A 115,343-nucleotide genomic window follows, 5' to 3' on the forward strand; every position below is an offset into this window, starting at 1 on the left:
TCTTTAGCCTAATTTGCAAAGCGGTGCCAAGATCATCAAACGTTTTTCCATTTAGCTCCTTTACGATATCGCAATCAGTTAACACCAACATATCACCCAGTTTAACTGGATTATCGAGATGGTCGGCCTCCAAATGTCCTCGTAAGTGCAAATAAGATGAAATGCGTTGTAGACCATCAATTAAAAGATACCTTCCGTCGTCTACCTCAACAACATAAATTGGCGGAACAGGCATTTCTAATAATAAAGATTCAATAAATCTTGACCGGGCACCTTCTGTCCACCGAAAAAGCCGTTGGAAGTCAGGCGTAATATCCAATTCATTATTCTTTCTCATATCAAGGATTTCATTAAATGAAAGATCCAGGCTTTGAGTATGAACGTTCTTTGATATAGTCTCAATAGACTGAATTAGACTAACTATCTGATCTGGTGTTTGAGCCATTTGTATGGTGATTTTTCTTTAAAATTAATACACTTTCAACCGCATCTTTTTGAGATCTATATTTCTTGTTATTGGGATTAATTCGATCCATATTTCGCGTTGATACAAAATCTACCTGATCAATTAGTGCCAATTGATTATTAAGAAACATTTCCGTAAAAACTTTTGGCAGATCATTATGAATATCTTTGTAGTAAGAATCTTGTACTACAACAGAACACACACCACCAGGTTTTAATACTCTACCAATTTCTTTTACTGATTTATAAATCGAGTCAAAATACTGCATGTGGTTTTTGTAATAATACGATGCACTTGCTTTCGATTTGTGATGTAAAACCTGCTCCAAAAATGCATTACATGTAATACCCCAATCGGATTCCAATTTAGGTAAATGCTTTGGAACCGTAGACGAGCCTATTAAGCTTTTTCGAATGTCTTTAAATTCATTTTCTGTAGAGTAACCCAAAAGTGTTAATTCTGGCAAAGTAGCTACAGCATAATCAATTCGTGTACAGTAAGGAGGTGAAGTGATAATATAATCAACAAATTCAGATTCCAGAGGTATTGCAGAAGATGAGGCGACACCTAAACGAGGCCGAACAAATAATTTATTTTCGCACTGCTTGTTCAATGTCAACATATTATTTACTTGCTCTCGAAATTCGCTAACAATCTTACTCTCGGCGGGATGCAAACGATGCGACTTATCCGGGACTTTGATCCATGTTGGATTGGAAGTATTGAAGCTTGCTACAAACTTGCGAATTGTTCTAAAGAGTGCAACATAAAAAAAAGCAGCAAGTGACGACAGATCATCAATCTCTCCCCGATCTTTTAAAAATGCATATTTTGAAGTATTTACAAGGAGTCGCTGAATAGCCATCTCTATACTTCTAATATAATATGCATTTTGGGGCAGGAACCAAACCGACAAGGGATCTTCTATTCCTTTATATTGCGATTTATAAGATTTGGCTTTTTTTAGTATATCGTGCGTTAATGGCAATAAACTACTATAGTCTGTAGAACTCAAATGTGTTGCTTTAGCAGCAACGACCATTACAGGATTAAGATCAAAGCCAATGCTTTTTATACCATGTCTGCTGGCTACATGGGTTGTTGTTCCACTGCCATTCCAAGGATCGAGAAGTATACATTCCGATTCATGATTTAGAGATTTTAGTATATCGTCAACAAAAACCGGGGAATAACCTGCATAATAAGGAAACCATGTTTCAAACTCTTCGGAAGAAGAATACCTTTTGGGATTAGAGACTTTTATCTTATTCGCAGTTTTTGAACTCCTAGCTTCCTTCAAATCCTGTATCATAAATATGTTTGGTACTCAATGAAGAGTATTTTATATAAATCGAAATTATGTGTATTACACAATATATGTAAAATATCAATAATTATTAAATAGAGCCTAATTGCACTTTATTAATTGATTAATAAATAGATATGAATATAATTATAGACTATTATTAATATTGATCTGCACTTTAACTGCAAATAAAGCATTTTTTTTAATCATTCTATTTTTCCCTGCAACCAGGATAACCTCAACTGGTGATTTGTAGTAACTCATAGGAAGTCTTCTGATCCCCTGTTTTAAATCTAGTTTTGTTGATCTGTAGGTGAATTTTACATAACTTATTCAAAAACTTTTTATCATATTCTATTACTTCCTCCTCTGATAGCTGCTGCGAAATGAATCCCGCGATATGAGCACCTGTTTCATCAGTTATTTCGAATCTTCCGGAATCAAGTAAAACCCCTCTTAAAACACCTTCCACTATCCTCTCGGTATTATCGTTAACAATTGAGGAAACACGAACATATCCTTCCTTTACCTTGGCCTCTGAAATTTCGATATGCTTGTCGCCTGATTCAATCTTCATGATGGAATTTTCATCAGACACTTCTTTGAATAATTTTTTTAGATTATTCAAACTGCGATTTGGAGTACGTTCTAAAATACTCTCAAACTGTGCGTCACTCTCTGCTGTTGCCTCAATTAGTGAAATTACCTGGTTGATAGATGTAGACACATCATTTTCATCAAACAAATCTTTGGCATCCAACTTACTTAATTCAAAACCAAAAGACCCGGTTGAAAGTGCTGTTAAATACAATTCGCTGTTCGCTCCTTTCTTTGCCTGTCCTCGTTTCGATACATTCCCAAAACGAACTAATGCTGTCTGAGTTTTAATAAGTTCCTGGACAGGCCCCACCGTCTTCCCTACAAAATTAGACTTAATCCCAATTGACCCTTTTACAGCATCCCCACTGAATAACATTCTAATCTTGGGTTCTTTTACATCAGCAGGAAATTCAGCCAGTTCTTTCTTCAAGCTATCAAGTTTTTCCTTTAAAGAAACGGACATGATAGGATGATCTCCAACTAGCTGGAGCAGCCTTTCAGTTTCGATGATCTGAGTTTTTATATTTTGTATTTTCCTATAGAAACTCATATTGCTAATGTATTAAGGAATGCCAATGCCTGTTGATCTTCGTTCGGTGTATTAAGCGGTAGTTTTAGTATACCCTTCCAAATACCATTCCTGTTATGGGTAAATAACTGAATCCAGTACCGTGTAGATTCAACAGTAATATCAGGTCTAAACCCATAGTCAACTGCATAATGATCCACTTTGTACTTCTGCTTTGATTCGTAGGCGGAACCAAATTCGGGAAACACTTGCAAAAGTTGATGTTGATTAGGCAAAGGAATACCTTTGAAAAAGGTGACCACGTCAACATCTTTAGGAGCACGGCCCTCCTGACTTTCGATGTCTTCAACAAAAGAACCGTCCAGCCATTGAAAACCATCTGAAACACCGAAACTATTTAACCTCAATCTAAAACTAACCAAACCCATTAAAATCTCCTTTCTTTCTGCAGAAGTAGCGAATCTATTACAAAGTTCGACAATTGTACAGTCATATGGTGACAGATCAGCCCTGCTTGTTGGATTTCCCAAATGAGGAGGTAAAACGCGGTTGTGGTCAAACGGAGGAATAGGACTCATTGCAAATTCATCTGGTTAGGAACAGTACTTCAATTGGAAGCTAACGAAATAAATATACATAATCCTTTTGTCAAATCCATCACGTATTGCATGACGATACCGATACATTTATTTAAATCACCATATCAGCAGTTTACCAAGCCGATCGCTTACCCCGTGTCTTTTAATGAAAAAACACCATTATTTTGCCTTAATTGTTCCTGATATGCTTCTTTGAATACTTCATCAGCATACCGGTACTCCGCATGAATAACAACTTCCACCCATTTCCGGCAGCCCGCCAGTGTACGTATCCGCTGATACGAAACATTGTGATCGTGCTGATAATTTTCTCTAATCCAGTTACGCAGGTGCAGGATACGCTGGTAGGTGACCTGATCGGGCTTCCAACGGGCTGCCAGCTCGATGGCGTCATCGATATACCAGTCATAGCTGTATGCAGTATAATCTTGTCCGCAGATTTTCATGTGCCGGATGCCGGCAACCTCAGTGCTGATGATGTCGATGAAAGATGGATACATGTTTTGTGGATTAAGGGTTATCGTCTTTTGTCGGTGGTGGCGGGGTCAAATGCGATCAGGTTAAACATGGCTCTCATCCTGCTGCGTAACCGGTTGCCGTAAGTATCCTCCAGCTCCTGGCTGTTGAGGTTTGTCGTAACATAGGTCAGCATCTTATGAGAAATCAGCAGGTCATACCGGGATAAAAGGATTTCGCCCATGACGTTGCAATTATTCCCCCAGTAGTTTACCGTTTGTTCCAGGCCCAGGTCATCAAAGCAATGTATCCTGGGCACGTTGGTGTATGGAAAAAAAGCGTTGCGGCTGTAACGACTGATAACATCGTAACCAATTTTGCTAAACTCGAAGCTGATCTCCCTGCAGGAAATCATGTGCGGCCGGTAGGACTCCGCGGACAAGGGCCGCATAAGGTTGATCAGGGAAGTTTTACCACATCCGATTTTTCCGGTAAGCAGGATACCTTTATGCAGGTCGATTCCTTCGGCAATGGCGACTGTCTGGTCCTGCAGGAAGTAAGCCAGCAATTTGACGACTACCGGCCGGTCTATGTCTTCGATGTGAAAAGCCGGTCCGTATACATCTTTCCCATGCTCCTCCAGCTGCTGCATTAGCAGATAGTAGTCATAGGGGGTCTGAATAGCTTTTGTCTTCATTGGTGTGGAGCCGTCCTGCTCCGGTTGGTGGTTTGGTATGTTTGTCATGATGTTCCGGTTTTGATGGGTGAATGTTTAGCATCCATTTGTGGGCAGCGGCCTGCCAGTCGGTGATTAGCGTTTTACCGCCCTGCCGCCAGCCGTTGGCCTGATAGTGATGAAAGAATTTGCCTGCTTCTGCTTCCGGGTAGCTGCAGGTGCTAAAGAATTCCTGCACCTCGGACAGCGAGGGAAGAATCCGCGCGGCGCCGGGTGCATTTTCCGCGCCGGGTGCATCCGGATCGTGTGGGAGGTTTTCAGTTTCATTTTTATTTTTTTTTGATGGGGGCGTGAGCCTGTTTTCTCCCTCCCGTTTATTATTGTTTATATGTTTATTAAAGTGGCCCACTTTTGGGCCTGTATGTGGCCCAGTTTTAGGCCACGTGTCAGGCCCATTATTGGGCCTCATGTGTGGCCCAGTTTTGAGCAGGTCATGTGGCTCACTTTTGGGCCACGTGGCATCGGTCTTTTCATCCTGGAACAGAAACAGCTGTTCCGGGTGCTGATCGGCAATAAAATCGGCTAATGGGATGATGGAAACGTAGCTGGTGGCGTAGGCTTGCCGCGCCTGTACGTAGATGATGTAGTGACAGTGGTCCAGATGCTTTAAGCAACGTACATAGGTACTCCGGGAGCCAATGCAGGAAAGACTCATGACTTCTTCGCGCAGGATGGGAAAAGGATTCTGGAAACGATGATAGTTCCAGACCTGAAACAATGCCAGGTAAAGGCTTACATGATTGGCCTGCAAGCGGGTTTCCTTCCGCACCTGTGCGAAGAAAGCATTTAAGTGTCTGATGTAGTTGGTATGAGCTGCTGGTGCCGGCATCAGGAACGCTTAACAGGTTTCTTGGTGCCTTCCATCAGTTTCAGGATGTCGTCGTACTCGTAGAAGATTAAGCCGCCGATTTTGGTAAAGGAGAGCGTACCATTGATACGCATGTTTTGAAGAGTACCGGGTGAGATGCCTAACAGGTCGCGGACTTCGTAGGATTTAAGCCATTTCCGGGGCTGGATGGCGGGAGCGTTTACAAGTTCCCGTAGTTCCCGGAACAGTTCTGTTTTGAAGATCGCCAGATCTTCACGGGTGAGGATTTCTGCTGCCATAAGGTTTGGGTTTGTTTGTTATGGCAGCAAAAGAATAGCTAATAGGGACGCAAGAATAGTTACAGGGGTTTTACAACCCCCTGTAACTTATTGATTACTAAAGGAAAGATTTTAGTATAATTATTTTAATAATATTTGAATCAGCGTGTAATGGAGGAATCAGAATTGTTGCAGGAAGCAGTCTATCATTAGGTAAAAGGCTACGTTTAGCCCTTTATGTGAGCGGTTGACTAACTGCATCAGGATCTCGCGGACGGATCGGGAAACAGCCGCATTATCGTTATAGAAACTATTTCGCAGGCTGTTGGGGGAAATACTATCCTGCTTTACGGAGGTGAAAAAGTAAGAGAAGAAGTCGAGGACTTCCGCCCTGTTTTTATTTACATAAATACCGTTATCCAACAGTAGTTTAAGAATATGGCCAATTTGCGGAACTGAAAAAATAGTTTGAACCTTAAAATCTTTCCAGCGGCTTAGTTCGTCCGGCAGGTGGGCGCCGCCTGATGTTGCGCTGATTTCTTTGTAGTAACCTATTTCATCCGCCAGCCATGATTGCATTTTGTTTTGAAGTGCTGGACGCATGGAGTTGAACACATACGCGGGTTTCAGGGTGGCCTGGCTGGTTTTCTTCTGGAGGTACATCAGCTGTTCCAGTTTCTCTCGGATGGTGGGATAGTCTTTGAGTTGCGCCGTTATCATGCTTACCCAGTATTCAAAGTAGTGAATGTTGTTAAAGTTGATAAACAATAACAGTTCGTGCAGCTTTTCGGGAAAATCTGCCTTGTCGCCGCTGGCGTCCAGCAATTGGAATAATCGTTTATTCATCTCCGTTAAATAGTGTAACTGCTGGTAACTGATCGGGGATGTGATATGGTTATTTTTGGTGAGTTCCAGAAATGGCATGAATACAACATGCTGTAACTGTTCATCAACACCGGAGGAAATAAAACCGTCTTTCAGTATCGCCACGTCTTTCTGAAACTTCGCCTGGGCTGTCAATAGGTAAGACGGCGGTACTTTACAGTCAATGTCCAGGTACTTCCCGAATTTCCGTTCGAGATATGCCAGCAGTTCGGCAAGGTTGAGATAGATGATTTTGTACAGATCTGTCCAGGTCTTTTTAGCTGTAGAAATGGAAGTATCCAGTAGGCTTTCTTCCGGCAGGTTGGCCGCAACCAGCTCCATCAAAATAACCAGGTGCTGCTGGCAATGCTGAATAAACCACCCTACCTGCTTCTTTTTACGCAGATCGTAGAGATACCTTCCGGTACGTTCGAGAATGTTGTTTTTTTCGTTAACAATGTCGTCAACGGCTTGTGTGAAAAATTGTTCGTCAGGGTGTTTGCGTTTGTACGATGCTTGTTGGAGGTCAACGTGAATAAATTTTTCAAAAAAGGATAATGGGTAATACTGTTGCATATTGGTGGTTTTAAAATGTGCGCAGTATAGTTTTGGTTGCGTAATGGTCTTTCATAAATCACATGATCGGGGCCGGGGTTGTGATACGCTCAGTATCAACAGGGGTTGCAATAAAATGTATCGGACGAAAAGAAGATGTTAACGAGTTGTTAATCAGATACTTATCAAAGCTGGCGGGCTTTCCAACCGACCAGCCTTGATAAGTTAAATCTACCTGCTTTAAAAACTAATCCAGTGGCAGGAAATTGGTTCTTTATCCAGTTCTTCAATTATCTCTTTGACTATTTCTTTTCTTATACTGATGATTTTTTCCTTTTCAGCATTGCTTAACAAAGAATTTCTTCTTCGATAGCCGGCAAAGCCAGGTGAACGCATTTTTCTATAGTATGTAGCCTCACTCCAGTTACATTCTTTACAAACCCGTATCCTAAACTTTTGCAGAAAGCTGCCCAGCTCTGTATGAATGCAAAACAAGATATTTTGTTGTATTTCGGTTTCCATAACAAACAATAATGTAGAGGTTAACAAATATTAATCAGTAAATAATCAGGGAATTAAGCCACTGCTACACTCAGCATAGAATCAGGCAATGAAAGGTTAAATCTGTTCTTTAACGCCCTCATGTCATCGCTTACCTTACTGGCTACAATCTTCGCATATATCTGTGTAGTGCGTATGGATTTATGCCCCAGCATGGCGCTCACGGTTTCCAGCGGTACGCCATTGGCCAGCGTAACGGTGGTGGCAAATGTATGCCGCGCGGTGTGAGTAGTAAGGTTCTTTTGAATGCCGCAGAGATCAGATATTTCTTTGAGGTATCCGTTAAAACGCTGATTGCTTTTGATGGGCAGCAGTACATTGTTGGCAACGCAATGCGGATGCTCGCGATACTTCCGCAGGATCTCTTTCGCTAACGGTAACAAAGGAACGTTTTCACGGCACCAGGTCTTTTCCCTGTTTTTCACAATCCAATCTTCGCCATCGAAGTATTTAGTGATACTGTCAGGAGTAAGCAGCTGCGCATCTTTATAGGCGTAGCCGGTAAGTGTCATAAATACGTAGGCGTCTTTGGCTTCCTGTAGGCGGGGAATAGAAAATTGTTTATGATACAGTGTACTGAGTTCTGCCACGGTGAGTATATCCCGCTCCGGGTTGATATAGGAACATACATAATCCTGCAAAGGGTTACACTGCAACCATTTCCGCTGGACCGCCAGTTTTAACAGCTGCTTGGTGTTCTTCAGGTATTTCATAGCGGTGTTATCCTGGATACCTTCTGTAAGGGTGAGATAATCGAAGAAATCTTCCGCGAAAGAAAACTCAATTCTTTCGAGTGGAATATCTTTCATTTTCAGGACGCCGGAAAGAAAGGCTGTGATCTTATCCTTTGTAGTGAGCCATTTTTTATAGGTGCTGTTTTCCCGCTTTCCCTTGTCCACCTTTTCTTTGAACTTCCCGTTATGAAAATCCACGACCTCCAACAGTGTCCGTTTTTCCTGATGAACACCCAGATAGGCGTTTTTAATCATAGTAGGGGTAACGGCTGATCCCTGCTTCTTCAACAGGTTGTAGTGCCGTAGCAATTCACCCCTGACGTGTTGCAGCTGGTTGTTAATCTCAATGGCCTCTGCTGACTTTCCCATAAAGATGCCGGCTTCTTTGTTGAATTTCGTGGGATCAACTTTGTAGCCCAGTGAAAAACCATCCCGGGGAAAACCCGTAACAGTAATACGGACGCAAATAGTTGCCTTGCCGCTAGGGTTCATGTTATCGTACCGGAGATGAAAGAGGATTGATAAATCTTGACTTACTTTCATAGTCAAATAAGTTTTAGGTTACCGATTTTTGGTTTTGTTTGGTTTGTTTTGTTTCGGTTTGCAAGTCCTAAAACCTTTTACTGGTAAGCATCTCCCAGAAAAAAGGATACAGTAAACTTAGTTTTTTTACTGTATCCTTTTTTGTATCCTTTCAGATTCGTTTGATATGATTTATCTTTTCATACCAAAAGCAGAAAAGCCGCATAAATCCTACGATTTAAGCGGCTTTAATTTCCTTTGATATTCTTGTTGTGATCCCGCTGGGACTCGAACCCAGGACCCATACATTAAAAGTGTATTGCTCTACCAACTGAGCTACGGAATCGTTAAACGGAGCGCAAAGATAGACATAATCTCTTCACTTCCAAATTTTTTATTGCCACGGGCAATAATATTTTTATGCCGCAGTAACTCAATCTTCTCCTTATGTCGCGCATTATTCCGATTTTCCGAATGTTTGACTATGCCAAAGCAATACAATTTTACGTTGACTGGCTCGAATTTGAAATTGTCTGGGAACACAAGCCGGAAGGCAATCCAGTGTATATGCGGATTGCCAAAGGTGATGTGGTGATGGATCTTTCCGAACATCATGGTGATGGCACTCCTGGCTCCAGGATCAGTATTACGGAGTTTAAAGGGCTGAAAACTTTTCATGCTGCCCTGATACAGAAAAACTATAAATACATGAAACCCGGACTGGAGCGCGCCGAATGGAACCCGGAAGTGTTGCTGATGACAGTCATTGATCCGTTCCAGAACACCATCATCTTTGAGGAGCCTTTATAGATCAGTATATCTCTTTACCAAAGGGAGCAAAGGTAAGGCTCATCAGCTTAAAATGCTGGCGGCCAAAAGGAATACCTATAACCGTAAGCGTTAGTAACACACCGAAGAAAAAGTGGCAGAGGGCTACCCATATACCGCCGGTGAAGACCCAGATAATATTAAACAGTGTGGCCAGGCATCCTGTGGGACCGGGTACATCTCTTATTTCACGGCCAAACGGCATCAGGGTAAACAGTCCTATTTTAAAACACTGTACACCGAAGGGAATACCGATAATCGTTACACAAAAAAGCAGTCCGGACACCATATACCCCAGGAAGGAAGCAAAGCCGCCGAATATCAGCCAGATAATATTTCCAAGTAAGTTCATACGCGTAATATTACAGAAAAACGAATACATTCCATAGCAGTCTGCTTTTTTTCTGCAGTAGATAATTAAAACTAAAACGCAGCCGCTGGAAACGGCTGCGTTACAATGACTATACGAAAAGATTATTGTTTGAGCAGATAAGGTGCTATTGCTTTACGCCAGATAGCATAGCCTTTAGGGTTCATATGCAGCATATCGTCTACAAACAGCTCCGGACGTGGTTTATGTTGTTTGTCCAGCATCAGCGAAAACACATCGATGAAGTGGGTATTGGCTTCTCCTGATAAAAACTGCCTGATCAGGCGGTTCCCTTCTTCTGCGGTTTGGATGTACTGTACGCGGGAGGGACTGGGTTTGATGGAAATATATTCAATCGGTACCTGGGGCAGTTTGGCCCGGATCATGCTGTACAGCTGTTTGAAGCGGTTAAGCAGACTGTCTGCTGTAGCGCCTTCCGGCAGATCATTTTCTCCTACATATATCACAATCTGCCGGGGATGATAATCGAAAATCAGTTCGTTGGCGTAAGTGATCACATCATTGGTGACAGCACCACCGAAACCTCTGTTCATCACTACATAGTTGCAGAAGGTACGCTCCAGGTCATTCCATTTACGGATAGACGAACTGCCGATAAACAGGATAGGCCTGGCCGGCGGTGTATACATTTCATCATACTTCTTGATGGCCCTGATATCCTCTTTGTATTTGACAGGGCTCTGGGCTTGCAGACTTTGTGCCGCCAGCAGACATAATAACGCAGAAAAAAAACACTTGATCATGGACACAAAATAAGGAAGAATTACGAATCAGGGAACCCTGCTCCGTAATTCTTCCATGCACAGGGAGCGCATTACTGTTTGGTAATCATTTTAGTGTATACCTTGCCGTTATAGGTCACCGTTACCACATAAGTGCCTGCCGGCAGGTTTTTAGTATCCAGACTGGTCCGGTGCTGCCCTGGTTGCAGGTTACTGTTGAGCACCATGGCCACCCGTTTCTGTTGGGTATCAAAAACCTCTATGGTAGTACGACCCGCCTCTTTAACATCCAGATCGATATAGGTAATCTGAGGGAAAGGATTAGGGAAGATGTTAAACGATACTTTTTCGGTAGAAGCTGCCTTTTCCGCTACCGGCGGCGTTTCCGACGTGGACAGCAACATAGGTGCACCACAGGTGGCACTGCCTTCTGCAATGCAGAAATCGGCAAACCGTACTGCTTCATCACGCATGCCCGTCACCAGTTTGCGGTAGATGCCCCATTTGGGCCGGCAGAAAGTAGTGCCGGTGCGCCACATATCAATGTTGTTGTTGCTGTAGGTCAATAGGGTGCTGCCATCACTTATTTTTTTGATGACCAGCTGATACGAACCGGTAGAGGTAAACGTGATTTTTTCTTCCACTTCTACCCAGGTGCCTTTGAAATTGGCAAGTGGAGCGCTGGCCTTTTCACCACCACCAGACAAACCAGTGCCTGGTGTATAAATAACCTGCAACTTCTGCGGGTTACCGGCACGGGGAGTCAGCGTGATCAGTGGTGCATCGGCATCATCCCCATCCCCTGCTTTTATCTGGTGCAGATGACAGAAACCGGTAGTGGGTATAAAGCCGGCATCTATTTTAAATTTCCAGCGATAGGTGACGGTTTCACCATAGGCAGCCTTTACATTGGCAGGAGAAGGCCCAAAGGTCTTGATCTCATTCCGTTGCCGGTCGGTATTCGGACCGCAACGATCGTTGTCCGGTGTGTTGTGAATAAAGAAGACAAACACATTTTTATTCAACTCATTGTCGAATTCCTCCGTAATATGACGACCAAAGGAAGGATGGGCGCAGTCAGGCACTTCGCTGGCCGTACCGCTGCCTAAAACGCTTTCTATCAGTTCATAGGTGTTGCCCGGGCCGTTGGCTGAAAGCACCACCTGGGCATGACTCTGGGAGAGGCATAATATGCCGGCTACAGACAAAAGGGCTGCCCTGCAGGACGTCAGCATACGCTCTCGCAGAAAGGGTTTGTTGGGAACAGGTTTCATGAGTGTTTATTGTTTTGAGGGTTGTAGATTCAGTATTTTGGTTGAAAAATGCAATCGATTGTTTAAGTTAACAATTTAGCGGGAAAACAACAAATGAATCTACTGTATTGTAAAAGATATTTTTTGTCGGCACGGACCGATTCGTTTGCGGCTCCCAGGATACGCAATTACCCGGCTAGGCTGTATCCATTTTCGTATATACCGGCCTGTACTATATTACCCAGCAAGGCTGTATCCCTTTCGTATATACCAGCTTATTCTATATTACCCTGCAAGGCTGTATCCTTTTCGTATATGCCTGCCTGTTCTATATCATCATTGCCGGCACGCCCCGGTATCCATGCAGCATGGCCATGAGACATGCCTGCCACAGCCACTCTCAGGTCTGCGCCGCAGCGCAGACCTGTACCAGCAGCAACAAAAGATTACATCGTAAATACTTTACCACCTACCATCACTTCCTGGGTGGCTTCGTCAAAAGTGGCTTTCATACCAGTGCGGTAAGCCGCATTGCCCATGATCAGGGCGATGGAGTGAGAATACGCCGCTTCAATAGGAGCATTCGGCTGTTTGCGTTCCCGCACACAGGTCATCCAATTTCGTACATGCGCGCTCGTGAGTGCGTCACCTCCTGTATTGGCGCCTGTTTCCACCTTTTCCTGTGTATTCAGCGACAGTGAAGGCAACAGGTTGGCATGCATCCCCATTTCACTGGCTTCTCTTTCTGTGAGGCCGCCGGTACTGCTGATTTTGTTGGTAGACATATCGATGGTGCCACCATTGGAATAATAGATCTCTTTGGTACCACCGGCAGAGTTGTGGAAACGGCTGCTATACATCACCTGGAAACCTTTTTCAGGCTCATTGGCCGGACCGTAATCAAATACCGCTGTCAGCGTATCCGGATTTTTACGCCCATCATGCCACATATAAATACCTCCGTTGGCCACGGCGCTACGCGGGTGTTTCAGACCGCTGAACCAATGCACCGTATCAATCTGGTGCGTCATCCATTGACCAAAGATACCGGAAGAATAGGGCCAGAACAGGCGATACTCCAGGTATTTGCGCGGATCCCAGCTGTCCTGCGGACGACCGGCCAGAAAACGTTTCCAGTCGGTATCAGACTCCCGGATGTTTTTCACCAACTCCGGCCTTCTCCAGCGCCCTGGCTGATTTACGTTCCAGGTCATTTCTACCATGGTGATGTCCCCAAACTTCCCTTCCTGAATGAAGTTAGCTGCCGTATGATAACTGCCGCCACTACGCCTTTGTGTGCCCACCTGCATGATCTTTCCGGATTCCTTCACCGCCTTGAGCGCATTGCGGGCATCTTCCATCGTTTCCGCAAAAGGTTTTTCACTATACACATCACACTTGTTCTTCACCGCTTCAATTGTATGATAAGCATGCTGGAAGTCGGCCGAAGCAATAAATACGGCATCCAGGTTTTTAATACGGTACAACTCATCATTATTCATACAGGCCTGTACGTTATGCCCCGTTTTCTCCTGCAGGAAAGCCTTGCCCTCCTCCCGGCGACGGTTCCAGATATCTGATACGGCTATCAGATCGAAGTTCAGTTCCTTGTTGTGGCTGAAGAAAGAAGGTAGCAATGCCTGACGGGCCCGGTCCGAAAATCCGACCAGCCCTACATTTACCCGGTCGTTGGCGCCCATGATACGGGCATAACTGCTGGCTGGCATGCCCATGGCTGTAATGGTAAGTCCTGCGCCGGCCATCAGCGATTGTTGCAGAAATTCCCGCCTTGTTTTTTTGGTGGATGTCATTGTAGCGTATTTTATTTTTTTCGGGAGATATGATATACTTCTTTTAATTGCTCCTGCAGATAAACCACGGCTGCTGCGTATTCCCTGGCGGGGTCTGTCCACTTGCACTCCATCATGATACGCCCTTCATAACCTATTTTTTTCAGCGCAGCCAGATAAGGCCGGAAGTCTTCCCCCGCAACACCTGGTGCGGTGCGTTTTTCTCTTTCCGCAATATGGCAATGCACCAGGTTGCCTCTGGCCTGTTCTATATTGATAGCCGGTTCATTTTCGCGGAGCATATGGTATATATCTGCTGTCAGCCGGAAATTGGGATGGGCTATCGCTGTCACCAGGCGGTTGCCTTCGGCGACGGTGTTGATGAAGTTGGTTTCGGTAGCATTCAGATTTTCCATGGCAATGAGACAGTTATGCTGCTGCGCGATGGTGGCCATTTTGCGGGCCAGCGTAATAAACCGGTCCCTGGCCGCCACCGGGTCTGCCCCTTCCGGTATCTTACGCGCCTCTCCGCTCCCCAGTACTATCAACCTGATTCCGGCTTTCTCTGCCCTGCGCATCACGGTGTCTACATACCCCAACACCCAGGCCTCATCTACCGAAGGGCCCATCAGTTTAAGATAACCGGGAATAAAAACATTGCAGCTCTGCACCTGACAGTGTGCAGCTTTTAGTTTTGAGAGGTTGACTTCAAACTGAGCCTCACTCAGCGCCGGCGACAGCAGCTTGCGGACTGTCTCTTCCAGGAAGGTAAAGCCGGCAGCCCTGGCCAGACTGTCATTTTCTATGGAAGTAGCAATACCGATGACTGGCAATCTCGTTTGTGCATTCGATTGCAAAAAACAGGAAGCGCCTGCGAAAAACAGGCATATCAACATACTTTTCATAAAGTGGAAGACCCGGATAAAAACTGGTCTGACGAAAAAATAATAATTATCCGGGAGAAATCAAAGCCCTGCACTTTTCTTTACGACCGCAACAACTCCAGCAAAGGCTCTACCTGCCGCCGGTAATCGTGCTGCAGGTCTTCATGCAGTCCCACGACTACCTTCACAATCTTCTTCAGCTGTGCTGCATATAAATTTTGCAGCACCGTACTGTGCTTCGACAACAATCCCGAATCCTTCAGGCATTCACAGAAATAAATCAGCAACTCCGCCTCTGCCGGTTTGGAACCCATATACCGGATATGTTTGTTAGTGATGCGCAGTATTTTCCGCAACCGTTTTTTAGCGTTATGCAGATTACTTCCCTTCATCTCTTCAAAACCTGCGTCTATCTCAGTTTTCACGGAATTGATATATCCCTGCTCATCATCTGCATCAAACAACAAATAAGTAAGCAGTTCTTTGTTTTCTTTTTTATACTTCGCTAATCGTAAACATAATGCTGCCAGCTGTGCCGGTGGCACTGTTGCCAGTTCTTTCTTTAATTCATTAATAGTCGCCGTTTTCATATGATATCTCTCTGCCTTAAGATCCCGAAAATACAATTAAATAGCATGGTACAACACCTATGTCCAACACTACACTGCATAATTAACTAAATTGCATCTCACTATAAAACCCCATTACTCACTCTAAACAGCCTCAGACTATGAAAACAATTCATGTACTGGCAGTGGCCGCATGGTGCCTGCTGGCAGTTACTACCACCTCCGCACAAAAGATAGACACCGCGGCTATCCACAGGGCCTGGATGACCTACATGACTCCTGGCCCCGAACATGATCGACTGGCCAAAATGAATGGCGACTGGGCCTGCGAAATAACTATGTGGAAAGGACCTGGTGCGCCACCGGAAAAAACAACCGGCACCTGCCGCAATACCATGGTCATGGGAGGACGCTATCAGGAAGGCCGCGTCACTTCTCAAATGGAAGGCAAACCCTTTGAAGGCCTCAGCACTACTGCTTACGACAATTCCCGTAGAATGTTCCTCAACACCTGGATCGACAATATGGGAACCGGTATCATGATGCTGGAAGGCAAATGGGACCCGACCATCAGCGGTATCGTATACACAGGAAAATGTCACGATCCCATTAGTCATAAAATGATAGACCTGCGCCAGGTATATAAATTCCAGGACGATAACAACTATACCCTGGAAGCATATCGCGTGATGAATGGCAAGGAAGTGAAGGATATGGAAGTAAAATTTAAACGCCAATAGGCTCCCGGGGCAGCAGCCCCGGTTAAGCTGCAGTAGTCTGCATAATGTCCATATACACCTTCCGGCAATAAAGAGCCCAGCTCAAAAGGCATCGGGCATTGTTGTCTTTCGCCCATCAAAACACGTAAATATCAAAACGAATATAAAGAAATAGGGTACGGATATTAATTCCAGCAACACCTGCTGATCTTAACTCCCTACTTTTGAACCGTCTGCTATTGATCCCGGTATCATACCCGAAAAAAGGCCACACGCCTATTTCCGGAAACAGGAGTCCTTCCTCTTTCAGCAGGCTCCCCCATTTATGAAAAAAATATCTAGTCATATAGTTTGTTTTCCTGGAAAGCCCTATTTGTTGTTTTTAGCTGTTTTGCCGACCTTTCAATTCTTTGTTGATAACCTTACAGGTATTGCCCAATGGGTAATACCTGATTTTTTTATTACATTTAAAGAAATAACTCATATTAGGAAACTATGATCCGCACGCTGATTATCGATGATGAACCTGCCATCCGGAAAGACCTCGAATGGCTGATGAAGCGCTACCCCGATTTTGTGGTGCTGGGTAGTTGCGGCAGCATCGCGGAAGCCAGGGTGATCATCCCCAGTACAGAACCGGAATTGCTGTTGCTCGACATAGAACTGGCCGATGGCACCGGTTTTGACCTGTTACAGGAATTTCCCGACCGGAACTTCCGTATCATATTTATCACTGCGTATAACGAACACGCCATCAAAGCCATCAAATTCGGGGCTTTTGATTATCTGCTGAAACCTGTGGATGAAGAAGAACTGGTGGAAACGCTTAAACGACTTGTTGCGGAAAGCCCAGTGAATACCCGCACACAGATCGATATTACCAGGGGCCATCTTCAGCAGAAGAAGTCCGGGCTGGTGAACCGTATAGTCCTCCGTTCCTCCCAGTACCTGCAGGTGGTGCCTTTCGAAGAAATATTGTATTGCCAGAGCGATGGCAGTTATACCACTTTCTATCTTACCGGTAATAGAAAGGTAATGGTCTCCCGTCCTATCAAGGAATATGATGAGCTATTACCCGAAAGCTGGTTTATCCGTATCCATCAGTCCTATATCGTTAACCATCATTTTATAGACCGCTTCCTGAAAGACGGCATACTGGTTCTGAAAGACGGAACACAGATACCGGTTTCGGCGCGTAAACGAGAATACGTCAGGCAGTTCCTGATGGGTGATCATTAATTCTTTTTTGCATGCATAGCAGCCATCGGCCTTTTTTGCTTTTCCTCCTGCTTTCCGGCATCTGTAGCTGCCGGCAGCAGCCCCCGTCCTCTACTCCAGCCGTCACACCCGTATTTACAGCTGCCCAGGTGGTAGGAGCCCCTTCTGTTTATCAGGAATATTACAACAAAGGTGATTATCAAAATGTGCTCCGTATCCTGGATTCAACCTCCAATACAGCCCTCAGCGAACAGGATGAAAAACAGATGTGGAAGGCCGCAGCCGTACAAGGCCTGAAAGAGCTGGAATCCCGGCAACAGCAGATGCTGGACCTCAGCCGGCAATACAACTATCACCAGCAGATTATTCTGGTCCTCATCATGTTCCTGCTGGCACTGGGTATTTTTACCACTCTCCTTCTCATCCGGCAGCGCAGGCTGGTGACCGCAAAAATGAGCCTGGAACTTGAACAACGCCTGCTGCGCAGTCAGATGGAACCCCATTTTATTTTTAATACCCTCTCCGTTTTACAGAGCTTCATCCGCCGTGATGAGAAAGACAAATCCGTCAGGTACCTCAACAAATTCTCGCGGATGCTGCGCCTCACCCTCGAAAACTCCCGCCATAGCCTGGTACCGCTGCACCGGGAAACCGAAGCCATTGAAAACTACCTCAGTCTGCAGGTGGTACGGTTCGATAACGTGTTCGACTATACGATACAGGATATCCCCGAAGAAGACAGCAGTGATATCTGTATTCCGCCAATGCTGTTGCAGCCCTTCGTGGAAAACGCCATCCAGCATGGCATGCGTAACATAGCGCATCATGGTCATATCAGCATTACCCTGGAACTGAAGGAAGACATCCTGCACTGTATAATCGAAGATAATGGCCAGGGATTACAGCCGGTGAAGAAAAAGGAAAAACATACGCTTTCCGGCACCATCGTGCGTGAGCGGCTGAAAATGCTGAGTCATCAGACCGGTAAAACCGCCACCCTGACGATCACCGACAAACAAACAGAAGGTCGTACAGGCGTAAGGGTTACCCTCATGATTCCTGTCCAGCGATGCTAACGTGCCAGTTGCCTTTTATCAAACATAGACAACGTGGTTGTCATTCTGATGGGCTCGTTTTCCCAACGGGAAATATGTCATATGCAGAAAAAAAAAGTATTATTTTTTGGTTACGGTGAACAAATACAGTAATTACTGCTTATTATTGATACCTATTTGTTAAGTGAATGCATACCGAGATACCTGTGATATGATAGATGATCCATACCCCAAAAGCAAAACCATCATTCATTCATCACCATAAAAACCATTTCCCATGGCTGCATTAAATCCTTATCTCAACTTCGATGGTAATTGCGAAGAGGCCTTCAACTTTTACAAAAGCGTATTTGGCGGTGATTTTACCAATCTCACCCGTTTCAGTGATGTTCCCAAAGAATACCAGGCCAGTCCGTCAGACGGTCAGCTGGTGATGCACGTGTCATTACCGATCAGCAATGGTTCTGTGCTGATGGGCAGCGACCGTCCGCCATACATGGGGGCTGTTACCAAAGGTGACAGTTGTTATCTTTCCATCACCACCACCAGCGAGGAAGAAACTCAAAAACTTTTCAATGGCCTTTCTGCCGGAGGCAAAGTACTCATGCCACTGGACAAAACATTCTGGGGCGCCTATTTTGGTATGTTCTCAGATAAATACGGTGTGCTGTGGATGGTGAACTACGATTACAACCAACCCGGCTGATTTTTGTGGTCTTTCCGATACTCCCGGTCAGCACCGGGAGTATCCGTTTATCCAGCATCGTCTAACCCTCAAAATCCAATATTTTATGGGCAACAGGACATATTTAATGATCAAGACCGATCCGGAAAACCAGGAAGTACTGTTCGAAGGCAATAACAGCCTGGCGTACTTCTGGCTGCTGTTACTGGAAAAGCACGATATTGAACGTGTGAAACCTGCCTTTCAGATGTTATACGAAACAGCAGATGAATCCATGGACGGAGAACCGATTGATACAGACATCCGGATTTCCCGGAGCAAGGCCCTTCAAAACGGGGCTGCGCACCGGTCTTATATCGGAACCGTTTATCCTGCCTTGTTGCCGTTATACGACGAATGGCTGGCTTACCTGGCTGCTGCGCCCTCCCATGATGATATATTGTATATAGACCTCGAAGAGTTCAGTGGTTTTTATGCCAACGTGAATCAGTTTCTGGAAGAATTACTGAGTTTTTATACCCATGTAAAAGAAGGTGCTGCCTATTTTGAACCGGTGATCTCCTCCACTACAGGCTGGGAGGCTATCGGTAGAAAACAGTTTTATGAATTTTCCGCGCATTACCGCAGCACGCCGGAAACCATCCCTTACCGGAAAAGAATAACGTCCGGCCAGCCCATTTCCGCGGGTTACAAACTGTTGCTCTGGATCTGGGGAATCGTCAGCGTTGGACTCTTTGCCACCGGCATTTATGCCATCACCCGTTTTCAGGCGCTCTGGTCAAAAGTGCTGGCAGCCCTGGTTATTCTGGCCGGTGTTTTACTATTGATCATCGGCGGTTTTACCCGTATCTATGAACGAAGCCAGCAGAAAAAAGCCGCTCCCTGACAGCCTCCTTTCTTCTTTACGTTTACGGAGATAATCGTTAATAGCGTAACTTAGACACGGATGACTATAAAGAAGAAATGATGCAACTTGCCCTTTACCAGATTGATGCCTTCACTGATCGTTTGTTTGCAGGTAATCCGGCCTGTGTTATGCCACTGGAACACTGGCTTCCCGATGAGGTCCTGCTGAAGATAGCCCGGGAAAATGCGGTGGCGGAAACCGCCTTTTTTATTCCGGAAGGAAATGATTTTGCCCTTCGCTGGTTTACACCTGAAATTGAAATGGACCTCTGTGGCCATGCCACGCTGGCTACGGCCCACGCTATCCATACCATCCTGCAGCATCCCGGTGATGAGCTGCGTTTTCATTCCCGTAGTGGTCTGCTGAAAGTAAAGGTAGAAGGTGCCCGTTATGTGCTGGAATTCCCTTCCCGTCCGCCGGTACCGGCTGAGCTGCCGGAGAGCATCCGGCTGGCACTGGACCGTATGCCCGTAGCCGTTCTCCGATCCAGGGATTATGTGCTCGTATATGCGTCTGAGACAGATATCCGGGAGATACAGATAGACCGGCAGATACTGGACCGTATCAACCTGGACCCTGGTGGTGTGGTGATCACTGCTCCGGGTAGTGACTGTGATTTTGTATCGCGTTTTTTTACGCCGCAGGCTTCTATATTTGAAGATCCCGTAACCGGCTCGGCCCATTGTTCACTGATTCCTTACTGGAGCGGACAGCTGGGCAGAAAAGAGCTGCTGGCCCGGCAATTATCTGACAGAGGAGGAACCTTGTATTGTGCAGATCAGGGAACAATTGTTAAGATCGCTGGTGAGGCAGTGACTTATTTCACAGGGACCTGCCGGGTGAATTGGTGAAACGGCGACGAAACCAATATTTTGAATTTCAATTATTTACACAAATAATATTTCAAAGTGGATATAGCGGTAACATCATAAGTGCGTATATTCGCAACAGTTTTTTTGTTAATCTTTAAATATGTTAAAATAATTACCCTATTATGTGATAAGTTTTTGTTAAATTTAGCTTAACGACACACACCTAAGGATGGAATATGATTGTAAGGTTCCAGTCCCTACCGCCCAGATTAACCATAAAAGACTCATCTCTAGCTAACCTCAACAATGAAAATTTGCACTGCAGATGAAAGAAATCACTGTATTATTCAAATCACTCCTTCATTTAGGGACCAGTAAACGCTATGAGAAGGAAGATAATCACCGGATTGTTAAAATCAACATCATTACTGCTTTACTGATCGTATTGAGTTTAGGACTCGGTTCGGCTTACTGGATTCTCTCAGGATACTTCTCCATTTTTGTGGCGACTGTTATTGAGAGCATTGTATTTTTCGGGGTGCTTTATCTTAATAAAAAGAAAAAGCATGTGGCCGCAGGGATCACACTTCAGATGATCATCAATCTGGCAATCATCTATTATGGGCTTACCCTGTCTGCAGCTGTGGACCCCATCTGGCTTACACTTTTCCTGCTGATTTGCTGCCTCTCCTTTATCAAAGTAGGCGCGGCCCAGACGTATTGCCTGGTTATTTCAGCAGTATCCCTGTTATTCCTGGAGCTGAACCGCTCCATGCATTTTGTGCCGCCGCTGGACTTTAGCCCCGGGATGCTCAACTTCATCTATTATTGTACGGCATTTACAGTGCTGACACTTACTTCCGTTTCACTGGTATCTCTTGTACATTATAATGCCAAACTGTTTCATACCATCAGCCAGCGTAACCTTCAGCTGACCGCCCTCAACCGCGACCTGCATACCGCCAATACACGGTTGGAGCAACAGGTAAAGGAAAGAACGGCCAACCTGGAAAAAGCTGTCACCGCTAAAAATATATATGTACGTGAACTCACCCATGAGCTGAGAACACCGCTGAATGCCATCTACAGTATCGCCCAGCTGAAACTGCTATCCGGCAAAGACAAAGGCCAGAGCGAGAAAAAAATTGACGAAGACCTGTTCATCGCCTGCCGTAACCTGCAAAGCCTGATCAACAACACCCAGGACAAATGTAAACTGGACTCCGGCAACTTCGATGACGTCAAAAAGGAATCCATCCTGCTCTTCAGCTGGATCACCAATATCGTCAACATCTATCAGTATTTCGCCAATGAAAAAAGAGTGAAGATAGAACTGGAAGTACAGCCCAACTTCCCTTCCGCCATCCTGGAAGACAGTATCAAGCTGACAAAAATCGTGAACAACATCTTGGTGAATGCCATCAAGTTCACCCGTTCCAATACCAGCATTTTCCTCCGCATCTACCGCGATGATACCCACTGGTACATTGCCGTAAAAGACCAGGGCGCCGGCATTTCACCTGACAGGATCTCCACCCTGTTCAAGGAATTCACCCGCACCACCATCAACTTCGCCGAGGGCAGCGGCCTGGGCCTCAATATTACCAATCACCTCGTAAAAATACTGGGTGGTACCATCCAGGTACGCAGCATTATGGAAGAAGGAACAGAATTCGTAGTAACCTTACCGTTAGTGCCCTTTACCGGCGAAGTCAAATCCGCTAGCATTGAACTCCGGGAAAACAACCTGATTTCCTTTGAAGGCAAAAAGATACTGGTGGTAGAAGATGACATCATGACCCAGCGTTACCTGTCTCTCCTGCTCAGCAAACGTGGTTTCTCCATCATGCATGCCGACAACGGACACGAAGCCATTAACAAAGCATTTAACCAGCCCGATATCATCATCCTCGACATGAGCCTGCCCGGCAAATCAGGAAAGGATGTACTCATAGAGCTGAAATCAACACCCACATTAAAAAATATACCTGTCATAGCCGCATCGGCGGATACCGATGAAACAAATATTCAGGAAATTCTACTGGAAGGAGCCTGCGATTACATGATCAAGCCTATCGACTTCAATATCCTGATTGATGTATTGGTGAAAAACCTTCTAACAGGAGCAATCGTTAAAAATTAGTTTTAAGCAGATATCAACCGTTACAACCGTTTCAACCATTTCCCTTTTAACTCGCGTATACCTGCGCGAATAGGTACCTTTTTGTTTATCACCGATTGTCTATGTTTATGAATCAAACCGAAACTGCCAAGATTGTCATTCCGAGGCTGTACTGCCCCTTTTCCACCAGTATCAGCCCTTACGTGGAGCTCGTTTCCACCCACACATTCGACTTCCTCCACAAATACCAGCTGCTGAACAGCACGGAGGAAGAACGTCATTTTGCCCGGTATAAAATGGCCTGGATGACCTGCCGTACTATGCCGGAAGCTGACTTCGAACTGCTCTGTTGTATAGACAACCTATACAGCTGGCTGTTTGTGCTGGACGAGCAACTGGACCATGTAGATCCTTCCACCGCTTATATCCGGGAAGAAAACTATCTCCAGCAACTCGTGGATGGCTTTTCTTATGTGCTCAAACACAAGGTGTCTGCCATCGACAACAAATTTTTTCACGCCCTCAGTGATATCTGTATCCGCCTGGACGCGATGAGCAGGCCCAGCTGGCAGTCGCAGTTCCAGATCAGTGTACAGGCCACCTTTGAGGCAGCCATCTGGGAAGCCAAAAACAATAAAAACAGGGAAAGACATCCAACGGTGGCGCAGTACATGCATATGCGCCTGTTTTTCTCTGCAGCCAATATCGGTACCGATATCAACGAGCTGGCCACCGGCGTATGGTTACCCATGTATGTGCTGCAGCATCCCGACATCGTACACCTCACCTCCCTCGCCAGAAGAGTGGTATGCTGGGCCAATGACGTGTTCTCACTCCGCAAGGAACTGGAACACGGCGACGAGCACAATCTGGTGATGATGCTCAAATACCACCACAACACTACCCTCGAAGAGGCAGTGTTGATGGCGGCATCTGTTCATGATAAAGAAATAAGTGAATTTGTATCCTGCAGAGCGGCGTTACCGGATTTTGGGGAAGAACTGAATAAAAGGATACAAGTGTATGTGAACGGACTGGAGACAATGATCGCCGGCTTCTTTCACTGGAGCATTACAGATACTCCCAGATATAACCCCTATTGATATACGTTCACTGTCGAGAACGTGACCGGTAATTTTGTAAAGCCCGTAATAATCGTACTGGGCGTCATTTCAATCTTCACTCCCTCTTTTATCCGGAGATCCCTGATCCGGGAGAACACCACTTTTAATGCTATTTCTGTTTCCATTTTAGCCAGTGGCACCCCAAAGCAGTAATGGATACCATGCCCGAAACTGAGGCTTTCTGCATGGTTGGGGCGTCTGAAATCAAATTTGTCCGGTTCAGGGAATACTTCAGGATCATGGTTGGCAGCTATCAGCCAGATGTTGAGATAATCTCCTTTTTTGATCTGCTGCCCGTGCAACTCCAGATCATGTTTGGCCACCCTTGTCATGGATTTGGCAGAAGGAAGCACCCGCAATACTTCATTGATAATATTGTCAAAATCTTCAGGATGATCCAGGTAGTGGTCCAACACTTCCGGATGATGACAGAAAGTATAGGCAATGTTACCCAGCAGTGAAGAAGTGGTTTCAAAGCCAGCCAGGAACATACCTACTACTGTGCCCAGCAAATCTTCATTGTTAAGTCTTTCACCATTCACTTCCGATGCCAGCAGATGAGAGATCAGATCATCCTTCGGTTCCACCCTTCTCATTTCAACCATTTTGTCGAGATAGTCTGCAATCTGTTGTTGCGCTGCAAACGATGCCTGCATCTCTTCCATTGTTTTTACATTGGTGACGATAGTGGTGACCCAGCTATGCACCAGCTGATGATCTTCCGCCGGAATGCCCAGCAATTGGGCAATCACGCGGTTGGGCAATGCAATGGCAAAATCGTGGATAAAATCCATCTCCCCTCTTTCGAGCAGCGGGTCGATAATGTCTTCGCACTGTTGCCGGATCCAGTCTGCATGTTTGGAGATAACCGATGGTACAAACACTTTAGCTACCAGGGACCGAAGTTTTTTGTGATCGGGCGGATCGCTCTGGTTGAGGTTTCTGCCCATGATGTTTTTTCCGAGGTTAGGAATAAATAAATTGGAAAAGGAATTATAATCACCCAACACTTGTTTCGCTTCCTTATGCGAAAAAATCTGCCACGCGCCTTGCACGCCGTAGTAAAAAACAAAGTCCGGATCATATACAACCGGATTTTCAGCTCTCATTTTTGCAAACCAGGGAATTGAATTAGGAGAAACCATATGTGATAGCATTTTATGCGGGCATCACATGAAATGCCCGCTGGTACAAGAAAAACGGTGATAAAACAAGTTAAAAACGGTGATAAACAGATATCTCATTAAAGAAACAAAAAGCAGGAAAACTTACACCATGTGTTGAATTAACTATGTGTTAACTGACCGTTAAGCGGTGATATTTTACGAATAAACCTGATGATGTCAATCTGATAGAATCCTTATCAATTGCGGGAAAGCGCTTGTTTCAATTAATAAAAATATTACCTTTCAACTTTGTTAACAACATCATTATCCCCTGTCATTTATGGTAACCAAAAAGAATGCAAAAACCGCCGTTTTACCAGACGAACTAGCAAATATCCTGCATGATCTGCTACGGGATGCAGAAGGGTTAAGGGAATCTGACGTGCAGCTGGCAGCCAATACTACAGCAGCTGCCTGGGCACTGGTACCGGAGCCCAAATTTGATAACAAATATACGTATCTGGTGTTGAGCAATCATATCCCTTACCTGTTATCAGCCGGTCGTTTACATGAAGCACATAATCTGGCCGGTCAGTGGGCGGCAGATGTAGAAGGCAGTGGAGAGCCAATCAGGGAAACCAAACCTTATATTTTGCTGGGTGCCTCCCTGTTGTATCTTCAAAAAACGGCACAGGCTAAAACCATCTTCCGCATGGCGAGGCGTTATGGGGTGCGGATGCACGAATTTCAGGGGATGCCGCGTTTTTACCGGGCCATTGCCGATGGCAAACTAAATGACGAAGTTGTCATCCAGCAGTATTTTCAGCAGGAAGTAATACAGGCCGAACGGACCCGGCATGCCACCACATCTGCTGAGATAACGACCGATATTACCCGTCAGATCGAAGCATTAAACACCAAAGGCCACGAAGCCTATGATGAACGCAACTATGCAAAGGCCGCCAGGATATGGATACAGGCACTGGACCTCATTCCCTCTCCACAAGAGTATTTCAGCGACAGCGGCTGGCTCAACACCGCTATCGGTGATGCCTGCTTTATGCTGAAAAAATACCAGGAAGCCCTGCAATACCTGCTGGCAGCCAAATCCAATATTGTAGAAAACGGATCGCTCAACGCCTTTACCATGCTAAGGCTGGGCCAGATCATGCTCGAAACCGGTGAAGAACATGAAGCCCGGGAATACCTGATGCGGGCACATTTGCTGGGGGGAACAAAAATATTTGAAAAAGAAGATGCCAGATATCTTGAACTGGTAAAACACCAACTGGAACTGAAGAGCCAGTCCACAAGCCACTGATGAACAATTAGCCGGAATTGGTTGTTCCCTACAGGACCATCTATTCCTGATCTAAAATCATTTCCATGAAAAAACTGTTTTATCTGCTCTTCACTGGACTGACAATAGCTTCAGCCTGTCAGAATACACAACAAAAAGATGAAAAAGCTGCAAGGGAAAAAGCAAATGAAGCAGTCAACGCTGCTGACGCATCCGCTGCCCAACAGGCTGCCAGCGATTCAAACGCTGTCAACGCAGTAGTTGCTGCCATCCAGTCCAATATCGACCATGCGATGTCGAAAATAGCCATGCCGGATTTCCAGAAAGCCAACGCCCGAAGCCTGGCCGAAGATTTCCATAAGTATCTTTCCAAACTGGTCAATACCAACAGCGGAAAAAAAGCTAATGAATATATGGACAAGCTCAATGACCTCAAAAAAGAATACGATAAAAAAGTAACAGATGAAAAACTGGATCCCGCTGATAAGAAAAAGCTGGAGAAATATATAAGCGACATGCTGAGCGCCGTGGAAAACGCCAATCCGTAATCCGCAACGCCATATACCATAACGATGGCCTGTGCAGCAGTTTGCACAGGCCATCGTTGTTTACTGGCAAGCAAATAATTACTACGTATATACCTCACCGTTACACCCTGTTAACATTACGCTGGCAGAAAATCTGCTTTCTCCGCCCATACCGATCCGGGATAACTGCTTCTCAGTTCCTGCCAATAAGGTACCAGTGCATCGAAATCCTTGCGAGCTGCAAAAAACGCCGCCACACCAGACCAATACAAAGCCTCCTGATGCAGGGAAGGATATTCACTGCTATAAGGCAATTCCTGCAACAAAGGAATAGCTGCTGCCGGCTGTCCGATGCGTACCTGCAGCATCGCTTTGCCCAGTGTCAGTTCGGCGATGAACTGATGCGGAGACAGATAACCGGCCACCTGTCGGATCACACGGCCATCCGGCGTGTACATAAACAACGCCGGGGTCCATATCAGGGCATGCACCAGATACTTGTCTGAAAATGCCTTGGTGAGATTACCGGTATTGTATTTTACCAGCACATAGTTTTGTTCCAGGTATTCCTGTACCGACTCATCTTCGTAGGTAAGTTCCTCCATCCGCTGGCAGCCTTTACAGCCTACAGACCAGAAGTCGATCAATACAGCCTTTTTAGTGGCCCTGGCCAGTTTAAACGCCTCATCCACGTTGTGTTCTGTGAAGTGTTTTACGGTTGTTTGCATAAAATGAATTTTATGATTCAAAGGTAGCAGCACTACATCCATTATAAAAATGAATAGTTTTCTTATTTTTGATGAAAATCTCTCATGATCACAACCAATGATCTTCAGCTGGTAGCACATATTGTGGAACAAGGTTCCCTTACCCGTGCTGCTGATAAAATGTTTCTGACACAGAGTGCACTGAGTCATCAGTTGAAAGACCTGGAAAAGCGGACAGGCATGCAGTTGTTTGAGCGGGTCAACAAAAAACTGTTGCTGACACCTGCCGGCAGAAGGATCATGGAGAGTGCCACCAGTATATTACCACAACTGACCCGGCTGCAGGAAGACATACAGGCCTGCCGCAAAGGCCGGGTACACAGCCTGCGCATCAGTACGGAGTGTTATACCAGTTATCACTGGTTGCCGCGTATTATCAGTCAGCTGAGGGCCCTGCATGCAGAAGTGGAGATATCGATAGTAGTGGCGGCCACACAGAAGCCACTGACCTATCTGATGAACGGGGAGCTGGACCTGGCCATCATCAGTAACCCGGCCTCCCATCCGGCCATTCAGACCCAGTCTTTATTTTCCGACAATCTGGTGGCGGTACTGCCCGGCCGGCATCCGTTGGCTGGCCGCAAATCATTATCTGCCGAAGATTTTGCCACCGAAAACCTGCTGGCCTATGATGTGGCCGAAGAATCCGGTGCCTACAGTGTGCTGCAGCAGTTCTTCCGGGAATCACCTCCTGCCAGCATCACCCGGCTGCAGCTGACAGAAGCCATCGTGGAAATGATCCACGCCGGCATGGGCATTAGTATCTTCGCCAACTGGGCCATCGCCCCCTATCTGAAAAACAGGGACCTCGTGACCCTGCCACTGAAGTCACCACTGCGCAAACGCACCTGGAAAGCCGCCTACCTGGACAAACAAAATCCGCTGATCCGGCAATTTATCAGTCACATCCGGCAACATTTCAAACCGGAATAAATAACTTACTTTAGTTGCAAAAAAAGATGCGTTACCTATACGTTACCCTGTTATGCCTGCTGGCAACCGCCTCCCTCAAAGCCCAGTCCGACACAGCCGCCGTAAAACATGCTGTAGATAAATTATTTACCGCTATGCACAACAGCGACAGCGCCACATTAAAGGAATGTTTCTCCCCTAATGCAGTATTCCAGACCATCAGTAGCGAAAATGGAAAAACGGAAGTCAAAAACGTGTCCGTGGCCCGTTTTGCGGAGGTGATCGGTAAAACGCCCAAAGGAGATGCCGATGAACGGATCACTTACGGAGCCATACATATCGATGCAGCCCTGGCATCCGTCTGGACACCCTATCGTTATTATTATCAAGGCCAGTTCCATCACTGTGGGGTCAATGTATTTCAGCTCGTAAAACTCAACGGGAAATGGAAAATCCAGTATGTCATTGACACCCGCCGCAAAGATGCCTGCGTAGAAGAGGAAAAGGCAGGACAATAGCCTGTACTCATTTATAAAACACTTTTAGAACGAGGCTGTATCAAAGTATGATGCAGCCTCGTTTTATTGAGATATATCATCGTTTAAGTAATTCTCAGGGGGCTTATTTACTTTTGATACATCCCCCCGTCTGTTTTTTATCTTCCCCACACCGTTTATCCGGTCCTGCCACCGGTAATAAAGATTTATGTTAGTAGTTACTATTACCTATTTGTATACGAAACTATTCGTACTACTTTTACCCAAAATTCAATATTCCCCAAATGATGAAACGATTATCCATTTATGCCTTTGTCATGTTAGTTTATGTTACTACTTACATAAATAATGCATTCTCACAAGCCACGCCTGCATTCTACGCGATTAAAGGCACTTTCGCCACAGCAGACAACAGTCCTGCAAAAGATGTAGTAGTACAGCTGATGACAGCAGCCGACAAAAAACTGGTCAAACTGGAATATACCGACGCACAAGGTAATTTCAACTTCGATCGTATACCAGCCGGCGAATACCTGGTGGCCACTCAAAGCATGGCCTATGCGCCCTGGCTGTCGGCCCCCATTACGCTGCATCAGACCATTCAGCTGGGCACTATCAGGTTACAGTCTACCTCCACCACCCTGCGCGAGGCCAATGTGGTGGCAGCCAAACCATTCATCCAGCAGCAGTACGACAAAACAGTTCTCAATGTAGCCGGCTCCATCTCAGCAGCCGGCAGCACCGCCCTTGAAGTATTGGCCAAAGCGCCAGGTATTACCTTAGACCAGAATGACAATATCGCCATGCGCGGTCGTCAGGGTGTGCTCTTCATGATAGACGGCAAACTGGTACCCATGTCAGGACAGGAGCTGGCCAACCTGCTCCGGAGTCTGTCTGCCAACCAGATCGAAAAAATAGAACTGATTACCAACCCCTCTGCCAAATATGATGCTGCAGGTACTTCCGGCATTATTGATATCCGCCTCAAAAAAGGGAACAACAATGGCACAAACGGTAATGTATCCCTCAGCTATGGTCAGGGTAAATACTCCAGACTGACCCCATCACTCAATTTCAACAGTAAATTCAACAGACTCAATGTTTTCGGGGCTTATAGCTATTCATTCCGGCGCGACTTCCAGAAACTGAACATTGAGCGACAGTTCTACGATAACAGTGACCACTATACGGGGGGAAACAACTATGACAATTTATTCAATTTTCGCTTCAACAACCACAACGCGCGTATTGGAGCAGACTACAACCTAACGCCTGATATTGTGATTGGTATTGTTGCCAATGGTCTCTTCGGTAATAATAATATCGGTTCATACAGCGTTGCACAGTCTTTTGATGCACAAGGGCAGAAAGCCGGCAATTTCCTGACTATCGGTGATAATCATCCCGGCAGAAATAACAAGAGCATCAACCTTAACTACAGACATAAAATAGACACCACTGGTAAAGAGTTAACAATAGACCTGGATTACGCCGGTTTTAGCTCGGGCGAAATTCAAAACTACACCACCTCCTATACCAATCCCTCCAAACCTTCCTATCTGTTGTTTGGCGACCTTCGGGGTGACCTGAACATCAAATCCATAAAAGCGGATTACACCCAACCACTTAAAAGCATAGGGGCAAGGTTGGAAGCCGGTATCAAAAGCAGTTGGGTAAAGACAGACAATGATGTACAGTTCTTTGACAGAAGCAACGGCACCGATGTACTGGATATAGGCAAAAGTAACCACTTCCGTTACGATGAAAATATCAATGCAGCCTATCTCAACGCATCCAAAAAATGGTCCCGATTAAATATACAGATAGGACTGCGAGTGGAAAATACCAATGCGCAAGGTCTGCAGATCACCAACAAAGAGAGTTTTGATCGTCACTACACACAGCTCTTCCCCAGCGGCTATATTGGTTATACTTTCAATAAAACACATGACCTGGGTTTGTCGGTCAGCCGCCGCATCCACCGGCCCTCCTACAGAGAGCTGAATCCATTCAAGGTATTCCTGGACCCACTGACTTACTCTACAGGCAATCCTTACCTGGACCCGGAGATCACCCATTCCTTTGAGCTAACCCATACATTCCGGGAAAAGTATATTACCAAAATAGGCTTCAGTAAAACAACAGACAACATCATCATTGTACTGGCACCGGATGCGGAGCCCAATAGCGTTATCCAGACAGGCCGTAACCTTGCCCGGTACAACTATTACAACTTCAGTTTTGGCGCACCATTTACCGTTGGCAAATGGCTGAATAGCACCAACAATGCGCTGGTATATTACGGAGAGTACAAAGGGGATCTGGCCAATACCCGACTCAATTCCGGTAAGGTTACCTTCAACTTTAATTCCACCAACACCATCACCTTCGATGCCAATACCACCGCAGAGATCAGCGCCATATTTGAAAGTCCGGCCAATTATGGCTTTCTGGAGCTGAGAGAACACTGGTATGTCAACATCGGCGCTCAGCGGCAGTTATGGCATAAAAAAGCATCTGTCAAATTAAACCTGTCAGATATTTTTTACACTGACCGTGCCCTGGCCTCTACCCGCCTGACTGGTTACGGTGAGACTTTTTTACAGCGCCGGGATTCCCGCATACTGACCCTTACCTTCAATTATAAATTCGGTAATAACACCGGTAATGGCAGCAACAAAAAGACCGGTGGAGCAGAAGAGGAAAAGCGGAGGGCCGGGTAAAAATTGATATCTTAGTTCCATGAATCTCGTTAATGAACTGGAAGAACTGGCACTGGCCACCCGTCTGAAAAGGCTGAGCGATCGCCTTTCGCAGGATGTAAGCAGGATCTATAAAGAAGCCGGCCTGGCCTTTGAAGCACGATGGTACCTGATTCTGGAACTACTTGTCAGACAAAAACAACTGGGCATTACAGAGATATCTGAATCGTTGCAGCTCACCCATCCGGCGGTAGTGCAGTTTGTGGAGCAGATGCTTGCACATGGGCTGATCAAGACCACTACCGACAGCAAAGATGCGCGCAGAAGGCTGATTTCCCTGACAGCTGCCGGTAAACAGACCTATAAAAAACTCGGCCCTGTACTGACCGTGATCCGGGAAGAGAATAAGAAATGGCTGGAGGAAGCCAGTGCAAACATGCTGCAGGTATTGAATGAACTGGAGTTGGCGCTTGACCAGAAGAGCATGTACAAAAGGATCAAAATCAGCCTGCTCGAACAATCTGATATTTGATATATTTTATAAGCGGCCCAGGACTAAAGTCCTGGGCTATATTTGATTTATTGAGGCTGAGATTAGGTTGAGATTGGGCTGGGATTAGCCTTTTGAAATCTTGACCATTTTGTTGCCTTGCAGGATGGTGGTGCCGCTGCCGATGATCTTGATATCACCGAGGGTGGTATACATGCTCATGGTGGCGGAACGCATCTTCATGGCGTCAAGGGCTGTTTGTGTAATGTCTTCATGGGCTTCTTCACTGATGTTGGTGGCCGTCAGCGTATAGTCATCAAGGGCGGTCACCTTCACATCGGCACCAGCGGTGGTTTCCACATTCCTGCCGGCGTCCATACTTACATTTTCTGAAGCGACCAGATTAATATTTTTAGCGTTGAGGTTAATAGACTCCAACGCGGTGATATGGATATTTTTTCCGGCGGTATCCAGTTGGATGACGTTACCGTTTTTATCGGTGATGGTAATGCTTTCGGCGCCGTCGGTATCATCGAGGCGGATGGTGTGGCCGCTACGGGTGCGGATAGCTTTGATATTGTTCTGCGCATCGCCGTAGTCCGTTTTGGCGTCACCGTTATAGGCAGTGCCCATCACATAGGGAGCTTCCGGATTGCCATTTTCGAAGCCTACCCATACTTCTTCCCCGAGTTCAGGCACAAAATAAAACCCTTTACCACTGCCGCCATGGGGAGCGATAAGCCTGATCCAGGGCGTGGAGCCTTGTTGCTGCCAGCGGAAGCGGGCGCGGATGCGGCCCAGTCCTTTGGGGTCGTTGTTGTCAGTAACGATGGCGCTTTGCGGCTCACAGCCTGTTAAGGGCTGCAGGTTGATTTCAGGCATGGCCGTATCTGCCGGAATAGCTTCAAAGGTATTTTTATACAGGCCGTTTTCCGTACACATATGTTCCAGGCGGGTTACCACAAACTGGCCGTGGTTGGCTGCGCCGAATACACTTTCATTGATGGAGACGATATCGCCTATACGCAGAGCTGTATGCTGACTGGTACCTTTGAGCACCACCATCCGGGCCTGGCTCCCTCTTTTCTGCAGGAAGGTAGAGTAGTCCACTGTTTCCTTGGCAGCACTGTCGAAGCCGTGATTCAGCTTGTACAGGGAGGTTTTGCGGTATAAGCGGTCGCTCACCTCCTGCATATGGGCAGAATACTGGTTCATTTTTCCGGAGGGCTGCGCAGTGGTTTCATTTTCCACTACCTGGTTACGGCGGTATTCATAGCCGGTAAACCGGGTATTGTTGGGCTGTACTTCCAGGCCAAGGTCAAAATCGACCAGGTCTACCTGATGGGTCAGCGCCGTTTCCTGCGGGGTATAATCGCCGAATATGATTTTTTGTCCGTCGTAGAAATACCATTCGCCATAGCGGGCTGCCAGGCGTTTCAGAAAATGCTGGGTAGTTTCCTTGTATTGTACTATATATTTCAGCGCTCCGCCAGTGTTAGGATGGATGGATGGGGAGCTGCAGTAGGGACTTGCTCCTTTCATCGCCTGGGATACAATCTCCTGCAGGGATTTCATTTCAAAGCTGGCAATATGGGGATCATCTTCCAGCAGAATAGTGGGGCTGTATCCTTTAACGATACAGAAACCATGGGTGCCATCGCTTTCCTTACCGGTGTTGATACCGGTCACAATCCCGTTGAACTGCACCGGTTTATAAGCTGATGACGATTTTATCGGCTCAATGGTAATGCTGATCTCTTTTCCGAGGAACTCCCTACCGGCAGTAAACAGGCCTTCGCCCAGCTGTGAGAGCCAGTCATAACCAATCAATATCTCAAATGTATGATGCCCCTGAATGGTCTGCGACAGCCGCAGGGAATGAAAAGAGGAAAAACGGTTTTCGCCGATGGTAAAGGTGGTCCGGGTGTATAAAGACATGTTAACGCAGGATTAAACTGATGAATGATTGCTGGTTACTAACGAACGGGTTAAGACAAATATCTGGTCATAGTAAAGAAATGGTTTAATCAAATAACATCCTATTGCTTTGGAGTCCTAAGATAAGTCATTTAAAATAATTAAAATCACATTAAGAATAAATATAATTATTATTTGTTAATCCCAATAATTTACGATGCTATAAACAGAATTTTTCCGATCAAAATGCAAATTGCTTTTACAATATGATCATCCATGGATAAGGACCCTGTTTTCCAGTTCAGCGAGTACTTTGATAATGATTTTTTACAGGCACTATATGCGAACAACATTTCATACGCGATAGATTTGTTTGAAATAGTCTGTTACGCGACTACTCCCGACTTAATCAGTATCAGCACATATGTGGAAGCCGCTGACTGGGACCGTGTGAGATTCCATCTGCACAGATTGAAGCCCGATATGAGTATGGTAGGACTTCTACCACTTTCCCGCCGCATAAAGCAACTGGAAACCCAATTACTATTCAAGAATACTGCTACAGCGGCTGCCGATTTCTATGATATACAATCCGCCATGTTAGCAGCCATACCCTATGTCCGTGAGGAAATAAACAGAATGAAATTATACCTCAGTAGTCATTAAAAACTATATATGGACTTTTCAACCATCGGTACCAGTGCTTTAAAAAGCCTTACTTCCGTTTTCACAACAATATTCAATGCTTTCAGCAAACGGAAACTATTTCAGTTGCAGAAAAAAGATGCCCGGCAAAAACAGGTTAGTGATTACCTTTTAAATACCAGTACGGCCCATATCAATCAGCTGGACAACACGCTGCGTCAATACATATCTGTTGTGCAACGTACCAAAGACCAGCTGCGGGTGTTTATTTATACTTCCCACAACATGAGTAAAAAAAGGAAAGCAGCTACCCTTCATCTGCTCCGGGAAGAACTGATCAATTGTTACTCCGCTTCCAGGTCCTATTTCGACAGTACGCCTTATGGAGGTCATGCTCATCTTGTAAAAAGTGGTCTGCTGAACATTATCCTCGAGCTGGAATCATCCTGTGAATATGATCCTGAAAACCTGCTGGAGGCGATTAACCTTGTCACTTCCGACCAGGACCAGCTCTGCAAGGGCCTCGCCCGGTCTGTTCATCAGATGCGTCAGTCGCTGGAGCAAGCCCACTTGTAACCTATTACTTTGTCAATTAACAGTATGGTAGCAGCCCATCCACAAACTTTCTCCGACCTAAAATGTATGATCAGCCTGGAACCTACCTTCGGTTCAATAATGACGCGTATCTTTACCAGAGAAGGGATACAGACCTCCAGTATTGAAGTCGCAGAGGATTTTGAAAAACGGTTCGGACATCAATTCCCCGATTTTGTTTTGTTACACTGCCATAACAGAAAGGGGGATTTTAATATCGTAAAACAGGCCACCCATACTATCCATCAACTGCATCCCGGCTGCGTCATTTACATTACCTGCTCTTATGCTGTACAAGACTATTACGCCGACCGGTACCGATTTCATGAATACAGGTATGACCGGCTACTGAGTCTTCCTATTATGTTCTATGATATGCTGTTTAAACAGATTCGTAACGACATTAACAACAAACTTCTTTCCCTTTCATTGTCATAAAAAAGCCCCCATGCCATTGCATGAGGGCTAATTAAAATATGCCAGTGTAAGTTCCGGGCTGTTATTTAATGCCTGTCACGTTGATATGTTTGATAACTGAGCTGTCTCTGATTTCCTCACTGGCTATTTTAATGACGGTATCATTGATGGATAGGTCGCCAAATACTTCGGTCTGGTCATCTGCCTTGCGGCCTGTTTTTACCGGCACCCATACGGCTTTACTGTTCACTACCTTGATCACATATACGCCCTGGGTGGAATTGAGCACCGCTTTGGAGGGCACTACAAAAGCCTTGTCGCTGCCGGTAAGCGGGATAGCTACTTCAGCTACCATGCCGGGCAGCAGTTTTTTATCTTCGTTGGTCACGTCCATCTCGATGCTCTGGGAACGCAGTCTTTCATCGAGGGCACCTGAGAGCCTGCTTACTTTAGCGGTAAACACCTCATTGGGCTGGGATTTGGTAGTGAATTTCACTTCACTGCTATGGCTGAGATAACTGTTGTATGCTTCGGGGATGCTTACCACCAGACGCAGCTTTTTCTGCTCCTGCAGGGTAAATATCGGCAAATCAGAGCCTTTGCCTGCGGGGCCTACATAGGCGCCGGCACTCACATTTCTTTTGCTGATAACACCACTGAACGGCGCCCTGATCTCCAGGTAGTTGCGGGTATCTCCCACTTCGCGGTAAGACGCTTTGGCCGCCTCCAGCTGTGCCAGGTCTGACTTCTGTTTGGCGTAAGCGATATCGAGGTCGTTCTGAGAAACGGTACCGGGGGTTTTGCTGGTCTCCAGCAAACGGTCGTATGTAGCTTTGCTGGACAGGTAGATAGCTTCCTGGGATTTGAGTCTGGACTCGGCTCCGGAGAGCTGGGAGTTCAGCTCGGGCGCTTCCATGGTCACCAGCAGCTGGCCTGCCTTCACTTCACTACCTACGTCTACATATAATTTTCTGACGAAGCTGCTTACTTTAGCGTATAGGTCTACCCGTTGGAAAGCTACCAATTCACCTGGAATTTTTATTGAAGATGACAGTTGTCCCTGTTGCAGGGTAAAGGCCTCCAGGGCCGGAGCGGGGGCCGCTCCTTCCTTGTGCTCCTTGTCATCCCTGGCCTCTGAAGAGCCACAGCTTTGCAGGGCGGCAGCAGACACGCCAACGGATAAAAATATGAGGGCAAATTTTGATGCTGGTTTCATAAAACGATTTTTATTTCCTGTGATTCTCATGGTATTATTTATACTGACTGCTTTTCCGGTTATGCTTTCATGGGAATAAAATGTATACTTTCTTCATCTTCCGGATCAAGCGAAACACTTTGTGTAGTGGCTTTTCCCTGTCCCCAGGCAAATGCCAGCGGTAATATGAACAGGGCTGCAAAAGTAGAGGCAATCAGCCCTCCTACTACGGCACGGCCCAGTGGTGATGACTGATCGCCGGCTTCACCCAGCCCGCTGGCCATCGGGATCATACCAACCACCATGGCTAATGCTGTCATCGCAATAGGGCGCATACGCAGTGCGGCTGCTTCCTTTGCCGATACCATCGCATTACCGTTGGTCTTCCTGATCTGCTCTGCATTGGTGATCAACAGTACGGCATTGGAGATAGATACCCCTACCGACATGATCATACCCATGTAAGATTGCAGGTTCAGCGTAGAACCGGTCATCATCAGCAGTGATAATGATCCCAGCAGTACAGCCGGCACAGTGGCCAGTACGATCGCAGATACTTTAAACGACTGGAAGTTGGCCGCCAGCATCAGGAATATCACTACTACCGCTACCATCAGACCTCCCTGCAAACTACCCAGGGTATCAATAAGCGTACTGCTCATCCCGATCAATTCCACGTTCAGCCCGCGTGGCAGCTCACCCAGGGAGCTAATGGCTTTTTGCACATCTTTCGATGCAGCACCCAGGTCTTTTTTATTCAGGTTAGCCGTTACCGTTAGTATCGGCAGGGCACCCAGATTGTCATTTTCTCCATAGGTGGTTTCAGGACTGATAGAGGCCACATCACTCAGGATAGGTCTGGATGAATTCTTCAGCAAAGGTATCTCTCCTATGTCATTCTGGGAAGCCAGTTTATTTTCCGGCACCTGTACCTGTACGTTGTAGCTCAGTCCGGCTTTTTCATCCACCCAGATATTTTTTTCCGTCAGCCTGGAAGAGGATGTGCTGGCAATGAGTGAGCGGGAAACATCGCCTACGTCTACACCCAGCTGTGCCGCCCTTACCCTGTCGATATTGATGTTGAGCGCGGGGTAGTTAACAGACTGTCCGAGCTGTACGTCACGCAGGTAAGGGATTTCCTTCAGCTTCGCCACCATTTTCCTGGCATACTCTTCGTTCACCTTTTTATTTCTTCCGGCAAAACGTACCTCGATGGGTGTAGGTGAGCCCTGGCTCAATATTTTATCGGTCAGCTCGATGGGTTCGAAGGAAAGTTTCATGACAGGGTCTATCTTATTTACCCGGTCTCTGATCTTATCTTTCAGCTCGTCGAGATTGGTATGATATTCTTCTTTTAAGGCCACCTGCACTACCGATTCATGCGGACCTGCCATCCAGAGGAAGATAGGCGCGGTAGAGAACAGCTGCGGGTGTGTACCCACAAATGCGGAGGTGATGGACACATTTTCTTTACCAACGATATCGTTGACCGCATTGACTACTTCTATGGTTTTTTTCTCTGTTTCCTCGATGCGGGTACCATCCGGCTGGCGCAGCCTTACCTGGAACTGGCCACCGTTTACTTTAGGCAGTACGTCCCTGCCGATGATGCCCATCTGGAACACGACGATCAGTCCGACGATGAGCAGATAAGCGGTTACGATTATTTTCCGGTAAGGCATCATGCGGTCTATAAAGCGGAGGTAACGGGCACGTATCCTTTCGAAGCGGCTGATTTTTCCGTCGCGGTTGCTGTCTTCCCTTTCCACCAAAGCTTTTTTCTGACCCCAGGTATTCCCTTCTCCCTCAGGAGTGAGACCGCAAGCTGCAAACTCTTCCTGGTCGTTCATTACAGAGCCGTCTTTCTTTTTGTGGTGTTTGGTTTTCATGATCCAGTTGGCCATCACCGGTACAAAAGTTTGTGCCAGGAAATAAGACACGATCATGCTGAAACCAATAGCCAGTGCCAGCGGCAGGAACAGAGAGCCGGGTATGCCACCCATGGTAAAGGCAGGTGCAAATACGGCCAGAATACAGAAGAGGATGAGCAGTTTAGGGAAAGCGATTTCCTTACAGGCGTCCCAGATGGCCAGGGACTTGGGTTTGCCCAGGTCCAGGTGCTGGTGGATATTTTCGATCGTCACGGTACTTTCATCTACCAGAATACCGATGGCCAGTGCCAGGCCGCTCAGGGTCATGATATTGATCGTTTGACCAAAGAGGCTCAGGAAGAGGATACCGGAGATGATGGAGGTAGGGATGGTGAGGATAACGATCAGCGCGCCGCGGGCATCTCCAAGGAACAACAGCACCATTAAACCAGTGAGGATCGCGCCGATCACACCCTCTGACAACAGGCTTTTTACGGAATTGATCACATAAGTGGACTGGTCAAATTCGTAGCTCAGTTTCACATCTTCGGGCAGCTGGGCCTGTATTTTGGGCATTGCCTTTTTCAGGTTCTGTACCACTTCCCAGGTAGAGGCGTCGGCTGCTTTGGCGATGCTCACGTATACAGAACGTTTACCGTTGATGAGCGCATAGCTGGTGCTCACGTCGGCACCATCTTCTACTGTGGCCACATCGCGGAGGTACAGGTTCTGTACACCGTTTTTAAACAAGGGAATATCTTCAAAATCCTTTACTGTTTTGACAGTGGTATTGGCAGGCGTGATATAGTTTTTAGTGCCGATACGTACGTTTCCGGAAGGCGCGGTCTGGTTGTTGAGCCGCAGGGCTTCCACCAGCTGATCTGGTGTCATGTTGTGGGAGCGCAGCAATTCAGGGTCTGCCTTTACCACCACAGTGCGCATGTTACCACCGAAAGGCGTGGAGCCTACCAGGCCTGGGATGGAGGTAAAAGAAGAACGTACATATACGTTGGCCAGATCGAGCAGTTCGTTGTTGCTGCGTTTGTCACTGCTGAGTACCAATTGTCCTACCGGCAAGGTAGAGGCGTCGAAACGGATGATGAAAGGCGGATTGGAGCCAGGTGGAAAGATGGCCTGGATACGGTTGGAGAAGGCGCTCACCTCAGCGGCCGCCTGGGCCATGTTGGTACCGGGATAGAAGTTGATTTTGATCAGCGTCAATCCTTGTATGTTCTTCGTTTCCACACTTTTCACCCCGTTTACAAACAACAGGATATTAATATATTGTTTACCGAAGAAAGATTCCATCTGGGTGGCAGTGTATCCACCAAATGGATGCGAGAGATAAATCACCGGCATGTCCAGCTTCGGGAAGATATCAATTTTGATCGTGGTGACCGCTTTGATACCGAAGAAGAACAAGCCCGCCACCATCACCAGGATGGTGATGGGTTTACGAAGTGCGAAACGAATAAGGTTCATACTATCTGTTTATGAAATGTCATTTGTCTGTGGCCGGCAGTTTTTAAATGCCGGCCACCTATATCCAACCGTTAGAGTTCTTTTTGAAACAGGTTAAAATCACCGGAGGCAGAAGCTTTCAGGAGCAGGGCCTGCCACACGTTGCTGTAGGCGATGTCTCTGTCTGTTTCCGCTCTGATGAGCACATACAGCGCCTGTGTCACATCTACCAGATTGGTAAGTCCGTTGCGGTAGAGGACAGATTTCTGCAGGTAGGCGTCTGAAGCGGCTTTTACCTGTGCAGGCACTTCCCGGTAATTGTCGAGGGCATTGGCAATTTTAGTATCTGACAGTTGCAGTTGAGCACGCAGCTGTTGCCCAGTCAGATCATATTCTGCCTGCAACCCTGTACTGATCTGCTTCTGCGCTTTCACCTGCTTGGAGATGCGCAGCGGCTGTGTAAGGTTCCAGGTAACGCCAACGCCTATCAGATAATTGGTGCGGGTAGGTTTTACGCCATCCCAGTACCCTTGCGTATAGGCATCTGATTTCAGCGGACCGTATCCCGGCTCAAAACCGGAGCCTCTTGTCTGCATCACGCCCACCAGTGAAAACACGGGGTAGCTGAAGGTTTTGTAGTATTTGGACTGTTCGTCGCTCAGCGCGATACGGCTTTTGTACCATTGCATCAAAGGATGGTTTTGTACATCGGATGTATCGCTGAGGAACGCCGGCACGCGGGACACAAAAAAAGTATCGAGGCTGAAACTGGCTGGTGGTACACCCATCAGCTGGGCCAGCAGATTGGATTGTGTCTGTTCAAAGTCAATAGCTCTGGTGAGTGCGATCTTTGCGCTGGACACTTCGGCATTGGCTTGTGAGGAATCCACTCCGGCACTCAGTCCGTTTTTTACGCGGGTGACTACCACCTGCCGGAAGGTGTCTGCCCTGCTCAGGTTTTTCTGATAAGACAGCGTCAGCTTCTGCGCTGCTACCAGGTTTAAATAAGCAGCAGCCACCTTCACTTCGTGCTGAAAGATTTCCTGGTGCCAGTCTTTACTGTCACGGTCTGCCACGGCCTGGGCTGTTTTAATCTTTTCCTTGGCGCGGCCAAAAGCAAAGAAGTCCCAGTTAATATTAGTCAGGTATAAACCACCGAAGGCGGCATTCCAGTTCTGGTCGGGCATAGCAGCACCGGAAGAGGCAACGCCTAATCCGCCAAAGCCATACAATGGCCCGTTCTGGCCGTTGATGGTACCGTAATTCTGTTGCGCCGATACGTTCAGATTAGGGAGATAGTCCCGTTTGGCCTGTTCCACGCTCGTTTTGGAAGCTGCTGCATAGCTGGATTTGGCCTTAATGGTACCATAATTATTTACAGCCGTTTGTATAGCATCCTTGAGTGTCAGTACCTGCTGTGCTTTTGCGGGTGTTGCAAACACACCGGCCAGCAAAAGCAGGATCAGCCATCGTTTATTTCCAATCATGTAGGGAGAATTTTGCAGCATGGTATAACTAAAGTTGATATTCCGGATACAAAATGACTCCATCATTTTGAAGCAATTTTGAAGTAGTCAACTTTTGTTACCAAAAAGCAAAAAAAAACAGGAGAGGCTCTTTAAAAGTCTCTCCTGTACTAACTTTCAGACCACCCACAAACACGGTGGCCAGGGAATATTTTTATGCGGATTGCATTTCGGCCGCTTCAAATTTATCTTGTAACGCTTCATCGATCACACTATCCGGGCAGAAATCTACCTGCAGGATATGCAGCGGTGCTTTATAGCGGTAAGACACGCGGAAATCGCATACCTCACAGATCTGTTTTACAATTGCCAGCCCCAGCCCTACGCTTTCGCTACACTGGTTGCTTTTACGGAAACGTTCAAACAGCTCTTCCGGCGGGGTTTCCGGTGGAAGGCCTGTATTTTTGATCACCAGCTTTTTATGGGTGAGAATAATATCGATGGTACCGTCCTGTATATTATGACGGATAGCATTGCCCAACAGATTATTCATGAGCATGTCGGCCAGTACAGGATGTATTTTCAGCAGGATGTTTTTATCCAGATTCCGCTTTACCTCGATGTTCTTCATTTCCAGGCGGTCTTCATAGGCGGCCAGTACATCTTTGGCCACGCGGCAGAATTTGATATGCTCTGAAACCGCAAACTCATTATTTTCCAGCTTGGACAGCAATATCAGCGAGCGGTTGATTTTGGATAGCTTCTCCACAGCATGATGCATATCGGCAATCAGCGCTGCCTGACCTTCATCGATATCAGATTCGCTGAGCAGTTCCAGTTTGCCCCTTAACACTGCCAGCGGTGTTTGCAGCTCGTGGGAGGCATTTTCACTGAATTCCTTTACAGCGGTATATTCATCTACGGCCTTGTCTGTCATTTTCTTCAGGAACGTGTTAAGCTCTTTGAACTCTACAGTATTCGTTTCCGGGAAGGCTATTTTCTTTTTCAGGTCGAAGTTGTGGATTTTTTTCATGGTCTGTCGCAGCGTGTGCAGGATGTGCTGTGACAGGAAACGGGCAGAGAGGGCCACACAAAGGATGATCAGCAGCAGTTTCCAGGCCACGGTATCCAGGATGGCGTTGAGTATCTGGCGGGAAGCCGGAATATAACTGGAAGAGGTCACCTGATAATGTTTACCATTGACGGTATAATAGGAGTTGACGGTAAGCCTGCTTTCAAGACTGTGGCGGTTACCATCCGGGTCAGGATCTTTTCTGATCAGCACACTGTCATTGGGCAACGCCGCCAGCTGTGTCACCACGGTTGGTGAAGTGTCCCGTAACTGACCGGGCGCAATGCCATTTCCCAACCTGGCGGCAGTGTGTTCGTTCACTGCTTTCAACCTAGCTATTTCCACATCATCAATCTTCTTCTCTATATTATTCAAACAAATATAGGAAGTGATAGGTGTTGTAATCACGATCACACTGATAAACCACAAGGTGAACTTATCGACCAGCTTCATGTTTTGGAAGAATTAAATTTATAACCAAGGCCATATACCGTATCTATATAATCTGCTCCGTTCGCTGCGCTTATTTTCTTGCGAAGATTCTTAATATGTTGATATACGAAGTCAAAATTAGCCAAATTATCGGTATAGTCGCCCCAGAGATGGGTGGCGATGGATTGCCGGGAGAGGACCCTGTTTTTGTTGACCACCAGATACAGCAGCAGGTCAAATTCCTTACGGGTGATGTCCAGCAGACTGCCGTGTACGGTTGCCTCCAGCGTATCGGTATTTAGTGTGATCTCATTGAATGTGACGATATTACTGCCTGACAGTTGTTTGCGGCGGTAGATAGCCCTGAGACGGGCATGCAGTTCGGGCAGGTGAAAAGGTTTGGTGATGTAGTCGTCTCCCCCACCTTCGAGGCCGCGGATTTTATCGTCCATGGCGTCTTTGGCCGAGATAATGAGTACGCCGCTCTGAATACCCTTTTCCTTCATGAATTTCAGCAGTTCCAGCCCATTCCCATCCGGCAGCATAATGTCCAGCAATACACAATCGTAAGAATAAAGCAGTAATTTCTCCTGTGCCTCATCAAAACTATATGCCAGCTCACAGATATATCCTTCCCTTACCAGAAAATCGTGAATACTGCTGGCTATTTCCTTATTATCTTCTACAACTAACACCTTCATAACTGTGATACCGAAAGTTGTTCTTTTGATGCTTGCTGATGCTCCTGTAACTGTGATGGATCAGATGATCCTTGACACTCCTGATTAGCGGAAGATCAGCGGGTTTTAAAATATTGATAAAATGCTAATGTATGGCGGAATTTTGAAGCAATCTTGAACTGTGATGGGTTTGATGTTTTTTGCTGCTCCTCATGAGCGAAGACCATATATTTTTTTTATCTTATTTATTTAATACTGATTTATATTTATCATAAGTAAATCGTTACAAAACTAGGGCGAATTTTTTATATTCGCATTGATCTACGCTCATCAGAGCATCAAGGATCATCAGATCTATCATAGTTATGAAAGCAGTATCTTTTATATTAGCTTTATCGGCTATATTGATAACCGGCTCTGCCTGTCAGAGTCAGCAGAAAAAAACGCAGACTATGAATACCGCCGCATCCGCCAATCCGTACTATTCCCGTACAGACACCGAGAAACTGCATGTCAGCAATGCTGAATGGAAGAAGGTCCTGCCACCGGAACTTTACGCCGTGGCCAGGGAACAGGCTACTGAACGGCCTTTCTCCGGTAAATACTGGGATAGCGATGTGAAAGGTACTTATTATTGCGCTGTGTGTGGTAATGCCCTCTTCCGTTCCGATGCTAAATTTGCCAGCAGCTGCGGATGGCCCAGCTTCTTTGAAGCAATCCGTCCTGGCAGTGTTATCTACCGGGAAGACAACTCCCATGGCATGCACCGGACCGAAGTGATGTGCGGACGCTGTGAGTCGCATCTGGGGCATATCTTCGACGATGGACCTCCGCCCACACACAAAAGATTCTGCATGAACTCTGTATCGCTGGACTTCGAGCCAGAGCAATAACCGGACTGATTACGGTCTGGCATATACGCCGATCAGACTACCGCCATTTTTATAGCGGTTGGGGATTTTTTACATCATGGTTTTGATGAGACGACCGAGTTTTCGGATAGCCTGCTCTATATTTTTATTCCAGTTTTTATTACAGCTGATACGGATATAGTTACGGAAGCCGCCTGTGCTGGAAAACAACGGTCCGGGTGCTATATTAATCTGACTGTCCAGTGCCATCTTCTGCAACCTGAGGGCGTCTATCCGTTTGTCCAGCTCCACCCACAATACCATTCCCCCATCAGGATGACTGATACGCGTACCTTCCGGAAAATATTGTTCAATATGCTGAGCAGTAAGCAATACCTGCCGATGCAGCAGGGGACGCAGTTTCCGCAGATGCCGCTGATAGGTGCCGCTGGTAAGGAGATCTACCAGTGACAGTTGTAATACCGAAGCGGTGGCTATGTTGGTGGTGGCTTTTAACTGCGCCACCTTCTCCATAAATCGCCCCGGCGCACACCAGCCAATGCGATAGCCGGATGCCACCGTTTTTGAAAAAGAGGCACATAACAATACCCAACCATGTTTATCATAGGTTTTGATAGTGGTGGGCCTTGTGGCACCGAAATACAGTTCTCCATATACGTCATCTTCGATAACAGGCAATTGCTGCTCCCAGGCAAAGTTTGCGATCCATCGTTTCTTTTCATCAGACAGCACCACGCCGTTGGGGTTGTTGAAGTTGGAGGTAAACAGACAGGCAGCGATGTCATATTGTGCTACAATTTCTTCCAGCTGCTGCAGATTGATCCCTTCTTCCGAATCACAGGGCAGCTCTATCACTTTCAGCTCCAGTTGCTCGAGGCATTGCAGGATACCGTAATAACAGGGTGATTCCACCACTACTGTATCGCCCGGTCGGGTGACGGCCCGCAGGCTCAGGCACAGCCCTTCCAGCGTACCGTTGGTCACCAGCACATCTTCTGCAGCGAGAGCACCATTCCAATAAAAGGAAAGCCGCGCTATCTGTTCCCTTAAAGTCTGGTTACCGTAAGTAGATTCATATTGCAGGTGCAGACCGGTAAGGTCGCGGGAAGCTTTCTGCAGGCTACGCCGGATGGCGTTGAACGGGATCATATGCGTTTCCAGCGAAGCGTTGAAGAAAGAGATAAACCCCGGCGGATAAGGACCTGCATCTACCGGCATTTTGCCGATGATACGGCTGACATTAACCTCCCTGACGGCAGGCGCTGTGGTGGCTGTTTCGGGAAGATCCCCATGAGCCCCTGATTTACGCAGCGCCACATAACCCGATTTCTCACGGGCAGACAGCAGCCCCTTGTCTGTCAGCAAAGCATAGGCCTTTAAAGCAGTGCCTACGCTGACTTTAAAATGATCACTTACTACACGCAATGAAGGCAGTTTCTCCCCCAACGGGTAGGTATCATTATTGATCAGGGTTTCTATCCTGTTGGCGATATCAATGTATTGAAAGTCTTTCATCTGTTACACTAAAATATTCAAATTCTGTATCTGTTACAGTTTCCTGAAAGTAAATAATTTTGAGGAAACAGTGATAAAAAAACAGATATCGCCATGGAAATAGTAAACAGCCACAGCACAGACATAGACGCCATTTTTCACCTTTATGATGAGGGCACCAAGTTCCAGGCATCCCGCTTTATCCGGGTATGGCAAGGTTTTGACAGGGAGATGGTAGAAAAGGAGATCGCGGAAAACAGACAATGGAAACTGGTGGTGGACGGCCGGATCGTATGTGTGTTTGCCACCACTTTTAATGATCCGTTGATATGGGGAGAGAAAGACGAAGAGCCCTCGTTGTACATACATCGTATTGCTACCCATCCGGATTATCATGGACGCGGGTTTGTGAAACATATTGTAGAATGGGCCAAGGCATATGGGCGGCAGCATCAGCGTCAGTATCTGCGACTGGACACCGGCAGCGGCAATGAGCGGCTCAACAACTACTATGTCAGCTGCGGATTCACCTATATGGGTGTAAGAGCGATCCCTGATCCGGAGGGCTTGCCGGCGCATTACCGGAATGGAGGCTTCAGTATTTTTGAAATCAAACTGTAACAGTTATCTTTCCGCTATATGAAAACTTACTATCTACCTTTACTGGCAGCCTTCCTTAGCAGCTGGCTGCCATCCGGCCGGGCCCAGGCTCAGGAAGCCGACAGCCTCTCCTTTTGCAAAAGCGGTGCTTATGCCATGAGTGACGGCAGCCAACTGATCATCTCTCCCTCCTATCTGCCGGACCTCCGCTACCGCCGTACAGACGGCACTTGCGGCAGACTGTTCCGACAACCGGACAGCAGCTATCAGTCCGGGCCGGGATGGGCCAACCCGAAAAATCCGGACGTTTTTGCCCGCTTCGGCAATTGCGCTGACGGAACAATCACCCTGCGGGAAAAGGATAAAACCACTACCGGAAAACGTATATCCTTCCCGGTTATACCCTTACATGTCACCAGCCGCGAAGTAACCCTTTACGGAGAGCTGCACCTGCCTCCCAACAATAAGCCTCGTGCCGTGCTGGTATTACATTTCGGCTCAGGAGGGGAATCGGCTGTATATTATAACTATCTGCAGCACCTGTTGCCTTTGAGCGACATTGCCGTACTGGTATATGATAAAAGAGGTACCGGTAAGTCTACCGGCCGGCTGAGCGCCAACTTTGAGCTACTGGCCGCCGATATGGCGGAAGTTGTGAAGGCCGTACGGCAGTTGCCCGCTGTAAAAGGCCTCCCGGTGGGTCTGATGGGCGAAAGCCAGGGTGGTTGGATCGTTCCGCTCACCGCCTCCCTGACAAAAACCGATTTCCTCATTGCCAGCTACAGCCTGCTGATACCGCCCCGGGAAGAGAACAGGCAGGAAGTGCTGCACGATTTACACCAGCAGCATTATAGCAAAGAAGAGATCGCACAGGCCATGGAAGTGGTAAAAGCGACCGACCAGGTGGCCCGTACAAAATTCGCCGGCGGCCTGGAACAACTCGCAGCCCTGAAAGCCCGCTACAGTCAGGAGAAATGGTATAAGGACCTGAAAGGCGATTACACCGGCATCATTCTCAACTCCAGCAAGAAGCAGCTGGATTCCATCAAAACTATCTTCCCTGTGGACATCCCCCTGGACTACGATCCGCTGCCCGCCTTCCGAAAGGTAAACGTTCCGATGTTATGGGTTGTTGCCGGCCAGGACACCGAAGCCCCCAACGAAGCCACTATTGCTGCCCTCAAGAAAGATCTGGTACAGCGTAAAAACATAGACCTCGTTATTTTCCCTCACGCAGACCATGGTATCATCGAAATGAAAGATACGCCGGAAGGCCCGGTGGCACTGGGCCGCCAGTCACCCGGTTATTTTGATTTGCTGAAAGACTGGATACTGACAAGGGAAATCCGCAAACAGTATGGCGAAGCCTTGCAGTTCACGCATTCTTCAAAACACTGATTTTCAGTTTTTTGAAGAAATTTCAAAAATTTTGTCCAAAACCTGTCTTATTCTGTTGCAACTAGTTGTTATCTGGATATAACCTTTTAATTTTAAAGCCATGAAGAATTTTTTGTTTTTATTCAGAAATGATACTAATCTGCCAAAACGTTCACCGGAAGAAATGCAGGCCACTACCAAATTATGGATGGACTGGATTGGCAGTATCGCTGCACAGAACAAGCTGGCAGACCGTGGAAACCGACTGGAACCAAATGGTAAAGTATTAAGACCAGGTAACGTCGTAACAGATGGTCCTTATACAGAGATCAAGGAAGCCCTGGGTGGTTATACCATGGTGAAAGCCGCTTCCATGGAAGAAGCTATGGAACTCGCCAGCGGATGCCCTATCCTGCAACTGGGCGGTAATGTGGAAGTAAGAGAAATCAGTATTTTATAATCATCTGCTTAAAATCAACAAGCCTATGTAATATTGCAGTATTACATAGGCTTTTTTGTTATGGAAGAAAAAGAACTGCTCCCCCATCTGTTCAGGACGGAATACAGTAAGATCACCGCTGTATTGTGCAAACTGCTGGGATTTGAACATCTGGATATTGCCGAGGATATTGCCAGTGACACTTTTTTGTCTGCCTCCGAAACCTGGGGTATTAAGGGTTTGCCGGAAAATCCGGCTGCATGGCTGTACACGGTTGCCAAAAACAAGGCAAAGAACCATCTGAAACATCAGGCGGTATTTCAGGAGAAGGTAGCAGTACAATTAAACCGGGCCGCCACCAGCGAAGTACCAGACATAGATCTGTCTGCCCAGAACATCAAAGACAGCCAGCTTCAGATGATGTTTGCCGTATGCCACCCGGCTATTTCGGTAGAGTCGCAGATAGGGATGGCCCTGCGTGTATTGTGTGGTTTTGGTATCAATGAAATAGCAGACGCGTTTCTCACCAATAAAGATACTATCAACAAACGTCTATTGCGGGCTAAGGAGAAGCTAAGGGAAGAACAGATCAGCATTGCCTTTCCGGGTGAAGCAGAGATAGCCGGCCGGCTGGACGCTGTACTCAGGACCTTGTATCTGTTGTTTAACGAGGGATATTTTTCTGCCAGCCATGATCATTCACTTCGTAAAGAGCTTTGTCTGGAAGCCATGCGCCTCACTTTCCTGCTGACAGAAAATGAGAGCACCAATGCCCCTTCCGTGAATGCGCTGCTTTCCCTGATGAGCTTCCAGGCTTCACGCTTTGAAGCGCGGACCGATGCCAGCGGTGACACCGTTTTATATGACGACCAGGATACCAGCCTGTGGGATGATGATCTTATCCGGCAGGGAGAATACTTTCTGAACATGGCATCCAAAGGGAATACCCTTACCAAATACCACCTCGAAGCAGGCATTGCCTACTGGCATACCATCAAAGCAAACACTCCTCAGAAATGGGAAAATATTCTGCAACTCTATAATCATCTGTTGACAGTAGAGTACTCTCCTATAGCCGCACTCAACAGGACCTACGCCCTCTCCCGTGCCAACAGCAAAGAGGCCGCCATTAAGGAAGCCCGCAAGCTGGAGCTGAATGATCATTACCAATATCATCTGCTTCTGGGCGAATTATATGCGGGCATAGATAACAAGGTAGCCATTGCTTCTCTTGAGAAAGCCCTTACATTAAGCCATTCAGCTGCTGACAAAAAAGTAATCACCCATAAAATAGAACTGCTCAGGGAAACTGCGTGACCTGTTGCACCACCATCGTATACAGTTTTTGTATCAGTTGCGCTCTATGTTGCTGAAAGGCTGCTTCATCAGCCTTCAGGATGGCGGCTGCCACCAACGGGAGTTGCAGGGTAGCAGTTATCTCTTCTGTAACAACAGCGGGGTAAAAACTACAGGCCACATCAAACCCTTCCCAGCCTTCAAAAGACAACCACTCGCTCACGACCATCAGGCAATATGGACAGGGATGCAGTTGTTGTTTCAGCTCATCCAGCGGTAACCAGTAGTTTCTTTTCAGCTGCGCTGCTTCTTCAATAGCCAGACAAATTTTGTCAAGGGCTGTTTCGTGATCGTTTTTGTATTTACGCAATATCCTTTCCGTTAGTGTAAAACGGGCTTCCTCTATGCCTGCCAATGTTTTGGCAATATCATACTGATGCTGTTCCAGCTGCTGCTGCACCAATTCCGGCGAAGCATCCGTTTTGCCCAGGACAACAGCCTTTATTTCGGCCTTAAACAACGCCGCTGCAGCAGCCACGTCACCATTCGTTTTGCTAAGCAGCATCTGCGCATGCCGGATACCAACGGGAAAGTATGTACGTAGTTCGTCTATCTCCTGTTTTCTTTCCATCATACTGCAAAATAAACAGAAAATATCCTTTTCCCTAAAACCATTGACAGGTCTGCAACGGAAGGTTATCCCCTCTCCATCAAACTTCTTTGTTTTAAAAATATAATTCCTGACTCCCCACGATTCTCCGGATATCTGTCAGACAACACCATCATCACCTCAATTTTTATCTTCCCATTCTGCAACACCCATCTTTACCGAAAGCCTTGTTGGTATTGAAAGTTATCCCTTTCTTCGCCGAAAAAAACATGCAGGACTTACTCTATATTAATGATGAAAATGATAACAGTTGCCTTGAATCCTTCCGGCATATCGCCGAAACACTGATGAACAGGCATCTTTTTAAAGTGAGGAATCAATACTACCGGATCGTGGATTGTGAGTTTTACTACAACAGCAGGCAACATAACGATCCCTACGCCTCAACACATGAACAGTCCGGCAGTTCCGGTGAATGGAACTTCCATGGCTCCGGAATGGACATCACCCTCAGCGGCCAGCATACTTTTGGTGGCATCATGATCCAGGGCATCGCTGCCGTAGCAAACGGGCACGAAGTACCCTCCAAAGACAACGCTACCTCCGGCCCTTTAAAAGTATGTTCTGAAATTTTTCAGCATGTCGGCAGTGTATGGGCAGCTACTCCGTTACACTTCGGACTGGTACCGATAGAACAATCTATTGGCCGCGGAGCCATTGAGGCGGCTATATTTTCCGTTCCCCGGATAGGGCTGAATATCACAAAAGATAACCATGGTAATTTCAGTAAAAGACCGTACCGGTTTCTTACCTTTCTGCATCTTCCGCACAAGGAAGGAGAAAAAATAAGAAAATACCTGACACTGGAAGCAGACGAGGCTATCAGCCCGGTAGCTTACCAGGCGTATAATACGGGGAGGAAGTGGTGATGGATTGTATATTTCTACTTAAGCAATTCATTGATACCCACAAAACGATACCCTTTGTCTTTTAAGGACTGGATAAGAACATCGAGCTTGTTGTAGAATTTATCTGTGCGGGCAGGGTCGGTACCAATATGCATCAACAGCATAAAACCATTGAGTCCTGCAGGTTGTGCAGCCTCATACTGCATGATGGAGTCATAGATCTGATCTGAAGTGCGATAACCTTTCATGGCAGGTGTGGTATAGTCTGCGTTGGAGCGTGTGCCGGGTGTGAAGTTCACCAGTTGCAGTCCTTCTTCCCGGGTCCATTCCGCGATGGTATCATTGTACCATTCGTAGGGCGGTAAAAAGTAGGGAGCTGCCGTCTTTTTAATGCCTAATGTTTCCATTCTGTGATAGTTGGCTGAAAGGTCCTGCTGAAAGGCTTTCCGGGATATCAGCAGGCTGTCGCGTTTTTGCCAGTCGCAGTAAAGCGGATGCTGATCAGAGTGCGGCCCGAGATAATGTCCATCGGCCTGCAGTTGTTTGATCAGCGGTTGAAAGGCCGGGTTACTATAAAATTTTCCTGTCAGAAAAAAAGCGGCGGGTACCTGATACTGTTGTAATACCCGTCGTATCACAGGTCCACCATCCGCAAACTCGTCACCAGTAAATACGAGTGTGAGCGTTTTGTGACTGGTGTTTCCGCGGATGATGGCACCATGAGCATAGGTACCGGCAGATGCGGAGGGTACCGCTGGTTTTGAGGGCGCAGCGGGCGTTTTAGCAGGAACGGCTTTATGTGCTTCGTTATCCATGGCAGCCAGCAGATAAACCAATGAAGCGGTACCGTCCATGGTAGGCTCATTGGTGCTGTAGTCGCCGAAGTCGTCATGATATACGGCCAGATCGCTCTGGAATTCAACGTAGGCATCGGGTTTGGACAGTTTAATGCCGATGAGGTTCTTGTAAATATTCGTATATACGGGACCGTCTACCAGGCCTCCATCAATCGGATAATGTCCCAGGTGCGTGAATGCAGAATGCGGATCTTCCGGTGTATCACCCTGTGCAGGCAGGCCATACACCATGCTGGTACCCCATGGATTGCAACCAAACAGCCAATCGAAGTTGGCCTGTTCCAGTGCTTCAAATGCCTTACTACCGGTGAGCTGCCGGTACCAGTAACACTGAATGGCAAATGAAGTGGTCAGGTTATTACTGCACCATATAAAAGGGATGTAACGATAAAAAGCGTTATTTTTTGCTTTCTGCCATACTTTTTCTATGCCCGTTTTATAATATCCGGTAATGGTTTGTTTGTCTTTGTTACTGAGTTGTTTGGCCAATTCATAATGTCCGAGGTTGATGAAAGGGTACCACTGATAATGATGGGCGGTATCCGATCCCAGCCAGGGTGTAATTTTCTCCTGTTCGGCGTAGGCGAGCGCCTGTTGCCGGTATACATCCTTTTTACCGATATGATATAACGAAGCCGCGGCCAGTTCCATATCATCGACCCAGTTATCTTCCGCATAGATATAGGGAGAGAGCACAGAAGCCGTCTGGCAGACACCGGGCTGTTTCAGTCCCATAGCATAAGCTGTAACAGCTTTCTGTTGCAGGATGCCAGCATAAGCAGCATCCTTATTACGGAGCAGCTGGTATCCGAGTGCAAAAGCACTGGCAAACTTACCTGCAGTAGACGCCACGCCGGTGGTTTTGTTCATGAATTTACCCCTGACCTGTGGTTGACCGGAGCAGAAATATACCGGCCGCTCAAACCCTCTGCCATAAAAGTCATCTTCTTTAGGCAGGCGCATGCCGTGGTGGTCGCGGTCGTCGGCGATCTGGTTAAACATCCAGGTATCACGCGGATGCATTTTCAGCAGCCAGTCGAGCCCCCAGCGGGCTTCATCAAGTACATCAGCTACCTGGTTGCTGCCCTCCAGCCCGTTGGCCGCATAGTGATCACCAAATACCTGCGGGAAATCACGATACGCTGCCAGCAAATGATAGGTAGCATTGGCTGACGTAGTGGAATATTGCAGATAGTCACTGGCATCATGCCAGCCACCAGCCACATCGAGATGCGTACTGTCAGACATAGGGCCATACAACGTATAGCCGTCATGGGTATGACAGGAATCTTTCAGGAAAGGATTAAACCAGCTACGTTGCTGACGCATATAACGCAGCACAAAGTCTGCTGTGCCGGCATAAACGTTGCCGGCTATACGAAAATAAGGCGACTTCGCCTCCCCCGCTTTCAGATAATAAGTCCCGGAGCGTTTCCAGGTGCTGAAATCCAGCCGGGCCGTCTGGTTAAACGGGCCATAATGTCCGAATGCCTTGCCTGTCCCCGCGGAAAACACTACGCTGCCACTGGCAGAATCCACCAGCTGGAAAGCAGACGGCACCACCGTTCCTTTACTACCCCATACAGCCACTTTAATGCCCCCGGGGAGGTAACCGAGCTGGTTAATCCTGATCCAGGAGCTGGTAGCCGCAAAAGCATTTGTTGTAGCGAGTCCGGCCAGCGCAAGGGCGCACATTATATTTTTCAGCTTGTATTTCATTATTCTAAATTACGAATCCCAGGACTAAAGTCCTGGGCTAAAATTGTTGAATGATGCGGCGGGGGTTTATGGATAGTTAGTCATTTTTTTTGCAGTATTCTTTCATTGTGGATCTAGTATTGTTGCGCTTTTTCTTTTTTTCTCTTATTGCTTTTATTGCTTTTATTGTTTTTGTTGCTTTTGTTGCTTTTGTTGCTTTTGTTGTTCTTATTGGAGCGGGCCTCTTATTGCAACTCTCCTGATATGTATACCCGGACGGCCTTGTACTGGCGGTTGAAGACAAGGATGTCTGCACGGCAGCCAGGTTCTATACGGCCGCGGTCTTTGAGGCCCATCAGGGTGGCCGGGTAGAGGGTGGCCATACGCAATGCTTCATCCAGTGGTATATCTGCATGCTCCACACAACGTTTTACTGCTCCCAGAAGCGTGAGCCGTGAGCCGGACAGCGTGCCGTCGGGCAGGGTGAAGCGGTCTTCCTGGGCCACATGCTGGTAGTCGCCTTCACGATTGGTTTCTACAGCATCGGTAATCAGGAAGAGGCGGTGGCCCAACATTTTTTTACCGATGATGAGTGCGCTATCATCCACATGAATATTATCGGCGATGATGCTGGCATATACACCGGCATTACAGAAGGTAGCACCAGGCAGGCCGGTATCACGGTGATGCAGTGAGGACATGGCATTAAACAGATGTGTTACTGCCTTAACACCATTCATAAAACCCGCGGAGGCCTCTTCGAAAGTGGCGTTACTATGTCCGGCAGACACCACCACGCCCTGTGCATGCAGGTAACGAATGATAGCCGGATCACACATCTCAGGTGCCAGCGTGATCATCTTCACCACTCCCCTTGCCGCGGCCAGCAAGTCTTCTACCTCCTGCATTTCGGGACGTTTGATGTATGCCTGGATATGGGCGCCCTTTTTTACCGGGTTGATATAAGGACCTTCCAGATGCATGCCCAATACAGCGGGATGAGGGTTTTCCTGTACTATCGAAATACATTGCTTGAACAGGTCAATGCTGTTGGTGGCCAACGTAAGCAGGAAACCTGTAGTGCCATTTTTCACTAGTGCACGCGTCATCGCCTGCAGCGCTGCTACAGATGGTTGGCTGGAAAACAGGTAACCACCACCACCATATATCTGCAGGTCCAGCAGGCCCGGCGCAATGAACTGCCCTCCACAGTCGATGATGGCCGCATGGGCAGGCACTTCACCAGGATTTACCAGCGCCAGTACCTGCCCATGTTCCAGTAATAATGTTTTTCCGGTCAACACCTGTGTGCCGGTAAAAATGGTTCCGTTAGTGAAAGCAGTGAGCATAAGTCTATTTTAGTTCCAACCCGGGTTCTGTTTAAGGTCTGTCCCCTGGTCTTTGTACAGCTTGATCTGGTCGAGTGGCAAAGGATCCAGGTATACTTTCGGATCGTTAAAGATACGTTGTGAACTGGCCTGTACCGCGGGCATCATATACCCTTCCGATGCATTGTTCTCCAGCACTACATTCAGTTTGGATGAATAATCAGATTTTTTGATCCATGCACCCAGGTTAATGTCCTTGTTGGTCCTGGTGTCTACATAGGCCAGTTTGCTCCAGCGGCGCAGGTCATCGTAGCGGATGCCTTCCATCATCATCTCCACCCTGCGTTCACGCCGTATCTCCCAAATCATGGCAGGTACGGTCTGATCGCGGGCGGGGTCGTCGTATACCTGGCCATTGATGGCCGGCAGCACGCCCACGACCTGTAAAGCAGGCATATTGATTCCCTGTCTGCTTCTCAACTGGTTGATGGAACGGTCCAGGTCAGCTTGCGTTAAGATACCTAATTCTGCGCACGCTTCTGCATAATTCAGCAACACTTCTCCATAACGGATAACGGGAGCATCCGTAGGATTCAGCATAGACGTGCCTTCCAGCTTATCTTTTATTTCATCATTTAAAAATTTCTGTACGGCATAACCGGTGGTGGAAGGCTGTCCGATCAGGCCATTGAGCCGCAAGGCTTTTACAAAGGTTTCGTACATCCGCGGATCGCGGTCGGTCATCACAGCATCGATGGTCTTATCTCCTTTATACAATGCAGAAACGCGGATGGGCAGGCCGTCCTTGCACAGATAAGACTCGACCGCATTTTTGCTGGCGCCGGTTTGTCCTTCTGTATTGACATAACTCATGAGGGCATGCGTGAGGATACCGGTTTCATAACGGCGATAGAGAATCATCTCCTGGTTACCGGCCAGATCGAGGGAGCTGAAAAGCGCACGGTAGCCACGGCCCAGCGTATAACCACCTTCATTGATCACCTTATCTGCTGCCCAGCGGGCTGCTTCCAGGTATTGTTTTGCCTTTTCGCTGTTATTCTCCCGGTACTTCATCCAGGTGCCTTCAAACAAAAATATTTTAGACATATAAGCCAGCACCACGTATTTGTTGATCGTCAGTCCCGGCTCTCCATCGCTCTTGCGTACATTCTCCGCCGCAAACTTAAAATCGGCCAGCACACTGTCCATCACCTGTGCTCTGGGGTCACGCGGGCGGTACAGCTCTTTGATATCTGTTTCTTCCAGCACTTTTCCATACCAGGGCACATCACCAAACCTATTGACCAGCGAAGCATATTCCAGCCCTCTGAAAAAACGGCCTATGCCTTCCCAGTGTTTCATGGCTGCATCATCCATGGTGGCCAGGTGTATTCTGTTGAGAAACAGATTGGCTTTTCGCACATAGCCAAAACTCCAGCCACCACCGGAGGCAGGAATATTCTGGGTAAACTGTGAAGGTGCCGTCGGTGCAAAATCATCATTCAGTGACTGGCCTGAGAAATATTTACCCCAGGTCCAGCCAGAGCCATAGCCGGAGAAATAGTTGGTATAAAAGCCCCAGGCAAAAGTGCGAACAGCCTGTTCATTGGTCCAGTATTCCGGGTCAGTCATCCTGTCCGGCGGCAGCCGGGTAAGGAAGTCGTCCATCGTGCGTTTACATCCGCCGGCCAGCAGCATAATGCATAACAACAGGTATAATTTCTTTTCCATCTTCAGGTATTTAAAAGTTAAAAAGTAACCTGCAGGCCACCAGAGAAAGACCTGCGGTAAGGATACACACGGCCATAGCCGGAAGGATCACTGTCGAGCTGAGACTGATTAAAATCCACTTCCGGGTCTATCGGCGCTTTCAGATGATCAAACTCAAAGAGGTTTTCCCCGCTGAAATACAGGCGAACCCTATCGAGGTGTATTCTTTTGGTGAGAGATGATGGTAGTGTATACCCTACCGTTATATTCTTCATTCTGAGATAAGCCATATTGAGCAGGTACCTTGTCTGCGGCTGATAGTTCCAGCGGTTGATAGTGCCGCCATAAGAAGCAGGACGGGGATAAAACGCATTGGGATTATCCGGTTTCCAGTAGTCCATACCGTTTTTATACCAGGCCTCGCTGGCATTGAAGCCGGGGAAAACGATAGGTCCGGTGGCCCAGAAGTCTCTTTTACCTACACCCTGGAAGAATAAATCGAGATCAAATCCTTTCCAGTCGGCACTGATACGCACACCGTAAAGATAACGGGGGGTGGAGTTGCCGATGATCTTTTTATCTCCGGGGTCTTCTACCGTATTGGAACCGTTGAAGATGACAGAGTCGCCGTTGAGGTCTTTGTATTTCACGTCACCGGGGCCGAAGAAAAAAGGTGATGTCTCCAGTTTTTTCTGAGAGGCAATACCAGGCTTGGGAATCCAGCGTCCGTTGGCATCTTTACCCATAAAATCATCTTCCGTGAAAAGGCGGTCGGTCACATATCCCCATATTTCTCCTACGGTCATTCCTTCATAATAAGTACCGTTGGCTTCTTCTATGGTGCCAGGTAACGCTCTGGTAGCGCTGGAGAAGCGGGTGATTTTTTCCTTCACATCTGAAAGTGTGGCCATCACACCAATGTGCAACCCGTTACTGAACGTATGGCTAAAATCGATGCCCAGCTCCCAGCCGGTGCCCCGCATCTCTCCGAAGTTACGTACCGGCGCACTGGCCCCGAAAGAAGACGGCAGCGTGACACCTGCAGTGATCATATTGGCGGTAGTACGCTGGAACCAGTCGAAAGTGATGCCTACCTTATCTTTCAGCAGTCGTATATCCGTGCCGATGTCCAATGTGCGGACAGTTTCCCAGGTAAGGACAGGCGACAAAACAGTGGGTGTGCCCATCATGACCTGATTAGCTCCGGGCAGCAGCCAGTTGGAATTGGAAGCAGACATGGTAGAAAGGAAACGGTTGGAGCCCACTACCTGATTGCCGATGGAACCATAAGAACCTCTGATTTTGAAAAATGACAGCTCATTGCGCAGTGGTTTCATGAAAGGCTCTTCACTGATAACATAACCTGCAGATACCGAGGGAAAGAAACCCCATTGGTTATTGCGCGGAAAACGGGAGGAGCCATCATAACGTCCGTTTACTTCGAGGAGGTATTTGTCTTTATAAGCATAGTTAAGGCGACCGAAGAAACCGAGGGTAGACCAGGCATTGCTGGATCCATCTACAAACTGGTCGCCGGTGGCCAGTGGTATTTCACCTTTATCGGAAGATAGCAGTCCTCTTCTTTCAGAAGACTGGTCGGTAAATTTATACAGCTCAACATCACTGCCGGCGATTACTTTAAAAGCGTGATCTTTAATATTTTTCACATAGGTAGCGAAAGCCTTGCCGGTATTGATGTTGCTCCAGCCGGAATAATAGCGGACCTTGTTTTGCGAAACGTTCTGGTATTGCTGATATTCAAGATTTCTGCCATTGTAGGACCAGAAATTCCATCCCATAGTGCCACCACCGGTTTGATGCAGATGCCTGTTGGTAGAAGAATAGGTATAGTCTGCATCAATTGTGAGGCCCTCGATTACTTTGATGGTGGTACCTACCGACAGTCTGGACAGGTTACTTTTATCTTCATCCAGACTGGCCTGTTTCACCTCTGTGGGCGCACTTCTGAAGTCTTTTCCCTGATAGGTACCATAGGGATAAGTAGCCGGCCAGCGGTACAGGTAATACCAGGGGTTGTAAGCACCGCTGCTGAAATTATAGGGTGTAGTCGTCGTTGTGTTGGACACCAGGATTTTACTGCGGATGTCCACCCATTGATTGACAGTGGTGTTGACGCCGAGGTTGAGGTTGTAGCGGGTATATTTATCCGGATTGACTTTGATCACGCCTTTCTGGCTGAGATAACCGAGGCCGAGATTATAGCTGGTGCTGGCACTTCCGCCGCTGACGTTGATATCATGTTTTTGCTGGGGAGACCAATCACGCATATACATTTTACCGGCGTCCCAGGGGCGGTAGAAGTATAGTCTGCCACCGATGGTGTCGAAGTCGCGGCCCATCACCATTTCATCGCCGAGGTTTTGGCCGCTGTATTGTTTTTCCCACTCGCGTATTTTCCGGATGGAGGCATCATCATACCACATTCCCAATACACCAAACTGTTGAGCATCGGGGTTAGCACGGCGCAGAGCAGCGAGGGTGGCTTCGGCTCCTTCCGCCCCACCGGCGATTTCAGGTAGCACAGTTGGTTTGGCCCAGGACATATTATTGGAATAGGAAATGCGGGCGGCCGTATTTCTTTTGCCCGTTTTGGTGGTAATGAGCACTACGCCGAAAGCGCCGCGGGTACCGTAGATAGAGGCAGATGCCGCATCTTTCAGCACAGAAATAGACTCAATATCTTCGGGGTTGATCATCTGCAGACTGGGGATCTCCACGTTATCTACCAGTATCAGTGGTTTTGCGCCGGTATTGCCGGTATTGAGCGATCCGCGCAGTCCTCTGAGACGGATACGGGGCTCCTGTCCCAGGTCTCCTGAGTTGGTGGTAATAGTAAGTCCCGGTACCACGCCCTGCAGTCCGCGGGCCACATCTGTGATAGGGCGGGAACGCAGATTTTTCTTTACGTCTACTGTAGATACAGCCCCGGTGAGGTCCATTTTTTTCTGGGTACCGTAACCTACTACCACCACATCATTCAGACCTGTCACATCTACAGCCATCTGCACATTGAGGACGGTAGCTCCCGGAACGGGCATCTCCCTGGTTTGAAAGCCCAGGGAGGAGAAGATGAGTACTGTTTCTTTATCTACATGGATAGAATAGTTGCCGCCGGCATCTGTGACTACCCCTTTGGAACTGCCTTTGATGCGTATGTTCACACCCGGCATGGGTGCACCTTCTATCGATGTTACGCGGCCCGATACGGGGCCTGGCCCCGGTGGTCTCACTACAGGATGAGATGTGGCAGGGACTTTCAGCGCAGGTGGCTGCTCATTTCTGAGCAGGATGATATGATTGTCATTCTGCCGGAAGATGATCTGCCTGGAGTCCAGCAACAGGTGTAATACTTTGTCTACTGTGGTTTCGCGGGAAGAAAGAGAGACCTTCTCCTTCAGCCAAAGCTGATCGGGGTTATAGACAAAACTGAAGCTGGTGGCAGTTTCTATTTTCTTCAGTACCGCCTTAAGCGGTTCATTTTTTACATCCAGGCTGATTTTTACATCTTTCAGCATTTGAGCGTTGGAGGTACGTGCTTCCAGGGTGGCACAGAGCATACAGCCAAACAGCATAAGCATTGATGAGTAGCGCATAAGCTTAAACAGGATTCGGATAGAGGGCCGTCCGAGGCGTGCATGGCTGCCGGGCACAGGCTCTCCCTTTGTAAAAATTTGCATAATTTTACATGGGTTTTATTTGATTCATGAACATAGAACTCACCTGAACCGCCCTGTTACCGCAGGTCGGTTCATTAGTTTTCGCCAGATAACAGCAATATGGAGCCAGTACCTATGAAGGCGGTTTAGCAGCAGGAGAATACATCGCTTTTACATTTTGGTTGTCACTGATAGATTTAGATTTAAGGGCATCCTTTCCCCGAAAGTGTAACGGTAGATTCCGATTGGTTGATCCTGTATTGTATATTATTAACAGCGCAGATTACATCCAGTAATTTTTCCAGACTGACATTATTATCAAAAGAGGCCGTATACCTGCAGTTACGCAGGGCGGGGTCTTTGAACAGGAACTGTACGCCATACCAGCGTTGCAGTTCATCTGCGATGGCCCCCATGGTTTCTTCTTCAAATCTTATTTTGCCTGCTTTCCAGGCCAGGCAGGCAGTAGTGTCGGCTGTTGTTTTGGCAAATACCTGCCGGCGCCGGTCGTAGCTGATCTGCTGGGCAGGCAGCAGGATGTCGAGCACTTTCAGCGAATCGGCCACCTTTACCCGGCCGCTGATAACGGTGACGGCTATATGTTCACTGTTACGATAGGCATCGATATTAAAGGAGGTTCCCAATACGGTAGTGATGAGCCCGCCACTGTGCACCACAAAGGGCTGAGGGCCCGGCCGGATATCAAAGAAGGCCTTGCCTTCGAGGGTTACTTCCCGGTTGCCGTTACGGAATTGTTCAGCATAACGTAGTTTGCTGGCAGCATGCAGCCATACCACCGAACTGTCTGGCAGTACTACTTGCAGCTGCTGGCCGGCTGCTGTCGTTTTTTCCGTGTATGTCACGGGACGTGAGCGCAGCTGGCTCCAGCCCCACAGTAACAGTCCCGCTCCCGCCACTAGGGCAGCCGCTTTCCACCATCCCGCGAAACGCTTTGTCAAAGGCTTCAACTGCTCCTCCGATCCGGCAGGAAAATCTAAGGGTGACGATGGCATATCGGCCAGTGGCGGCCACGCTGCCTCATCCCAGGTACGGGATAACAAAGAGTGGATCAGCGTTTCATCCGGCAAAGCATTCACCAGGTTAAAAAAAGCCTGCAGCTCCTCCCTGCTGCATTGGTTGTGCAGGTAACGTTCGTATAGGTATTTCAGTTGTTCGTTGTCTTCCACAGCCATGTAATTAGTAAACATCAAGCAATACTATCCAGCTTATACACCTGCCGGCAAGGAGATAACTAGTGAGGGAGAAAATTTTTTTTATAACCATTCCCGGAGCAGCAGTGCTACCAGGAAACCGGCCATATCGGCATGGGCATGCACGTATTGGCGAACCAGGCGGAGCGCCTCCACCAGGTGATTGTTGACTGTATATTTGGATATATTCAGCTTCTGTGCAATTTCTTCGTGGGTAAGTTCATCATGACGGCTCAGGCAGTAGATCAGTTTTTTCTGTGGTGGCAACTTATCGATGGCCGCTCTGTATACCTGTTGCAGCTCTTTCATCACCAGTTCTTCTTCCGTGGTATTTCTCATGGCCTCCATCCGTTGATATACCTTTTCCTGCAACTGCTGTTCCCTCGCGGTTTTCCGGATAAAGTTCAGTACATGGTTGAGTGTTGCTTTTTTGATATATCCGCCGAAATGCAGGGCTGGGTTGATCTGTTCCCGCTTGAGCCAGAGGCGGATAAACACCTGTTGTACAATTTCGTGTGCTGTTTCCTTTGATTTGGTAAGATGATAGGCATACGCAAAGATATGGGCCCGGTAATGATCATAGATCTCCCGGAAGGCATCCTTGTCCCCTTCGATCACTCTGCTGATGAGAACGGATTCGTTCGGTATGGCATACTCCATCCCTGGTGGTGTATTAAAGCGTTAGGCAAAACAACAATAAGGTACAGCAGTCAGCAATATCTTTACTACAGGCTTGCTGGTGAAAATAGGAAAAGATTTGGAAAATCCAAAGGCAGGCGATAACGATGCAATTTAAAAACAGTATCGGCATGCCATAAAAATTCAGGCAGATAAAATGAGGACAATTAAAATTGTTTATATTTAATCAAAACAACAGAACCTGGCCACTTATAATGAAGTTCCCATTATGCTTCCAGTTGTTGTATCACCGGAGAAAGCAGCGCAGCTGGTAGCAGCCCTGCATTCATTACGGAAAGAAATATTCGTTATTCTTTTGTTTTAGTATATTTATAACAACTGATACCTATTACATCACTAAATCTACTTTATGAGTGCTCTCCCGAGGCATAGGCTTTTCGACGCAGTAAAATTTCAGCTGGAGAAATTCCCGAAACAGGATATGCTGGCCGCCAAGATCAAGGGCAGCTGGAAGACTTTCAGTACCGCCAGTGTCAGTGAAACAGTGAACCGCTTCAGTGCCGGCTTATTGCAGTTAGGTGTTGGCGGCAATGATTTTACTCCTGAAGGCGCAGACAAAATCGCCATTATCAGCAACAACAGGCCGGAATGGATATTTACAGACCTGGCCGTACAACAGACCGGCGCCGTACTGGTACCGCTGTATCCTACCACCAACCCTGCCGAAATACAATTTATTCTGAATGATGCTGCCGTGAAGTATATCTTCGTTAGCAGCAAGGAGATGCTGGAAAAAATCAGGGATATACGGGATGGAGTACCATCACTTAAAGAAATCTATTCTTTTGATGAGATTCCCGGAGCTACCCACTGGAGCAGCATTCCGGATATGGCCACTCCTGCGCTGCTGGAAAGGGTGGAATCTGTCAAAGCCAGCATCGATCCGGATCATCTGGCTACCATTATCTATACTTCCGGTACTACCGGCACACCTAAAGGTGTGATGCTGACCCATAACAACATCGCTTCCAACGTGGCCTACTCAAAAGTCAGTTTTCCTTTTGACGATGCCCCGCAGCAAAAGGTGCTCAGCTTTCTCCCCCTTAATCACATCTTCGAGAAAACGGTTACCTATATCTATCTTTTCAGTGGTATCGGTATCTATTATGCCGAAAGTATTGATACCATTGGCGATAACCTGAAGGAAATTTGTCCGGATGGATTTACCACTGTGCCCCGCCTGCTGGAGAAAGTATTTGAAAAAATTATGGCTACCGGCAATAACCTCACCGGCATCAAGCGCAGGCTGTTCTTCTGGGCTGTATCGCTGGGAGGAAAATATGACAATATCGTCAGCGGTGGCCCCTGGTACAATTTACAGCTGAGCATCGCCAACAAACTCGTATTCAGCAAATGGCGGGCGGCCCTGGGCAATAACATCAGCTACATCGTTACCGGCGGCGCAGCCTGCCAGGAAAAACTGCTGCGTATTTTTAATGCAGCACGGATACCGGTATACGAAGGTTATGGTCCTACTGAAAACAGTCCCGTTATCAGTGTTAACCGCAGAGTACCCGGCGGCACCAAATTCGGCACCGTAGGCCCTCCTATCGAAGGCATCGAAGTAAAACTGGAAGAAGATGGTGAAATATGCGTAAAAGGTACTACCGTGATGAAAGGCTACTACAAACGCCCGGACCTCACTGCAGACACCGTAATCGACGGATGGCTGCATACCGGTGATATCGGTGTATGGGTAGACAACAAATACCTGAAAATCACCGACCGTAAAAAAGAGCTTTTCAAAACAAGCGGTGGTAAATATGTAGCTCCTCAGCCTATTGAAAACAAATTCAAGGAAAGTCCGTTCATTGAGCAGATCATGGTAGTGGGTGAAGGCAGGAAATTTACCGGCGCACTAATTGTACCGGCATTTGCCTATCTCAAATTCTGGATGAACAAACAAAATATTCCTTTCACTACCCACCAGGAAGCCATTGCCCGTCCTGAAGTACAGGAAGTTTACCAGAAAGTGGTCAACGACTACAATCAGTACTTCAATCATGTGGAACAGATCAAACGATTTGAACTACTGCCGGAAGAATGGAGTATTGCAGGTGGTGAGATGACTCCTAAGTTAAGTCTGAAGCGTAAAGTAGTGCTTGAAAAATATAAAAGCGCCATCGAAAAAATCTATCAGAACGAATAACAAATATGCCCTGACAGTATTGTTTTACTGTCAGGGCCATTTTACAGGAAATACTTTCTTTTCTTCATCCATTTCCCAGGCTCTGATCTCATCTCTTCTATCAGTCACTGCGGCTTCTTCCGTGTCAGTTCCTGCAGACCATCCGGCATTATAATGTTCGGGAAAACGGTTAAATCTCCTGAAGTCTTCTTCAAATACCAGTTGTTTCCATACCAGGTCCTTGTCGTTCTGATAAGTGATTTTGAAAACGTGGCTATACAAATAAGGTAGTTTCTTTTCCGTTGGAGTAAGCCCCAGATAAAAAAACCGGGTTATCATATCAGAAATATTGGTCAATAAATTCTCTCAGGAAATCCTTATTCCCGGAGAGATAACAGTGTAACTGTGGTGAATATAGAAAATTTATTTCGCAACAAACAGGTAATTATAAAATAAAAAATGTTATGCAGAGATTAACAATTTAATCGTTCTGTTGCCTGGAAGCCTATGTACTAAGATTAATCAAACTTATTACTTGTCCCATCGAATAATTTTTACAGCGGGCCTCAATGAGCCCCTGCCAGCCACCAGCTATCTACGGAGTATTTACCCCCACCCGTTATCATCAGCACCAGGCATATACCCAGTACCAGCAGATGAAATTCAAATCCCTCCTGCCCTGCAGACAGTTTACCAAACCAGTTCATGAAGAAACCGTTTTTCCTGTGGATGCAGATAATCATGCCTGTAAACAGTCCGAAAAGAGCTATCGCCATTGCCCGTGTAGCCGTTCCCGTGAGCAAACAAAACATGCCGGAACATTCTACAAAAATAGCTATCATCGCAACAAAAGCTGGCAGGCCGGCTACTTCAGTCATAAACTTCATTTCTCCTGTCAAACCAGGTCCGCGGAACCATCCGAACATTTTCTGTACAGCATGCGGAAACAATACCATTCCCAGTGTAAGTCTTAATATCAAAGCTGTCCAGCTCTTGTCTGTTGCCAGTAATTCATGGATTATTTCCCTGTACATCATCTTTTTTTTTGCAAAGATGATTCATCTGTGATGGCAGGATAGTGCGGTTTATCAAAAAGTTCCTGTGATTTATATCACACTATTGCTGGCTACGGATACGGCTAAGGGTTTCTCTCGTGATGCCCAGGTAAGAAGCGATGTATTGTTGTGGCAGCCGCTGTTCTATGGCGCCATATTCAGCCTGAAATGCCCGGTATTTTTCTTCTGCCGGCTTCTGCAGTTGCAGGATGCGCTGTTGCCATAAGGCAAAAGATTCCTGTAATACCAGATGGAAATAACGTTCCAGGCGGGGTATTCGGTCATACAACGTTTCCAGGGTTGTTTTATTGATCTGGAGCACTTCCGTGGGCTCCAGGGCTTCTATGTTATAGATGGAAGGTGTTTGTGTGATCAGGCTGTGGCGGTCGGTGATCCACCAGTTTTCGAAGCCAAAATGAATAATACGCTCCTTCCCTTCCTTGTCTGTTTCGTATTGGCGAAGGCCGCCTTTAATCACGAAATAATCACGTTTACAGATATCGCCTTCCTGAAGCAGAAAGTGATGCCGCCGTAGTTTTTTCAGTTCCAGGGCATTACAGAATGCGTGCAGCTCCTCTTCATTCAGTTGGACATACCGGTTGATATGTTGAAGCAATAATGAATACATGCCCGAAAGTAATGATTATATTTGAAGCATGGACCAGGCATATCAGCATTTCAGTATTCCCGTGACACCGGATTTTGAATCCGTATTCTCTCATTTTTATTTTGCTGAAAATACAGGTGATACTGCTATTACCAAAACACTGCTACCTTCTTATCAAACTATCCTGGTTTTTATTTTTGGAGGCAAAGCGGTACTGCATTCCCGGCAGGATACCCAGCTGGATATTGACCAGTGTATTGTGTTGGGACCGATCAGGCAGGCGTTTGATTATACTTTGGTTCCTGGTATCCGCATGCTGGTAGCCAATTTCAAAGATGATGCCTTTTTCCGGTTCTTTGGTAATGCGGCCCCGGAGAAAGAAACACCACAACATCCGGACCAGCTGTTGGAAGACAACTGCTTCACCCATCTTTGGGCTGCATTGGGCCAGATAGACCAACCTGCCCGGCAAGTAGCATATATCCTTGAATTTTGCAGGCCCTATCTGCAGCAACAGCATCCATTATCAGAAAAGCTGGCTGGCTTCCGGAACGACAACCTGAATCCCATTAAAGCGATCGCCGGCGCTACAGGGCAGAGCGAGCGTAATATTCAACTGCATCACAAAAAACAATTTGGATACACCGCCAAAGAACGACTGCGGTATCAGCGCTTCATGAAGGCTATTCAACACCTTCAGCAGCAGCTGGCCAGGGGCCGGACAGCCGACTGGTTTGAGTTAATTGATGCCTGTGGTTATTACGATCAAAGCCAGCTGATACACGACTTTAAACATTACCTGCATCTGAGTCCTACGCAGTACATCAAATTCCAGGAAGATATCTGCGTTTCACAGCGCTGATTTCGTTTTCTTACAATATCGCCTTATCCCGTCATGCTACTTTTGTATCATACAATCATACAAAAACAAGCATATGAAACATCTTATTATTTATGCCCATCCTAATTCCGATAGTCTCAACAGCCAGCTGAAACAATCACTGACAGCCCATTTGCAGGAGAATGGTCATGAAGTGATGATAAGAGACCTGTACCAGCTTAACTTTAACCCGGTCTTATCTTTAGCAGATATGCAAGGTCAGCGCGCAGGCCGCGTGAGTGAAGATGTACAACAGGAACAGACCTTTATCTCCGAAGCCGATTGTCTCACTTTTATTTATCCTATCTGGTGGACAGGCCTGCCTGCCATCATGAAGGGGTATATCGACCGGGTGTTTAGTTATGGCTTTGCCTACCGCTACGACCAGGGTGTTCAGAAAGGACTGCTGGGAGCCAAACCCACTGTGATTATTAACACACATGGTAAATCACATGCCGAATACCAGGCTATTGGAATGGGCCATGCCCTCCTGCTCACTTCAGACAAAGGCATCTTTACCTACAGCGGACTGGACATCAGGAAACACTTTTTATTTGACAGAGCAGACAGAGCGGGGAAAGAACAGATCGGGGAATGGACGGAGCAAATCAGGGCTGCATTTGCAGCACCTTGCCCTGCGTGATTGGAGAAAGTATCCTGACTGAAACCCGTAAAACTCAGCCAGGGCAGCGCCGAAACAGGGCAAAAGTTCTGCGGCCTCCCCGGCTTGGGCCTAAATCCTTTTACATCTTTATAAGGCGCCATATCATGGGTAATATTGGCGTAAAACGTGGCAAAAATAAAGTTCAAAATTACACCCAAAAATTATTTTATCCTGCTTTATTATAAATCACCCTGTTTTCATACTCTCCCAATATCACTCTTCCATAGATGATTTTGGTCCAGCCATTTTCAAAACCATGATTATTGGCTATGAGAAAGCCTTTGCCGACATCTTTTTTAATGATTTTGTGCGCATCAATATAACGCCCTTTGACTTTACAAAATACAATGTCACCAATAGCATACTCCGTTTCTTTTTTAAAGGTGAGTAAAGTGCCGTTTTTCAAAATGGGTAACATAGAAGAGCCGAATGCTTTCATTTTTCCTGTTCCAACTGTTTCCAGTTCGTTTTTTAATCTTTCATACTTGTTCATAACATTAAAATTTAGTGTCAATACATAGGAAGGTTAACCTGGTTGTGATCATCAGGGGCAACAGCAAGCTGCATCATTTATACCGGCGATAAATGACAACAGGCTTCTGACAGAAGATGATTAAAAACTTAATGATGATTTATTTCAGAACAGGACAAGGAAGAAACAATACGTTGGGTATACAATACAGAAGGATTTAACCGGGGTAGCGTTAGGATACAGGAGGAGTAAACACTTCAGTGGATGCAGCAGAAGGCCACTTCTGCTTAACATATGGCTGCCATCTTATAGAGATCTGATTCAAAAAGTTCTTATCACCAAGAACCTTAAACTGATGCAAAGAAAAACAAATGTTTCCGGAAAACCTAATTTATCCGGAAATGGATAACTCAGACCACTACACGCTGATAAATACCCCGTCAATGAATCCCATAGTGTATGGGCCATTGACGGGGCTTAATTATTGTCACTGTTATAATTATCGTGAGGCTTTGTGTGCTGCTTCAATCAGCTCCAGTGTATAAGTGATCTCCGGATCTTTATCTGCCTGCGTATAGCCGATAAATTTATCCATCGGTACTTCCCGGTCAGGGATGATACCGCGGCCATTATCTTTGGTGGCATTAAAGAAGTAGAGTTCGGACAACGGTACTGTAAGTACACATTTGGTACGTGGCAACAGATAGTTCCTAAACCAGGCGGCTGTGGTGGCGGCTTCTCCACTACCGGTTTCCTTACCGATCACTTCTCCCCTTTTGTTTTTCTGTACCAGCGAAGCAAAGTAGGTAGCTGCAGAAACAGTACCACCGCCGGTCAGCACATATACTTTTCCGTGGAAGGCGTCTTTATCCGGCGGGAAATTCTCCAGCTGCCCTTCTTTCAGCCGGGCGTTGCCTACATAAAAGCCGGAGCTGTCTTTATCGAAGCGCTGGTACAGGAAATTCCGGTTGCTCTGGATATCTTCATCAGACAGCCTTCTGCCGTTATCCGCCACTGCATATTCCGGATAGGCGATATCGATGGTGCGGGTGCGGTAGTTGTATACATTCCGGAAAGGAGCGTCCGCCAGGAAAGAATACAGCAGGGCTGAGATAGCCGGATTACCACCACCATTGCTGCGAATGTCAATGATCACCTGTTTGTAGTTGCGTTTTTTCACTTCGCGGAAAAACTCGCTGAACTCTTTATAGGCATCTGCTTCGTTGATAGCAAAGGTATTGACAGTCAACAGTCCTGTCTGTGAGTCATCGAAGTAGTTGTTGTAAATATAGTAGGCGCGCTGCAGCAGATTGAACGGAAAAACAGACTGCCGGGTAGCATGATAGGTTTCTGTAGGATTGGAAGCGGTGAGGCTTACCTTACGGGACTCTTTGCTGCCGGGGGCCAGATAGGTTACCGGATAGGTTACCTGGTGGGGCGACTGCAAACTGAAGACCACCTGAAAATCAGGATACAGCCTGTCCATACCGGTGGTAATGAAGCCGTCGCTGTAAGCTGAAGTAGCCAGACTACGGAGTACATCCTTTGCCGGTGTATTGTTGATACTGGTGATCTCAGCACCAAAAGGAATGGCAGCACCTTTTATATTGACAAAGATCTTTCCCCGCTCAATCACAACCGGGAACGGGAAGAACCGCATACTGGCATATAGTTCACGGGAATGGTCATTAGAGAGCCGGAGACTGGTATGCACGTCTCTCACCAGATAGACAGGCGAATACTGCAGGCAGGCCAGCATATCCGACTCTTTACCCATTACCTTTAAGAGTGAATCAACCGAGCGTTCAAAAGTGAGCGAATCGGTGAACTTATAAGGATTGGGGTGTTGTTTTTTCAGGATGTCTACGGCGAGTCTGAAATCGGCTATAAAGTCTTCTTTGGTGAGACTGGCCAGTTTTTTCTCCTGGGCCGATGTGTGCAGGCATGACAGTGCCAGCATGGCGCCGGCGCCAAATATCAACAACTTCTTCATATGTGCAGTGTTTTTTTTACAAGTTAATACAGTCGCTATGAGCCGATCAGCTCCAGGATGCCTTCATTACGGATGATCATCATCCCCTGGCGGTCTTCTGTGATACCTTCTTCCAGTTTGTAGGTATAACGTGGACGGCTACCCTCCATTACGGTAGGCAGATATCTGAAGCGGATATTGCCGTGTTTTTTCAGGGCTTCTCCCACTTCTATGATGTGGGTGGAAACGATGAACAAACAACCGGAATAGGCTGCAAACGCTTCTGTAACTGCCAGCGTACCATCATAAGCATCCTTTACGTTAGTACCTTTAAACAGCTCGTCAAACATCAGCAGCAGGCGTTTTCCGCTGGCGGTGGCTTCTGCCGCCTGTTTCACCCTTACCACTTCTGCATAAAAATGGCTGTATCCCAGGCTGATATTGTCTGATACGTTGATGGAAGAATACAGCCCTTCCCTTACGGAGAAGGAAAACTGTGCGGCCGCCACCGGGAAACCCATATGTGCCAGGTACATTCCAATGCCTACTGACTTCATCAGGGTGGACTTGCCGGCCATATTGGCTCCTGTCAGGAACAGTACATTACTGCCTTCCTGCATGACAATATCATTGCCGATGGCTTTTTCTATGCAGGGATGATACAGGCCGTTGACCGACAAACTGTTTTTTTCAGAGGGAGATGCCTGTGCGTAGTTAAACCCTTTGGTGCGGGCCACCTCACTAACGGCAATGTATACGTCGAGTTCAGCAATGAACAGCAGCAGGTCCTCCATTTCCTTATGGAGTCTGTTTTTGAGCAGATGATCATAGAAGGCCAGTGTTTTCACCGGTAATGCCTTATAGATGTCCATATTGCACAAACGCTCCAGCTGTTTGTCTGCCAGCACCTGCCGGATGGAGGCCACCCTGGCAGCATAAGGCCCCTGTAAAACAGCCAGTGTTTCCACAAAGGCATAACATCTTTTTACAGTTACGATAGTGGCCTGCAATCCCTGTACACTGGCGCGGTAGCGTTCATCACGGGCCAGGGCAGAAAGACCTTTTTTGATAAGCATATCTGCCAGTGTCAGCAATGCACTGCTTTTGCCGCCATTATCCAGGTATTCCCGCATGAGGGTCAGCTGCGGCACATCAAAAGGGAATGCCAGCTTTGCCTCCTGGAAAAAGCGGAAAATACTGCTCCGCTCATTGATGGCAGCCGCATTTTCCAGCGGAGCCTGGAACATCCCGTCCAGCAAACGCTCCCCTCCTCTTGTCTTCACCTGGTTGAACAAATGGTACACTGAACCATGCCGGAATTTCCCCAGCAGGTTCAGTTCATCCATTGTTTGCCTGTCTATACTAAAACTCATGTTATAGCTGTTTCTTTTTTTAGGTGTCCCAGGACTAAAGTCCTGGGCTATAATAGACTGAAGTCCTGAGCTAACCGAAAATAGCCCAGGACTTCAGTCCTGGGTTATGAAGCTCTGGGCTATTTGTGTCCTTTTTGCAAGATGTCCAGTATACCTTCGTTGCGGATGATGATCATACCATGACGGTCGTCTGTGATGCCTTCTTCCAGCGTATAGGTATATTCCGGTACATTTCCGTTCATCCGGGTGGGCAGATACAGGAAGCCGATACCGGCAGATTGCTGCAACTGCTCCCCTGCTTCCACGATATGGGAAGAGATGACGAACTTGCTGTTCTTTTTTCCGGCAAATGCACGTGTAACCGCTACCGTTGCCTCATGAGCATCCTTTACGTTGGTACCCCGGAAAAGCTCGTCAAATATGACCAGCAGCGATTTGCCACTGCTCAGGGCGGCGGCGATTTTTTTCACCCGCAGCACTTCCGCATAGAAGTGGCTGGCGCCGATGCCCAGGTTGTCCGGCAGGTTGATCGTAGTGTAAATACCATCCAGTACCGAGAACTCCATCAGCCGGGCTGCTACGGGGAACCCCATATGCGCCACATACAATGCAGTGCTCAGGGAACGCAGGAAGGTAGACTTACCGGCCATATTAGCACCCGTCAGAAAGATCACGTTCCGGTCGCTGTTCATCGACACATTGTTACCTATCGGGTTTTTCAGGCCCGGATGATAAACACCGTCGAGTTTTAAGATACCGGTACCTTTGTCTAACGCCTTCGGGAATACGAATTTTTTCTCTACAGCCACCGCTGCTACGGACAGGTATACATCCAGAAAAAACACATGGCCCAGCAGCTGGATGATCTTTTGTTTTTCACGTGTTCTGAACAACAGATCATAAGCAGTGACAGCACCATAGGATAATTTTCCCTTCATGGGTTCGTTCAATGCAGGTTCCAGTGCCGGGTCGGCCAGCAACAGTGCTATTTCCGTCCGCTCCCTGGCATAGGCTGCAATGCCCGCCACTGCCGGCCCTTCGATGAACCGGTGTACATGCTGCAGCAAACCTATCACAGCGGTAACACCGTTGTAAATATCTTTCTCACTCAGTGTAGCCTGCACCGTATTTTTTGAGAGGACATCCCCGTTTTTCAGATACTTCTCTGCCATATCAAACAGGGCTGCATCAAAAGGGAAAGCTACCTGCAGCTGCGCAAAATGCGCGATAATACTGCTGCGCCGGTTGATTTCCTCTTTATCCGACAACGGCTGACGGAACATCTCTTCGAGGCATGCTTCGCCACCACGGGTGTGGGTATGGTTGTACAGGTCGTAGATACCGCTGACATCCCGCTTGCCGAATATGCGGAGGTCGTCTATTGTTTGTTCGTCTGTTTGTAATATCATCGGTTCCCGTTTTTATTGTCTTTTACGACGTAGCAGTAATATAGTTCCGGCCAGCAGCACGATAACAGGTAATACCCATACAAATATTATCTTCTCGATATTTGCTATGGTGCCGCTGATCGTCAGTTTGGTATCCCGTGCCTCCGGCCTTGGTGTGAAGATGGGGAAGGCTCCCTCATCCATCCAGCTGTACAGGTCTATGCTCAAAAAACCTCCCCCCTGACGGGTGTTGCTCATAAAATCGGCATCACCGCATACGACTACACGCTGTTGTTTGTTATTCACCTGACGGGTCAGCGATACAATGGTGGCATAAGAAGACTGTTTACTGTCGCCTTCCTGCAGATTAAGCACCGGCGGCAAAGAATCGGTTACCAGCGTACCTACCTTCATCCATGCTTTTCCGGAGAAGGTAGTCAGGATAGTGGTAGGTTTGTAGTTACTGCTGTCTGTCACAGCGATGCCTGTGGCGCCTGGCATCAGTATTCCCAGACTGTCTTCTCCTTCCTCCTGCAGCTGCCGGATGGCCTTGAGGACAGGGTCCTGCGACAGGTAAGTACCGGCAGGCGTCAGATATGGTTTTACCATATGCGGCATTTCATCTTTGGACACTTCTATGAGTGTACCATTCATGAGTTGCACACCCAGTTGTTTCAACAGCGGATTCAGTATCTGTTGTTTGCCTGGCTCTCCCAGTATCATCATATTACCACCGTTCTGCAGGTAATGACTGATTCTTTCCGTAGCTACCGGACTAAGTTCTGTCTTAGGATCTGCCAGCACCAGTGAGGTAATACCAGCAGGTATTTCCCGGGCATCTGCATTCAGGGTATCTGCATCAAAACCCAGGTTGATCAACGACGAACGGAGCCCTTTTGCAATAGCATGTAACATGTATTCGCGCTCACCTTTTTTATGGATGCTGCGTTGCAGATTACCTGTCAGGAAAATATTCTTAGGCAGCGAGGCCTGCATCAGGCGTTTGAAGGCAGGTGCCACCTGTTGCTCTTCCGGCCAGAATGAGGCATCATCAAAGGTGCGCAGGAAAGTGGTCTGTCCTTTGTATTTCAGCTGCATCACCAACCGGTAGCTTTCCGGCTGCAGGTTGACCATCCGGCGCATTTCTGCCGGTGTTTTAAAACCAGCGATCTTCACGTCATATCCTTCTGCCATCTGGGTGGCTATCTGCTGCAGGGTTTTACCCGGCCAGGTTTTATACAGGGAACTATCTGCATCATCGGTATCATAATAATACACGTAGTTGAATTTGATGTCCGGTTTGAAGCGCAGGTAAGGTTCCCACAGACTCCACAGATAATCGTTGCGATTTTCCGGCAGGCCACGTTGTACACCTGGTCCCAGCAGGTTGGTATACAGCGTGATCTCCAGCGGCTCGTCACCCAGCTCTTTTAATATCCGTTGTGTATTGGGATGCAGTGTATTTTTTTGGGTAGCGGTAGTATCCCAGCAGCCAATAAAGGCAGGACGGGAGCTTACATAACCTATCAGTAATACGGATACAGACACCAGCAGGTAGCGGGCCGTTGTTACAAACCAGGGCTTGGATTCACGACCGGCCTTGAGTTTGATCAGGGTAAATGTTACAAACATATACATGATCATCACAAAATAAATCACATCCTTGGTGGTGATCAGTCCTCTCAACATCTTGGTAGTACGTCCGGAAATAGAAAGGAAATAAGTCAGGTCCCTCACGATATCATACTTCTGCCACAAGCCACCGATGCGGCTCAGCACAAAGATGATGATAAAACTGCCAATGGCTGATACGATCTGGTAATTGGTGAGACAGGACATAAACAAGCCGATGGCCGTATAGGTACATACCAGCAAATAGAAGCCCAGTGCGGCAGACAACAATATTCCGTAATCTGCATGGTATATACTGAAAACACCCATGAGCATAAACACGCCTACAATGCCTAACAGCAGCAGGTTGTAGATCATGATAGCCACGTATTTTCCAAGTACAATCTCCCGGGTTTTGATGGGAGAAGAATATAACAACCGGATAGTACCATTGTTGATTTCTCTGCTGATCAAACCCATTGTCAGCAAGGGAACAAACAGATACAGGTTTTGCAGTACATTGGCAAAAATGCTGTCCTGCCCTAAAAAAACCCCTGAGGTCAGCGAGATACCAAAGTCCTTGAATTTAGGATTGTTCCTGACGGCTATGTCCTGCCAGTTGGCGATATTGAGTATGGCGTAGGTATAATACACCCCACACTGCACCATAAATGCGATTGTTAAAAACCAGGCCACCGGTGAATAAAAGAGTGTCCGAAGCTCTGTTTTCGCAATCCTGAATATCATCTTCATGTATAAAAATTATTGGAGCGATTGAATAGATAATTGCTTGAAAATATCATCGAGCAAACCTTTGTCGAGACTGATTTCCCGGAGACGCCATCCCTCCTGCACGCTGGCGGTAATAATCCTTTCGGTGATTTCCTGATCACCTTCGAAATAAATGCGTACCTGGGTATCATTCAGGATTTCCACCTTCGATACGCCGCTGATCTTCTGCAGTTCGGAAGCAGGCGGCATATTTTCCATATGTGCCAGCACACTATGCGGTTGTACGTAGTTGTTGAAAGCATCCATGGTATCAGAGAAGATAACCCTTCCTCCCTCTATCATCACGATCTCCCGGCACAGCAGGTGTATCTCAGAGAGGATGTGAGACGACAGCAGCACGGTATGCTCCTGGGCTATTTCGCGGATCAGTTTACGTGCTTCTATCAGCTGATTGGGATCGAGACCATTGGTAGGTTCGTCCATCACCACTAGTTTGGGTTTATGGATGATAGCCTGTGCAATGCCTACACGCTGGCGGTAACCTCCTGACAGATTGCGTATCAGGCGGGTACTGAAATGGGAGATACCACAACGTTCTTTAGCTTCTTCCACGGCTTTGCGGATTTTACTTTTTTCCACGAGCCGCAGCTGTGCGCTGTACTGCAGGTATTCGTCCACGGTGAGATCAGTGTATACGGGCGGGTTCTGTGGCAGAAACCCGATTTCTTTTTTGGCCAGCTCCGGTTCTTTCCTGATGTCTTTACCATTCACATATACCTGGCCTTCGGTTTGATTCAGCACACCGCAGATGATATTCATGGTCGTAGACTTACCGGCGCCATTGGAGCCCAACAGCCCGATTACGCCAGTATGGCCTATTTCCAGGTTAATATCGCGGATGGCCCAGGCACTGCTGTACCGGTGGGATAGCCGGTCGATTTTTAATATAGTGTTCATAATACGTTTTGAAAAAGTAGATGTTGATGCAAAACCTTCTTTAATAGGAGAAGGCCATGATCGTTTGTTCCTGTCCGTTAGTACCTCCCGGCAGCCCTACCAGCGCCAGTGTCCAGTTTCTGAACACCCATTGATGTACGCCTCCCGGCAGCGGATAGTGAATACCATTTGTTGTAAAGCTGGTGATCAGCGTGTTGCTGGCTGCATCTCTGAATTCAAATACATAGTCTTCGAGGGCAGCGTTGACAGGATAGTTCCGGAAGCCCGTCATGCCTTTGAAAGGGAGGCTGCTGACTTCCGCGTCGCCGGTTTTATTTTTGATGACCACCTTTACCGGAGCGCTGCCCGGAGAGAGGTTCACAAACCGTAATCCTGTTGTGCTGTCACCCAGAGGATGGTAAGGCAATACATCATTGGTAAATACGGTATCCGGTGTATTGACTGTACCGGTTAAAAACAGTGTACGGGTAGCACCGATGGGGAGGTCGAGTGTCAGTTTGAACAGCGGCGTGCTTTTATCTGTGGTATCAGGATACTGATACAGCCACAGTGGCTGGCTGCCGCTATAGGACCTGAAACGGTTGACCAGCGGGTTGAATGGTACCTTATAATCCAGTTGTACAGCCAGATAATAATCAAAAGGATTTCCACCATTGAAGTTGGTCACCAGCGGACGGCTGTCTGGCACGGCGTTGATGATGGTCAGGGATGCGGTACCGGGAGCCACTTTATCTTTAGCGCAGGCCATCAGCAGGCTTACCATCAGGCATGGTATCAGGTAACGTAGACATTTTTTATAGGAAAGCATATTAATATCCGGGATTTTGAGTGAGGAAATGGTTTACATTGATCTCAGCAGGTGGTATTGGATACAACAGCTGGAAATCACCGGCCCATGGCTGTTTCAGCGGAATAGCAGACAACACGTTATGTGCTTTGGCTGTCCGCTTGAGATCAAACCAGCGGTGTCCCCATTCTGCAAAAAACTCAGTCTGCCTTTCCTTGGCTATAGCCGCCAGCAGCTGATCCTGATTTAGGGAAGCAGGCAAAGCCGGCAGACCCGCCCTGTTACGGATAATATTGAGATCGCTGATGGCACTGGTCATACCGCCAGGACCGCCGTTGGCAGCGGCTTCCGCCCGTATCAGATACATTTCTGCCAGACGCAGCGGTGTTTGATATTCATTGAATGGCGCACCGAAACTACTGTTAGCAGTACCTATTTTGTATTTGTTGGAATAATAACCAAGCGGAGGTGGAGGTGTGTTGGGCGCTCCTATCGGTTGGGAGCTGTCTACCCAGGATACAAAACGCTTATCTCCTGTTTCAAAGGCTTTCAGCTGTATATCCGTCAGGCAGAAACCGGGAGAACCGGTGTGCAGCGGGTTGGGCAAACTCAAATAAGCTTCCGGCAGGGCATTATTCAGTATAAAACCGCCGGCGGGTTTCAGCTGCCAGAGGGCTTCCCGGCTGGCGGGTGAAAACACGTTATCCAGACTGGCTTCCAGCTGATACAGGTCTGTATGATTGATAACCCCGGAGGCAGCATCAGCTGCATTGGCATAATCTTTCTGATAAAGGTAAACCCTTGCCAGCAGGGCGAGTGCGGCATAACGGTTAGGACGCACCCTTTCGTTGCTGCTGGTGGGATATGCTTCCGGCATGGTGGCAACGGCATCTTTGAGGTCCGCTACCAGCTGCTGATATATCTGCTGCTGCGGTGTCCTCGACATAATGCATGTTTTGTTAAAATCCGTAGTCAGTGCCAATGGCACATCTCCATAAAAATTAGTCAGATAGAAATAGGAAAAGGCGCGTACAAACTTTGCTTCTCCTGTCAGCGCCCTGCGCACACTATCCTTAAGGTTAGACGAGGTAGAGGCGGCAATACCTTCAATCACTGCGTTGGCACCATATATGGCAGTATAGGCTGAAGACCATATGTTAAAAACGAAACCGGCGTTATAGGCGGTGAGCTTATTGGTATTGGGAAGATAGAATTGCTGATCACCCGCTCCCTGGTAATTATACATTTCATCGGAGGAAACTCCAGCCAGCAAGGTAGACATGCCAGCAGCGAAGGAGGTATGTCCGATAGTGGCTGCCTGGCTATTGTCATCTGCATTGATCATTCTGGTATAAATCCCCGCCATGGCGCCGTTGGCCTGTTTTTCAGAACTGAACACCTGACCGGTGGAGATAGTATTGATAGGATCAGGAACAGATACCAGTTTTTTACAGGAAGAAAACACGACTGCCAGCAACAGGCAACGGCAAGTATTGGTTATTATCTTTTGATACTGCATCACTGATCATTTTAAAAGTTAAGCATAAAGCCACCGGTGAGTGTTCTGGCAGACGGCAGTGCCAATGTACCCTGTACTTCCGGGTCCAGTCCTGCAAACCGGGTGATGGTGAAAACATTTTGTGTCTGGATATAAAAGCGACAGCCTTCCATACGAGCTCTTTTAATCAGTTTCTCCGGGAGGTCGTAACTGATAGCCAGGCTTCTTAACCGGAGGTAGGAAGCATTGGAGAAGATGCCATCAGAGTAGGTGAACATACCATCGGAAGCATTGGAGAAAGCCGGGTACCGGGCATTGTCACCTGGTTTGGACCAGTGATCACGAAGCGATTCCACAGGCAGGTTGTACTGGGAACCCGGAACAATGGTCGCTAGAGGACTTTCGCCCAGCTGTTTTTTGAAATCAAATAAGAGATCGAGCCGTAAGCCTTTCCAGAAAAACTGGGAGCCAAAGCCGCCATAATATCTGGGTTGCTTGTCAATGGCCACATAACGGTCGTCATTGTTGGTACCGGCCAGGTTGGTAGGCACTACATCCACCTTTCCATTCTTGTTGTGATCTTCATAACTATACTTTCCTGTCTGCGGGTCCACTCCCAGCAAATGGAGGTAATATCCGGTAGACAGTGACTGTCCCACTCTGTATTGTGTAGCATAAGGAGACAGCTCCAGACCGGGATAAGACACCAATACGTTGCGGTTGGTGGATATGTTAAAGTTGACTGACCAGGACAGATCTTTGCTGCGTATCAGCTGGGCACGCAAGGTACCTTCCCAGCCGCTGTTTTCCACGACTGCTTCCCAGTTGGCCACCACGCTGGGAAAACCGGTGTATTGCGGAGTAGGCAGACTGGTAACCTGATCGCCTGTACGATTACGGTAGTGGGCTACTTCCAGATTAATGCGGTCGTTCAGAAATCCCAGCGATATGGCTCCTTCAAATTTTTTATTGGCTTCCCAGTGGTATTCCTGATTGATAGCATGAATAGGTACAAAAGGCTGTACGTTATCGTATTTATTGAGCTGCAGGGTACCCAACATAGAAGCCCATTGCGACAGATACTGGTAATCGCCAATAGAACCATCGCTACCGGTGATACCATAGCTGCTTCTGAGTTTGACAAAACTAAACCAGGAAGGCAGTATAGCCTTCATCCATGGTTCTTCCGAAGCTACCCATCCCAACCCTACAGAACCGAAATTGCCGAACTGGCGGCCGGGAGCAAAGCGGGAAGAGCCATCCCTTCTGCCATTGAGATTGATCAGGTATTTATTGTCCCAGTTATAGGAGATCCTTCCGAAAACAGCCGCATACTTGTAACGGCTGTATCCTTCCATAGTCTGTTGTATCGGAGCATTGGCCGGGCTTTTGATCAGATTATCATCACCATAACCCGCTGCGAAGGTCACAAGACCATTGGTAGTAGTGTTCTGGAGACTTCCACCCGCCTGCACCGTCATATTTCCTTTACCGATAAAACGGCTGTAAGCCAGCTGCGGCTCTACAATCCAGTTGGTATTTTTGGTACTGCCGAAAATCGCCAGGCCGGATGGGTTCAGGATGGGATTCTGGGATGCAATCGGTATAAAGGAATTATTGCCGTTGTTGACATAGGAATAACCACCGGTAGTGCTGAAAGTAAGTCCTTTGATGATCTCATATCTTACTTCCAGATTGGTGTTGAACTGGTTTTGCTGATTGGTGTTGTTTCTGAGCAGATAAGCAAAGGGATGTTCACTCAGTGGTTGTCCGGTACTCCAGTCGGTGAAATTGAGATTACCTTTGCTGTCAAAGATGGATGGTGCATTAGGCGCCAGGGAAAACAGCGTGGAAGAGGCCTGTATAGCATCCACACCGGTATACCCGATGATGGTACCAATGCGCAGGCTAAACTTCTGGTCTTTACTTTTGTGCTGCAGGCCGGAAGATACGGATGCCACCTGCGTAGCCCCGCTGCTGGTCAGCATTTCTACCTGTCGGGAGTAGTTGGCACTGACATAAAAATTATTCTGAATATCGCCACCAGACAGGCTGGCTGATACTGTGGTGAGTTTACCGGTGCCCAACACCTCCTTGCGCCAGTCGGTATTACGGGTGGTGTCCCACACGGTGAGATCCAGCGCATTGGCAGGTGTAGGAGTAATCCCATCATTCTTAAAGGCTTCACGGCGCATTTGTAAATACTGTCTGGTATCCATCAGCGGCCAGCGACGAGGCACGGTAGTAATACCCTGTTTGACATCGAGTGAAAAGGAGGTTTTGCCTGCCTTACCTCTTTTGGTAGTGATGATGATCACCCCATTGGCGCCACGGGAACCATAGATAGCCGTAGCATCAGCATCTTTCAGTACTTCAATGCTTTCTATATCTTTCGGACTGAGGCCAAATAAAGGGCTTTGTCCCTGTGTTGCAGAAAGACCACCCTGTACATATCCTGGAGACACGCCTGCCTGATAGGTACTCCCGGTGCTTACTCCCAGCACGGTGAGTGGCACTCCGTCAACAATATATAAGGGATCTGACAGGAAATCCTTACCCAGAGAGTTTCTTCCCCTGATTTCCAGTTTAACGGGCGAGCCGGCATAACCGCTGGTTTGTGTCACCAGCAGGCCGGGCACCTTCCCCTGCAGGGCGAGCAGGGGATTCATGACCGGTTGTTGTGCGATTTCAGTTCCGCTGACGCGGGTAATATTACCGGTGGCCAGGCGTTTGCTGGTAACACCGTAAGCCTGTACCACAGCCTGGTCCAGCTCACTGGTAGCCACTCTCATTTTAACATACATCGGCGCACCCGGCAGTGTTGACGGCAAGGTCACTTTTTCATAACCGATGCTGGAGAAAGTCAGCATCTCCTTGTACTTCAGCTTATTCAAGGTGAATTGACCTTTCTCATTTGTCTGGGTACCCTTGCCGGAACTACTGGCAAAGACACTTACACCGGGCATGGGCATATTGGATTTTTCATCGTATACCACGCCGGTGATCTCCGTGGCCGGCGGCGTACTGTTAAAATCAGGCGGTGTGTCAGACTTACGGAAAACAACGATGGTGCTGCCTACAATGGTATAGTTGAGCGGCAGTTTGGCCACCAGTGTTTTCATAAAAGCGTCCAGTGGCTGTTTTTGGGCATTCACCGGAACAGTGATGTTCACATCTACATGTTCAGGATTAAACACCACGGCATAGTTGGTCTGCTTTTTTATCTCTGCAAAAACCTGTTGCAGGGATACCTTATTACTACTAAAAGTAATGGTCTGTGACCATCCTTTGAGTGGCAGACCCATAGCAGCTATCAGGAGCAGCCATATCGTCTGTTTGACAGACCGCCGTTGCTGCGGGACATTCCGCTGTTGATGACTCAATTCTGGCATAACATTTTTTGGTTGATTTGTAAATAATCAGGCAGATGATATTTCCGGCAAGACATAGCTCCGCCCTTAAGCCTGATGGCTTTTACCGTTAGAGACATAGCCGGCCCTTACCGTTAAGAGCCGGTATGTTCACATCATCACCTTTGTTGCTTTTTGATTTTTAATTTCTCTTATGGATACTTTATGGCATTACTATTAATTGCTTCCCTTCTATCCTGAAATGAACCCCCATTGTCTCCAGCACTATCAGTGCCTGCGGTAGGTTCAGGTCCCGTTTGATTTCCCCGCTGAATATAATATCTGTGCTTCCTGGTTCATATATGACTGTTACATCGTACCATCTGGCCATCTGCCGCAGCACCTCTTTCAGATGGGCATGATCAAACTGGAAGGAGCCGTTTTTCCAGGCGATGGCCATTTCCAGGTCAGGACTGTCCACGATGTCCATTCCTTGTGCGGTGATCTGCGCTTCCTGTCCGGGTTTCAGCACTGAAGCCTGTTGCCCGTGCACCACTTTCACACGCCCTTCCAGCAGGGTGGTGCGGATATGTTGCTCATCCGTATAAGCGTTGACGTTAAACCGTGTACCCAGTACTTCCACTGTTGCTTTACCATCCACATCTACCCGGAAAGGTTGTTTCGCATTGGCAGCTACTTCGAAGTAGGCTTCCCCGCTGATTTTCACCTTACGTTCCTTGCCGGTGAAAGCCGTAGGGTAAGTAATACCCGACGCTGCGTTGAGCCATACGGCTGTTCCATCGGGCAGCTGTACCTTATATTGTCCGCCACGGGGCGTAGAAAGTGTATGGTATTCCACTACATCAGCATGGCCCTCATAATCCAGTTTGCCACTGTCATTATGTACGGTGATGCCCTGTTGCTGAAAGATGCTGCCATGAGCGCTGTCCAGCACAATCTCCTGGCCGTTGGACAGCTTCAGCACGGCGCGGTTGGAGCCGGAAGTAACGGCCACGGCTATAGGTGGTGTTTCCTGTTTCTTCCCCTGTATCAGCAGTCTGGCAGTGCCGGCAACGGCCAGCAGCAACACTGCCGCTGCTGCATATCTTACCCAGGGCCTACGTAAGAATGGAATAGTTCGGACGTTCTCTTTTTCCGTTATAGATACCATCAGCCGGTTGAGTATACGCTGGCTGACATCGGCAGAAAGGGCTGGCTTCTCTTTCATAGATCCGTCATAAGCCTCTTGCAGCATAGCTTCCAGGGCTTCATTATTTTCTGACGGATTTTCCCGCAGCCATGCAAACAGGACTGCGCTCTCCGTTTCGGAGATGCTGCCGTCCAGGTACTTTTGCAACAGGTCTGAAGGAAATTTATTTGGTTCCATACTAATAAGACTAATGAATAAAAGAAATGGGTGGATGCCTCAGAAAAAAAATTTTATTTCATGGCTATCAGCAGCATCAGCAGGGAGATGCTGCCATGTTCCAGGAGGTATTCCCGGATAGATTTCACGGCCAGTGACAGGTGCTGTTTGAACGTATTACGGGAGATGTTCATCTGCGTGGCTGCTTCTTCATAACTCATCCCCTGCTGACGGCAAAGGATAAACGCTTCCCGCCGTTGGGGAGGGAGGTTATCAATCGCTTTCCGCAGCAGCTCTTCATACTGTTTCTGTTCCACCGCATTCATTAGTGATTGTTCATGGATTCCCAGGGACACCCGGTGCATCACCTCATCCCGTATCGCGTCGAACAGCGAAATCCTGTTCAGCTGGGTAAGGGCCGTATTACGGGCCAGGCGGTATAAGTAAGCGGCAAGAGAGGATTTAATATCCAGCTGGGACCTGATTTCCCAGATCTTCAGGAAAACATCGTGCACCAGGTCTTCCGTCAGCAGCGGATTTTTGGTGAATTTCAGCAGGTAGGTATAAATACCTCCATGGTATTGTAAATAGATAGCAGTAAATGCCTCCTGGTCACCAAGGGCAAGTTGCGTCAGCAATTCCTGTTCATTCATTATGTTGCGAGATATCGTACGATCCACTCCCCTACACCGGAAGCAAGGGTAAATTTAATATTAATTGCCACAAAAAAAGAAGCTTTTCACACCCGGCCGTACTTGAATTTGTCCATTAATATAAAATACCATAAGTTTATTCCTCATTACGTTTTTGCTTATTCTTCATTTAATCTTATCCAACTTTACGTCACAATGCAACCAAATCACGAGCGTGCCACGATTGGCCTGACCAACAATTTGTATCATGTGAAAAACCTGCTTCCCCTGCTGCTGTTTTTTGCCTTCCTGCCGTACAGCTTCGGACAGAACAGTGATGTCCCCGATAAATATGCCGGCGGTAAAAAGGTGATTACGGAATTCAGTAAAATTCTCAACCCCAACGGGGTCCAGGAAAACTTCGAAGCCAATATCGGCGGGGTGAAACAATGGGTATTTGTAAGAGGACAGGATAAAGACAATCCTATCATACTGTTCGTTCACGGCGGCCCGGCCTCTCCCATGGCGCCTGTCGCCTGGATCTGGCAACGCCCGGTGGAAGAGTATTTCACCATGGTCCAGTACGATCAGCGGGCTTCCGGGAAAACCTATCTCGCCAACGATACCACCACACTGGGACCCACTATTCATATAGACACCTACGTTAATGATGCTATCGAGCTGGCAGAACAGATCCGGAAAAAGTACAACAAAAAGAAACTGATCCTGATGGGACACAGCTGGGGAACGATCGTGTCTATGAAAGCTGTGCTGAAGCGCCCGGATCTCTTTTATGCCTACATTGGTGTAGGCCAGAATGTCAACACGATGGACAACGAGCGGGTCAGCTTCGAGTTTGGCCTGAAGGAAGCCACCCGGTTGAAAAATGAGGAGGCTATCAGGGAACTGCAGTCCATCGCGCCCTACCCCGGCGACAAACCGCTTACCCGGGAAAGGATCATCATAGCCCGCAAATGGCCTCAATACTACGGCGGACTGGCAGCATACCGGCCGGAGCCTCAGTACTTCTATAATGCACCTTTCCTGTCGCCTGATTATGACAAAAAAGATGTTGCCGCTATCGATCAGGGTAATATATTCAGTCTGTCCCGTTTATTGGATGAGTTTCTGGCAGTGGACTTTAAAAACGTGAAGACATTCCCCATCCCTGTACTCATGTTTATGGGACGGCATGATTATACCACACCCGCTGAACCTGTCGATGCCTGGCTCAAAAAAGTGAAAGCACCTTATAAGAAGGCGGTATGGTTTGAAAAGTCTTCTCACCTGATCCCCCTGGAAGAACCGGGCAAATTTCTGCTGACATTGGTACAGGACGTACGTCCGCTGGCCCTCAAATAATACTGATATCCCTTTACACTATATTAACCTGCATCGGGGCGCTTCCTATAGCGCCCCGTGCTATTTTAAACAATCGCATATTTATGTCAGATTGGTATAAATGAATCTCCGGAGTGACATCTAATTTTGCTGTTAAATGGAAGTCATTCCTGATATAAAAGCAGATGTTTACGAGCCTGGCCCCGAATACTGCGAAGAAGCTGTCCCGAGAATGCAAGGCAACTTCTTTTTGTTTATATAGGACCCCTTCCTGCCATGTCGGTTTCGTACAAGGCTCTCCATTATAAAATCATCTTTGCAATATCAAACAAAACAAATGACACAGTTGACCACAACAACCCCGGCACCGGTATCTCCAGCCGGCACCTATTACAACTATCATGGCGGTTTCTTCCAGGTGCTGATAGCCTCAGCCACCACACAACACAACTTTTCGCTGATAGACATCTCCTTGCCCAAAGGAGTAGAACCTCCCTCGCATACGCATACACGGGAAGATGAAACATTCTATCTGCTGGAAGGTGAAATGACATTTTATATTGGGGAGCAATGTATTACAGCCCGGCCAGGAGAAGCTGTATTTGCACCCAGAATGGTGCCACACCATTTTAAGATAATGACCGCTTCTGCCACGTTCCTTACGCTGATCACTCCGGGCACTTTCCTGGATTACTTTCTGGAATTCAGCACCCCCTGTGATGGAGTACCCCGCATAATACCGCCACAAGGGCCTCCTCCCGCGGCCCATCTGGAGAACATTACCAGACAACTCACACAGAAATACGGTGTTTTGTTCCAGTAAAACTTTCCAGATTGCCGCTGAGGTTGTATCAGCGATTGAACACGCAACGGAAGCCATACCTGAAATCAAAAAATGAAAATTAAAATGAAACGAACCAGCTTATCACTTACTGCTACCATTATAGGCATCATGGCAATGACAGCCTGCAAAAGAAATGCGAACGAAACATCCGGACGTAATACAGACACGATCAACTATTCCCTAAACGCAGGCTCTGTCATAGAATGGAAAGGCATTATGCGCCAGGGATATAACAGCGGCTCTTTTGATATTGACAATAGTAATATTGAAACGAAAAATGGGATAGTTACCAGTGGTACCATTACTATTCCCATCTCCTCTATCAAAAATTATAATCTGCCTGATTCCGCATTAAAAGAACAGTTATTACATCACCTTAAAAGCGCCGACTTCTTTAATTTGGCGGTTTACCCCACAGCCACCTTTCGTATCAGGCAGGTGCAGCCATATACGGGAGGAGACAGTATCAACCCAACGGCAAAAGCCAATTGTCTTGTTGATGGTAGCTTTACCATGTTGGGAAAAACCAACCCTGTAACATTTCCTGCGTATATCCATTTCAGTGGGGAACAGATGGAGATAGCTGCCTTCTTTACTATTGACCGTACGAAATGGGGCATGACTTATGCGTCTGACTCTTCAGCTGGATTGTTTATCTACAAAGACGTAGCGCTTCGTATGGCAGTTAATGCCCGCCGGAAATAAAGAAATGCGTATAACTGCCCAAGTAGTTATACGCAATCTGTTTTTTAAGCATTAATACCTATCTCCGGCAAATAAACCTGTCCTAACTTTGCATTAAAGTTGGCCCCTGATATAAACATCAGACATTACGATACTGTACATGCCACACTAGACCCATGCGGCGGTACACTGGCAACAGCCAATGGCCGGCCCAAGAAAGACATGCTTAAACAGCCTTATGATCCATGTAATTATTTATGACGATACAGACCAGTTCAGGGAAAGCCTATCTGTCCTGATCAACGACTCCGGCACTATGAAAGTGATGGCTGCTTTCAACAATTGTGAAACCATCGAAAAAGACATTGCCCAGCTGCAACCGGACGTTATTCTGTTGGATATCGATATGCCTGTCATCACAGGAATTGAAGCGGTGAAAAGAATCCGGGCTTTCAACACCACAGTAAAAATCCTGATGCTGACCGCTTTCGACGACGATAAAACTGTTTTTGATGCGTTGAAGTATGGTGCCAATGGTTACCTGCTCAAAAAAACAGTTGCCCCTCGTTTATTAACGTATATCCAGGACGTTTATGAAGGGGGTGCTCCGATGACAGCTTCCATTGTTAAGCAGGTACTGCGCATGTTTACGCAGTTTCATCATCTGCCTGCCCATGAATACAATCTGTCTGAAAAGGAAAAGGCAGTGCTTCAGTTGCTGGTGGACGGCAAGAGTTACAAAATGGTGGCCGCTCATATGGAGATCTCTATTGATACCGTCCGCACCCATATCCGGAACATCTATGAAGAACTACAGGTCAATTCCAAAAGTGAAGCCGTCGCCAAAGCCTTGCGGGACAGGATCGTCTGACAACTGCCTCCCGGAGCATGTGATTTTAGCTCTCCCATACCGGAACCAGTAACCAGGTAAACGGTTGGCAACAAAAAAGCCGCATTATCCGAATGGATAATGCGGCTATGGAAAACTGTATTGTTGTGAATACTACTGGCAGTACCAGCAAGGCTCCTTCGGAGAAGGTTGTGTATTGCAGGTTTCGATGATGGTAGTACAGTTGGGCTGATTAGTGATGGGAACAAACCCACCGGCAAGCAGCTGTTGTTGTGTACCATTGAGCACTGCGATAGCGGCTTTATTGAAAGCCAGTTTTTTCTTCAGTGATATTTTTTTCTTCATAAAAATTTTTAAGCTGGAATAGGTACTACATACAACGCACACACATCATTCCGGCAGGAGGAATGGTGGGGCAGGTTCTTTGCTGGCCGGTAGGACAATCAGTCAACCTTGTCAGCTCCAGTCCGCCCGCGATCAGCTGTTGTTGTCTATCGTTCAGCTGAGCGACAGTTTGTTTGTTGAAAGATAGTTTTCTCTCTATGCTTACTTTTTTCTTTTTCATAAGAAGCGTTTGATAAAATAATCAAGGGCACAGCTGGCAGATGTGGCCACCTGGAGGAATGGTAGCGCAGGAGTCCAGACGGCTAGTGCAATTAACCAGTAAGGTGATGATAGCACCGCCTGCTATCTGTTGCTGTGCTTCTGCATTCAGCGGAGCTACGGTCTGTTTGTTGAAAGACAGTTTTCTGCTGATGTTTACTTTTTTCTTTTTCATAACGAAAGTTTTATAGGTGATGAATTAAAGTGTTGCGCAGAATTGACATAACTGGGCCCCCGGAGGGATGGTTGCACAGGTGTCCAGAAAGGTGGGGCAGTTGATTCTGGTAAAAGTGACGGTAGTAGTAGGAATACCGCCGGCAATCAGTTCCTGCTGGCTCACATTCAGAGCTCCTACGGTGGATTTGCCGAGTGTCAGTTTTTTACTGAGGGATACTTGTTTCTTTTTCATGGTGATGCTTTTAGTGTGTTGAGGAGTTTACAGGGTGTTGCAGAGCTGACAGGGTTTGGTGCGAATGGGTGCGGTTGCACAGGTTTCGCCCTGGGAATTGCAGGTAATAAGTTGGGTAATAGTAATAGTAGTAACGCCGCCAGCAATCATTTGTTGTTGACTCGCATTCAGAGCGGCTACGGTAGATTTACCGAGCACCAGTTTTTTGTGGAGGGATACGTTTTTCTTTTTCATATTTATCAGATGGTTGGACATTCATAACAAGGACCAGTACGCACGATAGCGGTATGGCAGGTTTCAAAGTAGGTTGGACATGCAGTTAGCCTTGTTTCAACGAACCCGCCTGCAATCTTTTGTTGCTGCAGCATGTTGAGGGAGGCAACTGTTTCTTTACTGAGCGTTAATTTTCTTTCAAGGTTTGCTTTTTTCTTTTTCATATTTTATGCTTTTAGGGTATTGCAGAGCTCACAGGGACCTGTAGGTGACTGGGCGGTATCACAGGTAACTGCAAATGACTGGCAGTTGATTGGTCTGGTAATGATGACGCCGGCCCCACCTGCGATCTGCTGCTGTTGCTGCATATTGAGGTTGGCTACTGTCTCTTTGTTGAGCATCAGTTTTCTTTCAAGGTTTGCTTTTCTCTTTTTCATAAAATGGGAATTGACTGGCCTGCTTCAGGCAATACAATACCGTTCGGGCAGGCCCGGGTGAAGGAATAAAGTATTTCCGGAACAAATCACTCCTGATGGCGGCCATCCGGCCGTCAGCGCAGGTTTAATCCGTAAATAAAAAGGGAACTACTAGCAGAGAATACACTGGTCTTCCGTGTAGCGGAAGGTGTTGCAGGAAGCGTAATTGGTTTCCTGACATTGAACCTGTCGGGTAATTGGAAGCAAACCACCGGCTATCATGGCCTGATGTTGTGCATTGAGAGCGGCAATTGTTGTTTTGTTGAAAGAAATTTTCCTTTGGACAGTTGTTTTTTTCTTCATAACAGGAGGATTTTACGGGTTATATTTCAGGTTATATCTTGCTGGCGTAAGGCTAACGACATCCGTATCAATAGTGTAATAACTCACTCAGTTATTTCGAGATGCTGAAGATAACAAAATTGAATAGGAAAAAAAATTTTTTCTGCCAGTAGATAAGCCCCCAAAATATACCCGTTCCCGTTGGCTCAAACCAGCTCCTGCCTATCCATTTTCAACAGGTATAATTTTTCCGGTTTATTATCCTTCATATAATCAACGCCCCATTCATACAAGGGCTCAAAGATGGCACATAACTTCCTGCCGGACTCGGTCAGCATATACTCCACTCTGGGCGGCACTTCGGGATATACTTTTCTGCAGATGATACCATCCTGCTCCAGCTCTCTCAGCTGACTGGTAAGTACTTTCTCTGTCAGGTTCTCACCGGTTTTCTTCAGTTCACCATATCTTTTAGGCTGTCCGTCAGACAACATACTGAGTATATACAACTTCCACTTTCCACTAATCGCTTTTACCGCATATGTCAACGGACAATGTAATTTCGGATTTCTCATATTTTTTTAAAAAAATGTGTTCAGGCAGATGACTGGTAATCAACAAAACCTACCAAAAAGTAAGTATGGCACTAAAAAGTAACTACTTCCCGGCGACTATGTAAAGATATACTTTTGGCCCCGAAACTATCAAACACATATGAAAAAAGCAGTATTATCAATGCTGACCGCACTGGTTAGCAACTTCGCAGCATCCGCCACTGTAGCCACAGACAGCGCTATGACCATACAACTCATCAGGAGCGCCACCGTTAAAGTTGCTGCCAGCAACAAACACATTCTTGTAGATCCTATACTGGCTGACAAAGGAACAGAACCGCCTATCCCGTTTGCCAACGACAAAAAGATTCCCGGTATAGATCTGCCTTTCAGCAGAGACCTCGTATTAAAAGATGTGGATGCCGTATTGCTCACGCATTACCATCCCGATCACTTTGATGAAGCAGCAGAAAAAATGCTGCCTAAAAACATGCTGATATTTTGCCAGCCGGGAGATGATATCAAACTACAGGAAAAAGGATTTACCAACACCCGTGTAATCGACAGCAGCCTTACCTGGGAAGGTATCACTATCTCCAGATACCTCTCCAGTCACCATAAAGGTGCTGTTGGCGCCCCACCTTTCGGTATCTCTTCTTCCTACTATTTACGGGCAGGCAAACAATCCGTGTTCTTCACTGGTGATGCCATCCTCGATGAGCTGTTAACAAATTCCCTACTGCGCACCCAGCCACCAGTGATTGTGGCCAATACCGGCGAATGCCAGTTCACACGGGAAAATCCGATACTGGCACCCGGCATCACCATGACACTGACCACCGGTGAACTGAAAGCCATCACCACACTACTCCCCTCCACTACCATCATCGCTGTACATATGGATGCCATCAATCACTGCAACCTTAGCAAAACAGCGCTGAGAAAATATGTAAACGATGAAAAGCTGAAAAGCCGTATCGTAGTGCCTAATGAGGGAGATGTTCTTCCCTATAAACAGGTAAACAGAAAATAGTCCTGGTTAGTGCAATTATCCATAATTTAGGGCTTCATCAAGTAAGGCCCTGCAATGGATCTCTGGCAATATATCAGCATTTTAAGACAACCCGATACAACCGGTATTTTCCGAAAAAACAATACTAATGAAAAACTGGAAGCACTGGAAAAGATCCGTGCAGAAGGTTATCCGGGTCTTATCTATCATTTGATACCATTGCTAAGGAATACCACTTATCCAGTTATCCGGGAAGCAGTCTGCGATACCATCGTTCATCTGTTCAGGAAAATGAAGGCCAGGGGCAGGTTGTATGAAACAGTCAATCTCTGTGAAATATCTAAATCAGATATTGATTTTTATGAAGCTGCCTTTCAAAAAGATCAGCTGATAGTGTTGCTGGCCATCAGTTCACTGAACGAAGACGGCTACCTGCGGGAGAAGGCTGTTAAAAGACTAGCTGCCTTACAAACACCCGAAGTTGTTCCCTTTCTTATATACCGGTTGGCGGACTGGGTTCCACAGGTCCGCCAATCGGCTATTGAAGCACTGACACCACTTACACGTCCGGATTTTGTAGATACCTTCGTAGCGCATCTGCCGCTGCTGCAATGGCTCCGGCAGGTACAGAGAACAGATCCGGGGCCAGTGGCAGAAGGCATCCGTGATTTTATTATCCATCGCAACAGAGCAGTGGTACTGCAGCATTTCTCCCGTTATCCTGATAAGGCGAGGCTGATACTGACACAACAACTTTCCGCCTCCTACACCGGTGATAGCCGGGAGCTGAGCATTTTCATCCGCGACAAACTATATCTCATAAGATTACAGGCCCTGGAACATTTTGAAGACCTCTCAACCGCAGCTATCGAAAAACTACTGACTGATAAGTCCCCAAAAGTGCGGATACACACGCTTTACAAGCTGAAAGGCGCAGCTAACTTCCGCGACATTATACAACGCTCTATTGCTGATGATGCTGCCAGCATCAGATCCTTTGCCCGATTTGTATTGAAAGGAAATGAGATCGATTATAAAACCATCTATTATAATAACCTACAGGAAGACCGGCAGATAAGCGGTTCCCTGGCCGGTTTGGCCGAAACAGGCGCGAAAGAATATGCAGCTGCTGTTGAACGTTTTTTACAACATCCCTTCCCACATATCTGCAGATCTGCGTTTCTGGCCCTAACCAAACTGGATGAACCCAAAGCCCATGTATTCGCGATCACTCATATGGCTAGTGAGATCCCAGGAATCAGGAAGGTGACCATCGGGTATCTTTCGCGTGTGGCAGGCAAATCTGTGCTGGAAACAGCCAGGCTTCATTTTAAAACCGGTAGCATCGAAATAAAAAAATCCATGCTGAAGCTATTCAGTCAATCCGGTGGCTGGCCTGCGCTGGCCGATCTCATACTGGGCACGATAGATACACACGAAAGCATCCGGCTCCTAAGCGCAAATTATCTTGCAACCTGGAAAAACAGGGCTATCACACTTTACACCAAGCCCGCTCCGGAAGATATGAAGCGGGCCAGGCTTATTTTTGACTTTGCGCATGAACATCATGAAAAAGAAACTTACTTCAGCACAAATCCCCTAACGGGACTTGACTTTTATCTTCGTTAAGATTAAATCTGCGTGCCTGTATCTTATCGTATTCCTTTACATAGTCAGGATGTTCGGTGCCCATCAGCCGGTCCCATACCCGGAAATACAGGCCGTAGTTGCCTTTGAACTTACGGTGATGCAGGTTGTGATGCACGGAAGTATTGATCACCTCAAACAACCAGCTATGCCGAAGCCAGCGTGGCATCAACTCATAGCCCAGATGTCCGTATACATTGATGATAAAGCCCGTGATGGTAAACAGCAGCACTGTTAGCGGGTGCAGCGGCATGATACAGGTGATCAGCACTAATACACCACCTTCTGCCGCAGCCTCCAGGAAGTGAAAACTGTACGAAGTCCAGGGAGAAGGATTGATACTTTGATGATGTACCAGATGCGTTAATTTGAATAGTTTAGGATGATGTAACAGGCGATGCATCCAGTAGAAATAAGTATCATGCACCACCAGGCTAAGCGCCAGGCTTACGCCGATATACCATATCGGAAAATCATGAATGTCGCTATATACAAGCGTATAATGCCGTATCGGCGTATTCAGAATGGCCACCCCAATGACCGTAAACACCAGTGTACTTTGTACGGAATGTAATATTTCCCGGATGAAATCCTTTCGGGAAGCGTAACGCTGCTGTATCTTCTGTAGTTTTAGCCTGGCGGGGAACAGCAGGTAAAAGATTACAAAAGGTATTCCTGCCAGTAAAAAATACCTCAAAAGGGAAATGCTGAAAATACGGACAATGCCTTCTACTATCGTATTCATATGGTCTGATGCTTCATTTTGATTTCTCAAAATTAGCAACAGCAGGCCCTTTGACAGGTTAACAAAGGATAAGAAAGGACATTAACAAAAGATAATTTCTTTTATTTTTTGCCCCGCTCCTGCAGCCTTTTTCTTATTCTGCTGAGGGAGACCGGTGTAATGCCCATGATGGAGGCGATGTATTTGTCGGGTACCCGGTTCACAATATCAGCACGGCTATTGAGCAGCTGCAGATAACGTTCTTCGGGCGACAGCAACACAAAGGCTTCGATGCTATCCAATGCCTCAGCAAGCATTCTCTTCAGAAAGTATATGCGTAACGGTTCGAACTCCGGATGCTCCTTTAATACCTCTTCGAGCCGGTCGTAGTCTATCTCCAGTAAGGTTGTTTCTTCCAGTGCCCTGTAGTTGAAGCGGGCAGGCTGCTGACGGATGATGGTGTCATGGGAGGCAATAAACTGTCCTTCCCAGCGAAGAAACATGGTCGCTTCTTCCCCACTCTCTTTTACCATATAAGCCCGCATAATTCCCTGCATCAGGTAGGCCAGTTTTTTAGCCGTATCACCCTCACGGATATACATTTCTCCGGCCTCCAGTTTCTGTTGTCTGGTGGCCACAAATAAAGGCCCCATATCTGCCGGCAGCACGCCGTTAAGACTATTCAGTAGTTTTTGTAGTGTATCGATTGAAAAAGACATCTCCGCCATTTTTTATGCCACATCAGCATCAGACATCAATAATAATAATTTCTTTTGTTTTTACTGAACCTTTTCCTGCAGGGGTTGTTTTTCCAGCAAACAAAATAACCATACATGAAGAAAGTACTGTTGTTTCTACTCCTGCCCCTGGGAGCCCTGTTAGCATTTTTTGGGGTTAAAAGAGTTAAAGAGCCTCCTGCTGATTACATTATTAAAGGGATAGTCCGAACCATGGAGGAAGATGTTAACCCTGTTGCCAAACCATCTGAATGTGTAGTTATAACAGGCGATCAGATTTCCTTTGTAGGCAGCTTTCAGGATGCCCAAAACAATTATTATCAGGAAGGCAAAACAGAGATTATTGATTGCAGCAATAACCTGGTGATTCCCGGATTTATGGATGCCCATGCACATATAGGCATAGCATCCCTGGCATCACCACTAGCTGATTTAAGTGGTCCTCCATATGGCCATGTCACCTCTATTCCCATTCTTCAGGATAGTATGAAGGCATATATAGCCCGTAACTATCCGCCTCATTCCAATACTATGGTCATCGGGAATAATTATGATGATTCCCAACTGGAAGGCCATGCACAACCTACAAAAGAGGATCTGGATAAAATTGATCCGGACCATCCTATTTATGTTGCTCATATAAGTGGTCATATGGGTGTAGCCAATTCAAAATTCCTGCAAATCCTGAACTTCAATGACAATACACCGGATACAGTCAAAGGAGGTATCCTTATAAAAAACAAGGGTAAACTAACTGGCCTGCTGCTGGAAAATGTTCATCTGTATGCACTTTCAGTAGCGCTGAGTCTCGCCACCCCTCCAGGTCTCACCCCGGAACAAAAATATCAGACGCAGTTAGCCTTATTGAAGGAACAGGAAAAGCTATGGTTTAAATATGGCATTACCACTATGTGCGAAGGTAGAGCCAATCCTGAGCTGATAGCATTGATCAGGCGGGCCAACCAGGAAGACAAACTCACAGGGGATTACATTGTGTTGCCGGACTATGACAGCAATGCAGACCTGGACCAGTTTAAAGACAACTACAACAAATATGACAAGCATTTTAAAATCGGGGCCATTAAACTCACCCTCGATGGTTCACCACAGGGAAAAAGTGCATTCCTGAGCGAACCATACAAGACGCCTATGATAGGACAGGATAGCGCCACCTACCATGGCCACCCCAACTACAATTATCAGACTGCGCTGGCAAATGTCAGAAGAGTGGAACAGGCAGGTATGCCGGTCCATATCCATATCAACGGAGACTCAGCGATTGACATGGCACTCAGCATCTTTGAAACGTTAAAAAAGGAGAAAAACGCCCAAGGTGAACCGCTGATCAAACAGCAAACACCTAATGTGCTCATTCATTGCCAGACAAGCCGTAAGGACCAGTTACAAAAGATGAAGAATCTGCAACCATATGTCATGCAAAGCTTCTTCCCCACCCATGTGTATGTATGGGGCGACTGGTATGTACAAAATGTACTGGGCAACCCACGTGCCCAGTATATCAGCCCGCTGAAAGATGCAGATGACCTGTTGCTGGATTTTACTATCCATACAGACGCACCTATCACCCCTCCCGATCTGCTGGCCGGGGTATATGGAGCCGTAAACCGTATAACACAGACAGGCAACCCTTTGGGTCAGGATCAGCGGATCAGGGTGTACAGGGCTTTGAGAGCTATTACAAAAGATGTAGCCCGCCAATGGGGAGAACAAACTACCAAAGGCAAACTGGCCATAGGTTATAAGGCAGATATTATCGTTCTCGATAATGATATCATCAATGCCGATCCTAAGAAGATTAAAGATGCAAAAGTGTTGTATACCTTTAAAGATGGCAAACCTGTATTTGCTATGGCAGGAAGACTGCCGCCCCGCATTCCTGGTTCCAAATAAATTATTATCCGTTAAAAAAACACCGGTCGCACATTGCCGACCGGTGTTTTTTATTTTATGTAACTGTGCTGATTTTAAAATCAGCGTCATCACGCGACGCAAAAAAGATGCAGCTGACTGTCCTACCTTCGGCCCTACTATCAGGCCAGGTGACCTATTACCGGACCAGTATTCCCGGACATTCGACCTATGCCCCTATCCCTCACTGCACACCACGTTTTTTAACATTTAAAAATAACCATTATGCCATCTTTTGATTCCGGCGTGCGCGCCACCCATGAACAAACTGCCCGTATTCTGCAACATATCACCAACCACTGGGTATCCTGTTGCCTTTATGCAGCAGCCAGATACAATATTGCAGACATACTGGTAGCTGGTCCCAAAGACCTGGAGAGCCTGGCTACTGAAACTGGCACCCACGCACCTTCTCTGTACCGGTTACTACGTTTGCTGGCTGCCCATGAAATCTTTGAAGAGGTTTCTCCGCGTGTATTTGCCAACACACCCATGGCCACTGCACTCATTGGTAACATGTACGGCAGTATGAAATCCTTCCTGCTGATCGAACTGGGTGAGTTCTACACGCCGTGGGGCAATCTGGTGGAGACTCTTAAAACCGGTAACACCGCTTTTGATGAATATTACCAAACTAATTTATGGGGCTATTATAAAGCGAATGAAGAAAAAGGCCTCAACTTCATGAAGGCTATGACCAACCTGACCGGATTCTGCGATACCGCCATCCTTGAAAAATATGATTTCTCTCCTTTCCAAACCATTACAGACGTTGGCGGCGGCAACGGTGCCCTGCTCACCGCCATTCTGAAGAAAACACCCGGCACATCAGGCATCGTATTCGATGAGCCCTATGTAGTGGAGCAAACCGCTGCCATCATAGCCGCGGACGCAGCTGTCAAAGACCGTTGCTCCACCATCGGCGGCAATTTCTTTGAACAGGTACCGGCAGGCACCGACGCCTATATGATGAAAATGATCATCCACGACTGGAACGATGAAGATTCCATCAAAATACTGAGCGTTTGCAGCCGCGCCATGCGAAAAGACAGCAAGATACTCATCATTGACGGCGTAGTACCCGAAGGCAATACCCTTCACGGTTCCAAACTTATGGACATGAACATGCTGGTAGTTACCGGTGGTAAAGAAAGGACAGTGGCCGAGTTTGATGAACTGTTCCGCCGCTCAGGTCTCCGGCTGACAAGAGTAGTGGACCTCTCTATTTCTGAAGTGAGTATCGTGGAAGGAGAAAAAATATAACATCTGCAAATACCTGAACCATGCTAACCAACAAAAAAATAACCACACCTTACAAAATAAAGATGGTGGAGCTGATCACCACCAGAAGCCGGGAAGAGCGTGAACAACATATACGGGAAGCCGGTTATAACACTTTCCTGCTGAAATCGGAAGACGTACAATACGACCTCCTCACCGACAGCGGCACCGCAGCCATGAGCGACCGGCAATGGGCCGGTATGATGCTGGGAGACGAAGCCTATGCAGGCAGCCGCAACTACTACCATCTCGAAGCTGCTGTACAGCAGCATTATGGTTACAAATACATGGTGCCCACCCATCAGGGAAGAGGTGCTGAACACATCCTGTCCAGGATGCTGATCAAACCCGGTCAACTGGTACCTGGCAATATGTATTTCACTACTACCCGTGCTCACCAGGAACTGGCCGGCGGCACTTTTGCAGATGTGATTACCGACGAAGCCTACGACCCGGGCAACACCTTTCCTTTCAAAGGAAATATAGACCTCCGCAAACTCGAAAATCTCATTGCCCGTCACGGTGCTGAAAACATTGCCTATCTCAGTATAGCCACCACCGTTAATATGGCGGGAGGACAGCCCATTTCCCTCAGCAATCTGAAACAGGTGCGAGCACTCACTGCCCGGTACAACATCCGTATCGTGCACGATATGGCCCGTGTAGCGGAAAATGCATACATGATCCAGCAGCAGGAAAGTGGTTATGAAAACCATTCTGTTGCTCAAATCATAAAAGAGATCTGTTCTCTCACAGATGCTGCCACCATGAGCGGGAAAAAAGATGCTTTGGTAAACATCGGCGGCCTGCTGGCACTCAATGAACATGCCCTGTACGAAGAAGCCATCAATCTTGCCGTGCTTTTTGAAGGGCTGCATACCTATGGCGGCATGGCCGGCAGAGACATGGAGGCCAAGGCCATCGGCATTGCGGAATCGGTTCAGGACGTACATATACAGGCAAGGGTACAACAGGTGCACTATCTGGGGAACAAACTCATAGCAGCCGGCGTACCTGTAGTGAAGCCCATCGGAACCCATGGCGTATACATTGATGCCACCGCATTTTATCCGCATATCCCCCAACATCAATTCCCGGCCCAGACACTCACTGCAGAGCTGTATATCAACGGAGGTTTAAGAACAATGGAACGTGGTATTGTATCTGCCGGCCGCGATAAACAAACCGGCGATCATATGTATCCCAGACTGGAACTGGTGAGGCTCACCATCCCACACAGGGTATACACGAAAGACCATATGGATGACATAGCAGATATCGTAATAGACACCTATCACCAAAGGGAAAAAGTAAAAGGCCTCGGGATGATGCACGAACCGCGACATCTCCGGTTCTTCCAGGCCAGGTTTGAACGGTTGTAGCCTAATGCTTCCGCTTTGTTTTATTTTTTTTATTGCTGAACTGTGTTATCTCGCGCCAGGAGATGGTATTGAGTACATCCTGTTTTTTACACCAGCCTCTCCTGGCAATTGTTACCCCCAACTGCATCAGGTCAAAATGCACCTTGGCATGTGCATCGGTATCAATCACCAGCTGTACCCCTTTGTCTATGGCCATCTTAACGAGATCGTCCTGCAGGTCCATTCTGCCGGGCTGCGCATTGATCTCCAGTGCAGTACCCGTGGTGGCCGCCTTGTCTATCAGCTGGCGCCAGTTGACCGGATAAGCATCCCTTGTGCCTACCAGCCTGCCGCCGGGATGCCCGATGCAGTTGACAGCAGGATGTTCACAAGCCTTCAGCAACCGCTGGGTATTATCCTGTGCCAAACCGCTATGAATAGAGGCTACCACCCAGTCGAATTTTTCGAGGAGATCGTCTGGTAAGTCCAGCTGACCATCCGCCAGTATATCCACTTCCACGCCTTTTTTGATAAAGTCGCGTCCTATCTTTTTGTTCACCTGGTCTATCTCCCTGAACTGTCTTACAAAATCATCCGGTTCCAAACCATGTGATATCCGTTCACTGGGGGAATGGTCTGTCATCACCAGATATTCGTACTGAGGAAACGTCTTCATTACATAACGGGCCAGTGTTTCTATTTCTTCTTCACCATCGCTCCATTTACTGTGCAGGTGCATATCTCCTTTGATGTCTTTTAATGTCACCAGTGCCGGTAATTTGTTTTTGGCAGCCAGATCTATTTCGCCCTTATCCTCCCGCAGTTCCGGAGGGATGAATTGCAGCCCCATATACCGGTACATTTCTTCTTCTGTTTTTCCAGCCAGGTATTTATCTGTCTTCAGGTCAAAGAGGCCGTATTCATTCAGCTTCCAGCCCCTTTCCCTGGCAATGGTGCGCAGGCGGACGTTATGTTCCTTTGAACCGGTGAAATACAACAGCGCCGCACCGTAGGCATTTTCCGTCACGATACGGACGTCCACCTGGGTCTGGTTTTGCAACAGCAGGCTGACCTTAGTATCTCCACCTGCCAGCACACGAACGATACCAGGCAGCTTTTGTGTTTTATCAGCCAGCTTTTTCTGGTCCTTTAAAGTGGCCATTACGATGATATCAATATCCCCCACCGTTTCCCTTCCTCGCCGTACACTGCCTGCCAGCTCAGCTTTGCGGACTTCAGGGAACTGCCGGATGGCCTGCAGGATTTTATTCCCGGCTAGTACAGCATCCCATAACAGCAGGCGGGACTGGGCTTCTTCAAAAAGATGCAGCCCGCGTTTTATGTTTTCAATTTTTTTATCGCCGAAACCTTTAATGCCTTCCAGCCGTCCCTCGTCAATAGCCTTCAAGAGCTCAGCCCGGGTGTTGATGTCCAGTTGCTCATGTAATACTTTCACCAATGCCGGTCCAAACCCGGTAATGTCCATCATGTCCAGCAGCTCTTCCGGGATTTGTTCCTTCAGCTCTTCATATTTTTTCACTTTACCTGTTTTCAGGTATTCGATGATTTTTTCTGCAATGCTGGAGCCTATCCCATTTAATTGGTCCAATGCCTTTTTATCTTCTGCATAGGCGGAGATGTCTGCCTGCAGGTTGTTGACGGTACGGGCAGCGATTTCATAAGCGATGGCACGAAAACGTTCTTTAGTGCCGAGGTATTTGTAACCGGAAGCCATATGATGCAATAGACGGGCTACCGTAGCATTTTGTTTGATGGTATTTTCAGTAGTCTGGATCATGGCAAACGTATTTTAGCTTTTCGGGAACCTGATAAACGACGTGTTGGTGGTTTTACCATCTTCAGAAAATCCTTTTCCTGCAATAACCTGATTGCTTTGTTCTCACTGGCTTTGGTGAGTTTGCTACCGGCATGCTCTCCTACCACCAGATAATTGAGTGCATGTGATACGCTGCTGAGCACCTGTCCTCCGTGTTGTTCCACCATTTCGGCAGCCTCACTGCGGGTGAGCCCGGCGAGTGTACCGGTGAAGAGGAATGTTTTTCCTTTCAGGGTGTCATCTGTTCTGGCACGATGTCCGGCAGCATGCATATTTACGCCCAAACGTTCCAGCTTCTTCAGCGATCTTATATTTTCCCTATCTGCAAAAAAGTGGCTGATGCTCTCTGCTACCTTCGGGCCTATTCCTTCTCCTCTCAGGTCTGCCGGCTTTTTCCGGGCTATGTCCGGCAGATAGTCTACCTTTTTGGCCAACACCTTCGCTGTGGTAAGGCCCACGTAATGAATGCCCAGTCCGAAAACGAGACGCTGCAAAGGCTGATGTCTGGCCCGCTCTATCATACTCATTAAATTGGCTGCCGACCTTTTACCCCATCCTTCCAAAGCAGCCACCTTGCGTTCATTCAGTTCAAAGATGGAAGGAATGTCCTTTATCAGCTTTTGCTCATAGAACTCGCGGACATGGCTTTCTCCCATACCGGTAATATCCATCGCATCCTTACTGGCAAAATGAACAATCCGTTCCAGCACCTGCGCCTGACAGTTGATATTCACACAATACCATATCTGCTCACCGAAGGGCTTCTCCAGCGCATGCCCGCAAACAGGGCACTTTGAAGGAAAACGTATATTCGTCTCCGTTCCCTTCCTCATTTCCGTTACCGGTTTAACGATATATGGAATCACATCGCCAGCCCGTTCCACTAAAACGGTATCGCCTACACGAATATCCTTGTCCTTTATCAGCTTTTCATTAAAAAGGGAAACAGAAGACACCGTTACCCCGCCAATCGCTACCGGGTCAATTTTAGCCACCGGCGTAATAGCTCCCATACGGCCCACGGAAAATATGACCTTCCGCAGTTTGCTGTTGGCCTGTCTGGGCTTGAATTTATAAGCGATAGCCCAGCGCGGATGGTGGCTGGTCATGCCCAGCAATCGCTGTTCATCGGCATCATTAACTTTTACGACCAGGCCGTCTATCTCATACGGCAGCGAATCTCTTTTCTTTTCAAATGACTGGCAATAACGGACCGCTTCCCGGATGGAAGTGACGACCTTCTTCTGTGCAGCGGGCGTACCAAATCCCAGTTTCGCCAGCAGGTCCAGCGTGCCAGCCTGTGTTTTCAGGGCTGCCGGTGCCGGATGCCCTTTCTTCATCGTATAATAACTGACATGATATAATACCGCTTCCAGTTTCCGTTGTGCGGCGGCCTCCGGATGAATCATGCGTAAAGTACCGGCAGCGGCATTCCGCGGGTTGGCCATGGGAGGCAACTGATGTGCGATACGTTCCTGATTAAAAGCTGCGAAACTTTTTTTACTCATTAATACTTCTCCCCTGATCTCTATGGTGGCAATCCCCAAAGCAGCAAAGGGCGCAGATGACGGGATGGAAGCGATGTTCCGGATGTTGCCGGTAATATCTTCTCCGGCAGCACCATCTCCGCGTGTAGCTCCGCGGAGCAGTCTATCGTTTTCGTATATCAGGGAAATGCCCGCCCCATCAAATTTGGGCTCCAGGCAATAAGCAGACTCATGACGGGTGGCCTGCCGGGTTTTAGCGATCCATTCTTCGAGGCCTTGTGTATGGTAGGTATTTTCCAGACTTAACATCGGCACTTTATGCTTTACTGCAGAGAGCGCGGAGCTTAAGCCTTCAGCCACTTTCTTCACGGGTGACCCTGCCTTTGTCAGCGCAGGATGCTCCTTTTCCAATTGCCTGAGCCAGGCAAACAATCCATCGTATTCATAATCATTTACAACAGGAGCACTTTTTATATAATAAAGCCAATCGTGATACGGAATAACGCGGTACAATGCATGCATAGTGCTTTTTGTATCCTTTAACAGCCGCCCTTTTTTGTGATGCACCAGGAGGCTTTCTGACAACGATTGTAACGCAGCTGCCTGTTTACTGTTATACTGCTTCATACACTGTTTTTAGTATTAATGAAGACCAGTCACCATTCTGTTGAAGGGCCACAAGATACATGCCGTTGGTGTATATCAGGCCCGGCCATGGAACTTTCCCTCTATACTTTCTGTTATCATTGTATGAAATCTGCGTATGAAATCTGCTCAGCCCAAATACACCTTTTACAACAAACTATATACTCTTTTCATTGCTGATGTATATAGTGCTTGCCGGTTTATTCTTCGTTTTTTTTCAGAGGTATTCAAGCCTCCCTACGAATTCCGTGAAACGGTAAAGCAGTGTTATAATGTGGGATACAAATCCCTTATGCTGGTATCCCTGACAGGCTTTATTACAGGTGTGGTATTTACCAAACAATCGCGTCCCTCCCTGGCAGAGTTTGGCGCTACCTCCTGGTTGCCGGGGCTTATCTCCATTGCTATTGTAAGGGCATTGGCGCCCCTGATCACCTCACTGATCGTGGCTGGAAAAGTAGGCTCCAATATCGGGGCAGAGCTGGGCTCCATGAAAGTTACGGAACAGATTGAAGCGATGGAGGTATCCGCCACCAACCCGTTTAAGTTTCTGGTGGTCAGCAGAGTGGTGGCCACCACCATCATGAATCCCTTGCTGGTAAGTTACATGGCTTTTGTAGGGCTGCTGGGCTCCTATACCAATGTATACCAGCATGAGAAGACCAGCTACATAGCCTTTTTTCAACATGGCTTTTCCAGCATATCGTTTCTGGATATTTTTGCTTCTATTTTCAAATCGGTGGTGTTCGGATTTACGATCGGCATTACCAGCTGTTATGAGGGATATAATGCAAAAACAGGCACACAAGGTGTCGGCAAAGCAGCCAACCTTGCAGTGGTCGTAAGCATGTTTTTGATCTTTATTGAAGAAATGATCATTGTACAGATCGTAAATCAATTCAGACCATACTAAACCAATGCCATGAAAAAAGAACCTGTAACCATAGACAAACAAAATGCCGTGATCCGAATCAGAAGCCTGTACAAGTCATTTGATACGGTAGATGTACTGATGGGTATGGACCTCGATTTATATAAAGGGGAAAATGTAGTGGTGCTGGGGCGTTCCGGAAGCGGAAAATCGGTACTGATAAAACTTATCGCCGGCTTGCTCAAGCCGGATAGTGGCACTATCAGCGTAGCAGGAGAAGAAGTAGATAAACTTCATCCCAAAGCATTGCAGGAGCTACGATTGAAAATAGGTTTCCTCTACCAGGGGAGTGCATTATATGATAGCATGACTGTCAAGGAAAACCTTGAATTCCCATTAGTCAGAAACAGGGAGCACCTCACCAGAAAAGAAATTGATGACGGGATTAATGAAGTACTGGAGCATGTGGGACTAATGCAGAGCCTCCACCAGATGCCGGCTGAGCTCTCAGGCGGACAAAAAAAAAGGGTGGGGATAGCCCGTATGCTGATCCTGCGGCCGGATATCATCCTATATGACGAACCTACTGCCGGGCTCGACCCGGTAACCAGCGGAGACATTATCATGCTGATTAATGATGTACAGAAAAAATACAAGACCAGCTCCGTAATCATCACTCATGACCTTACCTGCGCCAAAGCCACCGGCGACAGGTTAGCGCTGATAGAAAATGGCAAGTTCAAGCGGGAAGGATCTTTTGAGGAAGTATTTACCACAGGAGATGTTGAAGCGAAAAAGTTTTATGATTACAATTTCATCATTGACACATGAACAGGCATTTATTGATAGTCGGTATCTTTTCCTTTATTGCACTCGCTTTCATTGCTGTTGCAATATGGACTCTTGGTCGCCAGCATAAAGTGTTCGGGAGCAAGCTTCCCATCCGGGCGATTATGGCAGACGTAGGCGGTCTGAAAGAGGGAGACAATATCTGGTTTTCAGGGGTAAAAATAGGCATCGTAAGAACAATTTCCCTGACAGAGGATGGAAACGTCCTTGTTGTCATGAATATTGAACAAGAATCCAGAAAATATATTCACCAGGATTCGAAGGTTAAACTTGGTACAGACGGTCTTATCGGCAACAGAATCATCATTGTGTACGGAGGTACGGCAGGCTCTCCATTGATAGCAGATACCGGATACCTCCATGGTAATCCGTTGGGCACTGATATGATAAGTTTATTGGACTCCAGCAGCGGCAACCTTCTTCAGATCACCCGCAACCTCAAGGAAATCAGCCATAGAATATTAACCGGTAAAGGCGCAATCACCACACTGATCAATGATTCCACTATGGCCGGTAATTTACAGAACAGCCTGAGCGATGCCAGGAGTGCTATCACCAATATCCGTAATGCTTCGTCCAGTACTCCCAAAATGATGAACAACCTCTCTGACTTCTCTCATCGTCTTAATAAAGAAGGATCATCCATCAACAACCTGCTGGCCGACACTATCAGCTATGCCAGGATCAACAAGAGCATAGTCAGGCTACAGGAAACCATGGATACCCTGGCTGCATTTTCTGCCAATCTGAAAAAAGCCAGTGATGAACTGAATAACGGCAATAAAAACGTACCCAATGTACTACTGCATGATGAAGCCGCCGGCGCGCAACTGAAGAGTATGATCAGCAACCTCGATACTGCCAGTACTAAACTAAAGGAAGACATGGAAGCGTTGCAACACAATTTTTTGTTGAGGGGATTTTTTAAAAAGAAACAAAAAACAACACAACAATAATCGTTCAGGGAGCTGGTGCCTTCCCGCCGTTACAACGGAAAGGCACCTCACTCCAGGATGACCACTTAAACAAAATTAGTTACCAACTGCTTTCTGGGCATCTACAACACCCCATCCCAGCTGACCGTTTTTAAGCGGGTAATTGGAACCAGCTCTCTGCATCCTGGCAACAATGCTATCTCTTGGATAGGAAGGATATTTACTCCATACCAGCGCTGCAATCGCTGCGCAACTGGCTGTTGCCACAGAAGAACCACCAACTGTATTAGGTGCATCACCTGTATAGGCAGTAGTCAGCGGGTTAACACCGGTAGTTGATTTTTCCATCACAATAGTGAAAGCCACTTCTCTTCCGAAATGACAGTCTTCACAAGGAGTAGTGAAATTGTCTCTTACACCAGTTACAGCCTGCACTTCCGGCATAGTAGCCGGATAGATAACACCGAGCCAGGGCCCGATGGTAGAGTTGGTGGTACCGGCAGCACAGAACATCAGTTTACCTTTACTGTAAGCATACTGGATACCATCGGTGATATGGCCGAAAGAAAAGATTGAGCCCATGCTCATGCTGATAATTTTTACGGCGGCATCATCAGCACCCATTACATAGGCATCACCGACACCCTGTACAGCCTCATTTGACATGATTACCACATTTTCAGCGGCATGTACGGCAATCAGATTACTGTTATAGGCAATACCGGAACTGGCGCCGTTTACGCCACGTGGAGATGCAATCACACCTGCCATTTTAGTACCGTGGCCACAAACGTCTGCAGGCGTACCTCCGGGCCAGGTGGCCACTTTGGTGATCGTTCTGCCGGAAGAAGCGCCCTGGTTGAAAGCACTGCCCAGGTTGGCCTGATCAGGACTTACACCGGTATCAATAAGCATTATTTTTACGCCGGCGCCAGTGGATTGTGTCCAGGCCTGGGGAATGTTGTGAATCGCATAGTTCCAGGACTGTTTAGCATTCGGTGTAATGGTGGTATAGTCTACACCTGGTACCAGCGTGGTTTTGGGCAGGTTGGAGTCACAACCAAAGGTTAAAATAGAAGTTCCGGAGGCAGCACCACTACTGGCAGGAGCTACCTGCATGTTACGTCCATAGCCCACCGGCTCTGCATAACGTACCATTTTGGATGCACGGAGCGCTTTTACAGTAGCCAGGCGGCTGGCTTTTACGTAGAAAACAGGCAGTTTGGCAGACTGGTAGGTAACGGGACTTTTCTCCAGTTTGCTGCCTTTGTTCTGTTCATTTTCAAGGATGATGTTCAGCACCTGCTGACGGGCAGCAGCCCACTCGGAGCTGTTGACGTCAATTCTACCGAGTTGTTTGCTGATGTCTGTTGTACCGTCAGGCTGGTAACCTACGGACAAAATGCTGTCGCTTTGTACCAGTGCGCTCCAGACAACATTGTCATTTACCATTTTCCAGTCGAAGCCACCGGTTTTTTTAAGGATTTCATAGACCTGTGCATTGATTACAGATTTTGGTACAACACCCTCTACTGACTGTGGGGCATTAGCTTGCAATGGTGTCTCTGATCTTTTACAGGAAACAACAGTTGCTAAAAGAATAATACAAGCTGCAAATAAATTAGAAATTCTCATGGATTTCATTTAGAGTGAATAAAGATGTATGGTTTGTTTAATGGTCATTGTTAAGTTGTTCATTAATGTGGGCGGCCACTACAGCGGCTCCTTCCTCTTTAGTCATGGAGATGTGATCACCTGGTGCAATGCAGGCATGTGAACGGGTAGCAAAGGGCGCCCATCCCAGGCTTGCATCATTATCCTCACCCGGTCTGGCGGCTGCTTTGATCAGTGTAAGACGGGTATCTGCCTTGCCGGTTACCGTATACTCCATGAATAGGCTGTGCGCGGCCATATCAAACATGCGCATCACAAATCCCAGATGTTCCTTTTCTTCTTTTACATGTTCCTTCAGATAGTCCAGCACAAACGGGATCACGGCTTTAGGCGCCAGTCCGGCCATTGCGGGCTTCAGGGCCTTCACCCATTCAGGATAAGGTTTGGAAGCAATTTTATACACTTCAAATGCTTCCAGCAATGATTCATACAAGGCATCATTTTCCAGGAAAGTTCGTTTAGGCGCTACATGTGTATCGAGGATAAAGAGTGCTTCCACTTTCTCGCCTTTCTCTTCCAGCTGCCGGGTCATTTCGTAAGCTACCTGGCCTCCGAGTGAGTGGCCGATGAGGCGGTAAGGTCCTTCCGGCTGCACTGTTTTCATCCATGCGATATTTTGTGCAGCGATAGCAGGCACATTGTCCAGAGGTTTCTCTCCTTCAAAGATGCCCATCATCTGCAGTCCGTATAAGGTGCCGGTATTTTCCAGGGCTTCACCCAAAGCGCCGTAACCTTCGCAGATACCGTTGCCACCGGGCAGGAAGAAGAGCGGCATTGCATGAAGACCTTTATTGAGCTGCAGTATATGCCGGTTACCACCGAAGCCGGATGTATGATCTCCTGCCTGTGCGATGGATTTTGCAGCTGCACGCTGGTCCAGCACTTTCGCCAGTTCCCCGATAGTAGGATAATCGAAGATGTCACTGATGGCAATTTCTCCGGTCAGTTTTTTACGGATGGTAGCGATCAGATGTATGGCCAGCAGGGAGTTACCACCAGCTTCAAAGTAGTTGTTGCTGGTACCTACCTGCGCTACTTCCAGTTGCTCCTGCCAGATCTCTGCCAACACTTTTTCTGTTTTGGAAACAGGGGCTACATAGACATTTTCTGCGTCCCCAGACTGATCAGGATCGGGCAATGCTTTTTTATCTACTTTACCATTAGCGTTCATGGGCAGGCGTTCCAGCGGTATTAATCTGGAAGGCACCATATAGTCCGGCAGTTTTTCCTTCAGGTAATCGAGAACGGTTTCCCTGTCAAAATCTTCTTTAGGTACAATGTATCCCAGCAGCTGCTTGTAGCCGTTTTCAGCGGTCCTTGCAATTACAATCGCCTGACTTACCTGACTGCATTGCAGCAGTACACTTTCCACTTCACCCAGCTCTATACGGAAGCCACGGACTTTCACCTGATCATCCTGACGGCCCAGGTATTCTATCGAGCCATCCGGCAGCCAGCGTACCATATCGCCGGTTTTATAGATTCTTTCACCGGGCACTTTACTGAATGGATGTGGTATGAAACGTTCTTCTGTGAGTTGTGGCCTGTTGAGATAACCGCGGGCCACACCGTCGCCTCCTACATACAGTTCTCCGGCAACCCCTACCGGCACTGGTTGCAGCGAGGTGTCGAGGATGTAGGCTGTACGGTTGTTCAGCGGGCTGCCAATAGGCGTGCTGGTAGTAAGCCCTTTCTCGTGGATGGGATAACTCAGCGAGAAGGTAGTGTTCTCCGTAGGTCCGTAGATGTTACTGATTTTAATATCGGGATAAGCAGTTCTGAAGCGGACCACATGTTTTTCAGACATCTTCTCACCACCGGTGAGGATAGCATGCAGCCTTCCGAATACCGTCACATCTGTATCTACCAGCTGATTGAACCATCCGGTGGTGATAAACAACACCGTTACTTCCTTATCATACAACTCGCGTTTCAGCACTTCCGTATCCAGCAGACTGTTCTCCGGACTTAATACCAGGCGGCCACCATTCAGCAGCATGCCCCAGTATTCAAAAGTGGTCGCATCGAATGACAGGGAACCGGCAGACAGTATCGCATCTGTCTCCTTCAGTGAGACATAATTGGGCTGCATCACCAGACTGGTAACATTGCGATGAGTAACCAGCACTCCTTTGGGCTTGCCGGTAGAACCGGAAGTATACATCACATAGGCCAGGCTGGCGGCGTTCTGGTTGTTGCTCACAGCACCCGGTGTATAAGCAGGTAAACTATCCTGCAGCTGATCTATGCAGAGATGTTCCATCTCCGGCCTTTCAGCAGCCAGGCGGGACGCATAGGCGCTGACGGTAAGGGATACCCTGCTGTTACTTTCTTCCAGCATAAAGGCAATCCTTTCTGCCGGGTAATCGGGGTCCAGTGGCACATAGGCGCCGCCGGCCTTCAGGATGCCCAGTATCACCACCATCATTTCCAGAGAGCGGGGTATACAAACAGGCACCATCATTTCCTCCGTTACGCCTTTCTCCTGCAGATAAAGTGCAAGGCGGTCTGACCATTCGTCCAGCTGACGGTAGGTCAATACCTCCTCCTTAAACAGCACTGCTACAGCATCCGGTCTTCTCTGTACTTGCTCTGCAAACAGCTGTACGATGGTCTTATCTTTCGGATAAGCCACAGCTGTATGATTAAAATCTTCCAGCAACAGTTTTTCATCGGCGGCATCCAGCAGCGGCAATGAAGCCACGCGTGTAGCCGGCGCCGTTACTATCGCCTGCAGCAGCTGCCGGAATTGCGACATCATGCGGGTGATGGTATCTGCATGGAAGAGGTCTGCACAGTATTCCACGCTGGCACCTATGCCTTCACGGCCTTCCCGGAAAATAATGGTGAGGTCCAGTTTGGCGGTGGTGTTGTCTGCACCTTCTTCCATCATCTCCAGCGATCCCAGTCGCAGCTCCGGTACGTCTGGCAGGTTCTGTAATACCAGGGCTACCTGGAAGACAGGGTTGCGGCTCAGGTCACGGTCTTTCACCACTACGTCCACTATTTTTTCGAAAGGCACTTCCTGATGGGCGTAGGCCTCCAGTGTTGTCTGTTTCACCTGCTGCAGCAGGGCGCTGAATGACGGGTTGCCACTCAGGTCTGTTCTGAACGCCAGGGTATTGATAAAGAACCCTATCAGCCCTTCCAGCTCCTGTCTGGTCCTGCCGGCCATGGGGCTGCCCACGCAGATATCTTCCTGTCCGCTGTAGCGGTACAGCAATACCTGGAATGCCGCCAGCAGCGTCATAAACAGGGTTACTCCTTCCTGCTGGGCCAGTACATGTAATTGTTTGGAAAGCTCACGGTCCAGTATAAACGAAGTGGTAGCACCTTTGGAACTTTGTATGGCACTTCTCGGATAGTCCAGCGGCAGCTGCAGTGCTTCCGCACCCGACAGCTTATGCTGCCAGTAGTTCAGCTGTTTGTCCAGCATATCGCCGGAGAGATATTCCCGCTGCCAGATGGCGTAGTCGGCGTATTGCAGCTCCAGTGGCGTCAGTTGTGGCTCATAGCCGCTGGTATAACCATCGTACAGCGCGGCGAGTTCGCGGACCATAATACCGGTAGACCATCCGTCTGAAGCGATATGGTGGATAGTAGCCACCAGTATATGTTCTGTCTCGTCCAATACAATCAACTGCATCCGCAGCATGTGGTCTTTTGTAAGATCAAATGGCCGTGCTGTCAGTTCTTCCACCAGCGTTTGCAGGCCAGCGGTGTCTGTTTTGTATTGCGGACCGTCAAGGACCTCCATCTGCCAGCGGTCTTTGTCCTGTACCCGCTGCCATGACTGTCCTTCACCCTGTTCTATCACGGTCCTTAAAACCTCGTGACGGTTAATGATGGTCTGTGCAGCGCGGGCCAGCGCTTTTTTGTCCAGCTTACCTTTCAGACGCAGTACGGTGGGCAGATGATAATGAACGCTGCCTTCGAGCTGGTCAATAAACCACAGCCGTTCCTGACTAAAGGACAACGGTATGTTGGCAGGTCTTTCCTGGCGGATGAGCGCTGCGGTATCCGTAGCAGTATTGCGGGATTCGAGCAATGTGGCCAGGCTTCTGATAGTAGGATGATCAAATATATCACCGATGATTACTTCCAGCTGCATCTTTTTCCGGATGGCGGAAATAAGGCGGATAGCCAGCAGGGAGTGTCCTCCCAATGCAAAGAAATCATCATCCAATCCTATTTTTTCTACCTCCAGCAGATCCGACCAGATAGTGGCCAATCCTTTCTGAATGGGCGTTTCCGGCTCTGCAAATCCGTTATCATCCTGAGTAGGTCTGTCAGGATCAGGCAGTGATTTTTTATCTATTTTACCATTGGCCAGCATTGGGAATTCGTCGAGTACGATGAGAGCCGCAGGTACCATGTATTCTGGCAACTGTGCACGCATATACGACCATACGCCTTCCATATCAAAGCCGTCAGCCGGCACAACATAGCCCAGCAGGCGTTTGTTGCCGCTACTATCTTCCCGGGCAATCACCACTGCCCTGCCTACGCCATCACCTTGTTCCAGCACCCTTCCTATTTCACCGGGTTCTACGCGGTAACCACGGATCTTCACCTGATCGTCTATACGGCCCAGGAATAAAATATTGCCGTCGGGCAGTAGTTTAACGCGATCGCCTGTACAATATAAGCGGGAGGTTTTATCTGAAGAGAAAATATCTGTTACAAATTTTTCTGCCGTCAGCGCGGGATTGTTCAGATATCCGGCAGCCACACCTTCTCCGCCAATGTACAGCTCACCCGGCACGCCCGGAGGGCATAACTGTTGTTCCGGATTGAGCACATAGATGCGGGTATTGGAAAACGGCCGTCCTACCGGGATAAACGCACCATATGCCGTATGTTCCCGGACGATATGCATCAGTTTACCAACGGTTGTTTCCGTAGGTCCGTAGTGGTTAACCACCACACATCCTGCGCTTGCAGCCCGGATAGACTCCACTACCCTGCTTTCCAGGGCTTCCCCACCGAATATCAGCAGTTTTTCAGGCAGCAACAGTTGGTCCGGTTCAGATAATGCTTTCCAGTGAGATGGTACGATCTTGATACAATCAATTGCATGATCTTCAAAATAGGTCAATACCTTCTGCGCATCATTAATAGTGGTTTTAGAGAACAAATGCAGCGTAGCTCCTATAGACAGCGATGCAAACAGGACGGTATTTCCCAGGTCCGTAGCAATGCTGGACAGGAGACCGAAAGAATTGCATTGATCTACCGGCAGATGCGCACGCAGACCTGCGATATAGTCTGCCAGGTTGTGATGGGTGACCATCACCCCTTTCGGCGTTCCGGTACTGCCGGAAGTATAGATCACATAAGCGATATCCTCCGGTGCCGGTAATTGCAGGATTTCTGTGGTCGTATAGGCGTTAAGTTTATCCTGCTCTTTATCCAGGCAGATCACTTCCAGGCCTTCTGTCACAGGCAACACATGACTGTTGCTGCTATGACTGATCATCACTTTGGCGCCTGTATCCTGCAACATGTATTTAATTCTTTCTGCAGGGAAGTCTGGTTCTATCGGCACATAGGCAGCGCCGGCACGAAGTATGCCCATCACCGCCACGATCATATCGAGCGAGCGGTCTATACATACCGGTACCAGTACATTGGCATCTACTCCTTTGCTGCGCAGGTAATGTGCCAGCAAAGCAGATTGCTGTTCCAGCTGTCTCCAGGAAAGCAGCTGTCCTTCAAAAACGAGGGCTGTTCTGTCAGGCGCATGTTTGGCCGCCGTTTCAAACCAGTCTATGAAAGTCTGTTGTCTTGGATAGGCTACTGCAGCGGCACTGAAGGTAGCAGACAACTGTGTTTCTTCTTCTGCGGAGAGTAATGCCAACCTGCCGATTTTTTCCTGCGGATGGCTGATGATGGCTTTCAGCAATGTTTCAAAATGTGCCAGCATCCGCTTCACGGTCCCTTCTGTGAAGAGGTCCATTGCATATTCTATGCCTGCATGCAGTCCTCCTTCGGAGTCTTCCGTCATGGAGAAGATGATATTAAAACGTGCAGTCGTATGCGTTACCTCCTCCGGAACGAGCGTGAGCTTGTGCAGGTCAAACTCCGGTGTTCCCGGTGTATTGTCCATCACAAACATCACCTGGAAGAGCGGCCTTCTGTTCGGGTCTCTGTCTTTCACCACCGCTTCCACTATTTTTTCGAAAGGCACGTCCTGGTGTTCAAAAGCATCCAGCGTAGTTTGTTTCACCTGTTGCAGCAGCTCCGTAAAGGCAGGGTTATTGCCAAGATCACTGCGTAGAGCAAGGGTATTGATAAAGAAGCCGATGAGCCCCTGTGTTTCCTGCTGGGTACGGCCAGCAGCGGAAGTACCCACACTGATATCATCCTGGCCGCTGTAACGGTGCATCAGTACATTGAAGGCAGTGAGCAATACCATATAGAGGGTAGCACCTTCCTGACGGCCCAGCTGATGCAGCTGCCGACCCAGTTCCTTGTCCAGTGACAGGCCTGTTCTGCCTCCACGCATGCTGATGGTGGATGGTGGTGTAAAGTCAGTGGGAAGGTCCAGTGGGGCTACACCATCCATTTTGTTTTTCCACCACAACAGTTTGCGGTCCATTACTTCGCCGGCCAGGTGGGCGCGTTGCCATATGGCATAATCCGCATATTGTAATGTCAGCTCAGGGAGGTTGGCTTTGATGCCAGACACACGGGCGTTATACAATGCCATCACTTCCCGGGTAGCGATTCCCATAGACCAGCCATCGGCTGCAATATGGTGGATGGTGAGCACCAGCAGGTGCTCATCGTCCTGGAAACGAAGCAGCTGCGCACGCAACATATGGTCGCGGGAAAGATCAAATGGTGTGCGGATGAGCGCACCGACATATGTTTCCCTGGCTGTTTCGTCAGCATAGGCTGTGTGATCATCGATCATCGTCAGCTGCCAGCTATCCTGAGGCAGTACATGCTGATACACGGTGCCATCTTCTTCCTGCATCACCGTCCGGAGCACTTCATGGCGGTTGACCAGCTGCTGCAGACTGTATTCCATTGCGGAGATGTCCAGTTCACCTTTCAGGCGAAGCAGCAGCGGGATATGATATTGTACGCTGCCTTCCAGCTGGTGGATGAACCACAGCCTTTCCTGGCTGAAGGACAAAGGAATCCTTTCACCTCTGGTCTGTACAGAGATGGCAGGTGCAGCTTTGTGATGACCTTCTGCTGATGTTAACCAGCCGGCCAGTTGTGCGATGGTAGCATGCGCAAAAATGGTTTTGATAGGCACCTCTACCTGCAGATGGCTTCTGATAAGCGCGATCAGCCGGATCACCTGGAGAGAGTTACCTCCGCTTTCAAAGAAATTATCGTTTATCCCTACCCGTTGTCTGCCCAACACTTCCTGCCAGATATCTGCCAGTACTTCTTCTATATGGGTGCGGGGTGCTATGTATTCTTCTGTCAGCAGTCCGTTTTCATCCGGTGCCGGCAGAGCATTTTTGTCGATCTTACCATTGGCGGTCAACGGGAATTTTTCCAGTTCTACCCACAACGCGGGTATCATATATCCTGGCAGTCTGCTTTTCAGGTGATCGAGTACGACAGCTTTTTCATAGTTGGCAGCGGCTACTATATAGGCTACCAGCTGACGGTTGCCATCATGGCCTTTTCTGGCCAGTACTACGGCCTGTTTTACTGCTTCGCAGGCGGCCAGTGCACTCTCT

General features: G+C 47.4%; 101 protein-coding genes, 1 tRNA gene and 1 pseudogene (2 of these 103 only partly in view). 39 read left to right on the forward strand and 64 right to left on the reverse strand.

What is annotated here, in order from left to right; translation table 11 throughout:
• The 12 genes from KD145_RS05060 to KD145_RS05115 all read right to left on the reverse strand — a co-directional run.
• Window positions 1–445, reverse strand: partial view of a DUF262 domain-containing protein gene (locus KD145_RS05060; RefSeq protein ID WP_212004823.1) — the 5' end (the start) only. It extends 701 nt beyond the left edge of the window; the window shows 445 of its 1,146 coding nt (coding positions 1–445); its start codon is at window positions 443–445; its stop codon lies beyond the left edge, outside the window.
• Window positions 417–1,778, reverse strand: coding sequence for a DNA methyltransferase (locus KD145_RS05065; protein ID WP_212004824.1), 1,362 nt, complete (start codon window positions 1,776–1,778; stop codon window positions 417–419). The genes KD145_RS05060 and KD145_RS05065 overlap by 29 nt, the downstream gene beginning before the upstream one ends.
• Before the next feature lie 232 nt (window positions 1,779–2,010).
• Complete coding sequence (locus KD145_RS05070) at window positions 2,011–2,922, reverse strand: hypothetical protein (protein WP_212004825.1); 912 nt, start codon at window positions 2,920–2,922, stop codon at window positions 2,011–2,013.
• Window positions 2,919–3,479 carry a hypothetical protein gene (locus tag KD145_RS05075; protein WP_212004826.1) on the reverse strand — a complete coding sequence of 187 codons (561 nt, stop codon included), beginning with the start codon at window positions 3,477–3,479 and terminating at the stop codon, window positions 2,919–2,921. Before KD145_RS05075 ends, KD145_RS05070 begins: the two co-directional genes overlap by 4 nt.
• Before the next feature lie 149 nt (window positions 3,480–3,628).
• On the reverse strand, window positions 3,629–4,000 hold the full coding sequence (locus KD145_RS05080) for a hypothetical protein (protein ID WP_212004827.1): 372 nt from the start codon (window positions 3,998–4,000) through the stop codon (window positions 3,629–3,631).
• 17 nt (window positions 4,001–4,017) lie between these two features.
• Entirely contained in the window at window positions 4,018–4,701 is a 684-nt protein-coding gene (locus KD145_RS05085; RefSeq protein ID WP_212004828.1) for a hypothetical protein, read from the reverse strand.
• Window positions 4,622–5,521: a hypothetical protein gene (locus tag KD145_RS05090; protein WP_212004829.1), complete on the reverse strand. Its 900-nt coding sequence runs from the start codon at window positions 5,519–5,521 to the stop codon at window positions 4,622–4,624. The genes KD145_RS05085 and KD145_RS05090 overlap by 80 nt, the downstream gene beginning before the upstream one ends.
• Window positions 5,521–5,799 (reverse strand): helix-turn-helix domain-containing protein, encoded by a 279-nt coding sequence (locus KD145_RS05095; protein ID WP_078668340.1) that lies wholly within the window; start codon window positions 5,797–5,799, stop codon window positions 5,521–5,523. The genes KD145_RS05090 and KD145_RS05095 overlap by 1 nt, the downstream gene beginning before the upstream one ends.
• Window positions 5,800–5,958: 159 nt before the next feature.
• Window positions 5,959–7,218, reverse strand: coding sequence for a hypothetical protein (locus KD145_RS05100; RefSeq protein ID WP_212004830.1), 1,260 nt, complete (start codon window positions 7,216–7,218; stop codon window positions 5,959–5,961).
• Window positions 7,219–7,437: 219 nt separating this feature from the next.
• The gene (locus tag KD145_RS05105) at window positions 7,438–7,719 is read right to left on the reverse strand and encodes a hypothetical protein (RefSeq protein ID WP_078668338.1); all 282 of its coding nucleotides are present in this window, start codon (window positions 7,717–7,719) and stop codon (window positions 7,438–7,440) included.
• Between the two features lie 53 nt (window positions 7,720–7,772).
• Window positions 7,773–9,035, reverse strand: a complete 1,263-nt coding sequence (locus KD145_RS05110) for a site-specific integrase (protein WP_212004831.1) — start codon at window positions 9,033–9,035, stop codon at window positions 7,773–7,775.
• 252 nt (window positions 9,036–9,287) lie between these two features.
• Window positions 9,288–9,360 (reverse strand) — tRNA-Lys (locus tag KD145_RS05115).
• A 101-nt stretch (window positions 9,361–9,461) separates the two neighbouring features.
• On the opposite strand from KD145_RS05115, the gene KD145_RS05120 reads away from it, so the two are divergent.
• Entirely contained in the window at window positions 9,462–9,824 is a 363-nt protein-coding gene (locus KD145_RS05120) for a glyoxalase superfamily protein (RefSeq protein ID WP_212004832.1), read from the forward strand.
• Window position 9,825: 1 nt separating this feature from the next.
• Here KD145_RS05120 and KD145_RS05125 read toward each other — a convergent pair whose 3' ends face one another.
• From KD145_RS05125 to KD145_RS05150, 6 genes are all read right to left on the reverse strand, one after another.
• Window positions 9,826–10,194, reverse strand: a complete 369-nt coding sequence (locus tag KD145_RS05125; RefSeq protein ID WP_212004833.1) for a YccF domain-containing protein — start codon at window positions 10,192–10,194, stop codon at window positions 9,826–9,828.
• 122 nt (window positions 10,195–10,316) lie between these two features.
• Entirely contained in the window at window positions 10,317–10,976 is a 660-nt protein-coding gene (locus tag KD145_RS05130; protein WP_212004834.1) for a GDSL-type esterase/lipase family protein, read from the reverse strand.
• A gap of 71 nt (window positions 10,977–11,047) precedes the next feature.
• Window positions 11,048–12,229 (reverse strand): T9SS type A sorting domain-containing protein, encoded by a 1,182-nt coding sequence (locus tag KD145_RS05135; RefSeq protein ID WP_212004835.1) that lies wholly within the window; start codon window positions 12,227–12,229, stop codon window positions 11,048–11,050.
• 425 nt (window positions 12,230–12,654) lie between these two features.
• A complete protein-coding gene (locus KD145_RS05140) occupies window positions 12,655–14,019 on the reverse strand; it encodes a Gfo/Idh/MocA family protein (protein WP_212004836.1) in 1,365 nt (454 codons plus the stop codon).
• Between the two features lie 11 nt (window positions 14,020–14,030).
• Complete coding sequence (locus KD145_RS05145; protein ID WP_212004837.1) at window positions 14,031–14,903, reverse strand: sugar phosphate isomerase/epimerase; 873 nt, start codon at window positions 14,901–14,903, stop codon at window positions 14,031–14,033.
• Window positions 14,904–14,983: 80 nt separating this feature from the next.
• Window positions 14,984–15,472: a hypothetical protein gene (locus KD145_RS05150; RefSeq protein ID WP_212004838.1), complete on the reverse strand. Its 489-nt coding sequence runs from the start codon at window positions 15,470–15,472 to the stop codon at window positions 14,984–14,986.
• 140 nt (window positions 15,473–15,612) lie between these two features.
• Between KD145_RS05150 and KD145_RS05155 the strand changes: the two genes are divergently transcribed.
• From KD145_RS05155 to KD145_RS05190, 8 genes are all read left to right on the forward strand, one after another.
• Window positions 15,613–16,191 (forward strand): DUF1579 domain-containing protein, encoded by a 579-nt coding sequence (locus tag KD145_RS05155; protein ID WP_212004839.1) that lies wholly within the window; start codon window positions 15,613–15,615, stop codon window positions 16,189–16,191.
• A gap of 474 nt (window positions 16,192–16,665) precedes the next feature.
• Window positions 16,666–17,409 carry a LytTR family DNA-binding domain-containing protein gene (locus KD145_RS05160; protein ID WP_212004840.1) on the forward strand — a complete coding sequence of 248 codons (744 nt, stop codon included), beginning with the start codon at window positions 16,666–16,668 and terminating at the stop codon, window positions 17,407–17,409.
• 11 nt (window positions 17,410–17,420) lie between these two features.
• The gene (locus tag KD145_RS05165; RefSeq protein WP_212004841.1) at window positions 17,421–18,464 is read left to right on the forward strand and encodes a sensor histidine kinase; all 1,044 of its coding nucleotides are present in this window, start codon (window positions 17,421–17,423) and stop codon (window positions 18,462–18,464) included.
• A gap of 256 nt (window positions 18,465–18,720) precedes the next feature.
• Window positions 18,721–19,149, forward strand: a complete 429-nt coding sequence (locus tag KD145_RS05170; RefSeq protein ID WP_212004842.1) for a VOC family protein — start codon at window positions 18,721–18,723, stop codon at window positions 19,147–19,149.
• Window positions 19,150–19,234: 85 nt separating this feature from the next.
• A complete protein-coding gene (locus tag KD145_RS05175; RefSeq protein ID WP_212004843.1) occupies window positions 19,235–20,014 on the forward strand; it encodes a hypothetical protein in 780 nt (259 codons plus the stop codon).
• Window positions 20,015–20,091: 77 nt separating this feature from the next.
• Window positions 20,092–20,886, forward strand: coding sequence for a PhzF family phenazine biosynthesis protein (locus KD145_RS05180; protein ID WP_212004844.1), 795 nt, complete (start codon window positions 20,092–20,094; stop codon window positions 20,884–20,886).
• Window positions 20,887–21,172: 286 nt separating this feature from the next.
• A complete protein-coding gene (locus tag KD145_RS05185) occupies window positions 21,173–22,990 on the forward strand; it encodes a hybrid sensor histidine kinase/response regulator (protein WP_212004845.1) in 1,818 nt (605 codons plus the stop codon).
• A 107-nt stretch (window positions 22,991–23,097) separates the two neighbouring features.
• Window positions 23,098–24,072, forward strand: a complete 975-nt coding sequence (locus tag KD145_RS05190; protein WP_212004846.1) for a hypothetical protein — start codon at window positions 23,098–23,100, stop codon at window positions 24,070–24,072.
• On the opposite strand, the gene KD145_RS05195 is transcribed toward KD145_RS05190, so the two are convergent.
• Window positions 24,066–25,202 (reverse strand): cytochrome P450, encoded by a 1,137-nt coding sequence (locus KD145_RS05195; RefSeq protein ID WP_212004847.1) that lies wholly within the window; start codon window positions 25,200–25,202, stop codon window positions 24,066–24,068. The genes KD145_RS05190 and KD145_RS05195 overlap by 7 nt on opposite strands.
• A gap of 337 nt (window positions 25,203–25,539) precedes the next feature.
• Between KD145_RS05195 and KD145_RS05200 the strand changes: the two genes are divergently transcribed.
• Together KD145_RS05200 and KD145_RS05205 are read left to right on the forward strand one after the other, a co-directional pair.
• Window positions 25,540–26,520: a tol-pal system YbgF family protein gene (locus tag KD145_RS05200; RefSeq protein WP_212004848.1), complete on the forward strand. Its 981-nt coding sequence runs from the start codon at window positions 25,540–25,542 to the stop codon at window positions 26,518–26,520.
• Window positions 26,521–26,585: 65 nt separating this feature from the next.
• Entirely contained in the window at window positions 26,586–27,047 is a 462-nt protein-coding gene (locus KD145_RS05205; protein WP_212004849.1) for a hypothetical protein, read from the forward strand.
• 116 nt (window positions 27,048–27,163) lie between these two features.
• Here KD145_RS05205 and KD145_RS05210 read toward each other — a convergent pair whose 3' ends face one another.
• On the reverse strand, window positions 27,164–27,754 hold the full coding sequence (locus KD145_RS05210; protein WP_212004850.1) for a thioredoxin family protein: 591 nt from the start codon (window positions 27,752–27,754) through the stop codon (window positions 27,164–27,166).
• An 84-nt stretch (window positions 27,755–27,838) separates the two neighbouring features.
• Here KD145_RS05210 and KD145_RS05215 point away from each other — a divergent pair, with 84 nt between their 5' ends.
• The 4 genes from KD145_RS05215 (at window position 27,839) to KD145_RS05230 (ending at window position 32,436) form a co-directional block, all read left to right on the forward strand.
• Complete coding sequence (locus KD145_RS05215) at window positions 27,839–28,726, forward strand: LysR family transcriptional regulator (RefSeq protein WP_212004851.1); 888 nt, start codon at window positions 27,839–27,841, stop codon at window positions 28,724–28,726.
• Window positions 28,727–28,752: 26 nt separating this feature from the next.
• A complete protein-coding gene (locus tag KD145_RS05220) occupies window positions 28,753–29,223 on the forward strand; it encodes a nuclear transport factor 2 family protein (RefSeq protein ID WP_212004852.1) in 471 nt (156 codons plus the stop codon).
• A gap of 263 nt (window positions 29,224–29,486) precedes the next feature.
• Complete coding sequence (locus tag KD145_RS05225; protein WP_212004853.1) at window positions 29,487–31,925, forward strand: TonB-dependent receptor; 2,439 nt, start codon at window positions 29,487–29,489, stop codon at window positions 31,923–31,925.
• Window positions 31,926–31,944: 19 nt separating this feature from the next.
• Window positions 31,945–32,436 (forward strand): MarR family winged helix-turn-helix transcriptional regulator, encoded by a 492-nt coding sequence (locus tag KD145_RS05230; protein WP_212004854.1) that lies wholly within the window; start codon window positions 31,945–31,947, stop codon window positions 32,434–32,436.
• An 84-nt stretch (window positions 32,437–32,520) separates the two neighbouring features.
• Here the strand turns inward: KD145_RS05230 and KD145_RS05235 are convergent, their stop codons facing one another.
• Entirely contained in the window at window positions 32,521–34,332 is a 1,812-nt protein-coding gene (locus KD145_RS05235; protein WP_212004855.1) for a type VI secretion system Vgr family protein, read from the reverse strand.
• A 255-nt stretch (window positions 34,333–34,587) separates the two neighbouring features.
• Here KD145_RS05235 and KD145_RS05240 point away from each other — a divergent pair, with 255 nt between their 5' ends.
• The 3 genes from KD145_RS05240 (at window position 34,588) to KD145_RS05250 (ending at window position 35,988) form a co-directional block, all read left to right on the forward strand.
• A complete protein-coding gene (locus KD145_RS05240) occupies window positions 34,588–34,977 on the forward strand; it encodes an Hpt domain-containing protein (RefSeq protein WP_212004856.1) in 390 nt (129 codons plus the stop codon).
• Window positions 34,978–34,986: 9 nt separating this feature from the next.
• Window positions 34,987–35,532: a hypothetical protein gene (locus tag KD145_RS05245; RefSeq protein WP_212004857.1), complete on the forward strand. Its 546-nt coding sequence runs from the start codon at window positions 34,987–34,989 to the stop codon at window positions 35,530–35,532.
• Window positions 35,533–35,598: 66 nt separating this feature from the next.
• Window positions 35,599–35,988, forward strand: a complete 390-nt coding sequence (locus KD145_RS05250) for a hypothetical protein (protein WP_212004858.1) — start codon at window positions 35,599–35,601, stop codon at window positions 35,986–35,988.
• Window positions 35,989–36,049: 61 nt separating this feature from the next.
• On the opposite strand, the gene KD145_RS05255 is transcribed toward KD145_RS05250, so the two are convergent.
• The 5 genes from KD145_RS05255 to KD145_RS05275 all read right to left on the reverse strand — a co-directional run bounded on the left by KD145_RS05255 (window position 36,050) and on the right by KD145_RS05275 (window position 44,165).
• Entirely contained in the window at window positions 36,050–37,183 is a 1,134-nt protein-coding gene (locus tag KD145_RS05255; protein ID WP_212004859.1) for an efflux RND transporter periplasmic adaptor subunit, read from the reverse strand.
• A gap of 59 nt (window positions 37,184–37,242) precedes the next feature.
• A complete protein-coding gene (locus KD145_RS05260) occupies window positions 37,243–40,515 on the reverse strand; it encodes an efflux RND transporter permease subunit (protein WP_212004860.1) in 3,273 nt (1,090 codons plus the stop codon).
• 71 nt (window positions 40,516–40,586) lie between these two features.
• Window positions 40,587–42,047: a TolC family protein gene (locus KD145_RS05265; RefSeq protein ID WP_249219742.1), complete on the reverse strand. Its 1,461-nt coding sequence runs from the start codon at window positions 42,045–42,047 to the stop codon at window positions 40,587–40,589.
• A gap of 127 nt (window positions 42,048–42,174) precedes the next feature.
• Window positions 42,175–43,485: a HAMP domain-containing sensor histidine kinase gene (locus KD145_RS05270; RefSeq protein WP_212004861.1), complete on the reverse strand. Its 1,311-nt coding sequence runs from the start codon at window positions 43,483–43,485 to the stop codon at window positions 42,175–42,177.
• Window positions 43,482–44,165 carry a response regulator transcription factor gene (locus tag KD145_RS05275; RefSeq protein ID WP_212004862.1) on the reverse strand — a complete coding sequence of 228 codons (684 nt, stop codon included), beginning with the start codon at window positions 44,163–44,165 and terminating at the stop codon, window positions 43,482–43,484. Before KD145_RS05275 ends, KD145_RS05270 begins: the two co-directional genes overlap by 4 nt.
• A gap of 431 nt (window positions 44,166–44,596) precedes the next feature.
• On the opposite strand from KD145_RS05275, the gene msrB reads away from it, so the two are divergent.
• Entirely contained in the window at window positions 44,597–45,037 is a 441-nt protein-coding gene (gene msrB / locus KD145_RS05280) for a peptide-methionine (R)-S-oxide reductase MsrB (RefSeq protein WP_161964285.1), read from the forward strand.
• Between the two features lie 69 nt (window positions 45,038–45,106).
• Here the strand turns inward: msrB and KD145_RS05285 are convergent, their stop codons facing one another.
• On the reverse strand, window positions 45,107–46,531 hold the full coding sequence (locus tag KD145_RS05285; RefSeq protein WP_212004863.1) for a PLP-dependent aminotransferase family protein: 1,425 nt from the start codon (window positions 46,529–46,531) through the stop codon (window positions 45,107–45,109).
• A gap of 93 nt (window positions 46,532–46,624) precedes the next feature.
• Here KD145_RS05285 and KD145_RS05290 point away from each other — a divergent pair, with 93 nt between their 5' ends.
• From KD145_RS05290 to KD145_RS05305, 4 genes are all read left to right on the forward strand, one after another.
• Window positions 46,625–47,131: a GNAT family N-acetyltransferase gene (locus KD145_RS05290; RefSeq protein WP_212004864.1), complete on the forward strand. Its 507-nt coding sequence runs from the start codon at window positions 46,625–46,627 to the stop codon at window positions 47,129–47,131.
• A gap of 18 nt (window positions 47,132–47,149) precedes the next feature.
• Window positions 47,150–48,508 carry a S9 family peptidase gene (locus KD145_RS05295; protein ID WP_212004865.1) on the forward strand — a complete coding sequence of 453 codons (1,359 nt, stop codon included), beginning with the start codon at window positions 47,150–47,152 and terminating at the stop codon, window positions 48,506–48,508.
• Window positions 48,509–48,608: 100 nt separating this feature from the next.
• On the forward strand, window positions 48,609–48,947 hold the full coding sequence (locus KD145_RS05300) for a YciI family protein (RefSeq protein ID WP_212004866.1): 339 nt from the start codon (window positions 48,609–48,611) through the stop codon (window positions 48,945–48,947).
• A 60-nt stretch (window positions 48,948–49,007) separates the two neighbouring features.
• On the forward strand, window positions 49,008–50,243 hold the full coding sequence (locus KD145_RS05305; protein ID WP_212004867.1) for an RNA polymerase sigma factor: 1,236 nt from the start codon (window positions 49,008–49,010) through the stop codon (window positions 50,241–50,243).
• On the opposite strand, the gene KD145_RS05310 is transcribed toward KD145_RS05305, so the two are convergent.
• On the reverse strand, window positions 50,227–50,856 hold the full coding sequence (locus KD145_RS05310) for a hypothetical protein (RefSeq protein ID WP_212004868.1): 630 nt from the start codon (window positions 50,854–50,856) through the stop codon (window positions 50,227–50,229). The genes KD145_RS05305 and KD145_RS05310 overlap by 17 nt on opposite strands.
• 245 nt (window positions 50,857–51,101) lie before the next feature.
• On the opposite strand from KD145_RS05310, the gene KD145_RS05315 reads away from it, so the two are divergent.
• Window positions 51,102–51,761 carry a hypothetical protein gene (locus tag KD145_RS05315; protein ID WP_212004869.1) on the forward strand — a complete coding sequence of 220 codons (660 nt, stop codon included), beginning with the start codon at window positions 51,102–51,104 and terminating at the stop codon, window positions 51,759–51,761.
• A 14-nt stretch (window positions 51,762–51,775) separates the two neighbouring features.
• Here the strand turns inward: KD145_RS05315 and KD145_RS05320 are convergent, their stop codons facing one another.
• From KD145_RS05320 to KD145_RS05345, 6 genes are all read right to left on the reverse strand, one after another.
• Window positions 51,776–54,316: a glycoside hydrolase family 9 protein gene (locus tag KD145_RS05320; RefSeq protein WP_249219743.1), complete on the reverse strand. Its 2,541-nt coding sequence runs from the start codon at window positions 54,314–54,316 to the stop codon at window positions 51,776–51,778.
• A 224-nt stretch (window positions 54,317–54,540) separates the two neighbouring features.
• The gene (gene nagA, locus KD145_RS05325; protein ID WP_212004870.1) at window positions 54,541–55,644 is read right to left on the reverse strand and encodes an N-acetylglucosamine-6-phosphate deacetylase; all 1,104 of its coding nucleotides are present in this window, start codon (window positions 55,642–55,644) and stop codon (window positions 54,541–54,543) included.
• Between the two features lie 9 nt (window positions 55,645–55,653).
• Window positions 55,654–57,354 carry a RagB/SusD family nutrient uptake outer membrane protein gene (locus KD145_RS05330; protein WP_212004871.1) on the reverse strand — a complete coding sequence of 567 codons (1,701 nt, stop codon included), beginning with the start codon at window positions 57,352–57,354 and terminating at the stop codon, window positions 55,654–55,656.
• A gap of 17 nt (window positions 57,355–57,371) precedes the next feature.
• Window positions 57,372–61,031 (reverse strand): TonB-dependent receptor, encoded by a 3,660-nt coding sequence (locus KD145_RS05335; protein WP_212004872.1) that lies wholly within the window; start codon window positions 61,029–61,031, stop codon window positions 57,372–57,374.
• A 182-nt stretch (window positions 61,032–61,213) separates the two neighbouring features.
• Window positions 61,214–62,218: a FecR family protein gene (locus KD145_RS05340; RefSeq protein ID WP_212004873.1), complete on the reverse strand. Its 1,005-nt coding sequence runs from the start codon at window positions 62,216–62,218 to the stop codon at window positions 61,214–61,216.
• A 66-nt stretch (window positions 62,219–62,284) separates the two neighbouring features.
• A complete protein-coding gene (locus KD145_RS05345; RefSeq protein ID WP_212004874.1) occupies window positions 62,285–62,881 on the reverse strand; it encodes an RNA polymerase sigma factor in 597 nt (198 codons plus the stop codon).
• Window positions 62,882–63,269: 388 nt separating this feature from the next.
• Here KD145_RS05345 and KD145_RS05350 point away from each other — a divergent pair, with 388 nt between their 5' ends.
• Window positions 63,270–65,069, forward strand: coding sequence for a long-chain fatty acid--CoA ligase (locus tag KD145_RS05350; protein ID WP_212004875.1), 1,800 nt, complete (start codon window positions 63,270–63,272; stop codon window positions 65,067–65,069).
• A 30-nt stretch (window positions 65,070–65,099) separates the two neighbouring features.
• Here KD145_RS05350 and KD145_RS05355 read toward each other — a convergent pair whose 3' ends face one another.
• The 3 genes from KD145_RS05355 to KD145_RS05365 form a co-directional block, all read right to left on the reverse strand.
• Window positions 65,100–65,387, reverse strand: a complete 288-nt coding sequence (locus KD145_RS05355; RefSeq protein WP_212004876.1) for a hypothetical protein — start codon at window positions 65,385–65,387, stop codon at window positions 65,100–65,102.
• 227 nt (window positions 65,388–65,614) lie between these two features.
• Window positions 65,615–66,082: a DoxX family protein gene (locus KD145_RS05360; protein ID WP_249219744.1), complete on the reverse strand. Its 468-nt coding sequence runs from the start codon at window positions 66,080–66,082 to the stop codon at window positions 65,615–65,617.
• An 82-nt stretch (window positions 66,083–66,164) separates the two neighbouring features.
• A complete protein-coding gene (locus KD145_RS05365) occupies window positions 66,165–66,731 on the reverse strand; it encodes a Crp/Fnr family transcriptional regulator (protein WP_212004877.1) in 567 nt (188 codons plus the stop codon).
• A gap of 28 nt (window positions 66,732–66,759) precedes the next feature.
• Between KD145_RS05365 and KD145_RS05370 the strand changes: the two genes are divergently transcribed.
• Complete coding sequence (locus KD145_RS05370; protein WP_212004878.1) at window positions 66,760–67,572, forward strand: helix-turn-helix domain-containing protein; 813 nt, start codon at window positions 66,760–66,762, stop codon at window positions 67,570–67,572.
• Between the two features lie 73 nt (window positions 67,573–67,645).
• Window positions 67,646–68,233 (forward strand): NAD(P)H-dependent oxidoreductase, encoded by a 588-nt coding sequence (locus KD145_RS05375; RefSeq protein ID WP_212004879.1) that lies wholly within the window; start codon window positions 67,646–67,648, stop codon window positions 68,231–68,233.
• A gap of 23 nt (window positions 68,234–68,256) precedes the next feature.
• Here the strand turns inward: KD145_RS05375 and KD145_RS32560 are convergent.
• The 12 genes and pseudogenes from KD145_RS32560 to KD145_RS05430 all read right to left on the reverse strand — a co-directional run.
• Window positions 68,257–68,412, reverse strand: a pseudogene (locus tag KD145_RS32560) (CatA-like O-acetyltransferase); the annotation flags it as partial.
• A gap of 8 nt (window positions 68,413–68,420) precedes the next feature.
• Entirely contained in the window at window positions 68,421–68,747 is a 327-nt protein-coding gene (locus KD145_RS05380) for a S24 family peptidase (protein WP_212004880.1), read from the reverse strand.
• Between the two features lie 478 nt (window positions 68,748–69,225).
• Window positions 69,226–70,719, reverse strand: a complete 1,494-nt coding sequence (locus tag KD145_RS05385) for a S41 family peptidase (protein ID WP_212004881.1) — start codon at window positions 70,717–70,719, stop codon at window positions 69,226–69,228.
• 35 nt (window positions 70,720–70,754) lie between these two features.
• Entirely contained in the window at window positions 70,755–72,071 is a 1,317-nt protein-coding gene (locus KD145_RS05390; RefSeq protein ID WP_212004882.1) for a DNA mismatch repair protein, read from the reverse strand.
• A gap of 119 nt (window positions 72,072–72,190) precedes the next feature.
• Window positions 72,191–73,480, reverse strand: a complete 1,290-nt coding sequence (locus KD145_RS05395) for a DNA mismatch repair protein (protein ID WP_212004883.1) — start codon at window positions 73,478–73,480, stop codon at window positions 72,191–72,193.
• Window positions 73,481–73,492: 12 nt separating this feature from the next.
• Window positions 73,493–75,823 (reverse strand): Gldg family protein, encoded by a 2,331-nt coding sequence (locus tag KD145_RS05400; protein WP_212004884.1) that lies wholly within the window; start codon window positions 75,821–75,823, stop codon window positions 73,493–73,495.
• 9 nt (window positions 75,824–75,832) lie between these two features.
• Complete coding sequence (locus KD145_RS05405) at window positions 75,833–76,759, reverse strand: ABC transporter ATP-binding protein (RefSeq protein ID WP_212004885.1); 927 nt, start codon at window positions 76,757–76,759, stop codon at window positions 75,833–75,835.
• 40 nt (window positions 76,760–76,799) lie between these two features.
• Complete coding sequence (locus KD145_RS05410) at window positions 76,800–77,567, reverse strand: DUF4397 domain-containing protein (RefSeq protein ID WP_212004886.1); 768 nt, start codon at window positions 77,565–77,567, stop codon at window positions 76,800–76,802.
• A 1-nt stretch (window position 77,568) separates the two neighbouring features.
• Window positions 77,569–79,065 (reverse strand): RagB/SusD family nutrient uptake outer membrane protein, encoded by a 1,497-nt coding sequence (locus KD145_RS05415; RefSeq protein ID WP_212004887.1) that lies wholly within the window; start codon window positions 79,063–79,065, stop codon window positions 77,569–77,571.
• Between the two features lie 11 nt (window positions 79,066–79,076).
• Window positions 79,077–82,436, reverse strand: coding sequence for a SusC/RagA family TonB-linked outer membrane protein (locus KD145_RS05420; protein WP_212004888.1), 3,360 nt, complete (start codon window positions 82,434–82,436; stop codon window positions 79,077–79,079).
• A 181-nt stretch (window positions 82,437–82,617) separates the two neighbouring features.
• Complete coding sequence (locus KD145_RS05425; RefSeq protein WP_212004889.1) at window positions 82,618–83,781, reverse strand: FecR family protein; 1,164 nt, start codon at window positions 83,779–83,781, stop codon at window positions 82,618–82,620.
• A gap of 53 nt (window positions 83,782–83,834) precedes the next feature.
• Entirely contained in the window at window positions 83,835–84,413 is a 579-nt protein-coding gene (locus KD145_RS05430) for an RNA polymerase sigma factor (protein ID WP_113618908.1), read from the reverse strand.
• Window positions 84,414–84,608: 195 nt separating this feature from the next.
• Between KD145_RS05430 and KD145_RS05435 the strand changes: the two genes are divergently transcribed.
• From KD145_RS05435 to KD145_RS05450, 4 genes are all read left to right on the forward strand, one after another.
• Window positions 84,609–85,754 (forward strand): alpha/beta fold hydrolase, encoded by a 1,146-nt coding sequence (locus KD145_RS05435; RefSeq protein ID WP_212004890.1) that lies wholly within the window; start codon window positions 84,609–84,611, stop codon window positions 85,752–85,754.
• 316 nt (window positions 85,755–86,070) lie between these two features.
• Window positions 86,071–86,556 (forward strand): cupin domain-containing protein, encoded by a 486-nt coding sequence (locus KD145_RS05440; protein ID WP_212004891.1) that lies wholly within the window; start codon window positions 86,071–86,073, stop codon window positions 86,554–86,556.
• Window positions 86,557–86,640: 84 nt separating this feature from the next.
• Window positions 86,641–87,282: a YceI family protein gene (locus KD145_RS05445; protein WP_212004892.1), complete on the forward strand. Its 642-nt coding sequence runs from the start codon at window positions 86,641–86,643 to the stop codon at window positions 87,280–87,282.
• Between the two features lie 217 nt (window positions 87,283–87,499).
• Complete coding sequence (locus tag KD145_RS05450) at window positions 87,500–88,132, forward strand: response regulator transcription factor (RefSeq protein ID WP_212004893.1); 633 nt, start codon at window positions 87,500–87,502, stop codon at window positions 88,130–88,132.
• 132 nt (window positions 88,133–88,264) lie between these two features.
• Here KD145_RS05450 and KD145_RS05455 read toward each other — a convergent pair whose 3' ends face one another.
• The 9 genes from KD145_RS05455 to KD145_RS05495 form a co-directional block, all read right to left on the reverse strand.
• The gene (locus tag KD145_RS05455; RefSeq protein ID WP_113618906.1) at window positions 88,265–88,456 is read right to left on the reverse strand and encodes a class I lanthipeptide; all 192 of its coding nucleotides are present in this window, start codon (window positions 88,454–88,456) and stop codon (window positions 88,265–88,267) included.
• A gap of 25 nt (window positions 88,457–88,481) precedes the next feature.
• Window positions 88,482–88,676 (reverse strand): class I lanthipeptide, encoded by a 195-nt coding sequence (locus tag KD145_RS05460; protein ID WP_212004894.1) that lies wholly within the window; start codon window positions 88,674–88,676, stop codon window positions 88,482–88,484.
• 21 nt (window positions 88,677–88,697) lie between these two features.
• Entirely contained in the window at window positions 88,698–88,889 is a 192-nt protein-coding gene (locus tag KD145_RS05465; RefSeq protein ID WP_212004895.1) for a class I lanthipeptide, read from the reverse strand.
• Between the two features lie 24 nt (window positions 88,890–88,913).
• Entirely contained in the window at window positions 88,914–89,123 is a 210-nt protein-coding gene (locus KD145_RS05470; protein ID WP_212004896.1) for a class I lanthipeptide, read from the reverse strand.
• 27 nt (window positions 89,124–89,150) lie between these two features.
• Entirely contained in the window at window positions 89,151–89,357 is a 207-nt protein-coding gene (locus KD145_RS05475) for a class I lanthipeptide (RefSeq protein ID WP_212004897.1), read from the reverse strand.
• Between the two features lie 5 nt (window positions 89,358–89,362).
• Entirely contained in the window at window positions 89,363–89,560 is a 198-nt protein-coding gene (locus KD145_RS05480; RefSeq protein WP_212004898.1) for a class I lanthipeptide, read from the reverse strand.
• A gap of 3 nt (window positions 89,561–89,563) precedes the next feature.
• Window positions 89,564–89,773 (reverse strand): class I lanthipeptide, encoded by a 210-nt coding sequence (locus KD145_RS05485; RefSeq protein WP_212004899.1) that lies wholly within the window; start codon window positions 89,771–89,773, stop codon window positions 89,564–89,566.
• Between the two features lie 150 nt (window positions 89,774–89,923).
• The gene (locus KD145_RS05490; protein WP_212004900.1) at window positions 89,924–90,115 is read right to left on the reverse strand and encodes a class I lanthipeptide; all 192 of its coding nucleotides are present in this window, start codon (window positions 90,113–90,115) and stop codon (window positions 89,924–89,926) included.
• A gap of 185 nt (window positions 90,116–90,300) precedes the next feature.
• Window positions 90,301–90,669: a helix-turn-helix domain-containing protein gene (locus KD145_RS05495; protein ID WP_212004901.1), complete on the reverse strand. Its 369-nt coding sequence runs from the start codon at window positions 90,667–90,669 to the stop codon at window positions 90,301–90,303.
• Window positions 90,670–90,808: 139 nt separating this feature from the next.
• On the opposite strand from KD145_RS05495, the gene KD145_RS05500 reads away from it, so the two are divergent.
• Window positions 90,809–91,681 (forward strand): MBL fold metallo-hydrolase, encoded by an 873-nt coding sequence (locus KD145_RS05500; protein WP_212004902.1) that lies wholly within the window; start codon window positions 90,809–90,811, stop codon window positions 91,679–91,681.
• Between the two features lie 54 nt (window positions 91,682–91,735).
• Entirely contained in the window at window positions 91,736–93,289 is a 1,554-nt protein-coding gene (locus KD145_RS05505; RefSeq protein WP_212004903.1) for a hypothetical protein, read from the forward strand.
• On the opposite strand, the gene KD145_RS05510 is transcribed toward KD145_RS05505, so the two are convergent.
• Window positions 93,246–94,052 carry a sterol desaturase family protein gene (locus KD145_RS05510; protein ID WP_212004904.1) on the reverse strand — a complete coding sequence of 269 codons (807 nt, stop codon included), beginning with the start codon at window positions 94,050–94,052 and terminating at the stop codon, window positions 93,246–93,248. The genes KD145_RS05505 and KD145_RS05510 overlap by 44 nt on opposite strands.
• A 101-nt stretch (window positions 94,053–94,153) precedes the next feature.
• Complete coding sequence (locus KD145_RS05515) at window positions 94,154–94,750, reverse strand: Crp/Fnr family transcriptional regulator (protein WP_212004905.1); 597 nt, start codon at window positions 94,748–94,750, stop codon at window positions 94,154–94,156.
• Between the two features lie 114 nt (window positions 94,751–94,864).
• Between KD145_RS05515 and KD145_RS05520 the strand changes: the two genes are divergently transcribed.
• The 3 genes from KD145_RS05520 to KD145_RS05530 all read left to right on the forward strand — a co-directional run bounded on the left by KD145_RS05520 (window position 94,865) and on the right by KD145_RS05530 (window position 99,360).
• On the forward strand, window positions 94,865–96,679 hold the full coding sequence (locus KD145_RS05520) for an amidohydrolase (RefSeq protein WP_212004906.1): 1,815 nt from the start codon (window positions 94,865–94,867) through the stop codon (window positions 96,677–96,679).
• Window positions 96,680–96,922: 243 nt separating this feature from the next.
• Window positions 96,923–97,960 carry a methyltransferase gene (locus KD145_RS05525; protein ID WP_212004907.1) on the forward strand — a complete coding sequence of 346 codons (1,038 nt, stop codon included), beginning with the start codon at window positions 96,923–96,925 and terminating at the stop codon, window positions 97,958–97,960.
• A gap of 20 nt (window positions 97,961–97,980) precedes the next feature.
• Complete coding sequence (locus tag KD145_RS05530; RefSeq protein WP_212004908.1) at window positions 97,981–99,360, forward strand: tryptophanase; 1,380 nt, start codon at window positions 97,981–97,983, stop codon at window positions 99,358–99,360.
• 1 nt (window position 99,361) lies between these two features.
• Here the strand turns inward: KD145_RS05530 and polX are convergent, their stop codons facing one another.
• Entirely contained in the window at window positions 99,362–101,137 is a 1,776-nt protein-coding gene (gene polX / locus KD145_RS05535) for a DNA polymerase/3'-5' exonuclease PolX (protein ID WP_212004909.1), read from the reverse strand.
• The gene (gene ligA, locus KD145_RS05540; RefSeq protein WP_212004910.1) at window positions 101,134–103,290 is read right to left on the reverse strand and encodes an NAD-dependent DNA ligase LigA; all 2,157 of its coding nucleotides are present in this window, start codon (window positions 103,288–103,290) and stop codon (window positions 101,134–101,136) included. Before ligA ends, polX begins: the two co-directional genes overlap by 4 nt.
• Window positions 103,291–103,426: 136 nt before the next feature.
• On the opposite strand from ligA, the gene KD145_RS05545 reads away from it, so the two are divergent.
• The 3 genes from KD145_RS05545 to KD145_RS05555 are packed head-to-tail and all read left to right on the forward strand — an operon-like array spanning window position 103,427 to window position 105,984.
• On the forward strand, window positions 103,427–104,221 hold the full coding sequence (locus tag KD145_RS05545; RefSeq protein ID WP_212004911.1) for an ABC transporter permease: 795 nt from the start codon (window positions 103,427–103,429) through the stop codon (window positions 104,219–104,221).
• Window positions 104,222–104,230: 9 nt separating this feature from the next.
• Window positions 104,231–105,010: an ABC transporter ATP-binding protein gene (locus tag KD145_RS05550; protein WP_212004912.1), complete on the forward strand. Its 780-nt coding sequence runs from the start codon at window positions 104,231–104,233 to the stop codon at window positions 105,008–105,010.
• Window positions 105,007–105,984 carry an MlaD family protein gene (locus KD145_RS05555; protein WP_212004913.1) on the forward strand — a complete coding sequence of 326 codons (978 nt, stop codon included), beginning with the start codon at window positions 105,007–105,009 and terminating at the stop codon, window positions 105,982–105,984. The genes KD145_RS05550 and KD145_RS05555 overlap by 4 nt, the downstream gene beginning before the upstream one ends.
• A gap of 75 nt (window positions 105,985–106,059) precedes the next feature.
• Here KD145_RS05555 and KD145_RS05560 read toward each other — a convergent pair whose 3' ends face one another.
• Window positions 106,060–107,598, reverse strand: coding sequence for a S8 family serine peptidase (locus tag KD145_RS05560; RefSeq protein WP_212004914.1), 1,539 nt, complete (start codon window positions 107,596–107,598; stop codon window positions 106,060–106,062).
• Window positions 107,599–107,635: 37 nt separating this feature from the next.
• Window positions 107,636–115,343, reverse strand: the final stretch of a protein-coding gene (locus KD145_RS05565) for a non-ribosomal peptide synthase/polyketide synthase (protein ID WP_212004915.1). It continues 10,574 nt past the right edge of the window; only the last 7,708 of its 18,282 coding nucleotides appear in the window; its start codon lies beyond the right edge, outside the window; it ends in the stop codon at window positions 107,636–107,638.

The sequence above is a fragment of the Chitinophaga sp. HK235 genome, assembly GCF_018255755.1.
In the GTDB taxonomy this organism is placed as follows: domain Bacteria; phylum Bacteroidota; class Bacteroidia; order Chitinophagales; family Chitinophagaceae; genus Chitinophaga.

Coding starts and splice junctions, on each gene's coding strand:
- KD145_RS05100 (WP_212004830.1), bottom strand. CDS start 7,218: ATGCAACAGTATTACCCATTATCCTTTTTTGAAAAATTTATTCACGTT.
- KD145_RS05455 (WP_113618906.1), bottom strand. CDS start 88,456: ATGAAGAAAAAAATATCACTGAAGAAAAAACTGGCTTTCAATAAAGCC.
- KD145_RS05520 (WP_212004906.1), top strand. CDS start 94,865: ATGAAGAAAGTACTGTTGTTTCTACTCCTGCCCCTGGGAGCCCTGTTA.
- KD145_RS05560 (WP_212004914.1), bottom strand. CDS start 107,598: ATGAGAATTTCTAATTTATTTGCAGCTTGTATTATTCTTTTAGCAACT.
- KD145_RS05165 (WP_212004841.1), top strand. CDS start 17,421: ATGCATAGCAGCCATCGGCCTTTTTTGCTTTTCCTCCTGCTTTCCGGC.
- KD145_RS05185 (WP_212004845.1), top strand. CDS start 21,173: ATGAAAGAAATCACTGTATTATTCAAATCACTCCTTCATTTAGGGACC.
- KD145_RS05075 (WP_212004826.1), bottom strand. CDS start 3,479: ATGAGTCCTATTCCTCCGTTTGACCACAACCGCGTTTTACCTCCTCAT.
- KD145_RS05435 (WP_212004890.1), top strand. CDS start 84,609: ATGCAACCAAATCACGAGCGTGCCACGATTGGCCTGACCAACAATTTG.
- KD145_RS05515 (WP_212004905.1), bottom strand. CDS start 94,750: ATGTCTTTTTCAATCGATACACTACAAAAACTACTGAATAGTCTTAAC.
- KD145_RS05180 (WP_212004844.1), top strand. CDS start 20,092: ATGATGCAACTTGCCCTTTACCAGATTGATGCCTTCACTGATCGTTTG.
- KD145_RS05125 (WP_212004833.1), bottom strand. CDS start 10,194: ATGAACTTACTTGGAAATATTATCTGGCTGATATTCGGCGGCTTTGCT.
- KD145_RS05295 (WP_212004865.1), top strand. CDS start 47,150: ATGAAAACTTACTATCTACCTTTACTGGCAGCCTTCCTTAGCAGCTGG.
- KD145_RS05525 (WP_212004907.1), top strand. CDS start 96,923: ATGCCATCTTTTGATTCCGGCGTGCGCGCCACCCATGAACAAACTGCC.
- KD145_RS05530 (WP_212004908.1), top strand. CDS start 97,981: ATGCTAACCAACAAAAAAATAACCACACCTTACAAAATAAAGATGGTG.
- KD145_RS05090 (WP_212004829.1), bottom strand. CDS start 5,521: ATGCCGGCACCAGCAGCTCATACCAACTACATCAGACACTTAAATGCT.
- KD145_RS05095 (WP_078668340.1), bottom strand. CDS start 5,799: ATGGCAGCAGAAATCCTCACCCGTGAAGATCTGGCGATCTTCAAAACA.
- KD145_RS05370 (WP_212004878.1), top strand. CDS start 66,760: ATGGACCAGGCATATCAGCATTTCAGTATTCCCGTGACACCGGATTTT.
- KD145_RS05300 (WP_212004866.1), top strand. CDS start 48,609: ATGAAGAATTTTTTGTTTTTATTCAGAAATGATACTAATCTGCCAAAA.
- KD145_RS05425 (WP_212004889.1), bottom strand. CDS start 83,781: ATGGAACCAAATAAATTTCCTTCAGACCTGTTGCAAAAGTACCTGGAC.
- KD145_RS05140 (WP_212004836.1), bottom strand. CDS start 14,019: ATGACATCCACCAAAAAAACAAGGCGGGAATTTCTGCAACAATCGCTG.
- KD145_RS05250 (WP_212004858.1), top strand. CDS start 35,599: ATGATCAGCCTGGAACCTACCTTCGGTTCAATAATGACGCGTATCTTT.
- KD145_RS05445 (WP_212004892.1), top strand. CDS start 86,641: ATGAAACGAACCAGCTTATCACTTACTGCTACCATTATAGGCATCATG.
- KD145_RS05070 (WP_212004825.1), bottom strand. CDS start 2,922: ATGAGTTTCTATAGGAAAATACAAAATATAAAAACTCAGATCATCGAA.
- KD145_RS05190 (WP_212004846.1), top strand. CDS start 23,098: ATGAATCAAACCGAAACTGCCAAGATTGTCATTCCGAGGCTGTACTGC.
- KD145_RS05110 (WP_212004831.1), bottom strand. CDS start 9,035: ATGAAAGTAAGTCAAGATTTATCAATCCTCTTTCATCTCCGGTACGAT.
- KD145_RS05270 (WP_212004861.1), bottom strand. CDS start 43,485: ATGAAGCTGGTCGATAAGTTCACCTTGTGGTTTATCAGTGTGATCGTG.
- KD145_RS05410 (WP_212004886.1), bottom strand. CDS start 77,567: ATGCTTTCCTATAAAAAATGTCTACGTTACCTGATACCATGCCTGATG.
- KD145_RS05365 (WP_212004877.1), bottom strand. CDS start 66,731: ATGTATTCATTATTGCTTCAACATATCAACCGGTATGTCCAACTGAAT.
- KD145_RS05475 (WP_212004897.1), bottom strand. CDS start 89,357: ATGAAAAAGAAAAACGTATCCCTCCACAAAAAACTGGTGCTCGGTAAA.
- KD145_RS05550 (WP_212004912.1), top strand. CDS start 104,231: ATGAAAAAAGAACCTGTAACCATAGACAAACAAAATGCCGTGATCCGA.
- KD145_RS05315 (WP_212004869.1), top strand. CDS start 51,102: ATGCAGGACTTACTCTATATTAATGATGAAAATGATAACAGTTGCCTT.
- KD145_RS05200 (WP_212004848.1), top strand. CDS start 25,540: ATGGTAACCAAAAAGAATGCAAAAACCGCCGTTTTACCAGACGAACTA.
- KD145_RS05505 (WP_212004903.1), top strand. CDS start 91,736: ATGGATCTCTGGCAATATATCAGCATTTTAAGACAACCCGATACAACC.
- KD145_RS05555 (WP_212004913.1), top strand. CDS start 105,007: ATGAACAGGCATTTATTGATAGTCGGTATCTTTTCCTTTATTGCACTC.
- polX (WP_212004909.1), bottom strand. CDS start 101,137: ATGATCCAGACTACTGAAAATACCATCAAACAAAATGCTACGGTAGCC.
- KD145_RS05415 (WP_212004887.1), bottom strand. CDS start 79,065: ATGCAGTATCAAAAGATAATAACCAATACTTGCCGTTGCCTGTTGCTG.
- KD145_RS05080 (WP_212004827.1), bottom strand. CDS start 4,000: ATGTATCCATCTTTCATCGACATCATCAGCACTGAGGTTGCCGGCATC.
- msrB (WP_161964285.1), top strand. CDS start 44,597: ATGAATACCGCCGCATCCGCCAATCCGTACTATTCCCGTACAGACACC.
- KD145_RS05320 (WP_249219743.1), bottom strand. CDS start 54,316: ATGAAATACAAGCTGAAAAATATAATGTGCGCCCTTGCGCTGGCCGGA.
- KD145_RS05290 (WP_212004864.1), top strand. CDS start 46,625: ATGGAAATAGTAAACAGCCACAGCACAGACATAGACGCCATTTTTCAC.
- KD145_RS05510 (WP_212004904.1), bottom strand. CDS start 94,052: ATGAATACGATAGTAGAAGGCATTGTCCGTATTTTCAGCATTTCCCTT.
- KD145_RS05490 (WP_212004900.1), bottom strand. CDS start 90,115: ATGAAGAAAAAAACAACTGTCCAAAGGAAAATTTCTTTCAACAAAACA.
- KD145_RS05500 (WP_212004902.1), top strand. CDS start 90,809: ATGAAAAAAGCAGTATTATCAATGCTGACCGCACTGGTTAGCAACTTC.
- KD145_RS05440 (WP_212004891.1), top strand. CDS start 86,071: ATGACACAGTTGACCACAACAACCCCGGCACCGGTATCTCCAGCCGGC.
- KD145_RS05205 (WP_212004849.1), top strand. CDS start 26,586: ATGAAAAAACTGTTTTATCTGCTCTTCACTGGACTGACAATAGCTTCA.
- KD145_RS05235 (WP_212004855.1), bottom strand. CDS start 34,332: ATGTCTTTATACACCCGGACCACCTTTACCATCGGCGAAAACCGTTTT.
- KD145_RS05485 (WP_212004899.1), bottom strand. CDS start 89,773: ATGAAAAAGAGAAAAGCAAACCTTGAAAGAAAACTGATGCTCAACAAA.
- KD145_RS05420 (WP_212004888.1), bottom strand. CDS start 82,436: ATGCCAGAATTGAGTCATCAACAGCGGAATGTCCCGCAGCAACGGCGG.
- KD145_RS05460 (WP_212004894.1), bottom strand. CDS start 88,676: ATGAAAAAGAAAAAAGTAAGCATAGAGAGAAAACTATCTTTCAACAAA.
- KD145_RS05480 (WP_212004898.1), bottom strand. CDS start 89,560: ATGAAAAAGAAAAAAGCAAACCTTGAAAGAAAATTAACGCTCAGTAAA.
- KD145_RS05465 (WP_212004895.1), bottom strand. CDS start 88,889: ATGAAAAAGAAAAAAGTAAACATCAGCAGAAAACTGTCTTTCAACAAA.
- KD145_RS05145 (WP_212004837.1), bottom strand. CDS start 14,903: ATGAAAAGTATGTTGATATGCCTGTTTTTCGCAGGCGCTTCCTGTTTT.
- KD145_RS05340 (WP_212004873.1), bottom strand. CDS start 62,218: ATGTTTACTAATTACATGGCTGTGGAAGACAACGAACAACTGAAATAC.
- KD145_RS05210 (WP_212004850.1), bottom strand. CDS start 27,754: ATGCAAACAACCGTAAAACACTTCACAGAACACAACGTGGATGAGGCG.
- KD145_RS05150 (WP_212004838.1), bottom strand. CDS start 15,472: ATGAAAACGGCGACTATTAATGAATTAAAGAAAGAACTGGCAACAGTG.
- KD145_RS05120 (WP_212004832.1), top strand. CDS start 9,462: ATGTCGCGCATTATTCCGATTTTCCGAATGTTTGACTATGCCAAAGCA.
- KD145_RS05160 (WP_212004840.1), top strand. CDS start 16,666: ATGATCCGCACGCTGATTATCGATGATGAACCTGCCATCCGGAAAGAC.
- KD145_RS05350 (WP_212004875.1), top strand. CDS start 63,270: ATGAGTGCTCTCCCGAGGCATAGGCTTTTCGACGCAGTAAAATTTCAG.
- KD145_RS05135 (WP_212004835.1), bottom strand. CDS start 12,229: ATGAAACCTGTTCCCAACAAACCCTTTCTGCGAGAGCGTATGCTGACG.
- KD145_RS05225 (WP_212004853.1), top strand. CDS start 29,487: ATGATGAAACGATTATCCATTTATGCCTTTGTCATGTTAGTTTATGTT.
- KD145_RS05245 (WP_212004857.1), top strand. CDS start 34,987: ATGGACTTTTCAACCATCGGTACCAGTGCTTTAAAAAGCCTTACTTCC.
- KD145_RS05105 (WP_078668338.1), bottom strand. CDS start 7,719: ATGGAAACCGAAATACAACAAAATATCTTGTTTTGCATTCATACAGAG.
- KD145_RS05260 (WP_212004860.1), bottom strand. CDS start 40,515: ATGAACCTTATTCGTTTCGCACTTCGTAAACCCATCACCATCCTGGTG.
- KD145_RS05170 (WP_212004842.1), top strand. CDS start 18,721: ATGGCTGCATTAAATCCTTATCTCAACTTCGATGGTAATTGCGAAGAG.
- ligA (WP_212004910.1), bottom strand. CDS start 103,290: ATGAAGCAGTATAACAGTAAACAGGCAGCTGCGTTACAATCGTTGTCA.
- KD145_RS05355 (WP_212004876.1), bottom strand. CDS start 65,387: ATGATAACCCGGTTTTTTTATCTGGGGCTTACTCCAACGGAAAAGAAA.
- KD145_RS05155 (WP_212004839.1), top strand. CDS start 15,613: ATGAAAACAATTCATGTACTGGCAGTGGCCGCATGGTGCCTGCTGGCA.
- KD145_RS05405 (WP_212004885.1), bottom strand. CDS start 76,759: ATGAACACTATATTAAAAATCGACCGGCTATCCCACCGGTACAGCAGT.
- KD145_RS05390 (WP_212004882.1), bottom strand. CDS start 72,071: ATGAGTTTTAGTATAGACAGGCAAACAATGGATGAACTGAACCTGCTG.
- KD145_RS05545 (WP_212004911.1), top strand. CDS start 103,427: ATGAAATCTGCTCAGCCCAAATACACCTTTTACAACAAACTATATACT.
- KD145_RS05240 (WP_212004856.1), top strand. CDS start 34,588: ATGGATAAGGACCCTGTTTTCCAGTTCAGCGAGTACTTTGATAATGAT.
- KD145_RS05305 (WP_212004867.1), top strand. CDS start 49,008: ATGGAAGAAAAAGAACTGCTCCCCCATCTGTTCAGGACGGAATACAGT.
- KD145_RS05450 (WP_212004893.1), top strand. CDS start 87,500: ATGATCCATGTAATTATTTATGACGATACAGACCAGTTCAGGGAAAGC.
- KD145_RS05335 (WP_212004872.1), bottom strand. CDS start 61,031: ATGCAAATTTTTACAAAGGGAGAGCCTGTGCCCGGCAGCCATGCACGC.
- KD145_RS05400 (WP_212004884.1), bottom strand. CDS start 75,823: ATGAAGATGATATTCAGGATTGCGAAAACAGAGCTTCGGACACTCTTT.
- KD145_RS05330 (WP_212004871.1), bottom strand. CDS start 57,354: ATGGAAAAGAAATTATACCTGTTGTTATGCATTATGCTGCTGGCCGGC.
- KD145_RS05495 (WP_212004901.1), bottom strand. CDS start 90,669: ATGAGAAATCCGAAATTACATTGTCCGTTGACATATGCGGTAAAAGCG.
- KD145_RS05385 (WP_212004881.1), bottom strand. CDS start 70,719: ATGAAGAAGTTGTTGATATTTGGCGCCGGCGCCATGCTGGCACTGTCA.
- KD145_RS05345 (WP_212004874.1), bottom strand. CDS start 62,881: ATGGAGTATGCCATACCGAACGAATCCGTTCTCATCAGCAGAGTGATC.
- KD145_RS05395 (WP_212004883.1), bottom strand. CDS start 73,480: ATGATATTACAAACAGACGAACAAACAATAGACGACCTCCGCATATTC.
- KD145_RS05220 (WP_212004852.1), top strand. CDS start 28,753: ATGCGTTACCTATACGTTACCCTGTTATGCCTGCTGGCAACCGCCTCC.
- KD145_RS05275 (WP_212004862.1), bottom strand. CDS start 44,165: ATGAAGGTGTTAGTTGTAGAAGATAATAAGGAAATAGCCAGCAGTATT.
- KD145_RS05430 (WP_113618908.1), bottom strand. CDS start 84,413: ATGAATGAACAGGAATTGCTGACGCAACTTGCCCTTGGTGACCAGGAG.
- KD145_RS05230 (WP_212004854.1), top strand. CDS start 31,945: ATGAATCTCGTTAATGAACTGGAAGAACTGGCACTGGCCACCCGTCTG.
- KD145_RS05265 (WP_249219742.1), bottom strand. CDS start 42,047: ATGATGGAGTCATTTTGTATCCGGAATATCAACTTTAGTTATACCATG.
- KD145_RS05085 (WP_212004828.1), bottom strand. CDS start 4,701: ATGACAAACATACCAAACCACCAACCGGAGCAGGACGGCTCCACACCA.
- KD145_RS05195 (WP_212004847.1), bottom strand. CDS start 25,202: ATGAGAGCTGAAAATCCGGTTGTATATGATCCGGACTTTGTTTTTTAC.
- KD145_RS05285 (WP_212004863.1), bottom strand. CDS start 46,531: ATGAAAGACTTTCAATACATTGATATCGCCAACAGGATAGAAACCCTG.
- KD145_RS05065 (WP_212004824.1), bottom strand. CDS start 1,778: ATGATACAGGATTTGAAGGAAGCTAGGAGTTCAAAAACTGCGAATAAG.
- KD145_RS05255 (WP_212004859.1), bottom strand. CDS start 37,183: ATGAAACCAGCATCAAAATTTGCCCTCATATTTTTATCCGTTGGCGTG.
- KD145_RS05215 (WP_212004851.1), top strand. CDS start 27,839: ATGATCACAACCAATGATCTTCAGCTGGTAGCACATATTGTGGAACAA.
- KD145_RS05470 (WP_212004896.1), bottom strand. CDS start 89,123: ATGAAAAAGAAACAAGTATCCCTCAGTAAAAAACTGACACTCGGCAAA.
- KD145_RS05175 (WP_212004843.1), top strand. CDS start 19,235: ATGGGCAACAGGACATATTTAATGATCAAGACCGATCCGGAAAACCAG.
- nagA (WP_212004870.1), bottom strand. CDS start 55,644: ATGCTCACTGCTTTCACTAACGGAACCATTTTTACCGGCACACAGGTG.
- KD145_RS05130 (WP_212004834.1), bottom strand. CDS start 10,976: ATGATCAAGTGTTTTTTTTCTGCGTTATTATGTCTGCTGGCGGCACAA.
- KD145_RS05375 (WP_212004879.1), top strand. CDS start 67,646: ATGAAACATCTTATTATTTATGCCCATCCTAATTCCGATAGTCTCAAC.
- KD145_RS05360 (WP_249219744.1), bottom strand. CDS start 66,082: ATGTACAGGGAAATAATCCATGAATTACTGGCAACAGACAAGAGCTGG.
- KD145_RS05380 (WP_212004880.1), bottom strand. CDS start 68,747: ATGAACAAGTATGAAAGATTAAAAAACGAACTGGAAACAGTTGGAACA.
- KD145_RS05310 (WP_212004868.1), bottom strand. CDS start 50,856: ATGATGGAAAGAAAACAGGAGATAGACGAACTACGTACATACTTTCCC.